This window comes from Vibrio aerogenes, assembly GCF_024346755.1.
Lineage (GTDB): Bacteria > Pseudomonadota > Gammaproteobacteria > Enterobacterales > Vibrionaceae > Vibrio > Vibrio aerogenes.
Map to the genome: position 1 here is coordinate 3,575,134 of NZ_AP024861.1, position 115,343 is coordinate 3,690,476.

At 44.5% G+C, this 115,343-nt stretch carries 102 protein-coding genes and 4 tRNA genes (2 of these 106 only partly in view); 39 read left to right on the forward strand and 67 right to left on the reverse strand.

What is annotated here, in order from left to right:
- The 5 genes from OCV29_RS15965 to OCV29_RS15985 all read left to right on the forward strand — a co-directional run.
- Positions 1-7: the 3' end of a hypothetical protein gene (locus tag OCV29_RS15965; RefSeq protein WP_073603680.1), read on the forward strand. It extends 350 nt beyond the left edge of the window; 7 of the gene's 357 nt are visible here — the last part of the coding sequence; the start codon falls outside the window, past its left edge; its stop codon occupies positions 5-7.
- A 182-nt stretch (positions 8-189) separates the two neighbouring features.
- Positions 190-1,605: an SLC13 family permease gene (locus OCV29_RS15970; protein ID WP_073603679.1), complete on the forward strand. Its 1,416-nt coding sequence runs from the start codon at positions 190-192 to the stop codon at positions 1,603-1,605.
- A gap of 101 nt (positions 1,606-1,706) precedes the next feature.
- Entirely contained in the window at positions 1,707-2,588 is an 882-nt protein-coding gene (locus OCV29_RS15975) for a DMT family transporter (RefSeq protein WP_073603678.1), read from the forward strand.
- A 160-nt stretch (positions 2,589-2,748) separates the two neighbouring features.
- Complete coding sequence (gene gpmM / locus OCV29_RS15980) at positions 2,749-4,278, forward strand: 2,3-bisphosphoglycerate-independent phosphoglycerate mutase (protein WP_073603677.1); 1,530 nt, start codon at positions 2,749-2,751, stop codon at positions 4,276-4,278.
- A gap of 137 nt (positions 4,279-4,415) precedes the next feature.
- A complete protein-coding gene (locus OCV29_RS15985; RefSeq protein ID WP_073603676.1) occupies positions 4,416-5,555 on the forward strand; it encodes a murein hydrolase activator EnvC family protein in 1,140 nt (379 codons plus the stop codon).
- A 29-nt stretch (positions 5,556-5,584) separates the two neighbouring features.
- Here OCV29_RS15985 and OCV29_RS15990 read toward each other — a convergent pair whose 3' ends face one another.
- The 4 genes from OCV29_RS15990 to nudC form a co-directional block, all read right to left on the reverse strand.
- Positions 5,585-6,553, reverse strand: a complete 969-nt coding sequence (locus OCV29_RS15990) for an acetyltransferase (protein WP_073603675.1) — start codon at positions 6,551-6,553, stop codon at positions 5,585-5,587.
- A 130-nt stretch (positions 6,554-6,683) separates the two neighbouring features.
- A complete protein-coding gene (locus tag OCV29_RS15995) occupies positions 6,684-7,319 on the reverse strand; it encodes a TetR/AcrR family transcriptional regulator (RefSeq protein WP_073603674.1) in 636 nt (211 codons plus the stop codon).
- A gap of 113 nt (positions 7,320-7,432) precedes the next feature.
- Positions 7,433-8,509, reverse strand: a complete 1,077-nt coding sequence (gene hemE / locus OCV29_RS16000; protein ID WP_370737189.1) for a uroporphyrinogen decarboxylase — start codon at positions 8,507-8,509, stop codon at positions 7,433-7,435.
- Between the two features lie 135 nt (positions 8,510-8,644).
- Positions 8,645-9,421 carry an NAD(+) diphosphatase gene (nudC, locus tag OCV29_RS16005; RefSeq protein WP_073603687.1) on the reverse strand — a complete coding sequence of 259 codons (777 nt, stop codon included), beginning with the start codon at positions 9,419-9,421 and terminating at the stop codon, positions 8,645-8,647.
- A gap of 172 nt (positions 9,422-9,593) precedes the next feature.
- Between nudC and OCV29_RS16010 the strand changes: the two genes are divergently transcribed.
- Positions 9,594-10,082: an Rsd/AlgQ family anti-sigma factor gene (locus tag OCV29_RS16010; RefSeq protein ID WP_073603672.1), complete on the forward strand. Its 489-nt coding sequence runs from the start codon at positions 9,594-9,596 to the stop codon at positions 10,080-10,082.
- Between the two features lie 75 nt (positions 10,083-10,157).
- Here OCV29_RS16010 and rpoC read toward each other — a convergent pair whose 3' ends face one another.
- The 13 genes from rpoC to OCV29_RS16075 all read right to left on the reverse strand — a co-directional run bounded on the left by rpoC (position 10,158) and on the right by OCV29_RS16075 (position 24,024).
- Positions 10,158-14,360: a DNA-directed RNA polymerase subunit beta' gene (gene rpoC, locus OCV29_RS16015; RefSeq protein ID WP_073603671.1), complete on the reverse strand. Its 4,203-nt coding sequence runs from the start codon at positions 14,358-14,360 to the stop codon at positions 10,158-10,160.
- A gap of 72 nt (positions 14,361-14,432) precedes the next feature.
- Positions 14,433-18,464, reverse strand: a complete 4,032-nt coding sequence (gene rpoB / locus OCV29_RS16020) for a DNA-directed RNA polymerase subunit beta (RefSeq protein WP_073603670.1) — start codon at positions 18,462-18,464, stop codon at positions 14,433-14,435.
- A 253-nt stretch (positions 18,465-18,717) separates the two neighbouring features.
- Positions 18,718-19,089: a 50S ribosomal protein L7/L12 gene (gene rplL / locus OCV29_RS16025; RefSeq protein WP_073603669.1), complete on the reverse strand. Its 372-nt coding sequence runs from the start codon at positions 19,087-19,089 to the stop codon at positions 18,718-18,720.
- Positions 19,090-19,146: 57 nt separating this feature from the next.
- The gene (gene rplJ, locus OCV29_RS16030; RefSeq protein ID WP_073603668.1) at positions 19,147-19,641 is read right to left on the reverse strand and encodes a 50S ribosomal protein L10; all 495 of its coding nucleotides are present in this window, start codon (positions 19,639-19,641) and stop codon (positions 19,147-19,149) included.
- Between the two features lie 275 nt (positions 19,642-19,916).
- Positions 19,917-20,621 carry a 50S ribosomal protein L1 gene (gene rplA, locus OCV29_RS16035; protein WP_073603667.1) on the reverse strand — a complete coding sequence of 235 codons (705 nt, stop codon included), beginning with the start codon at positions 20,619-20,621 and terminating at the stop codon, positions 19,917-19,919.
- A gap of 4 nt (positions 20,622-20,625) precedes the next feature.
- Complete coding sequence (rplK, locus tag OCV29_RS16040) at positions 20,626-21,054, reverse strand: 50S ribosomal protein L11 (protein ID WP_073603666.1); 429 nt, start codon at positions 21,052-21,054, stop codon at positions 20,626-20,628.
- A gap of 128 nt (positions 21,055-21,182) precedes the next feature.
- On the reverse strand, positions 21,183-21,731 hold the full coding sequence (nusG, locus tag OCV29_RS16045; protein ID WP_073603665.1) for a transcription termination/antitermination protein NusG: 549 nt from the start codon (positions 21,729-21,731) through the stop codon (positions 21,183-21,185).
- Positions 21,732-21,743: 12 nt separating this feature from the next.
- Complete coding sequence (secE, locus tag OCV29_RS16050; protein ID WP_073603664.1) at positions 21,744-22,127, reverse strand: preprotein translocase subunit SecE; 384 nt, start codon at positions 22,125-22,127, stop codon at positions 21,744-21,746.
- Between the two features lie 215 nt (positions 22,128-22,342).
- The gene (gene tuf, locus OCV29_RS16055) at positions 22,343-23,527 is read right to left on the reverse strand and encodes an elongation factor Tu (protein ID WP_073603663.1); all 1,185 of its coding nucleotides are present in this window, start codon (positions 23,525-23,527) and stop codon (positions 22,343-22,345) included.
- 99 nt (positions 23,528-23,626) lie between these two features.
- A tRNA-Thr gene (locus OCV29_RS16060) sits at positions 23,627-23,702 on the reverse strand.
- Positions 23,703-23,715: 13 nt separating this feature from the next.
- A tRNA-Gly gene (locus OCV29_RS16065) sits at positions 23,716-23,790 on the reverse strand.
- Positions 23,791-23,827: 37 nt separating this feature from the next.
- A tRNA-Tyr gene (locus OCV29_RS16070) sits at positions 23,828-23,912 on the reverse strand.
- Between the two features lie 36 nt (positions 23,913-23,948).
- Positions 23,949-24,024, reverse strand: a tRNA-Thr gene (locus tag OCV29_RS16075).
- A 206-nt stretch (positions 24,025-24,230) separates the two neighbouring features.
- Between OCV29_RS16075 and coaA the strand changes: the two genes are divergently transcribed.
- Positions 24,231-25,151 (forward strand): type I pantothenate kinase, encoded by a 921-nt coding sequence (gene coaA / locus OCV29_RS16080; protein ID WP_139281574.1) that lies wholly within the window; start codon positions 24,231-24,233, stop codon positions 25,149-25,151.
- Positions 25,152-25,193: 42 nt separating this feature from the next.
- Here coaA and birA read toward each other — a convergent pair whose 3' ends face one another.
- Complete coding sequence (gene birA, locus OCV29_RS16085) at positions 25,194-26,171, reverse strand: bifunctional biotin--[acetyl-CoA-carboxylase] ligase/biotin operon repressor BirA (RefSeq protein ID WP_073603661.1); 978 nt, start codon at positions 26,169-26,171, stop codon at positions 25,194-25,196.
- Positions 26,168-27,217, reverse strand: a complete 1,050-nt coding sequence (gene murB / locus OCV29_RS16090) for a UDP-N-acetylmuramate dehydrogenase (RefSeq protein ID WP_073603660.1) — start codon at positions 27,215-27,217, stop codon at positions 26,168-26,170. The genes birA and murB overlap by 4 nt, the downstream gene beginning before the upstream one ends.
- 58 nt (positions 27,218-27,275) lie before the next feature.
- Here murB and OCV29_RS16095 point away from each other — a divergent pair, with 58 nt between their 5' ends.
- Positions 27,276-27,716: a GNAT family N-acetyltransferase gene (locus OCV29_RS16095; protein ID WP_073603659.1), complete on the forward strand. Its 441-nt coding sequence runs from the start codon at positions 27,276-27,278 to the stop codon at positions 27,714-27,716.
- Positions 27,717-27,944: 228 nt separating this feature from the next.
- Positions 27,945-29,285, forward strand: coding sequence for a CDP-diacylglycerol--serine O-phosphatidyltransferase (gene pssA / locus OCV29_RS16100; protein ID WP_073603658.1), 1,341 nt, complete (start codon positions 27,945-27,947; stop codon positions 29,283-29,285).
- 64 nt (positions 29,286-29,349) lie between these two features.
- Here the strand turns inward: pssA and fre are convergent, their stop codons facing one another.
- From fre to trxA, 5 genes are all read right to left on the reverse strand, one after another.
- Positions 29,350-30,063, reverse strand: coding sequence for an NAD(P)H-flavin reductase (gene fre, locus OCV29_RS16105; RefSeq protein ID WP_073603657.1), 714 nt, complete (start codon positions 30,061-30,063; stop codon positions 29,350-29,352).
- A 100-nt stretch (positions 30,064-30,163) separates the two neighbouring features.
- Positions 30,164-31,630 carry a 4-hydroxy-3-polyprenylbenzoate decarboxylase gene (gene ubiD, locus OCV29_RS16110; protein ID WP_073603656.1) on the reverse strand — a complete coding sequence of 489 codons (1,467 nt, stop codon included), beginning with the start codon at positions 31,628-31,630 and terminating at the stop codon, positions 30,164-30,166.
- A gap of 143 nt (positions 31,631-31,773) precedes the next feature.
- A complete protein-coding gene (locus OCV29_RS16115) occupies positions 31,774-32,751 on the reverse strand; it encodes a hypothetical protein (RefSeq protein WP_084193308.1) in 978 nt (325 codons plus the stop codon).
- A gap of 127 nt (positions 32,752-32,878) precedes the next feature.
- Positions 32,879-34,138 (reverse strand): transcription termination factor Rho, encoded by a 1,260-nt coding sequence (gene rho / locus OCV29_RS16120; protein ID WP_073603654.1) that lies wholly within the window; start codon positions 34,136-34,138, stop codon positions 32,879-32,881.
- 205 nt (positions 34,139-34,343) lie between these two features.
- Complete coding sequence (trxA, locus tag OCV29_RS16125) at positions 34,344-34,670, reverse strand: thioredoxin TrxA (protein WP_073603653.1); 327 nt, start codon at positions 34,668-34,670, stop codon at positions 34,344-34,346.
- Positions 34,671-34,780: 110 nt separating this feature from the next.
- Between trxA and rhlB the strand changes: the two genes are divergently transcribed.
- A complete protein-coding gene (gene rhlB / locus OCV29_RS16130; protein ID WP_073603652.1) occupies positions 34,781-36,100 on the forward strand; it encodes an ATP-dependent RNA helicase RhlB in 1,320 nt (439 codons plus the stop codon).
- An 8-nt stretch (positions 36,101-36,108) separates the two neighbouring features.
- Positions 36,109-37,602, forward strand: coding sequence for a guanosine-5'-triphosphate,3'-diphosphate diphosphatase (gene gppA / locus OCV29_RS16135; protein ID WP_073603651.1), 1,494 nt, complete (start codon positions 36,109-36,111; stop codon positions 37,600-37,602).
- Positions 37,603-37,638: 36 nt separating this feature from the next.
- Here the strand turns inward: gppA and OCV29_RS16140 are convergent, their stop codons facing one another.
- The 3 genes from OCV29_RS16140 to OCV29_RS16150 all read right to left on the reverse strand — a co-directional run bounded on the left by OCV29_RS16140 (position 37,639) and on the right by OCV29_RS16150 (position 42,640).
- A complete protein-coding gene (locus OCV29_RS16140; protein ID WP_073603650.1) occupies positions 37,639-41,115 on the reverse strand; it encodes a hybrid sensor histidine kinase/response regulator in 3,477 nt (1,158 codons plus the stop codon).
- 149 nt (positions 41,116-41,264) lie between these two features.
- Complete coding sequence (locus OCV29_RS16145; protein WP_073603649.1) at positions 41,265-42,455, reverse strand: 3-phenylpropionate MFS transporter; 1,191 nt, start codon at positions 42,453-42,455, stop codon at positions 41,265-41,267.
- An 11-nt stretch (positions 42,456-42,466) separates the two neighbouring features.
- A complete protein-coding gene (locus tag OCV29_RS16150) occupies positions 42,467-42,640 on the reverse strand; it encodes a hypothetical protein (RefSeq protein ID WP_175561536.1) in 174 nt (57 codons plus the stop codon).
- A gap of 84 nt (positions 42,641-42,724) precedes the next feature.
- Here OCV29_RS16150 and OCV29_RS16155 point away from each other — a divergent pair, with 84 nt between their 5' ends.
- From OCV29_RS16155 to fis, 11 genes are all read left to right on the forward strand, one after another.
- Entirely contained in the window at positions 42,725-44,551 is a 1,827-nt protein-coding gene (locus tag OCV29_RS16155; RefSeq protein ID WP_073603648.1) for a DUF294 nucleotidyltransferase-like domain-containing protein, read from the forward strand.
- Positions 44,552-44,556: 5 nt separating this feature from the next.
- A complete protein-coding gene (locus OCV29_RS16160) occupies positions 44,557-45,225 on the forward strand; it encodes a 3'-5' exonuclease (RefSeq protein ID WP_073603647.1) in 669 nt (222 codons plus the stop codon).
- A gap of 173 nt (positions 45,226-45,398) precedes the next feature.
- A complete protein-coding gene (acs, locus tag OCV29_RS16165; protein WP_073603646.1) occupies positions 45,399-47,363 on the forward strand; it encodes an acetate--CoA ligase in 1,965 nt (654 codons plus the stop codon).
- 394 nt (positions 47,364-47,757) lie between these two features.
- Complete coding sequence (gene aroQ / locus OCV29_RS16170; protein WP_073603686.1) at positions 47,758-48,207, forward strand: type II 3-dehydroquinate dehydratase; 450 nt, start codon at positions 47,758-47,760, stop codon at positions 48,205-48,207.
- A 60-nt stretch (positions 48,208-48,267) separates the two neighbouring features.
- Positions 48,268-48,732: an acetyl-CoA carboxylase biotin carboxyl carrier protein gene (accB, locus tag OCV29_RS16175; protein WP_073603645.1), complete on the forward strand. Its 465-nt coding sequence runs from the start codon at positions 48,268-48,270 to the stop codon at positions 48,730-48,732.
- A 14-nt stretch (positions 48,733-48,746) separates the two neighbouring features.
- Positions 48,747-50,090, forward strand: a complete 1,344-nt coding sequence (gene accC / locus OCV29_RS16180; protein WP_073603644.1) for an acetyl-CoA carboxylase biotin carboxylase subunit — start codon at positions 48,747-48,749, stop codon at positions 50,088-50,090.
- 137 nt (positions 50,091-50,227) lie between these two features.
- The gene (locus OCV29_RS16185) at positions 50,228-50,509 is read left to right on the forward strand and encodes a YhdT family protein (protein WP_073603643.1); all 282 of its coding nucleotides are present in this window, start codon (positions 50,228-50,230) and stop codon (positions 50,507-50,509) included.
- Positions 50,502-51,962: a sodium/pantothenate symporter gene (gene panF, locus OCV29_RS16190; RefSeq protein WP_073603685.1), complete on the forward strand. Its 1,461-nt coding sequence runs from the start codon at positions 50,502-50,504 to the stop codon at positions 51,960-51,962. The genes OCV29_RS16185 and panF overlap by 8 nt, the downstream gene beginning before the upstream one ends.
- 264 nt (positions 51,963-52,226) lie before the next feature.
- Positions 52,227-53,111 carry a 50S ribosomal protein L11 methyltransferase gene (gene prmA / locus OCV29_RS16195; protein WP_073603642.1) on the forward strand — a complete coding sequence of 295 codons (885 nt, stop codon included), beginning with the start codon at positions 52,227-52,229 and terminating at the stop codon, positions 53,109-53,111.
- 145 nt (positions 53,112-53,256) lie between these two features.
- On the forward strand, positions 53,257-54,228 hold the full coding sequence (dusB, locus tag OCV29_RS16200; protein ID WP_073603641.1) for a tRNA dihydrouridine synthase DusB: 972 nt from the start codon (positions 53,257-53,259) through the stop codon (positions 54,226-54,228).
- 20 nt (positions 54,229-54,248) lie between these two features.
- Complete coding sequence (gene fis / locus OCV29_RS16205; RefSeq protein WP_073585509.1) at positions 54,249-54,545, forward strand: DNA-binding transcriptional regulator Fis; 297 nt, start codon at positions 54,249-54,251, stop codon at positions 54,543-54,545.
- An 810-nt stretch (positions 54,546-55,355) separates the two neighbouring features.
- Here the strand turns inward: fis and OCV29_RS16210 are convergent.
- From OCV29_RS16210 to OCV29_RS16240, 7 genes are all read right to left on the reverse strand, one after another.
- Complete coding sequence (locus OCV29_RS16210; protein WP_073603640.1) at positions 55,356-55,556, reverse strand: hypothetical protein; 201 nt, start codon at positions 55,554-55,556, stop codon at positions 55,356-55,358.
- Between the two features lie 374 nt (positions 55,557-55,930).
- Positions 55,931-57,331, reverse strand: a complete 1,401-nt coding sequence (locus OCV29_RS16215) for a P-loop ATPase, Sll1717 family (RefSeq protein ID WP_073603639.1) — start codon at positions 57,329-57,331, stop codon at positions 55,931-55,933.
- A complete protein-coding gene (locus tag OCV29_RS16220; RefSeq protein ID WP_073603638.1) occupies positions 57,318-57,845 on the reverse strand; it encodes a hypothetical protein in 528 nt (175 codons plus the stop codon). The genes OCV29_RS16215 and OCV29_RS16220 overlap by 14 nt, the downstream gene beginning before the upstream one ends.
- A 93-nt stretch (positions 57,846-57,938) precedes the next feature.
- A complete protein-coding gene (locus tag OCV29_RS16225; RefSeq protein ID WP_073603637.1) occupies positions 57,939-59,498 on the reverse strand; it encodes a replication endonuclease in 1,560 nt (519 codons plus the stop codon).
- Positions 59,495-59,761: a hypothetical protein gene (locus tag OCV29_RS16230; RefSeq protein ID WP_073603636.1), complete on the reverse strand. Its 267-nt coding sequence runs from the start codon at positions 59,759-59,761 to the stop codon at positions 59,495-59,497. Before OCV29_RS16230 ends, OCV29_RS16225 begins: the two co-directional genes overlap by 4 nt.
- Entirely contained in the window at positions 59,754-59,996 is a 243-nt protein-coding gene (locus OCV29_RS16235) for a helix-turn-helix transcriptional regulator (RefSeq protein ID WP_073603635.1), read from the reverse strand. The genes OCV29_RS16230 and OCV29_RS16235 overlap by 8 nt, the downstream gene beginning before the upstream one ends.
- Before the next feature lie 83 nt (positions 59,997-60,079).
- Positions 60,080-60,997: a hypothetical protein gene (locus tag OCV29_RS16240; protein WP_139281573.1), complete on the reverse strand. Its 918-nt coding sequence runs from the start codon at positions 60,995-60,997 to the stop codon at positions 60,080-60,082.
- Positions 60,998-61,485: 488 nt separating this feature from the next.
- Here OCV29_RS16240 and OCV29_RS16245 point away from each other — a divergent pair, with 488 nt between their 5' ends.
- Together OCV29_RS16245 and OCV29_RS16250 are read left to right on the forward strand one after the other, a co-directional pair.
- Entirely contained in the window at positions 61,486-62,292 is an 807-nt protein-coding gene (locus OCV29_RS16245) for a DUF4433 domain-containing protein (RefSeq protein WP_073603633.1), read from the forward strand.
- A 49-nt stretch (positions 62,293-62,341) separates the two neighbouring features.
- Positions 62,342-63,897, forward strand: a protein-coding gene (locus OCV29_RS16250; RefSeq protein ID WP_370737238.1) for an IS3 family transposase whose coding sequence is annotated in 2 segments (ribosomal slippage) — positions 62,342-62,795 and positions 62,795-63,897 — 1,557 coding nt in all. Because the reading frame shifts where the segments join, the coding sequence is not laid out codon by codon here.
- Between the two features lie 333 nt (positions 63,898-64,230).
- Here the strand turns inward: OCV29_RS16250 and OCV29_RS16255 are convergent.
- The 3 genes from OCV29_RS16255 to OCV29_RS16265 all read right to left on the reverse strand — a co-directional run bounded on the left by OCV29_RS16255 (position 64,231) and on the right by OCV29_RS16265 (position 67,228).
- Positions 64,231-65,463, reverse strand: a complete 1,233-nt coding sequence (locus tag OCV29_RS16255; RefSeq protein ID WP_073604272.1) for a tyrosine-type recombinase/integrase — start codon at positions 65,461-65,463, stop codon at positions 64,231-64,233.
- A gap of 325 nt (positions 65,464-65,788) precedes the next feature.
- Positions 65,789-66,274, reverse strand: a complete 486-nt coding sequence (locus OCV29_RS16260) for an NfeD family protein (RefSeq protein ID WP_073604187.1) — start codon at positions 66,272-66,274, stop codon at positions 65,789-65,791.
- A gap of 3 nt (positions 66,275-66,277) precedes the next feature.
- Positions 66,278-67,228 (reverse strand): SPFH domain-containing protein, encoded by a 951-nt coding sequence (locus OCV29_RS16265; RefSeq protein ID WP_073604188.1) that lies wholly within the window; start codon positions 67,226-67,228, stop codon positions 66,278-66,280.
- A 318-nt stretch (positions 67,229-67,546) separates the two neighbouring features.
- Between OCV29_RS16265 and OCV29_RS16270 the strand changes: the two genes are divergently transcribed.
- Together OCV29_RS16270 and OCV29_RS16275 are read left to right on the forward strand one after the other, a co-directional pair.
- Complete coding sequence (locus tag OCV29_RS16270; RefSeq protein ID WP_073604189.1) at positions 67,547-68,329, forward strand: glycosyltransferase family 32 protein; 783 nt, start codon at positions 67,547-67,549, stop codon at positions 68,327-68,329.
- Between the two features lie 54 nt (positions 68,330-68,383).
- Positions 68,384-69,259 carry a glycosyltransferase family 2 protein gene (locus OCV29_RS16275; RefSeq protein WP_073604190.1) on the forward strand — a complete coding sequence of 292 codons (876 nt, stop codon included), beginning with the start codon at positions 68,384-68,386 and terminating at the stop codon, positions 69,257-69,259.
- 49 nt (positions 69,260-69,308) lie between these two features.
- Here the strand turns inward: OCV29_RS16275 and OCV29_RS16280 are convergent, their stop codons facing one another.
- Together OCV29_RS16280 and OCV29_RS16285 are read right to left on the reverse strand one after the other, a co-directional pair.
- The gene (locus tag OCV29_RS16280; protein WP_084193347.1) at positions 69,309-70,214 is read right to left on the reverse strand and encodes a glycosyltransferase family 2 protein; all 906 of its coding nucleotides are present in this window, start codon (positions 70,212-70,214) and stop codon (positions 69,309-69,311) included.
- A 2-nt stretch (positions 70,215-70,216) separates the two neighbouring features.
- Complete coding sequence (locus OCV29_RS16285) at positions 70,217-70,945, reverse strand: glycosyltransferase family 25 protein (RefSeq protein ID WP_073604192.1); 729 nt, start codon at positions 70,943-70,945, stop codon at positions 70,217-70,219.
- Positions 70,946-71,435: 490 nt separating this feature from the next.
- Between OCV29_RS16285 and OCV29_RS16290 the strand changes: the two genes are divergently transcribed.
- On the forward strand, positions 71,436-71,639 hold the full coding sequence (locus OCV29_RS16290; RefSeq protein ID WP_139281601.1) for a hypothetical protein: 204 nt from the start codon (positions 71,436-71,438) through the stop codon (positions 71,637-71,639).
- A 92-nt stretch (positions 71,640-71,731) separates the two neighbouring features.
- Positions 71,732-72,145: a hypothetical protein gene (locus tag OCV29_RS16295; RefSeq protein WP_073604194.1), complete on the forward strand. Its 414-nt coding sequence runs from the start codon at positions 71,732-71,734 to the stop codon at positions 72,143-72,145.
- An 87-nt stretch (positions 72,146-72,232) separates the two neighbouring features.
- Here the strand turns inward: OCV29_RS16295 and OCV29_RS16300 are convergent, their stop codons facing one another.
- Together OCV29_RS16300 and OCV29_RS16305 are read right to left on the reverse strand one after the other, a co-directional pair.
- Positions 72,233-73,930: a methyl-accepting chemotaxis protein gene (locus tag OCV29_RS16300; RefSeq protein ID WP_073604195.1), complete on the reverse strand. Its 1,698-nt coding sequence runs from the start codon at positions 73,928-73,930 to the stop codon at positions 72,233-72,235.
- 221 nt (positions 73,931-74,151) lie between these two features.
- Positions 74,152-74,706 carry a TetR/AcrR family transcriptional regulator gene (locus tag OCV29_RS16305; protein WP_073604196.1) on the reverse strand — a complete coding sequence of 185 codons (555 nt, stop codon included), beginning with the start codon at positions 74,704-74,706 and terminating at the stop codon, positions 74,152-74,154.
- Between the two features lie 119 nt (positions 74,707-74,825).
- Between OCV29_RS16305 and OCV29_RS16310 the strand changes: the two genes are divergently transcribed.
- The 5 genes from OCV29_RS16310 (at position 74,826) to OCV29_RS16330 (ending at position 79,580) form a co-directional block, all read left to right on the forward strand.
- Positions 74,826-75,932, forward strand: a complete 1,107-nt coding sequence (locus OCV29_RS16310) for a hydroxymethylglutaryl-CoA synthase (protein WP_084193348.1) — start codon at positions 74,826-74,828, stop codon at positions 75,930-75,932.
- A 14-nt stretch (positions 75,933-75,946) separates the two neighbouring features.
- On the forward strand, positions 75,947-77,152 hold the full coding sequence (locus tag OCV29_RS16315) for a thiolase family protein (protein ID WP_073604198.1): 1,206 nt from the start codon (positions 75,947-75,949) through the stop codon (positions 77,150-77,152).
- A gap of 12 nt (positions 77,153-77,164) precedes the next feature.
- Positions 77,165-77,605, forward strand: coding sequence for a Zn-ribbon domain-containing OB-fold protein (locus OCV29_RS16320; RefSeq protein ID WP_073604199.1), 441 nt, complete (start codon positions 77,165-77,167; stop codon positions 77,603-77,605).
- A gap of 198 nt (positions 77,606-77,803) precedes the next feature.
- Positions 77,804-78,394, forward strand: a complete 591-nt coding sequence (locus OCV29_RS16325) for an acetate uptake transporter (RefSeq protein WP_073604200.1) — start codon at positions 77,804-77,806, stop codon at positions 78,392-78,394.
- Positions 78,395-78,605: 211 nt separating this feature from the next.
- A complete protein-coding gene (locus OCV29_RS16330; protein WP_084193349.1) occupies positions 78,606-79,580 on the forward strand; it encodes a family 43 glycosylhydrolase in 975 nt (324 codons plus the stop codon).
- Between the two features lie 60 nt (positions 79,581-79,640).
- On the opposite strand, the gene OCV29_RS16335 is transcribed toward OCV29_RS16330, so the two are convergent.
- Positions 79,641-80,123: a GNAT family N-acetyltransferase gene (locus tag OCV29_RS16335; RefSeq protein ID WP_073604202.1), complete on the reverse strand. Its 483-nt coding sequence runs from the start codon at positions 80,121-80,123 to the stop codon at positions 79,641-79,643.
- Between the two features lie 292 nt (positions 80,124-80,415).
- Between OCV29_RS16335 and OCV29_RS16340 the strand changes: the two genes are divergently transcribed.
- The 3 genes from OCV29_RS16340 to purD all read left to right on the forward strand — a co-directional run bounded on the left by OCV29_RS16340 (position 80,416) and on the right by purD (position 85,654).
- Complete coding sequence (locus OCV29_RS16340) at positions 80,416-82,470, forward strand: bifunctional metallophosphatase/5'-nucleotidase (RefSeq protein WP_073604204.1); 2,055 nt, start codon at positions 80,416-80,418, stop codon at positions 82,468-82,470.
- Between the two features lie 223 nt (positions 82,471-82,693).
- A complete protein-coding gene (purH, locus tag OCV29_RS16345; protein WP_073604205.1) occupies positions 82,694-84,286 on the forward strand; it encodes a bifunctional phosphoribosylaminoimidazolecarboxamide formyltransferase/IMP cyclohydrolase in 1,593 nt (530 codons plus the stop codon).
- Positions 84,287-84,358: 72 nt separating this feature from the next.
- Positions 84,359-85,654, forward strand: coding sequence for a phosphoribosylamine--glycine ligase (gene purD / locus OCV29_RS16350; RefSeq protein WP_073604206.1), 1,296 nt, complete (start codon positions 84,359-84,361; stop codon positions 85,652-85,654).
- A gap of 64 nt (positions 85,655-85,718) precedes the next feature.
- On the opposite strand, the gene OCV29_RS16355 is transcribed toward purD, so the two are convergent.
- The 3 genes from OCV29_RS16355 to OCV29_RS16365 all read right to left on the reverse strand — a co-directional run bounded on the left by OCV29_RS16355 (position 85,719) and on the right by OCV29_RS16365 (position 87,553).
- On the reverse strand, positions 85,719-86,417 hold the full coding sequence (locus tag OCV29_RS16355) for a DUF1481 domain-containing protein (protein ID WP_073604207.1): 699 nt from the start codon (positions 86,415-86,417) through the stop codon (positions 85,719-85,721).
- A 47-nt stretch (positions 86,418-86,464) separates the two neighbouring features.
- Complete coding sequence (hupA, locus tag OCV29_RS16360) at positions 86,465-86,737, reverse strand: nucleoid-associated protein HU-alpha (RefSeq protein WP_073604208.1); 273 nt, start codon at positions 86,735-86,737, stop codon at positions 86,465-86,467.
- A 231-nt stretch (positions 86,738-86,968) separates the two neighbouring features.
- Entirely contained in the window at positions 86,969-87,553 is a 585-nt protein-coding gene (locus OCV29_RS16365) for a uracil-DNA glycosylase family protein (protein ID WP_073604273.1), read from the reverse strand.
- Positions 87,554-87,628: 75 nt separating this feature from the next.
- Between OCV29_RS16365 and OCV29_RS16370 the strand changes: the two genes are divergently transcribed.
- The 3 genes from OCV29_RS16370 (at position 87,629) to OCV29_RS16380 (ending at position 90,328) form a co-directional block, all read left to right on the forward strand.
- Positions 87,629-88,222: a YjaG family protein gene (locus OCV29_RS16370; protein ID WP_073604274.1), complete on the forward strand. Its 594-nt coding sequence runs from the start codon at positions 87,629-87,631 to the stop codon at positions 88,220-88,222.
- A gap of 87 nt (positions 88,223-88,309) precedes the next feature.
- Positions 88,310-89,365, forward strand: a complete 1,056-nt coding sequence (gene wecA, locus OCV29_RS16375) for a UDP-N-acetylglucosamine--undecaprenyl-phosphate N-acetylglucosaminephosphotransferase (RefSeq protein ID WP_073604209.1) — start codon at positions 88,310-88,312, stop codon at positions 89,363-89,365.
- 87 nt (positions 89,366-89,452) lie between these two features.
- Positions 89,453-90,328: a glycosyltransferase family protein gene (locus OCV29_RS16380; RefSeq protein ID WP_175561549.1), complete on the forward strand. Its 876-nt coding sequence runs from the start codon at positions 89,453-89,455 to the stop codon at positions 90,326-90,328.
- A gap of 111 nt (positions 90,329-90,439) precedes the next feature.
- Here the strand turns inward: OCV29_RS16380 and OCV29_RS16385 are convergent, their stop codons facing one another.
- The 22 genes from OCV29_RS16385 to OCV29_RS16490 form a co-directional block, all read right to left on the reverse strand.
- A complete protein-coding gene (locus tag OCV29_RS16385) occupies positions 90,440-91,981 on the reverse strand; it encodes a hypothetical protein (RefSeq protein WP_073604211.1) in 1,542 nt (513 codons plus the stop codon).
- A gap of 231 nt (positions 91,982-92,212) precedes the next feature.
- Positions 92,213-95,332, reverse strand: coding sequence for a glycosyltransferase (locus tag OCV29_RS16390; protein WP_073604212.1), 3,120 nt, complete (start codon positions 95,330-95,332; stop codon positions 92,213-92,215).
- Positions 95,333-95,351: 19 nt separating this feature from the next.
- A complete protein-coding gene (locus OCV29_RS16395) occupies positions 95,352-96,104 on the reverse strand; it encodes a sulfotransferase family protein (RefSeq protein WP_073604213.1) in 753 nt (250 codons plus the stop codon).
- The gene (locus tag OCV29_RS16400; protein WP_084193350.1) at positions 96,091-97,404 is read right to left on the reverse strand and encodes an ABC transporter ATP-binding protein; all 1,314 of its coding nucleotides are present in this window, start codon (positions 97,402-97,404) and stop codon (positions 96,091-96,093) included. Before OCV29_RS16400 ends, OCV29_RS16395 begins: the two co-directional genes overlap by 14 nt.
- A 163-nt stretch (positions 97,405-97,567) precedes the next feature.
- Positions 97,568-99,733: a VapA family S-layer protein gene (locus OCV29_RS16405; protein ID WP_245796877.1), complete on the reverse strand. Its 2,166-nt coding sequence runs from the start codon at positions 99,731-99,733 to the stop codon at positions 97,568-97,570.
- Between the two features lie 154 nt (positions 99,734-99,887).
- On the reverse strand, positions 99,888-102,062 hold the full coding sequence (locus OCV29_RS16410; RefSeq protein ID WP_073604216.1) for a secretin N-terminal domain-containing protein: 2,175 nt from the start codon (positions 102,060-102,062) through the stop codon (positions 99,888-99,890).
- Entirely contained in the window at positions 102,059-102,553 is a 495-nt protein-coding gene (locus OCV29_RS16415) for a hypothetical protein (protein ID WP_139281602.1), read from the reverse strand. The genes OCV29_RS16410 and OCV29_RS16415 overlap by 4 nt, the downstream gene beginning before the upstream one ends.
- 2 nt (positions 102,554-102,555) lie before the next feature.
- Positions 102,556-103,197: a hypothetical protein gene (locus OCV29_RS16420; protein WP_073604218.1), complete on the reverse strand. Its 642-nt coding sequence runs from the start codon at positions 103,195-103,197 to the stop codon at positions 102,556-102,558.
- Positions 103,197-104,312, reverse strand: a complete 1,116-nt coding sequence (locus OCV29_RS16425) for a hypothetical protein (protein ID WP_073604219.1) — start codon at positions 104,310-104,312, stop codon at positions 103,197-103,199. The genes OCV29_RS16420 and OCV29_RS16425 overlap by 1 nt, the downstream gene beginning before the upstream one ends.
- A 33-nt stretch (positions 104,313-104,345) precedes the next feature.
- Positions 104,346-105,323 carry a type II secretion system protein GspK gene (locus tag OCV29_RS16430; protein WP_245796879.1) on the reverse strand — a complete coding sequence of 326 codons (978 nt, stop codon included), beginning with the start codon at positions 105,321-105,323 and terminating at the stop codon, positions 104,346-104,348.
- The gene (locus OCV29_RS16435; RefSeq protein ID WP_139281603.1) at positions 105,310-106,017 is read right to left on the reverse strand and encodes a PulJ/GspJ family protein; all 708 of its coding nucleotides are present in this window, start codon (positions 106,015-106,017) and stop codon (positions 105,310-105,312) included. Before OCV29_RS16435 ends, OCV29_RS16430 begins: the two co-directional genes overlap by 14 nt.
- Positions 106,010-106,423 carry a type II secretion system protein gene (locus OCV29_RS16440; protein ID WP_073604220.1) on the reverse strand — a complete coding sequence of 138 codons (414 nt, stop codon included), beginning with the start codon at positions 106,421-106,423 and terminating at the stop codon, positions 106,010-106,012. Before OCV29_RS16440 ends, OCV29_RS16435 begins: the two co-directional genes overlap by 8 nt.
- A complete protein-coding gene (locus tag OCV29_RS16445; protein ID WP_073604221.1) occupies positions 106,410-106,826 on the reverse strand; it encodes a type II secretion system protein in 417 nt (138 codons plus the stop codon). Before OCV29_RS16445 ends, OCV29_RS16440 begins: the two co-directional genes overlap by 14 nt.
- Positions 106,826-107,257 carry a type II secretion system major pseudopilin GspG gene (gene gspG, locus OCV29_RS16450; RefSeq protein ID WP_073604222.1) on the reverse strand — a complete coding sequence of 144 codons (432 nt, stop codon included), beginning with the start codon at positions 107,255-107,257 and terminating at the stop codon, positions 106,826-106,828. Before gspG ends, OCV29_RS16445 begins: the two co-directional genes overlap by 1 nt.
- 16 nt (positions 107,258-107,273) lie before the next feature.
- A complete protein-coding gene (locus OCV29_RS16455) occupies positions 107,274-108,455 on the reverse strand; it encodes a type II secretion system F family protein (protein WP_073604223.1) in 1,182 nt (393 codons plus the stop codon).
- A 2-nt stretch (positions 108,456-108,457) separates the two neighbouring features.
- The gene (locus OCV29_RS16460) at positions 108,458-110,122 is read right to left on the reverse strand and encodes a GspE/PulE family protein (protein ID WP_073604224.1); all 1,665 of its coding nucleotides are present in this window, start codon (positions 110,120-110,122) and stop codon (positions 108,458-108,460) included.
- A 30-nt stretch (positions 110,123-110,152) separates the two neighbouring features.
- Positions 110,153-110,938 (reverse strand): ABC transporter permease, encoded by a 786-nt coding sequence (locus OCV29_RS16465; RefSeq protein WP_073604225.1) that lies wholly within the window; start codon positions 110,936-110,938, stop codon positions 110,153-110,155.
- Between the two features lie 52 nt (positions 110,939-110,990).
- Positions 110,991-111,524: a dTDP-4-dehydrorhamnose 3,5-epimerase gene (gene rfbC / locus OCV29_RS16470; protein WP_073604278.1), complete on the reverse strand. Its 534-nt coding sequence runs from the start codon at positions 111,522-111,524 to the stop codon at positions 110,991-110,993.
- A gap of 1 nt (position 111,525) precedes the next feature.
- The gene (gene rfbA / locus OCV29_RS16475) at positions 111,526-112,404 is read right to left on the reverse strand and encodes a glucose-1-phosphate thymidylyltransferase RfbA (RefSeq protein ID WP_073604226.1); all 879 of its coding nucleotides are present in this window, start codon (positions 112,402-112,404) and stop codon (positions 111,526-111,528) included.
- Positions 112,401-113,333, reverse strand: coding sequence for a dTDP-4-dehydrorhamnose reductase (rfbD, locus tag OCV29_RS16480; protein ID WP_073604227.1), 933 nt, complete (start codon positions 113,331-113,333; stop codon positions 112,401-112,403). Before rfbD ends, rfbA begins: the two co-directional genes overlap by 4 nt.
- On the reverse strand, positions 113,334-114,416 hold the full coding sequence (gene rfbB, locus OCV29_RS16485) for a dTDP-glucose 4,6-dehydratase (RefSeq protein WP_073604228.1): 1,083 nt from the start codon (positions 114,414-114,416) through the stop codon (positions 113,334-113,336). It lies immediately after the preceding gene.
- Between the two features lie 114 nt (positions 114,417-114,530).
- On the reverse strand, positions 114,531-115,343 hold the 3' portion of the coding sequence (locus tag OCV29_RS16490) for a glycosyltransferase family 2 protein (RefSeq protein WP_084193352.1). The gene runs 156 nt beyond the window's last position; only the last 813 of its 969 coding nucleotides appear in the window; the start codon falls outside the window, past its right edge; the stop codon is at positions 114,531-114,533.

Consider the following 115,343-nt stretch of genomic DNA (forward strand, 5'->3'; position numbering starts at 1 on the left):
AAAGTAATTCATATTCAGGAGAAGGCAACTTTGCCTTCTCTTTTCATGCCGCGATCATGCGTATATTTGATCAGCACCAACAATCGGTTCTTTTTTTAGTATTCACCTCAAAAATATTAACCTTCTCCGGGATCAATCTGACTAAATTCATTATCTTCTTTTTAGTGAATAATGATTGCGAGATTTCCTATGCCAGCCATCAGCCTGAAACAATTCATTAAACTTATATTGTGCTTTCTGCCTCCACTGATTCTTTTATGGCTGCCGATGGATAGTATACCCATTCCCGAACTGACCCTGATTCAGCACAGACTTCTGGCTATTTTTCTGTTAGCGGCATTACTTTGGGTACTTGAGCCGGTCCCTGTTTTCGCCACATCAATTTTAATCATTACTCTGGAACTGATAATGATTTCAAATAAAGGCCTGCACTGGTTCAGACATCCACCAGAAGGACATGATTTTGGCACACTGATTTCGTATACGGATATTTTCAGTGCATTTTCATCACCAATCATTATTCTGTTTATGGGAGGATTCGCTCTGGCTATTGCCGCCTCCAAATATGAACTTGATAATAATCTCGCGCGGGTTTTACTCAGGCCTTTTGGCAAGCAACCCAAGTTCATTATGCTGGGACTGATGCTGATCACCGCCTGTTTCTCAATGTTCATGTCAAATACAGCAACAACAGTGATGATGCTTGCCTTGCTCGGCCCGATTGTTGCCTCATCACAAGCCGGCGACAAAGGTATCAAAGCACTTGTGCTTTGCATTCCTGTTGCTGCAAATACAGGAGGGATTGCAACGCCAATTGGGACTCCCCCAAATGCAATCGCACTTCAATATCTGACCGGAGAAAATTCCATCAGCTTTTTATCCTGGATGATGATGGGTCTCCCGTTTGTATTTATACAACTGACTCTCGCTTGGTTCCTGCTGCAAAAGCTTTTTCCTTCAGCACAAAAGCAACTGACTCTGAACCTCGAAGGCGAATTTGGTAAAACATGGCAAGCGATCACGGTTTATGTGACTTTTGCAGTCACCATACTGCTATGGATGACAACATCACTTCACGGAATGAACACCTATGTTGTTTCTATTATCCCTCTGGCTGTATTTACGTTGACCGGTATTATGGGAAAAAATGAGTTAAAGCAGATCAACTGGGATGTTCTCTGGCTGGTTGCCGGAGGAATTGCAATCGGGATTGGCCTCGAGAAAACCGGATTAGCACTGGCGATGGCAAACGCAATTGACTATCAGAGTTTATCGCCATTACTGGTCATTATTACGCTGTCTCTTGTATGCTGGATTATGGCTAATTTTATGTCCAATACAGCGACAGCAAACTTACTCATGCCAATCGCAGCAGCGATTGGGAGTTCCATGACCAGCCTTGCATCTATGGGAGGACTCCAGGGATTATTGATTGTTGTCGCCTTTTCCGCATCACTGGGTATGATTTTACCGGTGTCTACACCACCAAATTCCCTGGCCTACTCTACAGGACTGATTGAAAGTAAAGATATGGCTAAAACGGGTGTGATTATTGGGACAGCCGGGTTACTGATTGTTTATATTGCCGCAATGATTCTGACCTGAAAACAGTCGTGCATCTGTCAAAATAAACCTTTTGCATTCTCATCAACTTCAGGCATATTGGAGCCCTTTTCCAGCGCTTTGAACAATGAGGCAATGAACATATGGGGTATGAGTGGTTCGCACTGGCTGCGGCTTTTTTATGGGCGGTCTCCAGTTTACTGTCTGTGATTCCTGCAAGACACTTAGGATCCTTTTCCTATAGCCGATGGCGCATGGGATGTACATTCATCATGCTTTCATTCATGGCGCTCATCACCGGTGGCTGGGCTACTGTACAACTTCACGATCTTATGCCCATGGCATTATCCGGGCTCATCGGTATTTTTATTGGTGACACGGCGCTTTTCGCCTGCTTCAACCGCATGGGGCCGCGTCAGGCTGGGTTGCTATTTTCATGCCATGCAGTTTTTTCAGCCATTCTGGGCTTTTTCATTTTCGGCGAAACCATGACAATTCATGAGCTACTCGGTGCTCTGCTTGTTTTTTGTGGTGTCGTGATTGCAATTTTCTTCAGAAAATCCAATCCCAGAGAACTTGAAACAGTTCATGGAAATATCTGGGTGGGCATATTACTTGGATTACTCGCTGCGCTATGTCAGGCGCTGGGGGGAATTCTTGCAAAGCCCGTGATGCAATCCAGTACAGATCCTGTTGCGGCTTCAGCGATCAGAATGATTGCAGCTTTTGCCGCACACGGCATATTATGCCTGACCGGAACACACATTGCGAAATCTGTATTACCCATCACCTTCAGGATTTTTGGGATCACACTCCTCAATGCATTTTTGGCAATGGCTGTCGGAATGACTTTAATCATGTACGCATTACAGGACGGAAATGTCGGCATGGTCGCCCTGTTGTCTTCGACAACCCCGATTATGCTACTGCCGGCTTTGTGGTTATATACCAAACAAAGACCGAGCCGTTTTGCCTGGTTTGGTGCTATGATTGCTGTTATCGGTACGGCGATACTTGTGTACTGAATATAACAACATAATAAGCAATGGTGCAGATATCAATACGAAAATATTGATTGATTTGATAGGGATAATCATTGATCTTACCCCTCATCACATGTCATAAAGTGTAGTAAAATTACATTAATTTATTAAATTTAGTTTTAAATTTGACGAGGTCAACAGTATGTCAACGAAGAAGCCCATGGCTCTGGTCATTCTTGATGGTTGGGGTTACCGTGAAGATAATGATAACAATGCTGTCAATAATGCGAATACACCAGTCATTGACAGCCTCTTAAAAAACAACCCAAATACTCTGATTTCTGCTTCAGGAATGGATGTGGGCCTGCCTGATGGACAGATGGGTAACTCTGAAGTCGGCCATACCAACATTGGAGCGGGCCGGATCGTTTATCAGGATCTGACCCGCATTACCAAAGCAATTGCTGACGGTGAATTCCAACAAAACGAAGTGCTGACTGCGGCGATCGATAAAGCAGTCAAAGCAGGGAAAGCAGTTCACCTGATGGGGCTGATGTCACCTGGCGGCGTTCACTCTCACGAAGATCATATCTATGCTGCGGTAGAACTTGCAGCCGCGCGTGGCGCTGAAAAGATCTATCTTCACTGTTTCCTTGACGGACGTGACACACCACCACGCAGTGCAGAAAACTCTCTGAAAAAATTCGATGAATTATTTGCAAAACTGGGTAAAGGAAGAGTTGCTTCTCTTGTTGGTCGTTACTATGCCATGGATCGTGATAACAACTGGGACCGCGTAGTAAAAGCATATGATTTGCTGACACAGGCGAAAGGCGAATTCACTTCTGAGTCCGCAGTCGCCGGTCTTCAGGCAGCTTATAGCCGTGATGAAAATGATGAGTTTGTCAAACCAACAGTCATTCAGGCAAATGGTGAGGATTCAGCAGCCATTAATGATGGCGATGCCGTTCTGTTTATGAACTATCGTGCGGATCGTGCACGTCAGATCACCCGGACGTTTGTCACGGACTTTGCAGGATTTGAAAGAGCGAAGTTCCCCGAAACTGATTTTGTGATGCTGACTCAATACGCTGCTGATATCCCTCTTGCATGTGCTTATCCACCAGCATCGCTTGCAAACACTTATGGTGAATGGCTAGCCAAAGCGGGTAAATCTCAGCTTCGTATTTCTGAAACAGAAAAATATGCACACGTGACATTCTTCTTTAATGGCGGTGTGGAGGATGAGTTTGAAGGTGAAGAGCGTCAGCTTGTTGCATCCCCGAAGGTTGCCACTTATGATCTACAGCCTGAAATGAGCTCTGGTGAGCTGACCGATAAACTGGTCGCAGCCATCAAATCTGGTAAATATGATGCCATCATCTGTAACTATCCGAATGGCGATATGGTTGGTCATACTGGCGTTTATGATGCAGCAGTTAAGGCTTGTGAAGCCGTTGACCATTGTATCGGTCGTGTTGTCGAAGCCATTAAAGAGGTCGATGGTCAGCTACTGATTACAGCAGACCACGGCAATGCTGAAATGATGGTTGATCCTGCAACAGGCGGCACCCATACGGCACACACAAATCTGCCGGTTCCGCTCATTTACGTTGGAAGCAAAGATATTCAGCTGAAAGACGGTGGTAAATTATCCGACTTAGCACCTACCATGCTGGCGCTGACAGAGACTGAAATACCGGAAGAAATGTCAGGCAAACCATTATTCTGATTTTCATCCCGACTTGATCAGCCCCGTGGTAAACGGGGCTTTTTTTTAGAAATATGACAAAATTTTAAATTTCAATATCGTTGATTCTATAGCTTTCTGTATACTGTGATACATATTCTGAGAGATATATAAGAAAAATGAATCAGACCGTCATCGACCGAACATTTATCAACATACCCATACTATTTTCTCTTTTTTGCATCTTACTGATCGCATTTCCTTTGACCGTATTCTCAGCACCACAGCAAGAACTTCAGGGAGTAAAGACAGAGATCTCCCGGCAACGCACTTCACTGGACAAACAATCCAAACAATTAGACAAGCTGCAAAGTACTTTAAAGCAGCAGGAACTCAGTATCTCTTCTCTTGAAAAACAGATCGCTACAACCAAAACATTACTGAGTAAGTCAAACCAGAGTCTGGCAAAAACTGAACAAAAAATTCGTCTTATCGAACAAAAAAAACAGAAACAAGAGAACCAGCTCGGACAGCTGTTACATACCTATTACATGCTTCATAAAAAAAATTCCGCTGAGTATCTGTTCAAAGATGATCCGAATGATGATCGAATCAGGCAATATTATCAACATCTGGCAAAAGCCCGAATCGAAATCATTGAACAGCTGAATAAAACAACACAGCAACTCTACAATCATGAAAAACTCGGCCAGCAAGAACGGGATAAAATTAAGTCTTTGCTATCACAACAAACAGCCAGACATAAGAAACTACAAAATACTCAATCAAAACGACGGACAACATTAAAAAAAATCAAATCCAATATATCCAGCAACAAAAATTATCTGGCTGAACTGCAGCGAAATGAATCCAGACTTAAAGCAGAAATGGCTAAGGCAACCAAACGCAATATTGTACCAATGAAAGGATTAGCCAGCAGAAAAGGGAAACTGGCATGGCCGCTAAAAGGAAAACTGCTTCACAGATTCAGAACAAGGCAGACAGGTCAGGTACGCTGGAAAGGTATTGTCATTAGTGCTTCCTATGGTCAGTCAGTCAAAGCGGTCTATCCGGGGACAGTTGTCTTTTCAGATTACTTAAGAGGATATGGTCTGGTTGTGCTAATCGATCATGGAAAAGGGGATATGACCTTATATGGATTCAATCAGACTTTACTGAAAAAAGAAGGAGATCGTGTTTCAGCTGGCGAAAGAATTGCCCTTGCCGGCGATACAGGAGGACAACCAGTGCCCTCATTGTATTTTGAAATTCGCCGCAACAGTAAAGCAGAAAACCCATTAAGCTGGCTGGCAAAATAAAAACTCAGCTCTCATCTCAAATATCAAAATCAGACGGATTTTCCTGAGTAATAGGACTCAGTCCGGGCAATAAACCGCTCTAAAATGTGTTCCGGCAACGCGTTTACACCAGCGGCCGCTGCTCTGCCCCCACCCGTGGGAAAATCACTACAAATATCTCCGGCACCCTGTTTATTATTCAATGGTGCCCGCAATGATATCCGGAATGAAGTATCCTCATTTCGGGTCAAAATGATATGAGCCCGGTCAGGAAACTCATTCGCCAGATAATTACCGAAAACACCACTGATACGTCTGGAGAAAACTGCGTCGGGTAATTCAATAACACTTAAATACCGGCTGTTATATACAGGCATCAGTTCAGAGACAGCCTGAAAATCGCTCTGATAACCGGTCCTGAGCGAATAAAACGGAGAGGATAAGTCCGATATCACTTCAAATGGAGATTCATACTCCATCAATAGCTGATAGAGCTCAGCCGGATGGTAATGTAAATCATCAAGATGATGACCATAACCATTATAATTCAGTAGTATTCCTAACTCTTCCAGCTGTTTGGCTTCTTCTGACGAGTAACCAGCCAGAGAAGACAGTCGCTGAGCGACTGCGTTCAGGTTATCGCCAAAGGCTGCTGTAATTGCCCAGGAATGATATTGCCCCTGAAGATACCGATCAACAATCAATGCTGTACATATGTTGGCATCTAAGTCGATGTGCGCTTCGAGCTTATCTGAAACCGGAATATCACCACTCTTATGATGATCTGCATAAAAAATTTGCTTAGCCTGCGGCAAGAGACGGTGAAGTCCTTGCTGATTCTTTTCCATCGAAATATCCAGGACTGTCAGCGTATCACCATCGGAGACGTCAACAGTATCGAGTAACCGGATATCACGTTTAACGCCTGTCACCAGCACAGAATCTTGGGGGTGTGCCTTACGGAGCTGCAATAAAGACAAAATGCCATCAGCATCGCCATTAAATATATCGAAATGCATTCGCCTGAACTATCTCATGTTATAAAAGACTAAAGCTAGCAGTGATTAACTTTCACCAACAAGAATAAAAGGTTATATCTAATTCGCAGACCACGACATGAACTGCCAAATTGAATATATTCCATTCACATTATTGGTGCATTGCAATCACCCCTTCTTCCAATAAGGTGAGTTGTTCTAATCCCTGAGCTGTTGCTCTGGGTTTAACCATCGCAATCATTTGCAACATGCCCTGAAGAATAACCTCTTCAGTCACCTCAGTTTTTAATGACATCGCCGTTCTGTAATTGAGCCAGCTTGCAGTTACCATATGTAACGTCGTCACAAATGACTGCATGTCATCATCTGAAATCGTAATGAGTGACATTTCAGTGAAGACACAGATAATCTGCACAAGATTATGGCGCAGTTTATTCTGAACCAGAATATAGTCTTCATGTAACTGTTGATCTTTCTGTAAAATTTCCGGCAGATTGGCGTAAAAGAAACGATATTTCCACATCAGTGTGAAAATAGAATCGAGATAATGGCGCAACAAAGCAAGGCTTTCTTTATCCTTATTTGGGGGGGAGAACCTTTCAAGCAGTTCTGTCGCATAGAGTTTGAATATTTCTCTGACGATTTCCTGCTTATTCCGGAAATAATAATATAAGTTGCCAGGGCTAATCTGAATATGTGCAGCAATATGATTTGTTGTGATCGTTCGTTCACCCTGTTCATTAAAAAGTTCTAACGCTGCAGATATGATTTTTTCTCTTGTTTTCACGACTATAAATTTACAATATCAATAATAATTTAATTAAAAAATAAACAAGCCTGAATCAATATGTTTAGTTTATTTTTCAGGCACTGTTATGCTCTTACATCCCCATCCATAAACTAACGATGATAAGCCTGAGATAGTTCATGAACTGAATTGACAAATACTGCCGCATTCTCTGGTGCAACATCTAAGTGGATACCATGCCCCAGATTAAAAACATGCCCGGTCCCTTGCCCGTATTCAGCGAGAATATGGGATATTTCTTCTCTGATACGTTCGGGGGATGCGTAAAGAATCGATGGATCCATATTCCCCTGTAAAGACACTTTATCACCAATACGGGATCTGGCTTCCTTCATATTAACAGTCCAGTCCAGCCCCACAGCATCACATCCTGTTGCGGCAATTTTCTCAAGCCACATCCCACCATTCTTCGTGAATAATGTTACAGGGATACGATGTCCCTGATAATCCCGGATTAATCCATCAACTATTTTATGCATATATTGCAAAGAAAAGAGCTCGTAGTCACGTGGCGTTAAAACACCGCCCCATGTATCAAAGATCATCACCGACTGAGCACCTGCCTGAATTTGTGCATTCAGATAGTCAACAACGCTCCTGGCCAGCTTTTCAAGTAATGAATGTAGCATTGCGGGTTCTGCATACATCATTTTTTTTATTTTGGTAAAAGCCTTAGAACTTCCACCTTCGACCATATAAGTCGCTAGGGTCCAGGGACTACCAGAAAACCCAATCAGAGGAACAAGCCCATCCAAATCAACGCGGATTCTTCGGACCGCATCCATCACATATCTCAGTTCATGTTCAGGATCCAATGTCCCAATACGGTCAATATCAGCCTGATTTTTGATAGGGCGTTCAAACTTTGGCCCCTCTCCTGCTTCGAAGTAAAGCCCTAATCCCATCGCATCAGGAATGGTTAAAATATCCGAAAACAGAATTGCAGCATCAAGCGGGAAACGACGCAAAGGTTGTAAAGTAACTTCTGAAGCAAGATCAGGATTTTTGCACAGAGACATAAAATCTCCAGCCTGAGATCTGAGTTGCCGGTATTCAGGTAAATACCTGCCTGCCTGCCGCATCATCCATACCGGAGTTCGATCGACAGGCTGTTTCAGCAATGCCCGTATATAGCGATCATTCTTCAGTTCATTCATACTAATTCCCATTTTCAGACTGATTATTATCAATTAAGGATCTGTAGCTCTCTCGTATTGTCTGATAAGACCAATCTGTACTCAAAAGCTCAACAGATCCTGAGATTTTATCATGAATAACCAGCCAATAGCGGGATTTTCAGACAGTTATCTTTGCCTGATATCACTAATCGTTGCTTCAATCAAAGATCTTGCAATCGTCCCGGAGGGCGCAAGAAGCTCTGGGGTATTATCCGCTTCAAACCAGGCTGCATCACTTAATTCACTATAATCCGGTTTTATAGTTCCTGAATCATAGTCAGCCAGAAAAGCAACCATCATACTCGATGGAAATGCCCACGGCTGACTGCCAAAATAGCGAATATTCTTGACCCTTATTCCTGTTTCTTCATAGACCTCACGCTCTACACACTGCTCCAGTGTCTCCCCTGCTTCAACAAATCCGGCGATCACAGTATATAATCCATTTTGATGCCTTGGATGCTGTGCCAAAAGTATTTGGTTCTCTTTACGTACCGCAACAATGATGCAGGGAAAGATTCTGGGGTAATGAATCGTTTTACATTCCTGACATTGCATTGCATAGTCACGATGATGGAAGTAATTTCTTCCACCACATTGAGAACAAAAACGCTGTGTCCGGGTCATATGTCCATATTGAACCGCCTTGCTGGCCAGCAAAAACAACGATTCATCGAGATGTAGCAGATCCCGCAAAGATATCATCTCAAATGAAGAATCCAGTTCTTCTTCATTGAGCCAATAAACAGGGTGATTCTTATATTCACCAATCAAAATTGCTTCTTCTGCAGGCAGGCCAAATTGTTGTCCCGTTCCGAAAGGTAGTGTGTCTTCAACAGTCCAGAGTGAACTTCCTGAAACAACACACCAATAAGCGTTTCTTGTATCACTATTCTTTAACATGATCACTCCCATGTTATTGCAGTTATCTCATTTTACTGGCAATCTTGTTTCATACCAGAGTTATCATACATACCAGATCATAATCTCTTGTATAAATACTTGAATTGATGTTTACAAACATCATTGCCACAGAAAGATCTCCCTACGGGAACTCGATCATGAGGGCATCGCCATGTTAAACAAATTTAAAAGAACTCAGGAACAGTGGGGTGGCTCTAATGAAGTCATTGATCACTGGCTGGATACCCGACAATCCCTGTTAGTTAAATACTGCAGATTAGTCACGAAACAACCAAACTCAACCAGAAATACCATTTCTGAACTACCAACAATTCATGAGATTCATAGCTTCTGCAGAAGACTTGTCGATTACATCTCAACAGGTCACTTTAAAATTTACGATACAGTAAAAGCCAAGTGGGAATCGACAGGTTTTACTGCAACTGACGATATTAACCGAACTTACATAGCCATAGTAGAAACAACGGATCCACTTCTGAATTTTGCAGATAAATATCTGGATATGAAGGATGGGGATCAATTAGAAAACTTCGATCTGGAGTTATCTGAGTTAGGAGAAGTCCTTGAAGTCAGGTTTGAAGTTGAGGATCAACTTATTCAATTAATCGTAGACAGTTTATCGATTCCACCGGGCGCTTAAACTGACGTTAGGGAATTTTTGTTCAGACATAAAAAAGGCGCCTTACTGGCGCCTTTTACTTATCAGTTTCAAACGTTACTCATCCGATGAAAAACCAGCATTTAACAATGCAGCAAGGTTATCTGTTGCCTGCTCTGCTGATGGGCCTTCTTTCTGAGCTTCACGTTTCGCCTGACGCTCCTGATGATAGGCAAAGCCTGTACCAGCAGGAATCAAACGTCCAACAATCACGTTCTCTTTCAAGCCACGGAGATCATCACGTTTACCTGAAACAGCCGCTTCTGTCAGTACTCTGGTGGTTTCCTGGAAAGATGCCGCTGAAATAAACGACTCTGTTGCCAGAGAAGCTTTGGTAATACCAAGAAGTTCACGTTCAAAACGTGCAGGTTCTTTACCTTCGGCTTCAAGCTCACGGTTTGCAATCTTAACCTGAGCATACTCAACCTGCTCACCAGCAAGGAAGTCAGAATCACCGGCAAAGGTAATTGTACACTTACGCAACATCTGACGAACAATCGTTTCAATGTGCTTATCGTTAATTTTTACCCCTTGCAGGCGATAAACTTCCTGTACTTCGTTCGCAATGTACTGAGTCACAGCATGAATGCCACGCAAGCGCAGAATATCATGTGGTGATTCCGGACCGTCAGCAATGACATCGCCACGCTCCACTTTTTCACCTTCAAAGACGTTCAACTGGCGATGCTTAGGAATCATTTCTTCATAAGTATCCCCACCTTCACGGGTGATCACCAGACGACGTTTTCCTTTGGTTTCTTTACCAAATGACACCGTACCAGTGTACTCAGCAAGAATTGCAGGTTCTTTTGGTTTACGCGCTTCAAACAAGTCAGCAACACGGGGCAGACCACCGGTGATATCTCTGTTACCACCCGATTTCTGAGGAATACGGGCCAGCGTATCACCCACACCAACTTCAGCACCATCTTCAAGGTTAACAATCGCTTTACCCGGAAGGAAATATTGTGCTGGCATATCGGTGCCAGGAATCATGATATCATTACCACTGGCATCAACCAGCTTCACAGCAGGACGCATATCTTTACCAGCAGAAGGACGAGCAGCAGCTTCAGTTACTTCGCTTGAAGACAACCCAGTTAAGTCATCCATTTGACGAGAAACTGTCACACCGTCAATCATGTCAACAAACTGAACCCGACCAGCCACTTCGGTGATGATTGGCATGGTATGCGCTTCCCAGTTTGCAACGATTTCACCCGACTCGACAATATCGCCATCAGCTTTACTCAAAAGAGAACCATAAGGTAGTTTATGTTTCTCTTTAGTACGGCCCATTTCATCAATAATCGTCAGCTCAGTTGCACGGGAAGTGATCACAAGCTTGCCATCTTTGTTTTTAACAAATTTGGCATTATTCAGCTTCATTGAACCTTTATTTTTGGTCTGAATGCTGTTTTCTGCAGCCGCTGTCGATGCTGCACCACCGATGTGGAACGTACGCATGGTCAGCTGTGTTCCCGGTTCACCGATTGACTGAGCAGCAATAACACCTACAGACTCACCCTGATTCACCAGGTGGCCCCGGGCAAGATCACGACCGTAACACTGTGCACAACAACCGAAGTCAGAATCACAGGTTACAACAGACCGTACTTTCATCGTATCGACAGAGTTTTCATCGATAATCTGACACCACTTCTCATCGATCAGTGTATTCCGTGGGATCAGAACTTCTTCAGTTCCGGGCTTCAGAATATCTTCAGCCGCAACCCGACCCAGAGCCAGCTCGGTCAACGCAACTTTAACATCCCCACCTTCGATGTGAGGCATCATCTGAACACCTTCATGCGTGCCACAGTCATGTTCTGTAACAACCACATCCTGAGCGACATCAACCAAACGACGAGTCAGATAACCAGAGTTCGCGGTTTTCAATGCTGTATCAGCAAGACCTTTCCGCGCACCGTGCGTTGAAATAAAGTACTGAAGTACGTTCAGACCTTCTTTAAAGTTCGCTGTAATTGGTGTTTCAATGATTGAACCATCCGGACGAGCCATCAGACCACGCATACCCGCAAGCTGACGTATCTGAGCTGCAGAACCCCGTGCTCCGGAGTCAGCCATCATATAGATGCTGTTAAATGACTCTTGCTGTTCTTCATCACCTTCGCGGTTAATCACAGTTTCAGAAGACAGATTCGCCATCATCGCTTTCGCAACACGATCATTGGTCGATGCCCAGATATCGATCACTTTGTTATAGCGCTCTCCGGCAGTCACAAGACCCGACTGGAACTGTTCCTGAATTTCGCGTACTTCTTCTTCCGCTTCAGAAATTTCAGTGTATTTCGCTGGTGGTACAACCATATCGTCGATACCAACAGACACACCAGACAATGCCGCATAAGCAAAACCGGTGTACATGATTTGGTCAGCAAAAATAACTGTATCTTTCAGGCCCAGCTTACGGTAAGCCTCATTCAACAAGTTCGAAATCTGCTTCTTACCCAGCTTTTGGTTCACAATGCTGAACGGTAGTCCTTTCGGCACAATCTGCCACAACATGGCACGGCCAACAGTTGTATCAACCATTTTTGTTTCAGTGGTAAAATTACCATCTTCATCTTTAACGGTTTCAGTGATACGAACTTTTACCCGGGCATGCAACGCTGCAGATTTTGTCCGGTATGCTTTTTCAGCTTCAGCCGGACCAGAAAGGTACATGCCTTCGCCTTTTGCATTAATCATCTCTCGCGTCATGTAGTACAGACCTAAGACAACGTCCTGAGAAGGAACGATGATTGGGTCACCAGATGCAGGAGAAAGAATATTGTTCGTTGACATCATCAACGTCCGTGCTTCAAGCTGCGCTTCAAGCGTCAGCGGCACGTGAACAGCCATTTGGTCTCCATCGAAGTCCGCGTTATACGCCGCACACACCAATGGGTGAAGCTGAATCGCTTTACCTTCGATCAGAACAGGTTCAAACGCCTGGATACCTAAACGGTGAAGTGTTGGTGCACGGTTCAAAAGCACCGGATGCTCACGAATCACCTCATCTAAAATATCCCATACTACCGGTTCTTCTCGCTCAACCATCTTCTTCGCAGCTTTGATCGTTGTCGCCAGACCACGAGTCTCCAGCTTGCTGTAGATAAATGGTTTAAACAGTTCCAGTGCCATTTTTTTCGGCAACCCACACTGATGTAAGCGAAGGTATGGACCTACGGTAATGACAGAACGGCCAGAATAGTCAACACGCTTACCAAGAAGGTTTTGACGGAAACGACCCTGTTTACCCTTGATCATATCAGCAAGAGACTTCAGCGGACGTTTGTTCGAACCGGTAATCGCGCGACCACGACGACCATTATCTAACAGTGCATCAACAGATTCCTGAAGCATACGCTTTTCGTTTCTAACGATGATGTCCGGAGCAGCCAACTCTAACAAACGCTTCAAACGGTTGTTACGGTTAATCACCCGACGGTATAAATCGTTCAGATCAGACGTAGCAAAACGACCACCGTCCAGAGGAACAAGTGGGCGAAGATCTGGCGGTAACACTGGCAAGACAGTAAGAATCATCCATTCAGGATTATTTCCTGACGCAATAAACGCTTCAACTAATTTCAAACGTTTCGTAATTTTCTTACGCTTGGTTTCAGAATTAGTCGAACCTAATTCTTCACGCATTAATTCTGTTTCTGCATGCAAATCCATGGAAGCCAGCAAATCTTTAATCGCCTCTGCTCCCATTTTTGCAACAAACTCATCACCCCACTCTTCGAGGCGATCCAAATACTCTTCTTCAGTCAGCAGTTGACTTTTTTCCAGGTCCGTCATCCCAGGCTCAGTGACAACGTACATTTCGAAGTAAAGTACGCGCTCGATATCACGAAGCGGCATGTCCATTAACAAACCAATACGGGATGGCAGTGATTTCAGAAACCAGATATGTGCTACAGGAGAAGCCAGTTCGATGTGTCCCATTCTGTCACGACGAACTTTCGTCTGTGTCACTTCTACGCCACATTTTTCACAAATGACACCACGGTGTTTCAGACGCTTATACTTTCCGCAAAGACATTCATAGTCTTTCACCGGTCCAAAGATACGCGCACAAAACAAACCGTCCCGCTCTGGTTTGAACGTTCGGTAGTTAATAGTTTCAGGTTTTTTTACCTCACCATATGACCAAGAACGAATCATATCAGGTGAAGAAAGACCGATTTTGATTGCATCAAATTCTTCAGTCTTATGCTGTGCTTTCAGAAAGTTTAATAAGTCTTTCACAATCAGCTCCTGTAAGGAGTTAAAGGGAGCTTGTCACAGACAAGCACCCTTCTAACAGATAATCCAAATGGATTACTCTTCGTCTTCTAACTCGATGTTGATACCAAGTGAGCGAATCTCTTTTAACAATACGTTAAAGGATTCTGGCATGCCTGGTTCCATACTATGGTTTCCGTCAACGATGTTTTTGTACATCTTCGTCCGGCCATTGACATCATCTGATTTCACTGTCAGCATTTCCTGCAACGTATACGCTGCACCGTATGCTTCAAGTGCCCACACTTCCATCTCACCGAAGCGCTGACCACCAAACTGAGCTTTACCACCCAGTGGTTGCTGAGTAACCAGACTATAAGAACCAGTTGAACGCGCATGCATCTTGTCATCAACAAGGTGATTCAATTTCAGCATGTACATGTAACCGACAGTTACCGGACGTTCAAATGCATCCCCTGTGCGACCATCAAACAGCGTGAGCTGGCCTGACTCAGGTAGATCAGCAAGTTTTAGCAAACTCTTAATTTCTGGTTCTGTTGCACCATCAAAGACTGGCGTTGCAACAGGCAGCCCCTTGCGTAAATTACCAGCCAGAACACGAACATCCTCATCAGACAGAGAAGCAATATCAACTTTCTGACGAATATCGTTACCCAAGCTATAAACCTGCTGCAGAAAATCTCTGAGTTTCGCAATTTCCTGTTGCTCTCTGACCATGGCATTGATCTTATCACCAATACCTTTCGCAGCGGCACCAAGGTGGACTTCCAAAATCTGACCAATGTTCATCCGCGATGGTACACCCAGTGGGTTCAGGACGATATCAACAGGATTACCTTTTTCGTCGTAAGGCATATCTTCAACAGGGTTAATTTTCGAAATTACACCCTTGTTACCGTGACGACCAGCCATCTTATCACCAGGCTGAATGCGACGTTTTACGGCCAGATAAACTTTAACGATTTTCAAGACACCAGGCGCAAGATCATCACCCTGCGTTATCTTGCGACGCTTCATCTCGAATTTCTTATCGAAATCAGCTTTCAGCTCATCCCATTGCTCAGCAAGCTGCTCTAACTGAGACTGTTGCTCGCTGTCTTCGATTGTTTGCTCTAACCATTTCTTCCGGTCAATCGAGTCCAGTCTTGCTTCAGAGTACCCACTGGAAAGCAGAACTGCTCTCACACGAGCAAGTAAGCCACCTTCAAGAATCTGGAATTCTTCAGTCAGATCTTTCTTCGCTTCTTTCAGCTGCATCTGCTCGATTTCAAGCGCACGCTTATCTTTTTCAACACCATCGCGTGTAAAGACCTGAACATCGATAACCGTACCGGAAACAGAGTTCGGCACACGCAATGACGTGTCTTTCACATCGGATGCTTTTTCACCAAAAATAGCACGCAGCAGCTTTTCTTCTGGTGTCAGTTGTGTTTCACCTTTTGGCGTCACTTTGCCAACCAGAATATCGCCACCTTTGACTTCAGCACCGATATAAACGATACCTGATTCATCCAGCTTAGACAGCGCAGCCTCACCCACATTTGGAATATCAGCAGTAATCTCTTCAGCACCCAGTTTTGTATCACGGGCGACACAAGACAATTCCTGAATATGGATAGTGGTAAAACGGTCTTCCTGAACAACACGCTCAGAAACAAGGATTGAATCCTCAAAGTTATAACCATTCCAAGGCATAAATGCGATACGCATATTCTGCCCCAGAGCCAACTCACCTAAATCAGTTGACGGGCCATCAGCAAGTACATCACCGCGGGCAACTGGCTCTCCAGGCATCACACATGGACGCTGGTTAATACAAGTGTTCTGGTTCGAACGCGTGTACTTAGTCAGGTTATAGATATCGATACCTGCTTCACCAGGAACCAGTTCGTCATCATTCACCTTCACAACGATGCGCGATGCGTCAACGGACTGGATCATACCACCACGTTTTGCAACCGCAGTTACACCAGAGTCAACTGCAACATTACGCTCAATACCTGTACCAACGAGTGGTTTGTCTGCACGCAGTGTTGGAACGGCCTGACGTTGCATGTTCGCACCCATCAAGGCACGGTTTGCATCATCGTGTTCAAGGAATGGAATCAAAGACGCAGCAATCGATACCACCTGGTTGGTTGCAACGTCCATATAGCTGACATGTTCACGAGGATGAAGACCTGATTCACCTTTCTGACGGGCCGTGATCAACTCATCAGCAAAAGTACCTTCTTCACTTAATTTGGCATTCGCCTGTGCAATGATGAATTGTCCTTCTTCAATTGCGGAAAGGTAATCCACCTCATCAGTCACGACACCATCAACAACACGGCGATATGGCGTCTCAAGGAAACCATATTCGTTACAACGGGCAAACGCTGATAGTGAGTTGATCAAACCGATGTTTGGTCCTTCTGGCGTTTCAATTGGACACAGACGACCATAGTGAGTTACGTGGACGTCCCGTACCTCAAAACCTGCACGCTCACGCGTCAAACCACCCGGGCCTAATGCAGAAATACGACGCTTATGCGTTACTTCCGACAGCGGGTTGTTTTGATCCATAAACTGCGACAACTGAGAAGAACCAAAGAATTCTTTCACTGCTGCTGAAATTGGTTTGGCATTGATCAGGTCCTGAGGCATAACATTGTCAAGATCGCCCAGACTCAAACGCTCTTTTACTGCACGTTCAACACGGACTAAACCAACCCGGAACTGGTTCTCAGCCATTTCACCAACACTTCGGATACGTCGGTTGCCTAAGTGGTCGATATCATCAACTTCTCCAATCCCGTTACGGATTGAGATAAGTTTTTTCATGACTTCGATGATGTCGATTTCGTCTAAAGTTCCCTGCTCACCCGCATCATCACGGCCAATAGAACTATTGAACTTCATCCGGCCAACTGTAGACAAGTCATAACGTTCTTCAGAGAAGAATAAACTCTCAAACAACGCTTCAGCAGCTTCTTTTGTTGGTGGCTCACCAGGACGCATCATCCGGTAAATTTCAACCAAGGCAGAAATTCGGTCCGTTGTGCTGTCGATACGTAAGGTATCAGACATGAAAGAACCATGATCAAGTTCATTGGTATAAAGAACTTCTATTCTCTTATATCCGGCCTGTGATAGCTTCGCTAAAGTTTCCAGGCTGATTTCCTGGTTTGCCGCAGCAATAATCTCGCCAGTATCCTGATCGATATAATCATTGGAGGCAATCTTGCCAACAATGTATTCAACAGGTACTTCAATAAAAGCAACATTATCTTTTTCTAACTGACGGATATGACGTGCAGTGATGCGACGACCTTGCTCAACATATACATTGCCGTTCGCTTCGATATCAAAGCTTGCCGTTTCGCCACGCAGACGTTCAGGAATCAGCTCCATCATCAACGTTTGATCTTTGACTTCGAAAATAATTTTATCGAAGAAGAGATCAAGGATTTCTTCAGTCGTTTTACCTAGTGCACGAAGAATAATTGATGCAGGTAATTTGCGGCGGCGATCGATACGCACATACAGATTGTCCTTCGGATCAAACTCAAAATCGAGCCATGAACCACGGTAAGGAATCACACGTGCGTTATATAAAACTTTTCCTGATGAGTGAGTCTTTCCCTTATCGCTGTCGAAGAACACGCCGGGGCTTCGGTGCAGCTGGGATACGATAACCCTCTCGGTACCATTAATTACGAAGGTACCATTATCTGTCATGAGTGGAATTTCACCCATGTAGACTTCTTGTTCTTTAATATCTTTGACAGTACCCGCTGGCGCGTCTTTATCAAAAATAACCAGACGTAATTTCACACGTAGTGGTTTTGAATAAGTTACACCACGAATTTGACATTCTTTAACATCAAATACTGGCTCACCAAGACGGTAGCTAACGTATTGCAGCTCAGAATTGCCATTATAGCTCTGAATTGGAAAAACAGAACGGAAGGCAGCTTCCAGACCATATTGCCCTTCAGGATCCTGTTCGATGAATTTGTCGAACGAATCGAGCTGGATCGATAGCAGGTATGGAATGTCCAACACTTGTGGACGAGTACCAAAGTCCTTGCGGATGCGCTTTTTCTCGGTATAAGAGTAAACCATGGGGTTCCTCAGCTCGCTGATAAGTGACCCAAACTGCCCACCAATAAAACTATACTAAAAGTTTAAAGGATAAGGACAGTGACTAACTCGCTGTTTATTTGTAGTTACGTTTCATCACGTTGGATGAAACGACTTTGCATGGATATCGAACGCCTAAACAGCGGGAAAAACCGCCGATACCCTACAGCGCAAAAAGGCCGGTGGTCAATAAACCACCAGCCATTAGCCTTTCGGCTAAGCAACTAAGTATAAATTACTTAACTTCAACAGTTGCACCAGCTTCTTCAAGTTGAGCTTTCAACGCTTCAGCTTCATCTTTCTCAACACCTTCTTTCAGAGGTGATGGAGCACCGTCTACAAGCGCTTTAGCTTCTTTCAGGCCAAGACCAGTTGCGCCACGTACCGCTTTGATGGCAGCAACTTTGTTACCGCCTGCAGCAGTCAGGATGACGTCAAATTCAGTTTGCTCAGCAGCAGCATCGCCACCAGCAGCAGCACCGCCAGCAACAACAGCAGCTGCAGCAGATACACCGAATTTTTCTTCCATTGCTTCGATAAGTTCAACAACTTGCATTACAGACATTTCTGCAACTGCGTCTAGGATTTGCTCGTTAGTAATAGACATAACAATTCTCTTTTAAGTCAACAATAAGTTTATTTTGCAACCAGTAAAAAGCAAGGCTTACGCCGCAGCTTCTTGCTTTTGATCGCGAACAGCAGCGATAGTACGTACCAATTTTCCAGCAGAAGCTTCTTTCATGCACATCATCAAGCGTGCAATCGCTTCGTCGTATGTTGGTAGTGTTGCGAGTACTTCAACGTCAGCAACTGCGCCTTCGAATGCAGCAGCTTTGATCTCAAATTTGTCGTTCTCTTTCGCGAAATCTTTAAAAAGACGCGCGGCAGCACCTGGGTGCTCGTTAGAGAATGCGATCAGAGTAGGACCAACAAAAGTGTCATTCAGACACTCATAATCCGTACCCTGAACCGCACGACGTGCTAATGTATTACGAACAACTTTCATGTAAACACCCGCTTCACGCGCTTGTTTACGAAGAGTAGTCATCGCACTAACATCTACACCACGAGAGTCAGCTACAACTGCAGAAAGTGCACCACTGGCCGCTTCGTTGACTTCAGCAACAATTGCTTTTTTGTCTTGAAGATTTAAAGCCATTTTGGATTTACTCCTGGTTGTCGTTACACCACTCATTGCCATTTGAAATAACAATGAGAGCTATTGAGGTGCATTCCCAGAAGAAAGATAACTATATAATATAGAGCTTTCTGTCAGTTCGGGCACCATCTACGCAGGACAATTAAGTTTCCGGCTGGAAAACACCTGCGGTCTTGGACGGAGACTGTTTTTTGTTTAAATGAAACAAGAAGTTCAGCCCCAACCACAAATTCAGGCGCAAAATTATACATAATTTTCGCGCCTGATCAAATATTTTATGCTTGCTGTGTATTCAGAGTTGCCTGATCTACAGCGACGCCAGCACCCATTGTTGTAGAGATACTTACTTTTTTCAGGAAAGTACCTTTAGCATTGGATGGTTTCGCTTTTTTCAGAGCGATAATCAGCGCTTCAAGATTTTCTCTAATTTGGTCAGCATCAAAAGAAACTTTGCCGATAGTTGTATGAACGATACCATTCTTATCATTACGGTAACGAACCTGACCTGCTTTTGCATTCTTCACAGCTTCAGCAACGTTAGGTGTTACAGTACCAACTTTCGGGTTTGGCATCAGGCCACGAGGACCAAGAATTGTACCTAACTGACCAACAACACGCATTGCATCAGGAGAAGCAACAACAACGTCGAAGTTCATTTCGCCTTTCTTCACCTGCTCAGCCAGATCTTCCATACCAACCAGATCAGCACCAGCTTCTTTCGCAGCTTCAGCATTTGCGCCCTGAGTAAATACAGCTACGCGGATTTCGCGACCAGTGCCGTGAGGCAGTACAGTTGCGCCACGAACGTTTTGATCAGATTTACGAGCATCAATACCCAAGTTAACAGCTACATCTACAGATTCAACGAATTTAGCAGTTGCCAGTTCTTTCAGCAGTGCTACAGCTTCATTGATATCGTATTCTTTAGTGACGTCAACTTTCTCGCGAATAGTACGCATACGCTTTGTTAATTTTGCCATGATATTAACCCTCTACCACTAGGCCCATAGAACGGGCAGTACCAGCGATAGAACGTTTCATCGCTTCAATATCAGCACCAGTCATATCAGCAGCTTTAGTTTCTGCAATCTCCTGAAGCTGAGCATCAGTTACAGTCCCTACTTTTTCAGTATTTGGACGACCTGAACCAGATTTAATACCCGCAGCTTTTTTCAGAAGTACTGAAGCTGGTGGTGTTTTGGTAACAAACGTAAATGAACGGTCACTGTATACTGTGATAACAACAGGTGTAGGCAGACCTTTTTCAATTGATTCTGTTTTTGCATTAAATGCTTTACAGAATTCCATGATATTCACACCATGCTGACCCAGAGCTGGACCAACTGGTGGACTTGGGTTAGCCATACCCGCTGCAACCTGCAGCTTGATATAAGCTTCAACTTTCTTAGCCATGATATTTCCTATATTTGGGTTCTGACGCTAATCGTTTGATCAGCTCCCCGGTTAAAAATAAATACCCTATGTAAGGGGGGGCGAAATTATAGTCATAATTTGCGCAACAAACAACCCTGAAAAAGGTTCTAACTCAGTTTTTCTACCTGACCAAACTCAAGCTCAACCGGAGTCGCACGGCCAAAGATAGATACTGATACTTTCAGACGACTCTTTTCATAGTCAACTTCTTCCACAGTACCATTGAAGTCAGCAAATGGGCCATCATTTACACGAACAACTTCACCCGCTTCAAACATGGTTTTCGGACGTGGTGCTTCGCTCGCTTTTTCCAAACGATTTAAAATAGCATCTGCTTCTTTGTCTGTGATAGGAGCAGGACGATCTGATGTACCACCAATGAAGCCCATCACTCGGGGAACGCTACGCACAAGATGCCAGGATTCATCATTCATGATCATCTGCACAAGTACATATCCCGGAAAGAACTTTCTTTCACTCTTGCGTCGCTGGCCTGCTCGCATTTCAACAACTTCTTCAGTAGGAACCAAAACTTCTCCGAAGAAGTCTTCCATTCCATGCATTTTTATATGCTCACGTAATGACTGAGCAACACGTCCTTCAAACCCGGAAAAGGCTTGAACAACGTACCAGCGTTTTTTAGGAGCTTCACTCATGAATTAAACCCTCTATACTCCTGTTGCGAATGCAACAAGACGAACCATAATACCGTCAATACCCCACAGAGCTAATGCCATAACAACACATACAGCCAATACAATCAGCGTTGTCTGTATGGTCTCTTGACGAGTAGGCCATACCACTTTGCGCACTTCGATTTTCGCTTCGCGGGCAAACTTAATTGCAATCTGACCTTTAATTGTTGTCGCAGCAACACCCAGTGCAGCCGCGATCAAAACGATGACACCCGCAGCCCGGATTACAATGGAGACTGTCTCACCGTAAAATGAGTTACCTACTACTGCAGCAGCCAACAGAACAAGAGCAAGAAACCACTTAAACTTATCAACTGCATTGGAGCTCTCAGGAGTTTCAGCATGATTTGCTTTCATAAACCAACCTGTTACTAGTCTTAATATAGACGACAATAACCCCGCTAATGCAGGGCAATACGGTTGATATACAACCTAACTGCTATATATCGAACCAGATAAAAACTTTTTCTGTTCAACTTCTCAACGATTGACTAACAAGTAATCAATATATATCTTCAGTGCAGAAAAAGGGCATCAAATGATGCCCTTTTTACTAGTGTTAAGTCAAATCATTATGCGATGATTTTAGCAACAACACCGGCGCCTACTGTACGGCCACCTTCACGAATCGCAAAACGAAGACCTTCGTCCATCGCGATTGGCGCAATCAGCTCAACAATCATCTTGATGTTGTCGCCTGGCATCACCATTTCTACGCCTTCTGGTAACTCAATCGCACCTGTTACGTCCGTTGTACGGAAGTAGAACTGTGGACGGTAGCCTTTGAAGAATGGTGTATGACGACCACCTTCATCTTTTGACAACACGTAAACTTCTGATTCGAATTTTGTGTGCGGCGTGATTGAACCTGGCTTAGCAAGTACCTGACCACGCTCTACTTCATCACGCTTAGTACCACGCAGAAGCACGCCAACGTTCTCACCTGCACGACCTTCGTCAAGCAGCTTACGGAACATTTCTACACCAGTACAAGTCGTCTTAGTCGTCTCTTTGATACCGATGATTTCTACTTCGTCACCAACTGTGATGATGCCTTGCTCTACACGACCTGTTACTACTGTACCACGGCCCTGGATTGAGAATACATCTTCGATTGGCAGAATGAAATCCTGATCGATTGCACGCTCTGGCTCTGGGATGTAAGTATCCAAAGCTTCTGCAAGCTCAACAATCTTGTCTTCCCACTCTTTCTCACCGTTCAGTGCACCCAGTGCTGAACCCTGAATTACTGGCAAGTCATCTCCAGGGAATTCATATTCTGAAAGCAGTTCACGTACTTCCATTTCTACCAGCTCAAGCAGCTCTTCATCATCTACCATGTCACATTTGTTCATGAAGACGATGATGTAAGGAATACCTACCTGACGACCCAGCAGGATGTGCTCACGAGTCTGTGGCATTGGACCATCTGTCGCTGCAACAACCAGGATACCACCATCCATCTGTGCCGCACCTGTGATCATGTTTTTTACATAATCCGCGTGTCCAGGACAGTCTACGTGCGCGTAGTGGCGGCTTGGAGTGTCATACTCAACGTGTGAAGTCGCGATTGTGATACCACGCTCACGCTCTTCAGGCGCGTTATCGATTGATGCGAAATCTTTCGCTTCACCACCATACACTTTGGCAAGTGTTGTACAGATTGCTGCTGTTAGCGTTGTTTTACCGTGGTCAACGTGGCCGATAGTACCAACGTTTACGTGCGGTTTCGTACGTTCAAATTTTTCTTTAGACATAATAGTCCCTCTAGGTACGGATTTAAGGTGGCTTTATGACCACGCAACCAAAATTATTGGTAATAAAGTATATAACAAAAGGAAATGTTTGCTTAGAGCTGGTGCTGATAGGCAGACTCGAACTGCCGACCTCATCCTTACCAAGGATGCGCTCTACCACCTGAGCTATATCAGCACTCATAATTGAGTGGAGCGGGCAGCGGGAATCGAACCCGCATCATCAGCTTGGAAGGCTGAGGTAATAGCCATTATACGATGCCCGCACACGTAGTAACTCTGAGAGCTATTTCCTAAAGAATATGGTGGAGGGGGACGGATTCGAACCATCGAAGGCAGTGCCGGCAGATTTACAGTCTGCTCCCTTTGGCCACTCGGGAACCCCTCCAAATTTTAACTCACTCTATTTTAACAAAAAATAAAGTGGTGCCGACTGCCGGAATCGAACTGGCGACCTACTGATTACAAGTCAGTTGCTCTACCTACTGAGCTAAGTCGGCGTAAGTGGGGCGCATTCTATTGAATGATTTCATCCCTTGCAAGCCTTTCTGCGAAAAAAAATTCAAATTTCTTATGTTTTTGCTTATTCGCTGCTTTTTCAGACAATTTCCCCTGCTGTAACCTAATATATTGTCATTGTTTGTTGCTTTCTCTTTTTTTCTTAGGGTATGTTGCTGTACCTGCCGATTTCAGTCATGGGTATAATATGAATCCTTACTTATCATTTGATAGATATCAATGGTCGGAACTTCGCAATTCAGTTCCAATGACACTGTCAGAGAACGATCTTCTTGAATTGCAAGGCATTAATGAACAACTGACCATGAAGGAAGCAGTTGAAATTTATTTACCTTTGGCAAGACTACTGAATTTATATGTCGCTTCACGTCAAACAAGAAATACGATTCTAAACCAGTTTTTAGGACGAAAAAGAGTGCCTCCTTTTGTGATCGGTATTGCCGGGAGCGTTGCAGTCGGGAAAAGCACCACAGCACGTCTGCTGAAAGCACTTCTTTCCCGTTGGGAAAACCACCCTAAAGTTGAGCTGGTCACAACAGATGGGTTTCTTTATCCGAATGAAGTCCTCCTTGAGAAAGGCATTATGCAGAAAAAAGGGTTTCCGGAATCCTATGATATAAAGAGCCTTGTGCAATTTGTATCCGATGTAAAATCAGGAAAACCCAACGTTTCAGCGCCGGTATATTCTCATTTGACCTATGACATCACTGAAGAAAAAAAGATTGTCAATGATCCTGATATTCTGATTCTCGAAGGGCTCAATGTCTTACAAAGCGGGATGGATTATCCCCATGCACCACACCGGGTTTTTATTTCTGATTTTCTTGATTTTTCAATTTTTGTTGATGCTAACCCAGTGTTTATTGAAAACTGGTACGTCTCAAGGTTTATGAAATTCAGGCATGGAGCCTTCAAAACACCAGGCTCTTATTTTAGTCACTACACCCGTATTGCCGAAGATGAAGCCACCTCGATAGCAAAAAATATCTGGCATGCGATTAACGGAAAAAATCTACAGGAAAATATTTTACCAACACGGGAAAGAGCACAGCTTATTTTACGTAAAGGAAAAAATCATACGGTGGAACAAATTTTACTGCGTCAATAGATTGAATTGAGATGAATTGCCCCCCGTCCAGCGACAGGATGACTAATTGTCATCCTGTTTTTCATCACTTCTTAACGAAATCTCACCACCAACAAAACTGCGTATACCTTCCTCTGTCTCCAGTAAGACTGCACCATGTGTATCAATCCCTCTTTCAATACCACGAACCACCTGATCTCCCATCAGTAATTTCACCGGGCGGTTAATAAAATTATCCATGCTATTCCATGCGTCAATGAAACCTGCAATCCCTGTTTCTTCATAACCTCTCAATATATCCGTCCAGGAACGAATTAAAGCAACTGCCAGCTCATTACGATCAATCAAATGCTCCCCCATTACCTGAGAAAGGGTCGTCCATGGCTGGTCAATCGTAATATCCTCCTGCCGCATAAACAGATTCATGCCCATGCCTATAATTAAATGCGCTGCGTCACCCGCCTGGCCGGAAACTTCAACAAGAATACCTGCCAGCTTTTTATCCTGATAATAAAGATCATTCGGCCACTTAAGCTTTACATCATCAACACCAAGCGCTTTCAGGGCCTCAATCACGGCGATACCAACAACCAGACTCAGCCCCATTGCGGCAGCCATACCGGCTTCCAGCTTCCAGTACATTGAAAAATAGAGATTAGCTCCAAAAGGTGAGTTCCATTGTCTTCCTCTTCGCCCGCGCCCCTTTGACTGATATTCAGCAAGACAGACAGCACCAGATTCAAGGTCTCCGGCCCGTTCGACTAAATACTGATTTGTCGAGTCAATAATAGGATGAAGTGTGACAGGATTAGACACATGCTGTTGAATTAAATGTTCATCCAAAAGCTGCATTGGTTGGGCAAGCTGATAACCTTTTCCCTGAACACGAAAAACATCAACACCCCAGTCCTGTATGCCTTTGATGTGTTTGCTAACCGCGGCTCTTGAGACACCCAGCTGCTCTCCCAGATATTCGCCGGAATAAAATTGCCCATCAGATAATAGCGACAAAATTTTTAATTTGGCCTGATGTGTCTTCATCCGGAACATTCCTTTTTAATCAAATCACTTAAATAAACTTCTCCCGTCGCACCAATAAAACGCACTTCATGCTCAAGTGAAACACCATATGTTTCAAATACCCGGGAATAAACATGGGCAGCTAACCGGATAACATCTTCCGCAGTTGCATTATCATCATTCACCAAAACAAGCGCCTGATTTGGGTGTACCTGCGCTCCGCCAATCTTCATACCTTTCAGGCCACATTGTTCAATCAGCCAACCCGCCGCCAGCTTCACACCCTGTTCCTGAGGATAACTTACAATATCGGGAAAACGTTGTTTAATCAGTTCAAAATCCTCATGTGAAATCACCGGATTTTTGAAGAAACTCCCGGCATTACCGCTCACCTCCGGGTCCGGTAATTTTTCCTGACGAATATGACAAACATGTTCAAAAACCGCTTCAGCCCCGGCATCTTCAGGAAGCTGGCGCAAAGCACCATAATGCAGTGCAGGCGCTCTGTTTTTCACGACAACCAATCCGATAGCAACCACAACAGCCTTTTGATACAAATGATGTTTAAAAACTGAATCTCTGTAACCAAAACAGCATTCATTTTTACTGAGGCGGTGAACGGTCAGGCTTTCCAGACAGAGGTAATCAACATATTCACAGATATCTTTGAATTCAATGCCATAAGCACCAATATTTTGGATCGGTGCACTACCTGCGCAACCCGGAATCATGGCAAGGTTTTCAAGTCCGGCTATATTTTGTCTGACGGTATTTTCCACCAAATCAGGCCAGTCTTCTCCGGCGCTGACGTGTAAATGATAGGTCGCACTATTTTCAGAAATTGTAATTCCTTTCAGACAATTGATGATGACAACCCCATCAAAGAAAGTAGTAAACAGTACATTACTTCCCTGCCCCAGAACCATTTTAGGCAGATTTTTCCACTCAGGCCGGCGATAAACATCAACCAGCTCATCAACAGAACTCACCTCGACCAAAAACCGACAACATTGCGCAATACCAAAAGTATGGTAAGCACGCAGGCTGGCATTCGAATGTATTTGCATGTTTTTCTATCAATCCGGTAAACTAAAATCTATTTAAAATCTGCTCAAACCGATTCTCATGAATCAATTATTATTCGAACAACTTGATCCTATTAAGATACCACTCATTCAACGTTTTTATAAACAACACTATCCGTCCGGAAAAGCAAAAAAAGATGAGCAAGTGATTATAGCCAAAGATAATCAGCATCAAATTTGTGCAGCGGTACGATTCAGACACATATCGAACTACCAGTTATTAACCGGTATGACAGTGGCAACAGAAAAGAGGCAGCAAGGCATAGGTCATCAGTTACTGACTTTTTGTGAACAACGGATCCTCCATGAGCAAGTCTATTGCTTTGCATTGGCACATTTAAAAGATTTTTACACGACTCATCACTTCAGATATCAAGAACCAGATACTTTGCCTGAAGCTATTCGAACGCTCTATTTTCGGTATACCCGTCAGGGAAAAGTCCTTATCCCTATGAGATACATCACCCCGGGTCCCCGATAATTCGCCAGCGCTCCAGAGAAAGACAGCCGGAAAGAAAAAGTTTGATTCATTTCTGGCTTCAATAATCTTTTTCAGGGTAGAATTTCGCGTTTAGTCTGACAAAGCGAACCGAAAAGTTGATCTGATGTCATATGTTTACAACCCAAAACAAGTTATAGCTATGCGTTCAGAGAATTTGGTAGTATTAATGCTTTGCAATTTTGCGTCTATTGGGGTAACTCGCTAACGATGATCGCTCGTAGAAATTTATTCGAACAATTGCCAACAATTGCAATAGAACCAGAAGACTTCCAGGTTTTATTCTCTGCAGAGCAATTCAGGCAATATCTGGTTCAAGCGATTCGTCAGGCCACTCATCGCATCTACATTGTTGCGCTTTATCTTGAGGCTGACGAAGCTGGCAAAGAAATCCTGACCGAACTTTATGCAGCTAAACAACGAAATCCAGACCTTGATATCAATGTCTGTGTTGACTGGCACAGAGCACAAAGAGGACTCATTGGCGCCGAAAGCTCAGCTGGAAACGCAGCGATGTATGAGTCTTTCGCTTTGTCCAGTGAACACCAGATTCCCGTATATGGTATACCAGTGCGGGGAAAAGAAGTCCTTGGTGTACTTCACCTGAAAGGATTTATTATCGATGATGAAGTGATATACAGTGGTGCCAGCCTGAATAATGTATATCTTCAATATCAGAATCGTTACCGTTTTGACCGCTATCATGTCATTCAAAGTAAAGCATTGGCTGACTCCATGGCTGGTTTTATTCACTGTCAGATGCTTTCTCATCCTGCGGTCAATAATCTGGCAACACCTTCCCGCCCGGTCACCAAGGAACTCAAGCCCGTCATACGACAATTCAGAAACTGTTTATCTCAGGCTAAATATCCATTTCAGCATCAGGAAATATCGCCAGGCCATGTTGGTATTACGCCACTCGTGGGCGTTGGAAAGAAAAGTAATCATCTGAATTTGCATATCAATCACATGATCTCGCGGGCTCAAAAAGAGATTTTCATTTGCACGCCATATTTTAACTTTCCCAAACGAATCGAAGTTCAGGTAAAGCGTGCGCTGAAGCGTGGCGTCAAAGTCAACATCATTGTCGGCGACAAAACCGCAAATGATTTTTATATCCGGCCTGAAGATACATTTAAAACAATAGGTGGCTTACCCTATTTATATGAATTGAACCTTCGCCGTTTTGCTAAAGCTAATGAAGACAAAATAGCCAGTCGCCAGCTTTCAATTCATGTATGGAAGCATGACGACAATAGTTTTCATTTGAAAGGGATCTGGGTTGACCGACAGTACATGTTAATTACAGGTAATAACCTCAATCCCCGTGCATGGCGGCTTGATCTGGAAAATGGCCTCCTGATCCAGGACCAATACGGTCACCTGACCAGTAAATTTGAGCAGGAATTCGAAAATATTCTCCAACATACCCAGCTTATCTGTACCTATAAGCAAATTGATGCTCTCGATACGTACCCCCCCAAAGTTCAACGACTGATTAAACGTATTTTACGGGTAAAAGCAGACAGGATTTTAAAACATATTCTTTGATCAGTTCCAAATGACAGCGGGCCACTTCAATGTGGCCCGCTGTCATTTTTTCCTGATTTAGTGCTCAGATAAAGCTATAAGCATCACCATAAATATGATCGCTGCGGGCATGCTTATTCAAGGTAAACTGTTCCCGGGCAAAGCCTGCCATTTCAAACCTGCCAGCAATATAAATATCCACATCAGCAAGCGAATCAAAATCTTCTGCAACCGCCTGAATCACATTGCCGGTTTTACCCTGCCAGTTACTCTCAGCTGTTTCAATGACAGGGATAAACTGAACATTTGTGTTCTGCTCATCAATTTGATTGAGCTCATCAATCGCGTAGAGTTGATGACTATCCTTCGCTCCCCAGTAAAGATATATATTTCGGCTGACTGACTGGCTCAGACAATGGTCCAGAATCGAGCGTACATAGCTAAAGCCGGTTCCTCCGGCAATCAGTAAAAGGTCCCGTTCTGAAGTTTCCCGTAACCACGCATCACCATGAGGTACATCAATACTGATATCCTGATTGTCTTTCATTGCAGCTTTCATCATTTCAACGACTTCAAACGCATATGCATTATGCTCAGCAGCTCCGATATGCAATTCCAGCTCGCCTTCATGCCGGCAAGGACTGCTTGCAATAGAAAACGGACGTTTATCCTGCTCTCCCATGACAACCATTAAGTATTGTCCGGGTTTAAATGAAACAGGCTTCGACGGCTGTAATAATATTTTATAGGTATTGCTGGCTAAAGGCTGAATCGACTTAACTTTACTTTGAATTATCATAAACTTCCTCTGAATTACCCATACCGGATAACTATCAAACTGCAATGAATGCTCTGCTTTACCTCAATATTCATCACACAAACAAATAAAAAATAATTACTTACATAATTCCCAGCTCATCCCACATTTGATCGACTCTGGCAACAACATCGGCATCTTTCTGAATTTGTCTGCCCCATTCCCGCTCTGTTTCCCCAGGCCATTTATTCGTTGCATCCATTCCCATTTTAGAACCCAATCCAACTTTTGGAGAAGCAAAATCAAGTGAGTCGATCGGTGTATTCTCAATCAAAACCGTATCACGGGCCGGATCCATTCTTGTTGTAATCGCCCAGATGACATCCTTCCAGTCTCTCGCATTGACGTCCTCATCACAAACAACAACAAATTTGGTATACATAAATTGCCGTAAAAAAGACCAAACGCCCATCATGACCCGCTTGGCATGACCTGGATATTGTTTCTTCATCGTCACAATCGCCATTCGGTAGGAACATCCTTCCGGCGGTAAATAGAAGTCAGTAATCTCCGGAAACTGTTTTTGTAATATCGGAACAAAAACCTCATTCAACGCTTCGCCTAAAACGGCAGGTTCATCTGGTGGACGCCCGGTATAGGTACTGTGATAGAGAGGATCTCTGCGCATTGTCATATGAGTAACAGTAAAGACATGATGACGCTCAACCTCATTAAAATATCCGGTATGATCGCCATAAGGACCTTCATCCGCATATTCTTCCGGATCAATATATCCTTCGAGAACAATCTCGGCGCTTGCCGGTATTTCCAAATCGTTACTGACAGACTTGACCACTTCTGACTTGCTGCCCCGCAATAAGCCAGCAAAAGCATATTCTGACAACGTGTCCGGTACTGGCGTTACAGCACCTAAAAGCGTGGCAGGATCTGCGCCAAAAGCAACAGAGACAGGAAATGGTTCTCCCGGATGCGCTTCACGCCAGTCAAAAAAGTCTGTCGCGCCTCCCCGGTGAGAAAACCAACGCATAATGATTTTATTTTTAGCTATCTTTTGCTGTCGGTAAATACCCAGATTCTGACGTTTTTTTACCGGCCCCCGGGTCACAGTAAGTCCCCATGTCATTAGCGGTGCCACATCACCAGGCCAGCAGGTCATCACCGGAATCTTATCCAGATCCACCTCATCACCTTGCCAGATAATTTCCTGGCAGGGTGCCTTTTTCAACCGCTTCACCGGCATATTCAGGACTTGTTTAAAAACCGGAAGTTTATTTAAAGCATCTTTAAACCCCTTCGGCGGTTCAGGCTCTTTCAGATAAGCTAATAGTTGTCCGACTTCCCGAAGTTCCTGAACATTTTCACGCCCCATCCCCATCGCGACACGTTCAGGCGTACCAAATAAATTAGCCAGTACAGGCATGTCATAACCAATCGGGTTTTCAAATAAAAGCGCGGGACCAGCAGCGCGCAAAGTCCTGTCACATATTTCTGTCATCTCGAATTTGGGATCAACCGGGTGCTGAATACGCTTTAACTGATCAATACTTTCAAGATATATAATAAAATCGCGTAAATCCTTAAAAATCATAAGGCATCTAGATCTGGAAAATGTAGGGTGCAGTATAACAAAAAGAATACAACTCTGACTGATATTTCTAACATAGCAAATCACTGAAATATGCCCAAAGAAGTCTGACAAACAGCTCAGCGATATAGTGATTTATGGATCACTTACAAGTCAACAAACCTTTTGATGAGATGACGCTTGATCGTTTTATTGTCCTGAATTAACTGTTGTAGCCAGTACCCATATCCTTCTTTCACCAATGATCGTGCAGTCACCTCGGCAGTGTCGCTCCGGCTCATTTGCCGGATGAGGAAATGTTTTACATTGTCTGGCATCGGTTTTAACCGGGTCAGCTGTTTGATAGCCAACAATTTTAAACCGGGATTATTTGCAGCTTTGATAATCTGCCCAACAGCAAAAGCATCCTGCTGAACAGAAAGATAGTTTAACTCTGAAATAGTAAAACCATCCGGTTTCATTAGCCATAACAACTTGTATACACCCGCATTTTTACTTCTTCTGGCTAACGCTGACATCAGCCTTGTTGAAGGCAACCAACTGGTGACTGGCTCACTGACCAGGGGATGTGTTAAATAGAGAATTTCATCATCAGTCAAACGTTCCAGTTCCTGAATCAGTAACGATTCATGTAAACGGACTAAATCTTCATCACCAGACAGCCAGGAACGCAACTCAAAATTATGCTGTCGGATACGCTGAAGCATCGACACAGTATTTTGTTGATGCTTCCATGTCCGGAGTAACCTGCCGGAAACAGCAGGAAAGTCAAAAGCAGGTACCGTAAATGTGTATCCATCTTTTCTTTCAGATAGATACCAGGCAGGCTTAATGGATTGCTGAGCCCGCACAAATTGCTTTATTTTCAATGAAACAGAAAAATGTTCCTGCTCAAGACGTTTGAGCAGTAAATAACGGGCAGCTTCCTGTCCGGGAAGGGAGATTCGCTGTAAAGAAAAATTAAGTTCATCAATTTTCTCACTAAGCAGCAATTGATGAAGTTCATTCAGCTGGCTGAGAATTTGGGATGACTGCAACAACTGTTCTCTGGAAAGCTCATCCAGCTCTCCGGCACTAACATATTGGAGGTTTGTCCATAGCAGAACAAAAAGAAGTAATAACATCAACATTCCTTGTTGTATGTGAATTACCTTCAGTAAGATTCAGTAATAGTGGAGTCTGACTCATCAAAATGCAATAAAAAAACATCACCAAGTGGTGATGTTTTCAAATTCAGAACCGGATTCAGATTTATTGACGTCTCATAGCATCAAAAAACTCGTCATTGGTTTTTGTCATTGCAAGCTTATCAATGAGGAATTCCATCGCATCGATTTCTCCCATCGGGTGAACGATCTTGCGCAAAATCCACATTTTCTGCAGCTCGTCGGCTTTTGTCAGCAATTCTTCACGACGCGTACCGGAACGGTTAAAGTCAATTGCAGGGAAAACCCGTTTCTCAGCAATCTTACGATTCAGGTGTAACTCCATGTTACCAGTTCCTTTGAACTCTTCGTAAATGACTTCATCCATTTTAGAACCGGTATCAACCAACGCTGTGGCAATAATTGTCAGGCTTCCGCCTTCTTCAACATTCCGTGCAGCGCCGAAAAATCTTTTGGGCCGGTGTAATGCATTCGCGTCCACACCACCGGTTAATACTTTTCCGGATGAAGGGACGACCGTATTATATGCACGGGCTAAACGTGTAATTGAGTCAAGCAAGATAACAACATCTTTTTTATGCTCAACCAGACGTTTGGCCTTTTCAATCACCATTTCAGCAACCTGAACGTGGCGGGATGCAGGCTCATCGAAAGTCGAAGCAACCACTTCACCTTTGACCAAACGCTGCATTTCTGTGACTTCTTCCGGACGTTCATCAATCAAAAGTACCATCAGTTCACATTCAGGGTGATTGTACGCAATGCTTTGAGCAATATTTTGCAAAAGCATCGTCTTACCCGCTTTTGGCGGCGCAACAATCAACCCACGCTGGCCTTTACCAATCGGTGATGCCAGATCAAGAACACGCGCAGTGATGTCTTCTGTTGAGCCATTCCCCCGCTCCATAATCATACGCTCATTGGCATGTAACGGCGTCAGGTTTTCAAAGAGGATCTTATTGCGGGCATTGTCTGGCTTGTCGTCGTTAACAGTATTCACTTTCAGCAATGCAAAATAACGCTCACCTTCTTTTGGCGGGCGAATCTTACCGGAGATGGAATCCCCTGTACGCAGGTTAAAACGACGTATCTGACTGGGTGACACATAGATGTCATCCGGGCCTGCCAGATAGGAGCTGTCAGAGCTGCGCAAGAAGCCGAAACCATCCTGCAGAATTTCTAACACGCCATCACCAAAAATATCTTCTCCGCTCTTTGCATGCGCTTTCAGTATCGAGAAGATAATGTCTTGTTTTCTCAAACGTGCAAGGTTTTCCAGCCCGAGGCTTTCACCAAGTTTCACGAGATCAGACACAGGTCTGTTCTTTAGTTCTGTTAGGTTCATTGTGGTGGATTGTTGTTTAGTCAAAATTAGGATCTGTTTGCTAAGTTAAGGTTAAGATAGACTTTGGCCTCAGGATTGACCAAGAAGTGAACACATATTTAATTAACGTGCATTAAACTAGCACCATTTAATTATCGAGTCCAGATATTGTTGTAAGTTTATGTGCAAAACCGTACATATTTCTATATACGGTTTTTGCTCAAGATCACAAATGTGAATCTAAAAACTCAACCAACTGAGTTTTGGACAACGCACCAACTTTTGTTGCAGCAACCTGACCATTCTTAAACAACAATAAAGTCGGGATACCACGAATACCAAATTTCGCTGGCGTATCAGCATTTTGATCAATATTCAGTTTTCCGATAGTGAGTTTATCTCCGAACTCTTCTGCGATCTCATCGAGAATCGGAGCAATCATTTTACATGGACCACACCATTCCGCCCAAAAATCTACAAGAACAGGGCCTGCAGCTTTGATTACACTGTCCTCAAAACCTTCATCACTAAGCTGCAAAATCTTATCACTCATCTTCAACTCCAATGTTTTTCCTGAACTGATTGCATAATGATCAGCATTTAGATGTCCTATTGGAATGTATTTACTTCCGTATTGCAAGCTTAAGCTGATATTCTATAGTGATGAAAAAGACACATATCACAGAGCAAAAATTCGCCGATTTGGGATTACACCCCCAAATTAAAACAGGTTTGACAACAAAAGGGTTCGAATTTTGTACCCCGATTCAAGCCTTGGCGCTGCCGGTACTGCTCTCCGGCCAAGACATTGCAGGCCAGGCCCAAACAGGGACTGGTAAAACTTTAACGTTTCTTGCTGCGACATTTCATCATCTGCTGACCATTCCTGCTCATGAAGGCCGGAAGCCGGGTAATCCAAGAGCGATTATCATGGCACCAACCCGCGAACTGGCCATACAAATTTTTCATGATGCAGAGCCACTGACACAAAGCTCAGGACTGAAAGTGGCCCTTGCCTATGGTGGTGAAAGTTACGAGAAACAATTATCCCGGCTCAAAGATGGTGTCGATATTCTGATTGGAACCACAGGACGAATCATCGACTTTTATAAACAGCGGGTGTTCAACCTGAATAACATTCAGGTGGTAGTCCTTGATGAAGCAGACCGGATGTTTGACCTTGGTTTTATTAAAGATATCCGCTTTTTATTCCGCCGGATGCCTGAACCAAAAGAACGTTTGAACATGCTCTTTTCTGCCACCTTATCTTACCGGGTACAGGAACTGGCGTTTGAACACATGAACCAGCCTGAGCATATTGTTGTAGAACCAGAACAAAAAACCGGGCACCGGATCAAAGAAGAGCTCTTTTATCCATCCAATGAACATAAAATGTCTTTGCTTCAAACATTGATTGAAGAAGAATGGCCCGATCGGGCAATCATTTTTGCAAATACCAAACATAAATGTGAATCAGTCTGGGGGCACCTTGCAGCCGACGGACATCGTGCAGGCCTGTTAACCGGGGACGTCCCTCAGAAAAAACGGGAACGGATTTTAGAACAGTTTACACAAGGCCAGCTGGATATTCTGGTCGCAACTGATGTGGCTGCACGGGGATTACATATTCCGCAGGTCACCCATGTATTTAACTATGATTTACCTGATGACAGTGAAGATTATGTTCACCGGATAGGCCGTACAGGACGCGCAGGCGCAAGCGGTCACTCAATCAGCTTCGCCTGTGAAGAATACGCCATCAACCTGCCTGCCATCGAAAGCTATATTAATCACACGATTCCTGTATCTGATTATGATGCATCGGCTTTATTGACAGATTTGCCTGCGCCATTGAAAATGCATTCACCTCGTCCTGCCCGGAGAACCAATACCGGCGGTGCACGTTCAGGAAACAACAACGGGCAACCCAGAAAAAGACAGAAGCGTTCAGGGTCGCCTCAACACAAAAAAAAGGATAGCTGAGTCTTTTTATGAGCCAGGTCGTACCTTCACCACTATATGCAGCTATTGATTTAGGTTCCAATAGCTTCCACATGCTCATTGTCCGCCATGTCAATGGCAGTGTACAAACAATGGCAAAAATCAAGCGTAAAGTCAGACTTGCAGCTGGTTTGGATGAGCAAAATACGTTGAGTGAAGAAGCCATGCAACGCGGCTGGGATTGCCTGCGTCTTTTTGCTGAACGGCTTCAGGATATTCCAGGGGAGAATATCCGGATTGTTGGGACCGCAACATTAAGAACAGCAACTAATGCAGATGTATTCATCCGGAAAGCCAATCAAATCTTAGGTTATCCGCTTGAAGTCATTCCCGGCACCGATGAAGCCGCGACGATTTATAAAGGTGTTGCCCATACATCAGGTGGTTCAGGGCGCCGGCTGGTTGTCGATATTGGTGGCGCAAGCACCGAGTTAATCATCGGTGAAGGCTTCGAAGCAAATGCATTAACCAGCCTGAAAATGGGATGTGTCACCTGGCTTGAAAAACATTTCCGCAACAGGCAACTCACTGAGTCAAACTTTATTCAGGCGATAGAAGATGCCAAACAAGTTATCCGGCCGGTTTTACAGCAATATCAGAAATTAGGCTGGGATGTCTGTGTTGGCGCAAGTGGTACTGTACAGGCACTTCAGGAAATCATGCTCGCTCAGGGCATGGATGAAGTGATTACACTGGCAAAACTGAAACGTCTGCAAAATCAGGCGATGTTGGCAGATCATCTGGAAGAACTGGAAATTGAAGGCTTAACACTGGAAAGAGCGCTGGTTTTTCCAAGTGGCCTGTCGATTCTGATAGCGATCTTTGAATTGCTGAATATCAGCGCCATGACACTGGCTGGAGGCGCACTGCGGGAAGGACTGGTCTACGAAATGATCACCGAACTCCGGCAGGATAATATCCGTGAGCGTACAATCAAAAGTATGCAAAGCCGTTATCAGATCGACGACATCTATGCCGGGCAGGTGGCAAACCTTGCCAGCCAATTGTTTCAGCAGTGCGGCGGGTCAGCATGGATTCCTGAGCCACAGTCTGAAATGCTGCTCAGAACTGCGGCTCAATTACATGAAATCGGTCTGTCGATTGATTTCAAAACAGGTGGTCAGCATAACGCCTATCTCATTCAACATTCAGATCTGCCGGGATTTACCCGGGCCCAGCGTTATTTTCTGGGTGAGTTAACCCGGCGCTACCGGGATACGTTAACATCGTTACCGGAACAACATGCATTGTCCAGCACCAGTGGTAAAAGGCTGCTGAGGTTACTGAGACTGGCAGTATTGCTCAGTCACCGCCGGGATCAACAGCTGGTTCCGGAATTTGTCGTCACGGCAGACAAAGAAAAACTGACACTCAGTATTGATCTGCAATGGCTGGACAACAACCCACTCACCAAAGCTGAGCTGGAAACAGAGAGTAACCGGCAAACCGATATGGGGTGGCCACTGGTACTCACCGAAAAATAGCAGGAAAAAGTCCCGGTTTCAGCGCACTCTCCGGCCTCACGTCTGAGATAATCCTTCTTCCGGGCCTTTCTTCTCATTCTTTACCCGGTTCAACATGGCTCTTAGTTTAATTGGCTTGACCGGTTTCGGCATGAACCGGAATCCATGTGATTCAATCACATCCAGCATATCCTCTGTCCGGTCTGCACTGATGATAATCCCTTCAAACCGATCACCGAGCCGGAGCCGGCATTGCTGTAATACTTCAAGTCCTGTCCGACCATGATCCAGCCGGTAATCAGAGAGAATGACATCCGGATGCCAGCGCTCATCAATTTTTCTTAATCCGGAAACTAAATCTTTTGCCGTTCTGATATCGACACCCCAACGAGACAACAATGCGGTCATTCCTTCCAGAATATCCGATTCATTATCAATACAAAGCACTTTGATTCCAGCTAATCCGCCATCTGTGGATACCTTTTGCTCTGCGGGCTTCTTCTTCACATCCGATGCTTTGGCTCTGCGCAATTTCAGATAGAACACACTACCCTGCCCCGGCCATGAACGCATATCTATTCTGTGGCCAAGTACCTGAGCAATACCTCTGGAGATCGCCAGCCCCAGTCCAACGCCCTGATCAGACTGAACCCGGCCACCCCGGTTAAATTCTTCAAAAATATCCTGCTGTTTATCTTCCGGGATACCAATGCCGTTATCCCAGACTTCAATCCGGATTTGATTGCCGTCATGTCTGACGCCTAATATCACTTTCCCGTTGGTCGTATAGCGAAATGCATTGGTCAGAAAGTTCTGAATGACACGGCGTAAAAGTTTCGGATCTGACCGGACATATACCGAAGAAGGCACCATCGAAAAATCAATGCCCTGCTGACGGGCAAGTACATGAAACTCAGCATCCAGATGGCTCAGTACATCATGGACGGCAAAAGCATGGATATTGGTATCCAGCTTCCCTGACTCCAGCCGTGAAATATCCAGTAAATCACCAATCAACTCTTCAGCCGCACCAAGGGCACTTTCAATGTGCATTGACAAATGTTGCGTCTCTTCCTCTTGAGTCAGCTCTGACAGTGATGATGCAAACAGCCGGGCAGCATTCAGAGGCTGCATGAGATCATGACTGACTGCCGCCAGAAAACGGGACTTGGACTGTGATTCCCGTTCAGCGCGCTGCGTTTCCTGCACCAGCTGACGGTTAAGCTTTTCAAGCTCTCTGGTTCGCCTGTGAACCCGTTCTTCGAGAAACTCATTCGTTTGTTTGAGAGCATCCTCGGCATCGCGAAAAACTGTAATATCAGAAAAAAGCATCACAAAACCACCACCAGGCATCGCATTACCCTGTACTTCAATGACCCGGCCATCAGGCCGCATCCGGGAAGAGGTATGACTGGTTCCGGCTTCAAGGTGGCGTAATCTCTTTTGAACATGGGCTTCAATATCTCCCGGTCCACACAATCCCTGTTCTGCATTATGACGGATGACATCCGCAACAGGCCGTCCGACCTGAATCAGCCCCTGAGGAAAATCAAACAGTTCCAGATAGCGCTGATTCCAGGCGACCAGACGAAGCTGCTTATCAATGACGGAAAGCCCCTGCCCGATATGTTCGATTGCACCTTGCAGCAAGCCCCGGCTAAAATCATATAATTCAGAGGCTTCATCAACGATAGTTGCAACTTCTTCCAGCTGCATATTGCGGCCCTGCAACGCAGATGACAGCACAAGCCTGGCCGAAGAAGCCCCAAAAATCCCGGCTAATACTCTTTCTGCATGCCGGATTAAAGATGAAGGCGCCTGCTGCTGAGGTATTCTCAGTCCGGAATATCTTTCCCAGAACTGTGAAAAAGCCGTTTCCATCCGGCTCCGGCCAACAAAACGGGCGACCAGCATTTCCAGTTCAGTGACAGTCACCCGGCTGTGATAAAGCGTCATATTATCGCTTTCAGGAAAAGGGCTGCCCACGAAAGAAGCTGATTGTAAGCGCTCACCAATAGACAGACGTGTCATTTTTGACACACCCACATAGCAAAGTGCATTCACAATGACACTGAGAATCATCCCCCAGTCAGACAAGCTGATACCCAGATCAGAGATAAACCAAGGTGGAGAGATAAGCCAGAGTAATGGATTGGTTTGTTGATCTCCGGCTAACAGATTCGTCTGTGACATCAATGTCACACCCCATATGATAAACCCGGTTATCAACCCGGCATAAACGCCCTTCTTGTTCCCTTCCCGCCAGAAAAGACCACCAATTAAAGCCGGTGCAAACTGTGCAACAGCAGCAAAAGAGAGAAACCCAATCGCTGAGAGTGACGGCACAGCATCCAGTACATGATAAAAAAACCATGCTCCGGCCAGCAACAGACAAATGATTCCCCGGCGAACGATCAGCAGAATCCGGGAGAAATATTGTTGTCCCCGCTGCATAAATTTAAACCGTCGCAGCAACAGAGGCACAACCAAATCATTAGAAACCATGATGGTCAATGCAATCGTGGAGACAATCACCATGCCTGTCGCTGCCGAGGTGCCCCCCAAAAATGCAATCAGGGCAACAAAGTCTGCCCCAATCATCTTGGGCACATGAATCACGTAAGTATCGGCCAGACTGACATCCAGCATCGACTTTCCTACCCAGGAAACAGGCAGAACAAACAACCCCATTAACAGTAAATAAAGCGGGAAGACCCAGCGGGCGGTATGCAAATCTCCCGGGTGCTCATTTTCGACCACCATCGTGTGGAACAACCGGGGTAAACAGAGCACCGCCAACATGGTTAAAATCAAATGAATCAGCAATCCGGGCCAGTCAGGAGCAGTCATCGCTCCCCGGGCTTCTGCCATCAGGTCAACCGAATCCGAAGACCAACCGATGTAAAAGATAAAAAGACCGACAAACAAAAACGCAACCAGTTTGACGACAGATTCAAACGCAATAGCCATCATAATGCCACGATGATGTTCTGTGGTATCAATATGCCGGGTGCCAAATAACATGGTAAACACAGCCAGTACCAGCACAATAAACAGTGATACATCATTGCTGCCGGCACCGGTTTGCTCCACCGTCTCACCGGTCAGGATATAAAAACCCATAGTGACACCGCGCAATTGCAGTGCGATATAAGGCAGGATACCGGTGACAGCAATCACGGTGACAACCACAGCCAGCCCCTGAGACTTACCATAACGGGCCGCGATAAAATCCGCAATTGATGTGATATGTTCCCGTTTGGCGATGACCATTAACCGGGCCATAATCCGCCAGCCAAAAATAAATACCAGTGCCGGAGAAAGGTAGACAGGAAGAAATGACCAGGGCTGGAGAGTGGCCTGTCCAACCGTGCCATAAAAGGTCCAGGACGTACAATAAACCGCAATGGACAAGCTATAAATAAGTGGCCGGTAACCAGAAAGCCATTGCGGTCTTTTATCTCCTGACCAGGCAATAAAAAACAGCAGACCGAGGTAAACAAATAAAACCGGCGCTACAATCCATGATGGCATGCCTTGTCCTTTTGTCGAATGAAAGCCGGATACGCTTATACCGAGATCCCTGCCATCTGAAGATGCATCACTCAGATGGTTGGGGAACAAACACTTCAGATATAAAACTGAATGAATTCATTAAACTAAGGATTTTCAGAGAACACAATTCAGCCGGATGATTTTTGTGCCTCAGGTGTGATTTCTGTTGTGGTGCGCTCCGGATATTCGACCCGCACAAAGAGTGCAATCACCCCCATGACCGCCATACCAAGGAACACATAACTTCCCCAGCGTTCATAGCCCCAGCCGCTCATTGTGGTCATCACTGCAATCACTGCTCCCAGAGGAATCGCGTTATAAAGAGCCTGCAGTGCAATCATCCGGTCAGCACTACCTGATTGCTGGATGTAGCGGATAGCTGCCAGATGAGCAACCGCAAATGTCAGACTGTGGAATAGCTGAATCACCACCAACACAGCAATCTGATATGTCATGGCCATTAACCCCCAGCGGATTATCACAGCGACAGCAGAAAGTAAGAACATGGCATGAACAGACCAGGATTTGAAGAAGCGTTGACTGAATGCAAACACACAAATCTCAGCAATCACCCCGAGACTCCACAGGTAGCCAACGACACTTTCTGAATAACCCACCGATTTCCAGTAAACCGAACTAAAACTGTAATAAGCCGCGTGACTTCCCTGAATACAGGCGATCAGAAACAGGAACTTAATCACCGGCCACTCTTTGAGTATTCCGGCCAGCCGGACACGACTTCCCGGTTTGGGCTGATGCTGAGTCACCGGAGGCGGCCCGGGCAAACGCAGGCTCAGCAAAATCGTCACCAGCATGCCGATTAATGCACAGTAAAGGATCCAGTTTTCACCCCAATGTGTCACGACCCAACCCACAATCGATGAACCGACGATAAATGCCACCGATCCCCATAAGCGGGTTCTGCCGTAATCCAGCATGTTTAATGTGGTGTAATGATTTGCTAATGCGTCAGAGACAGGGATAATCGGCCCAAAAAACAGATTCAGGGCAACAGTTGCGACAGCAATCCAGACAAAATCACCCTCAGTCACCCCATGAAGCGCAATGAGCACCGCACATAACACACTGCACCAGCGCAAAACAGGAATATACTGTTCCACCCGCTGAATCCGCGGCGTTAAGACAAGATTAGAAACACAGCGGGTAGCAAAAGCCAATCCCAGAATGATACCACTGTCGGTCGAAGAAATGCCTTCACTCTGAAGCCAGACAGCCCAAAATGGCAGATAAGCGCCATAGACGAAGAAGAAACTGAAAAAGTACTGCGATATCCAGCCATACGGGGATGTTTTAATCATATGATTCCTGTTTATTCACTGAGCACCGGAAAACCACAGCTCCGGCGAATCAGGCCTATTATGCGGGCTGTCATCAGGAAGAAAAAGTGAACTTTATTCAACTCATCGTTTCCCTGTTTAAAGGTGTTTATTTTTTCATCAAAACTCACCTCATAAGCAAAGTTCACTAAAAATATTTGCCTCATGTTTTCCGGGTGTATTAGACCAAAGTCGTCTGGAGACCGCTCATATTTCGGCCACACTTAACAAAAACAAAACAAGAGGTGGTGATGTCAGATAAATTTAACCTTCGGTCTCCGCCTTTCAACCGGCTGACTTCAGCACAACAACAATCGTTACTGGCCGCCCTGGATATTGCGTACTACCGGGCCGGAGATGAGGTGTTACGCAGCCATCAGCCAGGTGAATTTCTCTTCATCCTCATGAAAGGCATGGTTGAAGAACGTTCTGCCGATGGGCAGGAAGTTTATGCACATTATACCCATGACGATATTTTTGATGTACGCGCCATCCTGAACGGCACAACCAAACATCACTATACAGCACTGGAGGACACACTCACCTATCTGCTGCCAAAATCCGTTTTTCTGACTTTGTATCAGCAAAACGGGACATTTGCGGCTTATTTTGATAACAATCTTGCCACCCGGCAATCCTTAATTGAAACGGCAAAAAAGCAGCAGAATCTGGCGGAATTTATTCTGACCCGTGTCGACAGCACAATCTATCAGCCCCCGGTGATCCTTGCTCCGGAACAGAGCATTCAGGATGCAACGTTCTGTTTGGAGCAACATCATTACGATGCAGCATTGGTCAGACTCACAGCCCATGATCCGCGCCTCAGTCAATCTCCGGATGCACCACCGTATGCCATCATCACCCGGACGAACCTGCTCCACGCACTGACAATCAACGGTTGTTCCCTCTCAACACCGGCTGCTGCGGTTGCGACATTTCCGGTCCATTCAATTCACGATGGCGATTTTCTGTTTAATGCCATGCTGCAAATGATTCGCCACAAAATCAAACGCATAGTGATCTGTCAGGGAGAAGAAGCTGTCGGTATTCTCGATATGATTCAGGTGATGAGTATTTTTTCGACGCATTCACATGTCCTGACCCTGAGTATTGATCGTGCCGACAGTATAGAGGAACTCAGAATTGCCTCACATCAGCAGCATAAGCTCATCAAAAACCTCGTTGCTCAGGGCATCCGGACACGCTTTATCATGGCACTGATCGCCACCGTCAATGAACAGATCATCGAGAAAGCTTTTCAGCTGGTTGTGCCACCTGCAATGCATCAGCACTGTTGTCTGCTGGTACTTGGCTCTGAGGGACGGAGCGAACAGATACTGAAGACCGATCAGGACAATGCACTGATTCTGGAAGATGACATTCAGTGGGATGAATGTGAGGCAGTGATGGAAACACTGAGCCGGACACTGGTTCACCTCGGTTATCCGCACTGCCCGGGAAAAGTGATGGTCAATAACAGCTTCTGGGTCCGTACACAAACCGGATGGCGGGATGCACTGACTCAGTGGGTGATGCAGGAAAAGCCTGAACAGATCATGCAGTTAGCAATTTTCTCTGACGCCCATGCGGTGGCTGGCAATAAAGCCTTACTGACACCGGTTCAGGATCATCTGACCCACCTGATGGAAAATCAGGAAGTGATTCTGGCAAGATTCACCCGTCCGGCACTCAACTTCTCATCACCGCTGACACTCTTTGGCAATGTAAAATCATCAAAATCCGGGCTGGATATCAAACAGGGCGGTATTTTTCCCATTGTGCACGGAATACGCGCACTGAGCCTGGAGCACGGCATTACCGAAAAAAACACCTTTGAGCGGATACAGAAGCTGGTCAGCCAACGGGTACTGGAGCAGCAAACGGCTGACAATCTGACGGAAGCCCTTAAATTATTCTTTAAGTTCCGCCTGCAACAGCAACTCGAATACGACCATACAGGCAATCTGCTTCATGTGGACGGGTTTGAACGAACGGAGCGGGATCTGCTGCGCCACAGCCTTCATATCGTCAAAAAATTCAAACAGTGGCTGGCTTATCATTATCAGATACGGGATTAACGCTGATGAACTGGCTGAGACGGATTTACTGGTACGGTAAACTCAAAGATTCGGACTACCGCCCGCTTTTCCGGACAACAAAACACCATGAATACGTTGCTCTCGATTGTGAAACAACCAGCCTGAACCCCAGACTGGCGCAGCTGGTCACGATTGCTGCGGTTAAGGTTGTACATAACCGGATCGTAACCAGCCAGTCTTTTGAAGTTCACTTAAAGGCACCGGGAACACTGGATGAACACTCAGTCAAAATTCACCAGATGCGCCATCAGGATCTCGCACACGGACTGGCAGAACAGGATGCACTTAAGCAGTTAATTCAGTTTATCGGCAACCGCCCTCTGATTGGCTATCATATCCGCTATGATAAAACGATTCTGGATTTGGCCTGCCGGAAACATTTGGGATTTCCTTTGCCAAATCAGATCATTGAAGTCAGCCAGATTTATCAGCAAAAGCTCGAGACTCAACTCCCGAATGCCTACTTCGATCTCAGTCTGGATGTCATATGCCACCAGCTGAATTTACCGTCACCTGAGCGGCATAACGCCCTGCAGGATGCCATTTCAGCCGCGCTGATTTATATCAGATTAACGTATGGAGACTTACCCGTACTCACATCACCATCTGTCACAAAACCACACATTTTTCACCCACCTTATCCTAAAGTCTAATTGTCGAATCACCGCCTATGAACAAAAGTTATTAAACACTCTGGTCCAATAGCAAATGATCATAAGTCATCGACACGATCACAAATAAAAAAACTGATCATAATGAACAGAACAGAACAGATCAGATCAGGAATCAATAAACGGACTGGCGGCTTTCAAAAGGAGAAGAAACCATGAGTGATGTTCATATTTACCCGGTAAAAAAACATATAAAAGAACACGCCCATGTCGATGAAGATACTTACGTGACGATGTATCAGCAATCAGTGAATGATCCGGAAACCTTCTGGAACGAACACGGTAAAATTGTCGACTGGATCAAGCCCTACACCAAGGTTAAAAACACGTCATTTGACACGGGACATGTCGGTATCCAGTGGTTTGAAGACGGCACGTTAAATGTGTCAGCAAACTGTCTTGATCGTCATCTGAAAGAACATGGCGATGAGATCGCATTAATCTGGGAAGGCGATGATCCACGTGATGACAAAAGCCTCACCTACACCCAGCTGTATATCGCCGTTTGTCGATTTTCCAATGCCTTAAAAGAACTTGGTGTCAGAAAAGGCGATGTCGTCTGCTTATACATGCCGATGGTGCCGGAAGCTGCCGTTGCCATGCTGGCCTGCACCCGTATTGGTGCGATTCATACCGTTGTCTTTGGCGGATTTTCCCCGGAAGCACTAGCAGGAAGAATCATTGATTCAAACGCCAGAATTGTCATTACCGCAGATGAAGGCGTCCGGGGCGGACGACCCGTTCCGCTGAAAAAGAATGTTGATGAAGCTCTCACCAATCCGGAAGTCAAAACCATAGAGAAAGTCATCGTTTATCAGCGCACGAATGGCCCCGTTGACTGGCATCCACATCGCGATGTCTGGTGGCATGAAGCCACCGCTATGGTGTCTGATCACTGCCCGCCGGAAGAGATGAATGCAGAAGACCCACTCTTTATTCTTTATACCTCCGGTTCCACCGGCAAACCAAAAGGCGTGCTGCATACCACCGGCGGATATCTGGTCTATGCGACCATGACCTTCAAATATATTTTCGACTATCACCCCGGTGAAGTCTTCTGGTGTACGGCAGATGTCGGATGGATTACCGGTCATACCTACCTGATTTACGGACCGCTTTCTAACCGGGCAAAAACGATTCTTTTTGAAGGCGTTCCTAACTATCCGTCAACCAGCCGGATGGCTGAAGTCATCGATAAACATCAGGTCAATATTCTTTATACTGCACCAACAGCTATCCGGGCACTGATGGCTAAAGGTGATGAAGCAGTAGCCGGTACAAGCCGAAGCAGCCTGAGAATCATGGGCTCCGTTGGTGAACCCATTAACCCTGAAGCATGGGAATGGTACTACCGGACTATCGGCAATGAACAAGCCCCCGTCGTTGATACCTGGTGGCAGACTGAAACCGGCGGTATTTTAATCACCCCTCTGCCGGGTGCGACCGGGCTGAAACCAGGCTCGGCGACCCGGCCTTTCTTTGGCGTGCAACCTGCACTGGTAGATAATACCGGCCAGATTCTGGAAGGTGCAACTGAAGGTAACCTTGTCATTCTGGATTCATGGCCAGGCCAGATGCGCACTGTCTACGGCGATCATGAACGATTCGAGCAAACCTATTTCTCCACCTTCAAAGGCATGTATTTCACCGGCGATGGCGCCCGGCGGGATGAAGACAATTATTACTGGATTACCGGAAGGGTTGATGATGTGCTGAATGTCTCCGGTCACCGGATGGGCACCGCAGAAATTGAATCGGCACTGGTTGCCTTCGATAAAATCGCTGAAGCTGCCGTGGTCGGTATCCCGCATGATATCAAGGGTCAGGCGATTTATGCCTATATCACACTCAACGATGGTATTTACCCTGACGCTGAATTACATAAAGCGGTTAAAGAGTGGGTCCGCAAGGAAATTGGCCCCATCGCTACACCGGATATCCTGCACTGGACGGATGCATTACCCAAAACCCGCTCCGGTAAAATCATGCGACGTATTCTGAGAAAAATTGCCACCGGCGACTTTAACAATCTGGGTGACACCTCGACGCTGGCTGATCCAAATGTTGTAGACAGACTCATTCAGGAAAATGCAACCACAGGCGCAGTCCACTCAGGTTAAATCAGTTTTCACAACATAAACCTCAGCTTTGCCACCCATCCGGGTGGCTTTTTTTATTGATTGTTGCTTGTCAGTTTCCGAAACCTTCTTCAGGTTTAGCGGTCCAAATCCGTTAATCACCGGCGAAATTGCAGATAAGAGCGACTTTCACCCCAAAGTTAAACCGATAAAAAGACAAATTGAACATCCCCGGTCACCGAAAGATGTGTGTTTCAGGTTGCCCGGACATTAAATAGAGTGATTAGACCAGTAATTTGCTGCCATTTGCTCTGAATTCACTATAATCACTACTGATTTATCATTTTGAAACATTTTCCTAAAAAATTTTGTGTAAAAAAATCAAAAATGTGGGATTATGTACAAAGTCACCAACATTGAGGATAATAACGGCACGATGTCAGCAAAATTTAAAATTCTTGTTCTGAATGGCCCGAATCTGAATCTGTTGGGCCAACGGGAGCCAGCACACTACGGTGCTCAAACACTGGCACAAATTGTTGAAACGCTTCACCGGCAGGCTGTCGACGCAGGTATCACGCTTGAACACCTGCAATCCAACCGGGAATACGAGCTGATTGACAAAATTCATCAGGCAATGGGCAACACTGATTTTATTATCATTAACCCGGCTGCTTTCACGCACACCAGCGTCGCCTTACGTGATGCCCTGCTTGGTGTTGATATCCCGTTTATTGAAGTTCACCTTTCCAATATTCACGCACGCGAACCATTCCGTCATCACTCCTACCTGTCTGATAAAGCACAGGGGGTGATTTGTGGTTTGGGTGCTCAGGGCTATGAATTTGCCCTTTCAGCAGCAGTAAAAAAGCTGCAATCGAACTAACACTCTGCAGTTTCTGATGTTCAGAAACTGTCTTATTCACAAGATAAAAGAGAAAAGACAATGGATATTCGTAAAATTAAAAAGCTTATCGAGTTAGTAGAAGAATCAGGTATCGCTGAGCTGGAGATTTCTGAAGGTGAAGAATCCGTGCGCATCAGCCGCAATTCTGCACCCGCACAACCTATCCCTGTTCAATATGCAGCAGCACCAGCGCCAATGGCTGCACCTGCCGCCGTTGCAGCTGCACCGGTTCAGGATGCACCAGCAGCTGACGCAAAACCCGTTGTCAGCGGCCATCAGGTGCTTTCTCCAATGGTTGGTACATTCTACCGTTCACCAAGCCCGGATGCTTCACCATTCATCGAAGTCGGACAGAGCGTTTCTGTCGGCGATACATTATGTATCGTTGAAGCAATGAAAATGATGAACCAAATCGAAGCAGACAAATCCGGTACGGTGAAAGCGATTCTCCTTGAAGATGGTCAGCCAGTCGAATTTGATCAACCTCTCGTCATCATCGAATAAACCGGGGACGAATTATGCTAGATAAAATCGTCATTGCGAACCGGGGAGAAATCGCGCTGCGGATTCTTCGTGCCTGTAAAGAACTGGGCATCAAAACTGTCGCAGTACACTCAACAGCCGACCGGGATTTAAAGCATGTACTGCTTGCTGATGAATCGATTTGTATCGGTCCACCACGCAGTATTGACAGCTACCTGAATATTCCCCGGATTATTTCTGCCGCTGAAGTGACCGGCGCAATTGCCATTCACCCTGGTTATGGCTTCTTATCAGAGAATGCTGATTTTGCCGAACAGGTTGAACAATCCGGATTTATTTTTGTCGGCCCGAGAGCCGAGACCATCCGGATGATGGGTGACAAAGTCTCAGCGATTAACGCCATGAAGAAAGCCGGTGTTCCCTGTGTCCCAGGCTCAGATGGCCCGCTGGACAACGACAGTGACAAAAATAAAGCGCACGCAAAACGGATTGGCTACCCTGTCATCATCAAAGCTTCCGGCGGCGGCGGCGGTCGGGGGATGCGGGTTGTCCGTAATGAAGGGGAACTGGTTGATTCAATTGCGATGACCCGTGCAGAAGCAAAAGCTGCTTTCAATAACGATATGGTTTACATGGAAAAATTCCTTGAAAATCCGCGTCACGTTGAAGTTCAGGTCATTGCTGACGGACAAGGCGGTGCAATCCATCTTGGTGAACGGGACTGCTCGATGCAACGTCGTCACCAGAAAGTCGTGGAAGAAGCTCCCGCACCGGGCATTACCGAAGAGATGCGTAAATATATCGGTGAACGCTGTACCCGTGCCTGTGTTGAAATTGGTTACCGCGGTGCCGGTACCTTTGAATTCCTTTATGAAAATGGTGAGTTCTATTTCATTGAAATGAACACCCGGATTCAGGTAGAGCACCCGGTCACAGAAATGGTCACCGGCGTTGATCTGATCAAAGAACAGTTGCGCATTGCTGCCGGTCAGCCACTTTCATTTACTCAGGATGATATTAAGCTTCGCGGCCATGCAATCGAATGCCGGATCAATGCTGAAGACCCAGAGCGTTTTCTGCCTTCACCAGGAACCATCGATCTGTTCCATAGCCCCGGAGGTATGGGCGTACGCTGGGAATCTCATATTTATTCCGGCTACACAGTACCACCACATTATGATTCCATGGTCGGCAAACTGATTACTTACGGTGAAAACCGCGATGTCGCAATTGCCCGGATGAAAAATGCCCTGAATGAAATGATTGTTGAAGGGATTAAAACCAATATCCCGCTCCAGCAGGAAATCATGAATGATGAAAACTTCCAGCACGGTGGTGCCAACATCCACTATCTGGAGAAAAAGCTGGGACTACAATAGGCCGGACATTAAAACTAACTTGATAAGGCCACCATCCGGTGGCCTTTTTTTGGTTATACAAAGAATCATACTCATTCATCTCTGAATCAGTGAGGGTTGAATCAGTATGCTTCCGAAAGCAGGAAAGGAAGTCAGTTATGCAAAAAAGGACCGAGATCTATCACCAGTCACAGAAAGAAGCTTGCTGGGCGCTGGTACTCTCTATCCTCTACTTTATCTGGTGGTATGTCAGTGCTTATGGTTTTGCCCCCGCTCCCGGCGATCAACAACTGCCCCAATTGATTTTGGGTCTTCCCGTCTGGTTTTTGCTCTCATGTATCATCGGACCGGCACTGTTTACATTGCTCTGTTTTCTGATGGTGAAATTTTTCTATCGCGATGTCCCGCTCGATATTCAGGATGGTGATGACCATGAATAGCCAACTCATTATCCCGTTAGTCATTTATTTAATGGCGATGTTTGTCATGGCGGCCCTGACCCGTCGTCACCGTCAGTCCGGTGCATTCTTAAACGAATACTTTGTGGGCGGACGCAGCATGGGCGGTTTCGTCCTCGCGATGACCTTAGCTGCTACTTATGCCAGCGCCAGTAGTTTTATCGGCGGACCGGGTGCAGCATATAAAATGGGATTAGGCTGGGTTTTACTGGCCATGATCCAACTCCCGGTGGCGTGGTTAACGTTAGGGATTCTCGGCAAGAAATTCGCAATTGAAGCCCGGCGAAATAATGCCGTGACACTCAATGATATGCTTTACGCCCGCTTTCAGAGCAGAACGGTTGTCATTCTTGCCTCAGTCGCCCTGTTACTGGCATTTTTCGGCACCATGGTTGTCCAGTTTGTCGGCGGAGCGCGTCTGTTACAGACAGTCACCGGACTACCCTACCAGCACGGCCTGTTTTTATTCGCTTTTACGGTCGGAATCTATACCACAATTGGCGGGTTCAGGGCCGTGGTTCTGACTGATACGGTACAAGGAATTATGATGCTGATTGGTACGGTCGCTCTGCTGGCTGGCGTCATTCACGCGGGCGGCAGCCTGGGCGAACTGATCACCAAACTGCATGAGATCGACCCGGCGCTCATAACGCCATACGGGCCGAATCATTTTCTCAGTCAGCCGTTTATGCTGAGCTTTTGGATCCTGGTCTGCTTTGGCATGATCGGGCTGCCTCATACCGCCATTCGTTGTATGGCATACAAAGACAGCCGCTCACTCCATCAGGGCATCGTTATCAGTACCGCGATGGTTGCGCTGCTGATGCTCGGCACACATTTGGCCGGAGCTCTGGGCCGGGCGATCGTACCGGATCTTTCCAGCCCGGATCAAATCATGCCGACCCTGATGATGACAGTGCTGCCACCTTTTTTTGCCGGTATTTTTCTGGCCGGCCCGATGGCAGCAATTATGTCGACCATCGACTCCCAGTTAATTCAGTCTTCTGCGACACTCCTGAAGGATTTATATATCAACTATATCAACCCACAGCTCATGACGCAGAAAGAGTCGGAAACAGAAAGTAAGCTCAACCGGCTATCGTTGTGGATCACCGCTATTTTCAGCTTACTGGTCTTTATCGCAGCCACAAATCCGCCGGATATGATCATCTGGCTGAATTTGCTGGCATTAGGCGGGTTACAAGCTGTTTTTCTCTGGCCGCTGGTTTTAGGCTTATACTGGAAAAAGGCCTCTGCATCCGGTGCACTGGCTTCAATGTTCTGCGGTTTGAGTACCTATATCGCGCTCACCATCCTGAAGCCCGATCTGCACGGCATACATGCGATCGTCCCTACATTAGCCATTGGGCTGATCGCATTTATTTCCGGTAGCCTGTTGCTTCCGTCAGCCAGAACCGTGCATGCCAGTTCGTAACTATGTCGTTAGTTCGAAACTATGTCGTCAGTTCGAAACGATGCCAGTTCATCACTATGCCCGTTTGTAACCAGACCGTTTTTTTACCATGCTGTAATCCGTCATCAAACCAATGGCTGATTACAGTTCACTCCGGGATCTGTTAGACTTCGTCGCAATGAGAGCGATTCATCTCAACACCCGTTTTTTATTTCAATCCACCCGTTTTTATTTCAGCCACGGTGTGAATTTCACCGTGATTGATTTCAACAAGAGTAATGTGTCATGCCATGGATTCAAATCAAACTCAATGCCACCAACCAAAATGCAGAGCAAATCGGCGACATGCTGATGGAAGAAACCGGCGCTTTGTCAGTCACGTTTCTGGATGCACAGGATACACCGGTATTTGAACCGCTTCCCGGAGAAACCCGCCTTTGGGGAGATACAGATATTCTTGCACTGTATGATGCTGAAGCTGATACGGCTCAGGTTCTGGCACAAATTAAAGCCAGCGGTATGCTGGATGAATCATTTGCATACAAAATTGAGCAGCTGGAAGATAAAGACTGGGAAAGAGAATGGATGGATAATTTCCACCCGATGCAGTTTGGCCAGCGTTTATGGATTTGCCCAAGCTGGCGTGAAATCCCGGATCCGGACGCGGTGAACGTGATGCTTGATCCCGGGCTGGCTTTTGGCACCGGGACTCACCCAACAACAGCACTGTGCCTTCAATGGCTTGAAGCGCTTGATTTAACCGGTAAAACAGTCGTTGATTTCGGGTGTGGGTCCGGCATTCTGGCCATTGCTGCAATTAAGCTGGGTGCGAGCAAAGTGATCGGGATTGATATCGACCCACAAGCCCTTCTCGCATCACAGGAAAATGCCAAACGTAATGGTGTAGAAGACCTGCTGGAAGTCTTTTTGCCACAAAACCAACCAGAAAATCTGCAGGCTGATGTTGTCGTCGCAAACATACTCGCCGGCCCGCTGCGTGAGCTGTCACCTGTTATTCAAAGTCTGGTGAAACCACAAGGACTATTAGCGATGTCCGGGGTGCTGGATACACAGGCTGAAGATGTTTCTGGTTATTATTGCAACACTTTTGACTTGGATCCTATCGCTGAACAGAGTGAATGGTGCAGAATATCTGGCCGGAAAAAATAATATCTCACGCAGTAAATCGCTTAATTGGCTGAAAAAACAAACACTTTTACAAAACAATTGAGAAATGCTCAAATATTAGTCTTTTCACGCCGCGAAAAAATGCGTAAAATGCGCGCCCTTACTGCAAGATAACTGTAACGACGTTTTGAAGATTGGAAATTATCAACTAAAAAACAATCTGATTGTTGCGCCGATGGCTGGTGTCACCGACAGACCTTTCAGAGAGTTATGTCTTCGTTATGGCGCAGGGATGGCCATCAGTGAAATGATGTCATCAAACCCTGCTCTGTGGAAAACGCCGAAGTCAAAACAGCGTATGGTTCATGAAGGAGAATCCGGGCTCCGCTCAGTACAGATCGCTGGTTCTGACCCGCAGTTAATGGCAGAAGCTGCACAATTCAGTGTTGAAAACGGTGCGCAAATTATCGATATCAACATGGGTTGTCCGGCGAAGAAAGTAAACAAAAAGTTAGCGGGCTCGGCATTACTGCGCTACCCGGAACTGATCGAAAAAATATTAACTTCGGTCGTTCAGGCAGTCCAGGTGCCCGTCACTTTGAAAACCCGAACGGGTTGGGATACAAACAACAGAAATTGTGTCCGGATAGCAAAATTAGCCGAAGACTGCGGCATACAGGCATTGGCACTGCATGGCAGAACCAAAGCCTGCATGTACAAAGGTGAGGCCGAATACGACAGCATTAAAGCGGTAAAATCTGCCATCTCGATTCCTGTCATTGCTAACGGTGATATCGATACTCCGGAGAAGGCAAAACATGTACTGGATTACACCGGTGCAGACGCGTTAATGATTGGCCGCCCCGCTCAGGGTCGTCCGTGGATTTTTCAGGAAATTCAGCATTTTTTGGAAACCGGAGCTGTAATGCCGCCACTTCCTCAACAGGAAGTTAAAAGCATTTTACTTGGTCACGTGAAGTCTCTTCATCAGTTTTACGGAGAGTACCTGGGGCCCCGCATCGCACGTAAACACGTCGGGTGGTACCTGAAAACACACGAGGCCAGCGGTTTTCGTCGGACCTTCAATGCCATAGAAGCAGCACCGCTGCAACTTGAAGCGCTTGAAGGCTATTTTGATAACGTTGCATCATCAAATTAATGAGAAGAGCTAGACCGAATATGTTCGAACAAAATCTAACTTCAGAAGCTTTAACTGTAACCACTGTAACTTCACAAGACCAAATCACGCAAAAGCCTTTACGTGACTCCGTTAAAGCATCACTTAAGAACTATCTTGCCCAGTTAAACGGACAGGAAGTAACAGAACTATACGAATTAGTTCTTGCTGAAGTAGAGCAGCCTTTACTGGACACTATCATGCAATATACCCGTGGTAATCAAACGCGTGCTGCAAACATGATGGGCATCAACCGCGGTACTCTGCGCAAAAAACTGAAAAAATACGGCATGAACTAAACCGTTTTTCATAACTATATGATTTTAAAGCACTAATAGAGAAATTTATTAGTGCTTTTTTCGTTGTGATACACACCGTGATACACACGGGCAAATCCGTAAACACACGATATAACCTATTGAGATAGCAAGACTTAATTGTTCTATTCTTGAAGTCATCTCAAAATACCGCTTTATGGTCAGTTCAGTGCAACTTCCGCCTTTTCAGCTTTCTGCTGTACATACTTAAAAATGGATTGGCAGCACTCTTTTGTTGCATGTCTGAATGAGATGTATGAAGGATTGAGACAGAGAAGCGGAATCACCTACATGGGCGCTAAAAATGACTTGCTCAGGCTTCCGGATATAGTTTGATTAAGAATCCGGATACCGAATCTAAATCGCTTGGATTGTGAATGATGAGCAATCAGGGATTATCTGAATGGCATTTGATGTGGCTTGATTTAGGGGTCTGATACGGTTTGGTTGAATATCCGGATTGCATATCTGAACGACTTAGATTGTTAATAATCAGGATTCGGGATTATCTGGATGGCATATGATGCGGTTAAGTTTGAGGATTCGGATATGGTTTGATTGTATATCCGGATTCCATATCTGAATGGTTTGGATTGTGAATGATATGGTATCGCGATTGCACTTGGTATGGGTTGGTTTTGGGGTTCCGATACCATTTAATTGTATACCTGATTTCACATTTGAGCCGCTTGGATGGTCAATCATGGGTGTTCGGATTCATAAAATGGTGGGTCTGCAAAAAGAGCCACAAAACTAAGTGGCTCTGGATTAACTTAGTTTTGAACAAGGAACTTATTGCTTTATTCTGCCCTTCTCAGAAGTGACTACCTTACCGATTGAGTCCTGAATCGTGATTAACTTATTCATGTAAAGCAGCACCTCATGAAAATCATGATCTGAAGGATTCATCTTGCGCAGATAATCTTCAATCTGAATAAGATATTCACGGGCTTTCTGTGAAAGGTGTGGGTCGTAAGCGATTGTTGCAGGCATAAGTGCCTCCGTACGATGATTTAAAGAAAAAATCACCACCGCAATGGTTCCAAACAGAGAGGTGGTGGACTGATCGAGGTTGGAACAACCGCACGTACGGACACGGCCTGGCCGAAGTCAGCCTCTCTCAGCCCACCATAATTCTAAACGATTTCGCTCAATAAATAGTCAAAATCGCAAAAAAACAGGTGTGAAAAGATCATATACCGACATGATGTCGATATATCGTACGTTTTATTTGCGAGGTTCCAAACTCGTCACCGGATTTTGCCAGTGAGCGGGTAGGATAATCTTGGTGGGGGTGAGGTGTCAATTGTTGAAGAACTCGATAACTTCTACATTATAGGTTCCAGTCTGAATATTTGAACGAGATATCAATTAATTGGTAGTAAATTTCTTGCTACCTGTAAAATATTTTTTCTGATACGAATATCCCTATTTTCTGCTATGGCTACAAAACCCGCAGCTTTGAATTCATTGGCTAATTGAGAAACATGAGGTGCAATCCAGTTTATAGAGTTACGGGTTCTTCTTGCTAAATTATCTCTGATATCATTGAAGTTTGTTTCGCTAATACAATCCTCTGCCTGATTGCTCAATTCTATAATTAGACTACTAATACCATTAAACTTGCTATTGAGGTGATATATACCGTTTGTAGCTGCATACTCCATATGCATTGTCCACGCATTTTGAATATCGTAATTTTCTTTTTGTAATTCTAGTAACAAGTAACGCCATAAATTAACTGTATAGCGAGGTCTATTCAATAATCCAACCAACGAAAAAGAATCATTGGATTCATACTCCCAACAAGGCTTGGCATAGCAAGAATCATCGAGAGAGAAATAAGTCAAAAACGATTCAAAACTGATATCTGAACCACATTCTTGAATCGCATAATTAAATCGTTCTTTAACAAGTTGCATTAACTTTTCTGTATCCCAGCAATTTATTGCCACTAATTTTCCCATATACTTAGCGCCTAATCCTTGTACGATTGAAAATGCTGAAGAATTAATAGCTATTGCATACGGAGCAATTATACCTGAGTCAGTCAAATCATAAAGTGTTTGAAAATAGCATTGAATATTATGACGAACATTATCGCTTAATAAATTATCTCTTGAATCATCTATTTCATCGATTTGAAAATAAAGACCAGAAAATATTTTAGATGCTTTCATTTTATCTGTAATTTGATTAATTCTGGTTACAGGATTTGCATTTTCATTATTTAATATAGATAGAGTTATATTACTCATGGATAATATAGCAGGATCAGCTTCAAATATCTTATTAAAAAAAGAAAACATTTGTTCAACATTTTCTAGGGCAAATGTTGCAATTTGTTCTATGGTATCTCTTCGATCTAAACCTAATTCAGTTGCAATCTTCCGTATGCCAGCATCACCACCACTAGTGAGCTTATTATATGAGCGCTTCGCTATTTCAGTAAGTATCCAAAAGTCAATTGCATATTGAACAGCTCTGCAACGATCATTCATCCCCCAATTCTGTATTGTATCCACGAGCCTATTAAGTTGTTGATATTCAACTTTACATGTTGAGTCTACTTTTTTAGTATTTGATAACAGTTTTAATAATGAGGACTTGCCAATTCCTGCTGGCCCATGAATCACAATGATATTCTCTTTATTAATATCTTTAATTTGTTTTAGATCAATTAGGTAATGCTCTAAATTTGCATCTTTACTTGCGTCCTCAGCTTCAAATACAGAGGATAGGGCTTTGAACTCATCATGCGTTATCATGGTGAACCTCATAAAAAAGAAAGTGTTGCCGCTTAACTATTCGGTTCATACCAATCAATAGTTGAACAAGTTGTTTAAAACGAGTTTTAGGATAATCTGTACCCCATTTGCGGTACCAGTTATCAAGGGTTGGAAGATTGTTTTCATTTGAGTGGCCAGTATGAATTGATTGCAATAAGCCATCCAAATCATAACCTTGTGATTCTATTTCTTTTCTTAAATGAATTTCAAGAGAACGGTCAAAGTCGTTGTTATATATATCTTTGCCTTTTTCAGTAAGCTTCCCTTCGATCCTATCCACTATATTCCAGTATCTAATGTGATTAAACCAAGCCCTAATAGCCTTATCACTAATAAAAATATCTTTGTCTGTATTCCGATCTTTAATCATAAATGCTTTAGCAAGTTCTTTGTCTAGCTTTAATGAACCTATAACATTGTCATATTGCTCACTTGGGTATTTACCAAATGCAATTATTGATGCTTTAAAACGGTTGTAAGTAATTGGTACCATAAGTAATGCCTTGATAGCTTTTCTTTTTGTACAAAACCAGTAATAAATATTTATCCGAAGTTGTTATCACATTCGTTACTATCCCAAATACACTTATTCACAGAACTCCAAGTGAAAAGATGTCGCCTGCTGTAACTCAATCCGCCACTCAAAAATCCGGGTAATCAATTCACGCCCGACAGTGACTACACCTTTTAATGCTCTTATGAGCTCACTTTCACAGTATAGACTGCTTTTTATTTCGCCAGTGGTCTGATCAACAGAATATTCATAGTAAGGCTTAAAAACCTGTGCCTTGCGCTCACAGAACACCCCGCCCATCTGCACGGTAAAGGTTTTCCAGTCGCCTTTGTCGGCAGCTTCAATAATCGCTTTGGGCTTGTCAGACAACCCGGTAATGTCTTTTAAGCGTCGCAGTTCGCGCCAGACGGTAACGGAACAACCACCCAGTTGCTGAAACTGACGAATACCCCAACAGGCCGCCCATGCGTCCACTCTGGCGGCGGCTTCCTGCGGGTCTTCGCCATAAAGGCCAGTGTCTAAATCACTGCCATCAATGTTCTTGGAGATGTATTTCGCAATGTAGCCAGTCGATGAGCCTTTGGCCGGGTCGATTTTAACTTCCGTAAAACGGTGTTTATCTGCGCCGGATTCGTCGCTGTCTTCACGCATGGCGTAATCCCGCATCACTTCAATCATGGGCTGATAGAGGTGCTTTTCAGCAAACAGCAATAAATGCCAGTGCGGTGTACCATCATGTTGTGGCTCTGCCACCCGGAAGCCGTAAAAGCGGATATTCAGGCGGCTGAGTTTCGCCCGGATTAACTGCCATAAGTTATTGAGATAAGCTTGCCCATCCAGCGGGGTGAATCCCTGCCATTTGGGATTGATATCGCCGGATTTGGAATAACTGCGGTGATACTTTGACGGACAGGTGATCGTCAGAAAGGCGGCTTCATGGCCGGAATCCTGCGCCAGCTCTTCAAACCCTCTTGCCCGAAGCATCAATTCACCTTTTCTGATTTTCGGGTCAGCAACACCTTTTTGTGACAGTTCCAGTAATGAAAAGCGCTGTCCCAGATTGTTCACGGCAAAAGTGTTAGACAGATATTCATGCTGATAAGCTTTCTGCCGGATTCTGGCCTGTAAGGTGAGCTTTGAACAATACAGACTGGTGCGTTTGTTGACCTGATTCAGGTGATGCAACACAGTTTCAATGTTGCGTCGCTGGGATTTTCTCAGCTTACGCAACCACCATTTATGATCACAGTACCGTCCCATTTCCCCGGCCAGGGAATAACCTTCTGTCGGAATGATCCCTTGTTGCCGGATAAAGCAGCGCACAGGCTCAAGGGAGAATTCATCATCCAGATACTGACGACGCAGAGCAAACACCGACTTTGCCAAATGTTTAGCTTTGGCGCGTAAATCATCTTCACTGAGGTTCAGCTCAAGCTGCTGAAAGGGAACGGAAAGCTTGTCCGCTAACTGCTCTGTGGTGAGGCGTAAAAAGGTATTGCGTTCAAATTTGGTTGGCCGGGCGAAATACTCACGCAGCAATAAGCGTTGTATTTCCGGCGGAAAGCAACAAAGCCTTTGCTGAACAAAGGCTTTATCATCCCAATCGACCTGTGAAAAACTGATTGGCTTCATATTGCATCCCTCCCTCGTGATGTGAGGGAAAACTCATCCCAGCGAAGGCCGAAGAAGTTCACCGGGGTGAAGGTAACCAACCCGGCCTGATAAAGTTTATCGACCGTGCCGGAAAATACCCGGACAGGCAACCGGGATTTTGGTTGAACCTCGCCTTTCATTGGACTGTAATCAGAGCAAACGCGAAACGTTCGCCCGGTTTGCATCCATTGCAGTAATGCTTTTTGTTCTTTGGTGAGAGAAGGAGTAGAAAACTCAGGCATAGTAAGCCACCTCCTGAGACAGGTGATCCAGCTTGGTGTGATTGTTTAACCACTGATCTAAGTCTTCTTTGAGGTAACGGACAGCACGCCCGATTTTGATAAAGGGTGGTGCAACCGTGCGGTTTCCCCGGTGCCCCTCCATTCTGGCCTGACGTAAAAAAGAACGGCTCATGCCGATATAAGCGGCGGTTTCCTGCTCTGTGTATGCACGTTTTTCGATGGTGGTTTGTGTCATGTTTGTATCTCCGTTTGTTCATTGAGAGATATAAAAACATGCGTAATCTGCACGTGCAGATGACCGTGCAGCTAACCGTGAAGTTAATTTTTCAGTTCGTTTCTGACTTCACTCAGCAGGTTCTGAAAACGGCGGTAAGACATGGTTAATACCACATCACCCCGGCCAAAATAAGTAATGTCATCATTGGTGATGTCATCAATCACTGCATCGGTATCAAATTCACGCCCGGTTTCAAGATGGATATCTTTACGCAGTAACACCAGTACCTTATCTGAACGGGATTTCGGATGTTTCAATAGCACCCGGTGCAAAATCTGTTTGATGGGATTGGTAAACACAACCTCACCGGAGGCTTCCGGCTGCTTTTGTATTGTCGGAGCGGGTACCGTATCTTTTATCACTTCAAGACCAAACCGTTCAGCGATCTGATTTAAGTCAATCCGTAGGGAGTGCGGTTCAATGGTCAGTTTTCGGTTTTGCAGGTAACGGGTATTCAGCCTGTTAAGCTCATCACCCATTTTTTCTTTCATTTCAGCCGTAAACATTTCAGTGATCATTTGGCCGACACTTTGAAAACCAGTGACATCATAAATCACTTCAGGGTAAGCCCAGAAAGGCTTTTCCCGCCGTGCTGGTAACTTATTCATGTATGGGATGATATATTTTTCTATGGCTCCGAAAGCCTCTGTCACCGATTGCCAGCCTGAGACTTTTTCCGGCTCAAGGATCTGAAACATCTCTACCATTTTCTCTTTGTTGTAAGCCGCAAAATGCTTTGAATCTTCCCAGCCTAACCGGACAAATCCCCGGTAATCAAACACCGCACCAACCACAGGCTTATCTTTCACAGCAAACAACGCCCCGGCGTGCTTCACCTCAACCTTTGCACACAGATGAAGCTCACCATCATCAATTGAATCAAGCACTTCTTCTTTGGTCAGAGATGTTCTTTTTTCTATTTCTTCTAACCGGATAAACCGGCGTTTTCTTTGCGCCATGTATAAACCTGTCTGGAGTATTTGTGTGGAATTATTCTGAATCATTGGGAATCTAAGCCGTTTGAGATTGTGAATAGATTTCCTGTTGAAAGTAGCATTTTAACCCGTTTATACATAAAACACATTGCGATACGTTGATTCCGCATGGAAAAGTGTATCGGTTGACAATTGGACACAGATGGGAGATGGAAGAACATATACAATTTATACAGTGATGGTGGAAAGGCATTATTGAAAATCGTTTTTGCCCCGAAGCTTCCTAGCCCCGCCAAACTGGCTCCCCATGAATTCTCTAGAGTGGACAAAATTAATCTAATCTATGAGCGGTGTTTTTCCGTAATTATCTCCTGAAATCGTCTCTGATTCACACAAGAGGCTGATATTGATTTAGTTTAATAACAATTGGTAGCATTATAGGTAGAATGTAGGTATGGAGAAATTCCACCTATAAAGTTTTAGAACTCTTTATATTTCACATGAGGAACAAAATGTCTACTTTAGACCAATACAAAGATAAGTATTTTTTCCATTTCACTCACTTAGCTAATCTTAATGATATATTGGTTAATGGCTTGTTAAGTACAAACGAAAAAAAAGAAAGAAAAATTAAGCATTTAGATGTGGCCTCATCTGATATACAGTGCACTAGACATGAAATGGTAGTGCCATGTGGACCAAAGGGAAAGATTCACGATTATGTCCCATTTTATTTTTGTCCAAGAACTCCAATGTTTCTTAGCATTATTAAGTCAAGAAATTATGACCAGCCGTTTTTTATTACCTTTGCTGTCTCATTCGAGAAACTTAAAAGTAAAAAATTTGTTTTTACAAATAAAGCTGCAAATAGAAGGTTTGAACCACCTGAGTTCTATGATTGTCCAACACAACTTGATAAATTAAGTTGGGATATTATTGAAAGTAGGTCATGGGGGTGTACTGATGACTCTATTAAACATAAAAAAATGGCAGAAGCACTTCATTATAAAAAGTTTAACCTTTCCGATGTAGATTATATTGTTGTTTGGAAGGAACAAATTAAAGATTTTGTAAAAAAAGCATTTAATAAAAATGGAATTAATTGCCCTCCGATCTACCTTGATGGGAAAAACAAATATTATCACTACTATTATGATCTAAACTGCAATGAAAAAAATTGTTCTTTGGTTCATGGTCCGATAATTACGAGAGCAACATTTATAAATATTGTAGAGAAAGTAAACGAGAATAGGAGAACTGTTAATGATCACTATAAGTTTGATGATATTGAAGATGCTTTACCCCCTCTGTCAGAATAGTTGCCACTGTTAAAAATTAACCAGTCATAGGGGAGGTTAAAGAGGAATGATGACCCGCTATTCACCAGAAAGAAAAGAAGCGATCCTGAAAAAAATGTTACCCCCACATTCACTTTCTGTCGCTCAACTGGCAAAAGAAGAAGGGATTTGTGAAGCAACCCTGTACAATTGGCGAAAAGCATTCAGAGAATCAGGAGTCGTTTTGCCAGACAGTCATACTTCATCTTCACAATGGTCCGCACAAACCAAACTGGCCGTTGTTGCCGACACCCTTTCTATGACTGAAGCAGAGCTCAGTCAGTACTGCCGTGAAAAAGGCCTGTACCCTGAGCAGGTTCATCAGTGGCGCAGTGAATGTATGCAGGGCTTTATGTCGGCTAAAGAAAGGGAAGCGGAAGCGAAAAAACAGGCAAAGGCCGATAAACAGGAAATCAAAGCCCTGAAAAAAGAGCTGCGACATAAAGAAAAAGCACTCGCTGAAACTGCAGCTTTACTGGTGCTGAGAAAAAAGCTCAGAGCCTTTTACGGGGAAGATCCCGGGGACGACTGACCTCAACCGAAGACAGGAAAAGTCTCATAGCACTGATCCATGAAGCCTGCCAGAGTGGTTGCCGGTTAATCAGAGCCTGTGATGAAGCGCAGATTGATTTACGGACTTACCGCCGCTGGTATCAGGGTGGAAAGGTTCAGGCCGATCAAAGACCACAGGCATTGAGACCGGCGCCGGTCAACAAGCTTTCAGAGCAGGAACGAAGGGCGATTATCGACATCTGTAATACTGCAGAATATGCCAGTCTGCCGCCCGCGCAGATTGTTCCGGCCTTGTTGGATAAAGGAGAATATATTGCCAGTGAATCGAGTTTTTACCGGGTCTTAAAAGCAGCAGGACAGCTGACCGGGAGAGGTCGCCAGAAGAGCCGACAAAAAGTTGTAAAACCAACGAGTTATACTGCGACACAGCCAAATCAGGTCCACACCTGGGATATCACCTATCTGCCTTCAACGGTACGTGGTCAGTTTTACTACCTGTATCTGATTGAAGATATTTACAGCCGGAAAATCGTGGGTTATGAGGTGCATGAAACCGAATGTGGTGAGTTGGCGTCAGAATTATTGCAACGGACAGTGTTCCGGGAAAAATGTTTTCAACAGGCGTTGGTCCTGCACTCAGATAACGGCAGCCCGATGAAGTCCCTGACACTGAAAGCAAAAATGGAAGAGCTTGGCGTGCTCTCTTCTTACAGCCGTCCGCGGGTGAGTAATGATAACCCTTATGTGGAATCGCTGTTCCGGACGTTGAAATATATCCCGCAATGGCCATCAAATGGATTTAGAAGTCTGAACGATGCCAGAGAATGGGTAGAGCGATTCGTTCAGTGGTATAACACGGAGCACAAACACAGTGCGCTCAATTACGTGACGCCAGATGAGCGTCATCATGGAAAAGACAAACAGATTTTAGAAAACCGCAAACAGGTCTTGATGTTACACCGAGAGGCGAATCCAGCGCGCTGGTCAGGAAATATCAGGAACTGTGAGCCAGTTGGTAAGGTTGAATTAAACCCGGACAAAACACCAGAAATTGACGAAGAAAAAGCAGCTTAAATATTAAGCAGATGATGACAACTATCTTGAAAAACACCGTATTTCAGCAACAAAGATTGAATTTGAAAATGGAAACATTATACTTGGCTAATTAAATAGCCCTAACAGGTATTTAAGGTTTCAAGATACTTTGTCTTATCTGATACTAGCATATTAGAGCATTTGTACTAACATGCTTTTGTCCGTGCGACCTGAAGTCGTATGAAGCGTTGTTCATCGCTTTATGAGTGAACCATCTGTTTATTCAGAAGCCAAATGCGCATAACTCAGACCAGAATCCTTGACATAACATTCACAAATAAAGAACACTGAACCGTACTTATCCCCAAATACTCAAACCAACCCCTCATATCTTCCCAAAGAAACATCCTCCCCAAACCCAAGATAATCAACCCAAATCCTCAACGCCTCTGATTTCTCACTCAAATACTGGCTGCGGTTATATATCCCGGATACTCCAGCAACCGTATGCCCTAGCAGGTGATCAACTACATGCGGTGCAACGCCTAAATCATTTAGCTTGGTGGCAATCGTCCGGCGTAAGTCGTGAATTGACCATGATTCCTGATGGTCTAGTTTCTTCCATAAAATCCGGCAATACTGGCTGACTGATTCCGGTGATTTTTCACCGCCAAGCACAAAGCCTGTTTTCTGAGTTTCAAACTTCAGTTCCAGTAACCAAGGAATGATTGCATCCGGAATGGGGCGAATAATCATTTCAGAGTTTTTACTATTCGCTTTTGGCACCGTCCAAAGTTGCTGATGAAAATCCCATTCATCCCATGTTGATAAGCGCACTTCCTGTGTCCGGGCACCAAAAATGACCAGTAACAGAATCAGCCGCTGATAGTATGGGAGTACTTTGTCACCCTGAATCAGTTCAAGTAATTGTGTGAGTTCTTCATCACTCAACACGCGATCCCGTTTCGCCTGCTTCTTACCTACATCACTGATTATCAGGTCATCTAAGGCATGGCTGAGGGCAAAGCCCCGCTTACGGCAGAAAATCAGCGCCTGTTTACAATTCTGGAAAATATACCCGGCTGCAACAGGTGCCGCTTTTCGTTTTCCCGAACCCCGGCGGACTTTATCGAAACAGGAACACCATAATGAAGTGGAAACATCAGCAAGCGGATACCTCCCAAGCGTAGGATAAATATGTCGTTCAAACTGTGCCTGATGCCGCTTGTAATTTTTCCGGTTTTCTTTCGCATAGTGCTTCAGCCAGTAGTCCAGTGCTTCTTTAACCGTCACCGGGTATTGGCGACTTGCTCTTAACAAGTTCATTTCAACACCTGGATCTTTACCGTTATCCAACCACTCCCGGCAGCGATCGCGCTTTTCTCTTGCCTGCTTCAGTGAAGTTTCCGGATACGAACCCAAACCTAATAATTTTGGATTGGTCTCCCGTCCGCCTAACCGATAACGATAAATCCAGCCTATTGCACCGTTTTTAGAAATCCGGGCTGATAACCCGGAACCATCAGAAATGACGCTTTGACCCTCGTAAGGTTTCCCATAAATTGCTTTTAAGAATCTATCATTGATTTTATTTGTTGTTGCCATACAAGCACCTGGCCGGATAAAACAGCCTTCTGTGATACACACCATGATACACACATTTATTTGCGTAACGATGATACACGATGAACGAGAAAGAACAAATATAACAATAAACTCTATATTTTCAATGCCTTAAAATGACAACCATAAATTTCAGGAAACAACAATGAACCATATACTTATAATACGGCGTGAACTAAGCCATATTCAGCAAGATATCGATCGAAGCACTAACAAAAATTTGTTGGTGCTTTTTTTATTTCAGTCATGAGGAATCAAACAGCCTTCTGTCAGGCAGCCTTTACGGTGTTGTAGCTTACTTCGGGTCTTATCCTTCACTCTGCCCGGCGTCATCCGCTTCAACCGCTTCAACCCAGAAGATACTCACTTCAGTTTTCACCACCCGCACGATCTGACCTTGTTTCAATGGCTTCTCACTTCTGACTTTCCAGTTGATGCCTGAATAAGGATAAACGACATCATCAGAGGCCATATCCACATCACCAGAAAGACGAAAAGTGAGCTGAGCGAAGTCGGACTGAGACGATTGGGAGGAAGCGCGATTCTGGAGCAGGTGCAGTGGTTTCCAGAGAATCAACGCTAAACCTAATGAAAGGAGCGCACTCGACCAGAGGGCTGCATTCATCGTTACATCCAGCCACCCAAACTGCATCATCAGGCCAGTCAGGAAAACCGCCAGCCCAATGAAGAACAGAATAAACGTCGCAAAACCAAACACCGCGACTTCAATGACCAATAACAGAACCCCAAGTGTCATCAGCACTTCAGGAAAATGTGCAATCACCCAAACCATGACTTAACTGCCCGCTTTTGAATTCAGTGTATTAATAATCGACATCCCCTGTGCGACCAGTGCTGTGGCATCGGTTGCATTATCAGGTAACAGCACCACCGAGGACTCTTTTGCAATCGCCTGCTTCGCTTCAATCGCTTTGGTAGCCAGATCGAGCTGAATCGCTTTCTGTCCCCGTTCAGTATTGGCGGCTTCCCCAACGACTTCCAGAGCTTTTGCCCGTGCATCTGCAACCGCAATAATCGCTTTCGCTTCCCCTTCAGCCCGGAGAATCTGTTCCGCTTTATCAGCTTCAGCCGCCAGTACCTGCGCCTGTTTTTTCCCTTCGGCGACGTTGATCGCGGCCTGACGATCCCCTTCGGATTCCAGAATTTGCGCCCGTTTCACCCGTTCTGCTTTCATCTGAGCTTCCATCGATTCCATAATCGAACTTGGCGGCACAATATCTTTCACTTCATAACGCAGTACCTGAATGCCCCACGGTTCAGCAGCCAGATTGATCGCACTGACAATATTTGTATTGAGCATATCCCGCTCTTCAAAGGTCCGATCCAATTCCATTTTACCCAACTCAGAACGCATGGTTGTTTGCGCCAATTGCGTGACAGCAAACACATAATCATCCACACCATAAGTTGCTTTGTATGGATCCAGCACCCGGAAATACAACACACCATCCACCACCAGCGAAATGTTGTCTTTGGTAATCGCAGACTGGGAAGGCACATCCTGCGCCTGCTCTTTCAGGCTTCTCTGAGCCGACACCTTGTCAATAAAAGGAATAATGACATTCATTCCCGCAAGCTTCGTCGACTGGTATTTCCCGAAACGTTCCACCAGATACGCCTGATTCTGGGGCACAAACTTAATTGCAGAACGCAATAAAATAATGATGAGCAGCAAAATCCCTACAGGCAGGATATTGTCCTGAATGATATAAATAAAAAATTCCATCAGATGTTCCTGTTATGTCCGATTAAAGAATGATGACACGATTCCGGTTATCTTCGTTTGCCGTGTGGCAAATAGAGTATATCAAACATATGAAATATTATTATTATAGCTGTTGATAAACCGGGGCAAACTGAGGATACAAATTTCAGCAAAATCTCACAGAACAACGTTCAATCACTTTGCGTTCAATATTTTCATTGAAATATTAAAAATATCAATTGAACTTTGTTCACAAAAAAGGCAGTCTCTTGCACAGATAAAGATAAACCTGTGTCTGAAAAAACACCCCGTCAGCTCACGTTAATGAAATAGTATTCCATGACAATTCCTAAAAAAATTCACTACTGCTGGTTCGGTGGGAACGAACTACCTGAACTCACCATTCAATGTATCGAGAGTTGGAAAAAATTCTGCCCTGATTATGAAATTATCCGCTGGGATGAAAGCAATGTTGACCTGAATTCATGTCAGTTTGTGAAAGAAGCTTATGCGGCAAAGCAATGGGCATTCGTTTCCGATTACATCAGGCTGAAAGTCGTGGAAGCCTGTGGGGGAATCTACCTCGACACAGATGTTGAGCTGCTTACCAGTCTGGAGCCTTTTTTAAACTTGCAGGCATTTATGGGATTCCAGTTTGATGACCGGCATCTCGTGGCTTCCGGACTGGGCTTTGGCGCGATAGCTCATCATCCGGCTTTAAAAGCGTTAATGTCGACCTATGAACACATTCCTTTTATTCAGGCTAACGGAAGTTATGATACGACGCCATGTCCGGACCGGGATACCCGTGTTCTGGAACAATTTGGTCTGAAACGGAATAATACAACGCAGAGACTGGAAGTTGAGCAGTACGCGATCACGATCTATTCATCAGACTATTTTTGCCCCAAATCTTATGAGGGTGATGAACATTTCACGGATAATACGGTTTCGGTTCATCATTACGATGCTTCCTGGCTACCAGAACAAGAGAGAGAAAAGCTGCGCCTGAAAGTACATTACAAACAAAAATTTGGCCCAAAACTGGGTAAATTTATGTTTAAGAAGCACAAGCAATTATTAAAAATAAAGCGGTTACTGTCGGGAAATCAGCGTAAATAACAGCCTCTTATCTGCTAATGAATTCCTGACTATTATTTGAAAGGGCGTAACATCGTGAATCACTCATCAGAAAACAATCATCTCATCAGTGTGATTATTCCTGTTTATCATGTGGAAGATTATCTTGCTGAATGCTTACTGTCAGTCATTACCCAATCTTTTAAGCATATTGAAATCATTTGTATTATCGATGGCTCAAAAGATAACAGTTTTAATATTGCCAGATATTATCAGATGTGTGATGACAGAATAAAAATTATCTGGCAGGAAAATCAGGGGTTATCCGGTGCGAGAAATACCGGACTGGAAGTCGCTCAGGGAGATTTTATTTTCTTTCTGGACTCAGATGACTTCCTTAAACAGGATGCTTTAGCATCTTTATATCAGTATATTGAACAATATGATGTCGTCAGTGGTGCAGTCCTGAATTATGTACAGGATACAGGGGTTACCCGGCCTTTTTGCCAGCACAGGCAAACCGGTGAAATTGACATTCAGGACAATTTTTATTCACTGGAAACTGTTGTATGGAATAAGTTATATCGCTCAGAAGTGGTTAAAAATCTCAGGTTTATCCCCAGACTGGTTCATGAAGATGAAGATTTTTACTGGAAAGTATTTTCACAACCTTTAAAAATTTATGCCGCTGAATGCCATATTATCTATTACAGGATAAGAAGTGACTCGATTATGTCCAGTTTAAATCCAGATCCAGACTATCAATATAACTATATTCAAATCATTGACTCTGCATATAGCCAGCTACAAGAAGCACCATCGTTAAAATATACGTTTTACAAAGCTGCATTACGGTTTTTGAAAATACTTATTTCCAGTGGTGCACCCTATCATGCATATGAAAACCACATTAAAATGAAGTATAAAATAAAAGACTCCCGGTTATGCAAATTTCGTTTTAAATATTTATAAGCCAAAGATATTACATACAAGCCCGGCTAATCAGAATCCGGGCGACTAATTATTGACGCAGTAAATGATAAAGCTTATAAATTTTCATTCTCAGCAGACAACTTAAATTTCTGCTGATTTTGTAATGCTTATAAATAAATTGTTCATACTTTTCTTTGGGAGAATTTTTTTCGTCCAGATCATTTAAAAATTTTATGCATAGCTTATAGAACAAATATCTTTTACGACGGTCTTTTTCGGCAGCAGAATAAGCAACTCTGGTGATATGAATATGATGTTCCTGGTGGGTTTCATCACCGCTGTAGCTCTTAGTCATAATCGAGTTTTCACGGATCCGATAATGATAGATATCTTCCGGAATGCAATAAACCCGGACAGGATGAGAATATAAACGCCAGTATAGCTCAAGATCTTCATATATCAGGCCACGGGTAAACCGTATCTCTGTGAAAACTTCTTTTCTGTACAACTTATTCCATACAACTGTTTCAAGAGCATAGAATTTGCGGTTGAAGTCAACCTCACCGATCGTTCTGTTTTTCTTGTAGGGATACCGTGCACCAGTCTCCTCTTCCACACAAGTAATACCACCACAAACAATATCATAATGATCAATGTGTTGATGAAGCAATGTGATAGCGTCTGGTTCAATTGAATCATCCGAATCAAGAAAGAAAATAAAATCTCCCTGAGCGACTTTCAGTCCGGTATTTCTCGCACCGGATAACCCCTGATTTTCCTGCCAGATAATTTTTATTCTGTCATCACACATCTGATAATATCTGGCAATATTAAAGCTGTTATCTTTTGAGCCATCAATGACACAGATAATCTCGATATAAGGATAACTTTGAACAATCACTGATTGCAAACACTCAGCAAGATATTTCTCAACATTATAAACAGGAATAATCACACTAATGAGATCGCTTCTCTCACCATTCAACCTCATCATGTTCACCTGTATATCATTTTTTTTCTGAGATTGAATATCTTTCTCCGACACTGCTTCATCAGCCGGATGATCTCGATATTCACTTTACTAAACAAACTCATTTTATCCTTTATTTTTCTCTGACCAATGGTCGATTTGACGTCACTGCGACGAAGCAATGGTGGTGAATAACTATAGATGATCTGACCGGTTCGCCATTCATTATCCATAAAGTCATCAACCGGCTCATAGAAGCCCTGTGCCTTTTTCAAATACAGAGACGCAACTTCCGGAGTAATTGCATAAGCAGATGTTCCACATGCGCCTTTCAGGTTGGAAATAAGATGATACTCGTCGTCAATCTTACAGATTTTAATATGCTTACGTTCGAAAATATTACCCAATTTTACAACACCATACCGGGAAACGAGAACCTCAATATTTTTCAGTTGGGCAGACAAATCACCTGACAGCTCAATATTATCCTCAAGTATCAGATAAGACTCATTATCTTCAACACATTTTTTCCACAGCGAAAGGTGACTCGCAAAACATCCAAGCTCAGACAAGGTAAGCTCATATCCTTTATTCTTTTTTACCTTTTTTTTACTATATAACGAATAAATAAAGTGATCAGGACTGTGCCTGATATTCTCAGCATCAAAAAATTTAAATTTGATACCTTTGAGTGCAGAAGACATGTAGGCCCTGCGTTCATGAGACTCTTTCAAACTGATTGCAATTATTTTCATAAAAACACGATTAAATGATTATTACCAATTAAAATACAAATGACACACAAAAAGAACATTGTTCGATATTTTTTAGTACATATACATTTAATTAATATTACTGTCAATTAAATTGTGTTTTTAACACAAATAAATATACGCTTATCCATTCATAAACATTAATTTAAAATATTGTTTTATTTTAAGTTACGTTTAATTAATATATACTCAGGAAACATCAAGATTCATCTCCGAAAGTCGAGACGCATTGACTCCTGCCTTGTGTTACTGATTTTCAGCGTAAAATGACTCTGTTTTTATATCAGTGCCTGAGCGATACAGAATCCGATTCAATCAAGCAAAAAATGTGGATAACAGACTCAATCTGTGACATACCAATCAACAAATTGATCCAATTATTTTCATGAATGTATCTTTGGTTTATAAATCAAGACACATATAGGAGTGATGTATCGGCTGTATTCCATCGTTATCCTTCAGGGGAGAAATCATGAGCATACATGGATATCAGCATTCTCAACCACTCGTGCTGCAATCACAGCTTTTGAACCGGCTGGTTTCTTTTTTCGGGCAAAATCCATTGTGTTTAAAACAAAAACGCTCAGTCATGTGCAGCAGCAACCAACAAAAGACAACTGAATGCAGCCTGCTCAGGGCACTCAGCAGCCCTTCAATTTCCGGTCAGCAGACATGACGACAAACATCCGGCTGCATCAGACAAAATTTTAAAATCGATCCAATACGTATCAAAAACTTAAAAATATAATTTCCAAGAGGAATATCAGCATGGAAAACATGATTTATAATCTGTCCCTGTATGGTGCGAACGAAAAAAAAGTGATGGGTGCACTCTGCTTTGATATTGCAGCAAAAGATGCGATTCCGGATGTCAGTAATCTTGCGGATATCTGGGCCCGCTCATCCGGCAATGATGAGATATCATTCGATGTTGTTCCCATAGAAGCCAGCTTTGTCTGTACCAATATTCTTGGCAACATCAAATGCCTGCTGAACGGCTGTATGTTTACTTCAGACGCCGGACCAACCCTGACAACAACGCTTGATGGGGGACAAGGGCAGCATGATATCACTATCCAGTTTAACTTTATGGACTCTCCTGCGGATAATATCGGCGGCATACTACGGGTCGATGACCATCAATCCTGGTGCTTTCTCGGCAGCCGGGAAAGGGAGTCCTGAACAGAAAATGACGTGGGCCAAAAGGCTCACGTCACTCTTGTTTGACCACTAAACCCTGTCGTGATTTATCTCAAGATGCACTTTGAGTTATATCCTGAATTTGCCCAGGTCTGCATTTAATGCCACCACATGAACGGAAATTTCATCATTTGCTTCTTCAACATCAGTTGCATCCTGACTGGTATGAATCGCAATATCACTGATATTCTGAATGGCTTCCTGAATCATTCCTGAGGTGGTATTTTGCTCTTCTGTTGCTGCGGCAATCTGTGTGTTGTAATCAAAAATCTTATTCACTGCCTCCACAGCTTCGTGAAAAATCCGGGTTGTTTCTTCACCAAGAGATAACGCTTCCTGCGTCACAGTTAAACCCTTATTCATTTTATCTGTCGCCTGTTCCGACCCGGCCTGTAAAGATTCAACCAGCTTTTGAATATCTCCTGTTGAACTTTGTGTTCTCTGCGCCAGGGAGCGGACTTCATCGGCAACGACCGCAAACCCGCGTCCATTCTCTCCGGCTCTGGCAGCTTCAATCGCCGCATTCAAAGCCAGCAGATTAGTCTGTTCTGCAATTTGCTGAATGGTATCGACGACCACAGTAATATTGTCGGTTTGCTGAGTCAGTGCATGAATGCTTTCTGAAGTCGCAGCGACATCTTCAGCAAGCTGGCGAACAATCTCCTGTGTTCTGTCCGCGGATTGCTGCCCCTGTGTCACTTTATCCTTCACAATACCTGCGACTTCAGAAGCTTCACTGGTATATTGCACAACTTCAGCTGTTGCGTGAGACATTTCAAGAATGGCAGAGGCGACCTGTTCTGTTTCTTCCCGCTGTTTTTCAATATTAACCAGCGTGTTTTTCACCACCTTTGATGCTGATTCAGAGCACTGATTTAAACTCGAAGATGAATGCGTCACATTTCCCAGAACTGACTGTAGCTTTTCCAGAAACAGATCCAGCTTGCCAGATAAGGCCCCCAGCTCATCTTTCCGGTTGACCTGCATTCTGATTGTCAGGTCTCCGTCGCCATTCACCAAATCCTTCAGCCGGGTGGATACAACCTTCAACGGCCGGATAATCGACACACCAATCAGGATTAAAATCACGACACTGATGATCAGCGATATCGCAAAAATCGTTATGACACCACTCAAGGCAAACTCTTCATCCTGTTTTGCCTGCTGCACAGAGCGAATCGTCAGATCCTGCAGACCATCAAGTATATTGATCAGATGGTGATCAAGTGCTTCGTTGAGTTTTTCGAGATGAATGATTTGTTTCTTTGACGCCTGAATACCATTTTGCTGCACTTTATCTAAAAAACGTTTTGTCTCTGTTTCAAGGGTGATAAATTCCTTTTCAACCTTGGCAAACTCAACCAGCAGATGCTGGTAGGCGGCTTTCGCTTCCGGCAGGTGAACATCCTTCTCGAGTTTGATCAGTCTCTCTCTGGCCTGAGAAATCTCAGTGTGTAATGCAACTATCTTTTTATCAACGCTTTGTAACAGCTGCTGGCTGTCACGGGAGAGACCATTTTTCTCCTGAATCACATCCAGTAAAGCATGCGAGATAAATTTCTCAAACGTCAGTGCCTGTTGTAACTGATGCTCGGTAATCAGAGTCAGGGTTTTAGTTAATGGCATATGATCATCGGCGATCTCTTTGAGTTCTTCTCCGACTTTGGTCATTTGCAGCGTCGAGAAAAGACCAAGAACAGCCAGAGCCATGATCTGAACGAAACCAATTAAAATAAGCTTGTGGGAAATTTTCAGTGATGACAGCATGTCAGTGTGTGCTCCTTTGAGATAATCACTCAGGAAAAATACAGAGTGATTAACAAAATACGGTCGTTGATTATCGAGCCACACTGATACGTAAGATTGAAACCATTGTGATTATTATTCTTATTTAATGGCAATTAACATATAGATAAGTTTATGCAATAAAGCAAAGTATTAATCGGGTCAGATATCAACTGATGTGAACCGGAGCGAAATGAGCCAGCTTACAGACGAAAAAGCGCTTCAACAAATGCATCTATCTGAGTTTTCTCATCCAGCTGATTTGTCAGTAAATTAAACCAGCAAAAACCAAATGACATCTTCAGCAAGAGTTCAATATCCGTATTTTCAGGTAATTCTCCCTGCTCTGTGGCTTTCATTAATAACTGACGCGGTCCTTCAAACCGGCGAGCCATAAAATCACTTTCCATATACTTCATATTTTGTTTATTGAGCTGAGATTCAGCAATAAAGCACCGTAATGCTTCGCCACAAACTGTCGTTTCCCACAACGTCCATAAATCATGCAGCAACTGCCGGTATTGTTCGCAGACCGGCGCAGGCGATGAGGATTGAAACGTGATCTTATTTTCCAGTTCGTAAAGTTCTGCGACCAGCCGGGCCTTATCCGGCCACCAGCGATAAATGGTTGGTTTACTCGCCCGGGCACGGCCTGCAACTTCTTCAATCGTAAACCCTTTGTATCCCTTTTCTGCCAATACACTTTTAGTGGCCGCCATAATCGCCTCGTATGAGGCCTGGCTTCTTGTTCTGGCCATGACTTACCCTTTTCAACTGGTTGAATATGCAATAGAATAACTTAATTTATGATTTTATCACGGCTATTTTTATTTAAAAACAAAACGATACGTTTCGTTTTATATTTAAAGGAGTGCAAATGAAGCCAATGAGCGGTATTACAGGTTACGGATACAGCTTACCTTTCTTAAGGCTGAGCGTTGAACAAACAACAGAGGTATGGAAAAACACCCCGCTTGCTTTATTAAAAAACGGATTAAAGGTTTCATCGCGGACGGTGTTACAACCGGACGAAGATACCATCACTCTGGCTGCCGATGCTGCCAGACAAGCCCTGAAGCAACACCTGAAACAGCAGGCCCGGTTTCCGGATATCAGTCCGGAAGCGATCTATCTGGGCACCTGCACCAACCCTTATCAATCGCGCAGCTCGGCCGCAATTGTCGCTGAAATGCTCGGCCTCTCCCGCCAGCTGTTCTGTGCGGATATTCAGTTTGCCGGTAAATCAGGTACTTCAGCCCTGCAGATTTGTCATGCCCTGATCAATTCAGGCATGTGTCACCAGGCACTGGCAATCGGTAGTGATACGATGAACCGCCACACAGCGCCCGGAGATCTGACGGAATCCTATGCCGGTGCTGGCGCTGTTGCGATGCTGCTGGGCACAGAACGGGTAATTGCCCGCATCGATAATACCGGTTCAGGCTGTGAAGATCTGGCAGATAATATTCGTCCGGAAGGTGAACGTTACATCCGCTCCGGTATGAGCCTTGGATCGGATAAAAATAACCTCGGAATATACCGCCACATGCAATTGTCGGGAGAGCAACTGTTACATGACATGGATTGCACCTGGGCAGATTTTGACTTTGTGGTCGTTCAGCAGCCCACAGAATCAGCCGTCGACACCATGACTGAAAAGCTGCAACTGGAATACGCACAAACCGTTCACAGCCGTTATGCAGCAACGACCGGTGATATCGGTTCAGCCAGTCCGCTGATGGGATTAGCCGCCACACTGGATCATGCACAACCCGGACAAAAAATTCTGATGCTGTCCTATGGTTTCGGTGCAGGGAGCGATGCCATCGCATTGACCGTCACTGATGAAATTTTGCCCTACCGTGAACAGGCTCCCACCGTGGCCGCATTATTGGCCCGGACCAAAGAAGTCTCCTATGCCGAAGCTGCGAAATATGAATTTAAATTTTCACGTCCGGATTATGCGCTTGCACCCTATTTATAGAAAGGAATTCACTCATGGCCAATGCACCACGCAGAGTCGCAATTGTTGCGGCGGAACATACAACCAATCCTGGCATCTATCATCCTGAAATCACATTTAAGGAGATGATTGCTGAGTCCGCTTACCGGGCAATCAAACGGATCGATCTGGATCCGAAAATGATTCAGGGCCTGAGTTACGGTTATCACGGTGAAGGTGTCTCAGAATATGGCGGCCTTGGCCCGACTATTTCTGATGCGCTGGGTCTGAGCCCTGCGCCCTGCTTTATCACAGCCTCTAACTGCACCAGCGGCTCTGTTTCTTTCCAGATGGGCGTCCAGATGATCGAATCCGGGCGCTATGACATTGTCCTGTGCGGCGGGTTTGAAAAGCCCAGTGATCATCTGAATTATACAGACTATATTAATGCCAGCACTGAAACTGAATATGATTACCTGATGGGAATTTCCCATGTCGATGCCTTTCATCTCGCCAATGAAGCCTATTTTCACTATTACGGCTATTCCGCTGATGATACAGCAGAAGTTCTGGCCCGGTTTGGCTTACAAATGCGCCGTTATGGTCAGCAGTGCCCGGATTCATTCTATTATCAAAAATCACTGCCTTCTGTTGAGCATCTGAAATCATTACCGGAACACGGTGCAATGCTTGCCCCCGGTGAAGCCAGTGGCAGTGTGATTCTGGTGGCGGAAGAGCTTGCTCACCGATACACCGATAAGCCTGTGTTCGTCAAAGGCATGGCTTATACCAATACTTCCCACTATTTTGGCAGCCGCTATAACCGGACGGCGGTCCGAGGCATCGATCATGCTTCTGCTTCCGGTATGGTGTCTCCGGCCAATGCGATTGCGTGTACAACAGCGGCTTATCAGGATGCCGGTATTACCGCAGAAGATGTGGATGTTATTCAGGTTTATGATGAACAGGCTGCCGGACTGATTCAGATGGAAACCCTCGGCATCTGCCCCGCAGGAGAAGCCGGCAGATGGGTGCTCGATGATCAAATCGGGCCGGATGGACGATGTCCGGTCAATACAGATGGCGGAAATATCGGGCGGGGCCACGCTTCCGGGTGTGACGGCATCATGCACATCGCCGAATTATTCCGGCAACTCAGGGGAGAGTCGGCCAATCAGGTCTCTCATGCCCGGATTGCTGTCAGCAGTAATATCGGAGGATATATGGCCCATAACTCTGTCATTGTACTTTGTAACGAATAAGGAGCGCTGTTTATGTCTCAATACCCTGAACAAATTCACCGTTTAAACACGGCATCGATGCTGAGAGAATGGCGTGAACATGGTGGAAAATATCGTCTGGAAGGCACCCGGTGCCAACATTGCGGCGCAACCTTTTTCCCGCGGCGGGCGGTTTGCTCTCATTGTCATGAGTCCGGTCTTGAAGTCTGCCGTTTCCCGCATGAAGGCACAATCGAAGTCATGCAGGATGCAGATATTCCGGTTCTGGCACTGATGGGATATGGTGAAATGATGCCCCGCCATATTGCAATGATCCGGCTGACCGACGATATCGTGATCGCAGGAGAAATTGTTGATGTTGCCTCTGAGGATGAACTGGAGCCCGGAGCCAGAGTTGAAATGGTGGTTCGCAAACAGGTCAGAGAGAGTAATCTGGCCTGGCAGTATGCATACAAATTCCGGCCACTGCGATAAAGAATCTGGCTGGCATGTCGTCAGCCTTTTCACTTCACTGACTCTCAGGCAAAACTCATTTGCGTCCGCACCAAGGCTTATCCTGAATCAGGTTATCTACATTAACCTCATTTAATTTGTTGTATTTTTCATCGCTAACCATGTAGAATCCGCGCCGTTTTCACTTTTTCTGACATGACAACTGGAAGGTAACAATTTATGTCAACAAAATTAGCCAACCCGGCTCCGCTTGGTTTAATGGGATTCGGGATGACGACGGTTTTACTCAACATTCATAACGCCGGATTTTTCCCGCTGGATTCAATGATTCTGGCTATGGGTATTTTTTATGGCGGTCTGAGTCAGGTGATTGTTGGGATCATGTGCTTCAAACGCGGCGATACGTTTGGCACAACCGCATTTACATCTTATGGATTATTCTGGCTCACGCTGGTCGGACTGATCGCGATGCCAAAAATGGGCTTTCCTGCCAGCCCGGCGAAATTCATGGCATGCTATCTGGCACTGTGGGGAATTTTCACCGGCTTTATGTTTATTGGCTCGCTGCGTTATCCGGTTGCCAAGCAGGTTGTATTCGGTTCTCTGACAATTTTGTTCGCCCTGCTGGCTATCAAAGACTTTACAGGTAATGAAGAACTGGGCGTGATCGCCGGCTTCGAAGGTATTTTCTGTGGTGCAAGCGCTATCTACTTTGCAATGGCGCAGGTTCTGAACAATGAATACGGCCGTGTCATTCTGCCTGTAGGTGAAAAGCGTCCGTCCGCTGTTGAGAAACCATTAGCGGCTTAATCGCCTTTAACAGCATGAGATATTGAATTTGACAGAGCCGCAAGCAACTTGTGGCTCTTTTTTTTGTTAACGTCTCTCCATCCTGCTATTTTCCCGTTTTGTGACCTGTACATTTCAAGTTTTGTGACCTGTAAATCGCAAAAATATGTTCAAGACCCTGAGTCCAATGATAAATTAAATCAATTGCATATAAACACATACAGGTTAACCGATGAAAACAACGATATTCAGTTTATTGGCTACATTCACTATCGCAGGTTGTGGCATGTATATTTCTGCCGCCAGTGCGCACAACCCGCTGGATTTTGGCAGCGATATCCTTACTGCCGATCCATCCGGACATGTCTGGAACGACGGGAAAATGTACCTCTACACATCACATGATGAGTCTTGCCAGCAAGACTTCTGGATGAAAGACTGGCACGCCTTTTCCTCTGACGATTTAGTGCACTGGACTGATCATGGCGCAATTCTCTCTGTCAACGATCTGAGCTGGGCGGACAATTATGCCTGGGCACCCGATGCGGCTTATAAAAACGGTAAATACTATTTTGTATTCCCGGCCGGGACCGGATACAAAGACAGGGAGAATCCGCAAAACAGCACCAAATGGATGGGCATCGGTATTGCCGAAAGCGACTCACCAACCGGCCCGTTTAAAGATATGATTGGTGCACCGTTATGGACTTCGCCTTATGCCAATGATCCGGCTTTATTCATTGACGATGATGACAGAGCTTATCTGTATTTTCATGGCAGTGGTATGGACTATCATGTGGTCGAAATGGCAGATGATATGCGCGGTATTAAGGGGAACTTTATCAAAATGGACATGGGTGGTTATGAGCCCAAAATGGAAGGTCCGTGGGTCTTCAGGCGCAGGGGAATTTACTACTTCACGATGCCGGAGAATAACCGAAAGCTGACTTACTATACCTCAACCTCTCCAACCGGCCCATGGACCTATCGCGGTCTGATCATGGATGAAGAACTCAGTTCAAACAACCATCACTCAATTGTCCGGTATAAAGGGCAATGGATTCTGTTTTATCACGTCTGGCGTAAAACGCCGGGATCAGACTGTGATAAACGCCAGCGTCATGTTGCTGCCGAATATCTGCACTTCAACCCTGACGGCACCATCCAGGAAGTCAAAAGAAGCCAAAAAGGTGTTTATTTGCCATAAATACATTCTGAAAGGCCTCTGAGTACAGAGGCCTTTCAGATCATGATGACTGACTCTGTCTTAATTTGACTCCGCAAACTGTAAAAGCGCTTCACCAGACAACCTGCAAATGGTCAAATCATCTTGAGGTAAAGCGCCAATACGACGATAAAAATCCTTTGCTTTCTGATTCCAGTCCAGCACGACCCACTCAAACCGGCCACATTGCTGACTGACTGCAATCTGTGCCAGATAGCGGATAATCGCTTTGCCCGCACCTGTCCCACGGTATTCCGGCGACACATACAAGTCTTCAAGATATAGCCCATACCTGCCAACCCATGTCGAATAATTGAAAAAGTAAACAGCAAAGCCAATTGCCTCACCCTCTTTTTCACAGATCAATGCGTAAGCATGGACATTATCTCCAAATAAATGCGTTTCAATGGCTTCAACTGTATTTAAAACCACATCCGGCTCTCTGACATAAGTTGCCAGCTCGTTGATAAAGTGCAAAATCGTCGCTGCATCTTCTTTTTGAGCTGGCCTGATCTCAACGGACATACACCAATCCCCTTTTTCTTCAGAACTCCGTACAACCTGAAGGCACATGCTGCCCGGACATATCAGACCTGATGATATACAAATCAGTGGCTCTGTCACCATGATTTACTCAATACCTGTGATTTCCGGATGTACATTTCCCACTTCACACACTGTTAATCTTATCGTCACCAAAAATTCATTCTATAGTCACCGGGCGCTGTCAGCCTTTATGCCGAACATCCTGTAATTTCAAGATCTTACTAACAAAAACAGATAGTCAACAGATTTCAATCGCAAAAGGAGAAACAGAATGCAACCGACAGTCGTATTCAGGAGAGACAGGTTAAAAAAATTCGTTGCCGCAGCACTGATGACAACCGTCATCGCCGGATGTGCTTTTGATGACGATGATGATAATAAAACAACACAGTCTGGTAATGAGGTTGCTTTCACGCTTCAGTTACTGCATGTCGCTGATATGGATGGCTCCAATGCAGTGGCACTGGCCAACGCAGGCAACTTTGCCAGTAACGTTGCAGCACTGCGTAACCAGTACCCGAATAACACTCTTTTTCTCAGCTCTGGCGACAACTATATTCCGGGCTCGCGCTATAAGGCCGCAGCTGATGATTCCATGACCAATGTCGCAGGTATTGGCACGCCGGGCGTCGGCAGGGCCGATATAGCGATGCTCAATGCAATGGGTGTGGAAGCCTCTGCCGTCGGTAACCATGATCTGGATGGCGGTACTGAAGAATTTGCCTCTATTGTGGCTGCGGATAATGCCTATCCGGGAACACAATTCCCGTACCTGAGTTCAAATATGATTTTCGCTGATGATGCGAATACAGCACCGCTTGTTACCGCTGATGGTCAAATGGCCAGCTCAGTACCGAACAGCCTGACTTCCTCAGTTGTGATTGAAGTCAATGGTGAAAAAATAGGTATTGTCGGAGCCACCACACCGACCAATGAAGTGATTACCAGCACCGGCGATATCACCGTCTTACCGGCTGATGACAGCACAACAGAACTGGCAGCACTCATTCAGGAGAAAGTCGATGCCCTCACAGCGACCGGCATCAATAAGGTGATCCTGCTGGCTCACATGCAGCGAATCGATATTGAGGAAGAACTGGCAACACTGCTCAGGGATGTTGATATCATTGTAGCCGGTGGTTCCAATACCCGCTTATCCGACAGCACCGATCGTCTGTGGGCCGGTGATACTTCTGCCGGAGACTATCCGCTGCTGTATAAATCAGCCAGCGGTGAAAATGTTGCGGTCGTGAATGTAGACGGCGATTACAAATATCTGGGTCGTCTGGTTGCTGGTTTTGATAAAGACGGGGAACTGCTGACCAATACCATCGATAAAAATGTCAGCGGTGTCTTCATCAGTGACAGCCAAATGGTCACAGAACTCGGCGGGACGCCAAATACAGCTGTCGATAACATTGTCTCAGCGATCAACGATGTTATTGTCGCCGCAGAGAAAAACATTGTGGGTCATACCGATGTCTATCTGAACGGTATTAAATCAGAAGTTCGCTCTGAAGAAACGAATCTGGGTGATCTGACAGCGGATGCGAACCTTTGGTATGCGAAACTGGCCGATGCTTCGGTTGAAATCTCGATCAAAAACGGGGGTGGTATCCGCGCTTCGATCGGTTATGCGACTTATCCACCGGGTTCAACAGATATCGCAGATCTTCAGTATTTACCGCCGGCAGCTTACCCGGCAGCCGGTAAAGCAGAAGGTGATATTTCTCAGTATGACCTGCAATCAACGCTGGCCTTTAATAATTCACTTTCCACGCTGGATGTTACGGCAGCAGAGTTGAAAGATATCCTTGAACACACCGTTGCTGACATCGATCCAACGGATGCCTCCGGGTACGCCGGTGGCCGTTTCCCACAGATTTCAGGGATGCGATTCACCTTCGATCCAACCCGTACAGCCCGCACTTCAGCAGGTAATGACGGGCAACGAATCACCGAACTGGCTGTCGATACCAATGGAGACGGCACTTACGATGACACGGTTGTCTCCGGCGGCACCATACAGGACGATGCAACCCGGACCTTTAAAGTTGTAACTCTGGGATATCTGGGCACCGGCGGTGACGGTTACCCATTCCCTTGTACCTCATCCGGTGATAGCTGTACGAACCAAACTGCCTTATCTGACTCTATGGGCAGCAACGATCCGGGCCTGGCAACCTTTGCTGAGACGGGTTCTGAGCAGGACGCACTGGCTGAATATCTGCTTGCGACATATCCGGATCAAAGCAAGCCATTCAACACTGCGGATAATATTGCAGATTCAAGTGTCACAGATACCCGGATTATTCGTCAGAACTAATCAGGCAGAGCGAACCACTCAAGATATCATCGCGTACAGACGCCCGGTAAAACGGGCGTCTTTTTCTTAAGATGAACCCTTCATAAAATCACCATTTCCTGATTTTTTTCTCAATGCCAAACGATTGCGCGAGCTTTTTTACATTTAATTCGTTAGAATGTGCGCCACAAAATTCTGACATCAATGTCATTCAATTAACTCCGTGATTTGAGGAAAAGGAAGCATGAATAACGCTCGTCCGATTCGCCGTGCGCTGATTAGCGTTTCAGATAAAACAGGTATTGTCGGGTTTGCCAAAGCTTTGGCTGACCGTGGGGTCGATATTCTTTCTACCGGTGGCACAGCCCGCCTTCTGGCTGAAGAGGGCATTTCAGTCACTGAAGTCTCTGATTATACCGGGTTTCCGGAAATGATGGATGGCCGTGTGAAAACACTGCACCCGAAAGTTCATGGCGGAATTTTAGGCCGCAGGGAACAGGACGATGCGGTGATGGCTCAACATGACATACAACCGATTGATATGGTTGTCGTCAACCTTTATCCGTTTGCTGCAACCGTTTCAAACCCGGACTGCACCTTAGAAGATGCGGTTGAAAACATTGATATTGGCGGGCCAACAATGGTCCGTTCTGCTGCGAAAAACCATAAAGATGTGACAATTGTGGTCAAAGCGAACGACTACGATCGCGTGATTGCTGAAATGGATAGCAATCAGAACTCCCTGACATACAACACCCGTTTCGATCTGGCGATTGCAGCCTTCGAACATACCGCGGCTTACGACGGTATGATTGCCAACTATTTCGGCACGATGGTGCCATCTTACGGTGAAAACAAAGAAGGCGATGAAGCCTCTCAGTTCCCGCGTACATTCAACATGCAGTTCGGGAAAAAGCAAGACATGCGTTATGGCGAAAACAGCCATCAATCTGCTGCATTTTATGTTGAAAGTAACCCGGAAGAAGCCTCCGTTTCCACCGCCCGCCAGATTCAGGGTAAAGCGCTTTCTTACAACAACATCGCGGATACAGATGCAGCACTGGAGTGCGTGAAAGAATTTGATGAGCCAGCCTGTGTAATTGTCAAGCATGCGAATCCATGTGGTGTTGCACTCGGCGGCGATATTCTGAGCGCTTATAACCGCGCTTATCAAACCGATCCGACATCAGCATTTGGGGGCATCATTGCCTTCAACCGTGAACTTGATGCGGCCACAGCGAAAGCCATTGTTGATCGCCAGTTCGTTGAAGTGATTATCGCGCCTGAAATTACACCAGAAGCTGTTGAAGTGGTCTCAGCCAAGAAAAATGTCCGTCTTCTGGAATGTGGCTACTGGAACAGCAAAACATCAGGTTACGATGTGAAACGCGTGAACGGCGGGTTACTGGTTCAGGAGCGCGATCAGGGCATGGTGGGTCTTGAAGATCTGAAAATCGTTTCAAAACGTCACCCATCAGCCGAAGAAATCAAAGACGCGCTGTTCTGCTGGAAAGTTGCGAAGTATGTAAAATCGAATGCGATTGTTTACGCCAAAGGCGATATGACGATTGGTGTGGGTGCCGGTCAGATGAGCCGCGTTTACTCAGCAAAAATTGCTGGTATTAAAGCCGCAGACGAAGGACTGAAGGTCGAAGGTTCTGTGATGGCGTCAGATGCATTCTTCCCGTTCCGTGACGGGATTGATGCAGCTGCCGAAGCAGGTATTACCTGTGTCATTCAGCCGGGGGGGTCAATGCGTGATGATGAAGTCATTGCAGCAGCTGATGAACATGGCATGTCGATGATCTTTACCGGTATGCGTCACTTCAGACACTAAGCATTATTCTCTTCCAACTTTATGGCTTACGCTTTTAGCGTAAGCCAATTGAATATTAAGGAATGTATTTTCATGAATGTACTGATTATCGGTTCTGGCGGACGCGAACACGCACTGGGATGGAAAGTCGCACAGAATGCTCAGGTTAATACGGTATTCGTTGCACCGGGCAATGCAGGTACAGCTTCAGAGCCTAAACTGGAGAATGTCAACATTGACGTGGAAGACATTCAGTCACTGGTTGCATTTGCCAAAGAAAAATCGATCGAACTGACCATTGTCGGACCGGAAGCCCCCTTAGTGATTGGTGTAGTCGATGCTTTTCAGGAAGCCGGGCTGCCGATTTTTGGCCCGACAAAAGGCGCAGCGCAACTGGAAGGTTCAAAAGCCTTCACCAAAGATTTTCTGGCCCGCCATCATATTCCAACAGCAGCCTATGCGAACTTTACTGAAATTGAACCAGCGCTGAGCTATGTTCGCCAGCAAGGTGCGCCAATTGTCATCAAAGCAGATGGTCTGGCCGCTGGTAAAGGGGTCATCGTTGCAATGACACTCGAAGAAGCAGAAGCCGCGATCAAAGATATGCTGGCCGGCAATGCATTTGGCGATGCAGGCAGCCGGGTTGTGATTGAAGAATTTCTGGAAGGTGAAGAAGCCAGTTTTATTGTCATGGTGGATGGGAAAAATATTCTGCCAATGGCAACCAGTCAGGACCATAAACGGGTTGGCGATAAAGATACCGGACCGAATACCGGCGGAATGGGTGCTTATTCACCCGCTCCGGTTGTCACTGCAGATATTCACCAACGTATTATGGAACAAGTGATTCAACCGACCGTTGAAGGTATGGCTCAGGAAGGTCACCCTTACACTGGCTTTCTTTATGCTGGGTTAATGATTGATGCAGAAGGAAATCCGAAAGTCATCGAATACAACTGCCGGTTCGGTGATCCGGAAACACAGCCGATTATGATGCGGATGCAGTCTGATTTGGTTGAGCTTTGCTTAGCTGCATTGGACAAGAAACTGGATCAAACAGAATCAAAATGGGACAGCAAAGCTGCTGTTGGTATTGTTCTGGCAGCAGGCGGCTACCCTGGCAGTTATACAAAAGGTGATGTGATCACCGGACTGCCTGAAAATGCTTCTGGTGAACAAAAAGTTTTCCATGCCGGTACAACACTAAAAGATGGCCAGATTGTCACTAATGGCGGCCGTGTGCTTTGCGCCACGGCTCTGGGTGATTCTGTATCAGAAGCTCAGAAACAAGCTTATACGCTGGCAAAACAAATTCGCTGGGATGGTGTTTTCTGTCGCAGCGATATCGGCTATCGTGCGATTGACCGTGAACAAAACATTCAGAAGTAAGCGCCAGTCAATCAAAACAAGCAAATTCAAGCCGGGAAAGATGATTATCCCGGCTTTTTCACATTTATGATTCAGGGATTAAATTCGGGCGGGCGATACACTCATGCTCTTCATCGGCCAACACAAGCAGCTCATCCACATAGACCCGTTTATTTTTTACTTTACCCAGAAAAGCCATATAATTGTCCAAATCGGATAAACGATTAATCACAAAACCCGGTAAAGTCTGATTAAATTCAACCCGTTCATATTCGTAGCCGGAACATGTTTCAAAATGATCGCCATGCCATACACCCTGAATCAGTTCTAATCCCTGCTTGTCTTGTTTTTTCACCGCAGCAACGATCGCATTCGCCTGATTTTTATATTGGTTCAGCGATTCAGCCGACAACGGCAAAACTTTGCCATTTAACCGATACTGCTGGTAAACCGCATCACCATTTTTATCAAACCGGATATGTACTTTAAAAGGGACTAATACATTCTCTGAAGCAGTCTGTGTTCCTTCACGAACTAATTCTTTTAATACAGAACCCTGCCAACGGTAGCTGGTTTGATATCCACCATCAAAATCAGACTGAATATAATCAGATGCCGAATAAGGAGAACCCGCATGATCGCTGTACCAGAAGAGACTGACCGCATCGCCAACCCGTTCACCACCGGATAATTGTTCAAGCTTTTTTAAAGACGGAGAATGCTGGGAAGAAGAACATCCAAAGAGAAGAATTGATAAACAAGTAAGAAAAGTAGATCGTTTCATAAAAATACGCCAAGAAATCAAAGGGTGATGCCTTGGCGTATTATAAATTAATTCACTGATTCTTTCAGTGCTTTCCCTGCAACAAATGCAGGAACATTTGCGGCAGCAATTTGGATCTCTTCTCCAGTTTTAGGATTACGACCAGTGCGCGCTGCACGATGATTAACTTTGAATGTACCAAAACCAATTAGCTGAACCTGGTCACCATCTTTCAGTGCTTCTTCAACTGCACCTAAAGTTGCTTCCAGAGCGGCTTTTGCCTGCACCTTAGATAGATCTGCTTTTTCTGCAATGAAGTCTATTAATTGGGTCTTGTTCATTAGGTTTCCCTTCTACATGTTATCGAACCAGAGCCACTCTAAAGCAAAAAGGCCCTGTCTGGCAAAGGTTTGTCGACGTTCTTTTGTTAATTTAAGGAAATTTTAACGATAAACTGAGTAACAACTCACAATTTTTCTCACCGGTAATGCATAGCAGCTCATACTATCTTGAAGTATCATATCAGTTTTTACACATTTTTTACTTTCTGGTATCAGGGCGAGACTCAGCGTTCAAACAGAATCGTCAGACAGTATTTGATGGATTCGTAAACGGATTTCCGGAAGCACTTCAGATTCAAACCATGCATTTTTTCGCAGCCAAAGCGTATTGCGGGGAGACGGATGCGGTAAAGGTAAATAATCCGGAGACCATCGGTGCCATTCCCGCACCGTTTCAGTCAAAGTCTTTGGCTTATCTTTCAGATAATATTCCTGTGCATACTGGCCGATGAGCAGGGTCAGCTGTATATTGTGTAACGCATTACGTACCCGGCCGTGCCATTGAGGCGCACATTCTTTTCTTGGCGGCAAATCCCCTGAATGTCCTTTTCCCGGATAACACAGCCCCATTGGCATAATTCCAATCCTTTCCGGTGTGTAAAATGTTTCCCGATCCAACTGCAGCCACTGCCTCAACCGTTCACCACTGGGATCATTCCACGGCACAGAAGTCTGGTGAACCCGTGTTCCGGGTGCCTGACCGACAATCAGTATCCGGGCATCCGGATGTGCCTGAATCACCGGGTTCGCACCCAATGGTAATTCCGGCTCACACAAACGGCACTGACGTATTTCTTTCAATAGCTTCACGAACATCTGTTCCATTGGCTTTTTTCTCCGGACATAATCAAGTACACTGCACAGTGTTTTTGTCTCATGCGTGAAACCAATATGCTTAAGAACCCGCTTCAACTTCGTCTTGAAAAACTAGCCTCCTGGCAGCAAGTAACATTTATGGCTTGTCTTTGTGAGCGCATGTATCCCAATTATGCTATGTTTTGTGATCATACACAGTATGCTGAGCCAAACATCTACCGACAGGTTCTCGATACTATCTGGGAATATCTGACCGTAAAAAACGCTAAAATCAATTTTGAGCGGCAGCTGGAAAAACTGGAAGAAATCATACCAGCGACCGAGGCATTCGATACTTATGCAGTATACCCTGCCATCGATGCCTGTGAAGCTTTATCATCAATACTGCACTGCCTGCTTGATAAAGAAATCATGCTTGATACGACATTGCAGATTAGTTCCATATCTGTCGGAACCGTCGCACAGCTGGAAGAAGTTCAAAGCGAACAGCAAATTACCAATGAGAACCAAAAAGAGAACCCGGCCATAAATGTGGAATGGGACGTTCAGTGGGCGATATTCCGTCCTCTGAAAGAAGCCAAAGAGCATGATGTAGCGCTTATCAGAGATCTGAGAGATGAGCTCAGAGAAGAGGGAATTTCAAATATTGGCGTACAGTTATCAAAGTGAGCCCTTTACCCAGTCAGGATGTAAAGCATAAATGGTGTAACTTCAGTTAATTTATTTTTTGTAGCATGAGCGGGCACGGTTAAATTTGTGATTAACGGTATTGAACTTTTATCTCTTTTCTTTATTTCTGTCATCGTACTTTTTATTTCAAGAAAAGTCGCGAAGGCTGTTAACCTTGTCGATCTACCGAATGCCCGAAAACAACATCAGGGGCCTGTTCCCATCGTCGGCGGTATCGCCATTACTATTTGCTATCTTTTCTTTCTGTCTCGTCATACATCATTAATGCCGGCAACATCTGTCCATATATTGGGAGTGACAACGCTGGCAGTGATTGGTGCACTGGATGATAAAAAAGGACTTGGTATTAAACTGCGTCTGGCCGTGCAAACACTTATTGCATTACTGATGATCCTTGGTGCCAATATAAAACTTGAGTATTTTGGATTTCTGGTTGGGGATATATCGATAAACTTTCCTTCCTGGTCATATCCCGTGACCATTTTAGCAGTCATTACCGCTATTAATGCATTTAATATGATTGACGGACTGGATGGTTTATTGGGTTCTCTGTCAATTATTATCTTTTCAAGCCTGGCTGTTCTTCTTCTTTATCACGGTCAGACAAATCTGGCTTATGTATGCCTTTCACTCATTACGATTATCAGTGCTTACCTGCTACTGAACATGGGATTATTGGGAAAAAGATTCCGGATTTTCATGGGAGATGCCGGAAGTATGGTGATTGGCTGGACAGTTCTCTGGTTTCTACTACAATCAACTCAGCAACCATTGCAAGTCATTAAGCCCGTTACCGCGCTCTGGATTATTGCGCTACCGTTAATGGATATGGTTGCAACCATAGTCAGACGAATCAGAAAAAAACAGTCACCTTTTCAGGCAGACAGAACACATATTCACCATATTTTGTTGAAACTGGGACTGTCAAAAACATCAACATTACTGGTACTGGCCGGAATATCTGCATTGTTTAGTAGTATTGGTATCATTTGCGATATCAAGAATATTCCGGATTCAACCATGTTTTATACTTTTTTAACACTTTTCGGACTTTACAATGTTAGCGTCAATACCTTAATCAGCCGTATTAACAAGAAAGCAGTATTGCTGTCAAATGTATAGAAGGTTGATAAAATCGCGCAGTCCAAGTAGAATCCCGCTTTGGGCGTAACAAAACAAATTATTTAGTCAAACAAATAGCTAAAAATCATGCGAATCATTGTATCCACAATTTCTCATCACCATACTGAAATGATCATTCATCTGGCATCGTTGAAAAAACTTGCCAAAGCGGATGATATTGTCGTTCTGTGCCGGGATAATGCCAAAAGCAGAGAATTGAGAGAATATTGTCTGGAAAATAACATTATTTATTTGGCCAATCATCAGCCTCAGGGATTTGCACGAAATAATAATTTAAATTTCCGGTATTATCTGCAGAATTTAGCACCACAAAAAGATGACTTTTTTCTGTTGCTCAATCCGGATATCGAAATTACGCCAAACACCATTCCGGAACTGAGAATGTCCTTAATGACATCAGAGAAAGAACTCATTGTAGGCAATTTATTCTTAGAGCGTTCATGGATGGTTCCTGATGATAATATCCGCCTGTACCCGAGATTCCGGCAGTTTGTCCGTACCTATTTATTTGGCGATCGTTCAACAATGATCGATCGGAGAAACCAGACTTTACCAAAGCCAGGAACTTATTGGGCCAGTGGCGCTTTTTTAGCACTTCGGGCTGGATTGTATCAAGATCTCGGTGGGCTTGATGAACGCTTCTATATGTACTGTGAAGATATTGATTTCAGTCGCCGTGCTTTGTCTATGGGACTTACCATAAAGTTAGCTGAAAATGTTAAAGCATTACACTGGCGCCAACGTGCCAGTAAAAAATTACTGAGTAAGTTCTTTTTCTGGCATGTAATGAGCGTGATGAAATATTGCTGCCTGCCAAGAAAAGGCAAATGCACCGCAGCAAAATCTGCCTTATATGAAGTGCAGCCAACAACCCCAATTTCTGTCCCCTCTTATCCTGAAAGTGCAGTGTCCTCCGCGATGACACAAGACCAGCTCACTTAAAGGATTATCGGGTATGTCGTATATAATTCGCCCAAGTTAGAGAACGAACCGATGACATAAAAAAGGAGACATAAAATGTCTCCTTTTTTGTTGTACTGATTTTATGACAAACTATTTAGTTTCATGATACTGAAGCTGGAGATAATTGGTGCGCTTCAGGAAATTTTGATTGTCTTTTTGGTCACCTAACGGTGTGGCGACAGAAAGACTGTCCGTAAATTTATTGCCATTATCAAATGTGTTCTCAGCAACGGCAAAACTATCAAAAAACTGCCGGGTAAATATATCTTTCACTTCACTGCTTGATGTGCCCATCAGTAAAGAGACCTCACTGACAGACAAACTGTTACTCCAGAGATTATCCAGATCAGAATCATCGAAGGAAAACATCGGTAACAGCGCCTGAGGTGAGCTATAAATCACCTGTTTGATTTCTAAACCGGAGCCATTACTCACAGACACATAAGTTCTTTGTGCGGTCAGCGATGCACCTAAGTCGGAATAGGTTTGCAGACAAATCCCCACTTCAGAAGTTGAACAACTCACCAGCTCACTGGTTGCCACAGCTGGCAGCGTTTTAGCGGATAATGCAGTTGATAAATCCAGTCCGTTAGCCGGAGAGGATATCGCTTGTGTCTCGTTGACCGTCCACTGGTTGTAGGTTCCCTCTGTGGAAACATAGTAATTTCCGCCACCAACAGCACTCGCATAACCGTATGTACCGGTTCCGGTCTGAGGAAGATACTGCCAGTGAAGTGCGCCGGTTCCACTCTTATATACATTTATTTCAGCTTTTGCTGATAAAGACAAATCTTGTGGTGCAATCCATGAGATATCACCAATCATATCGTCACTATCGGCATTTTTCAGTTCAATCGCTGAATCTTCGCTGACCTGTCCCAATGTGATAAAACGATACCCTTTAATCTCTCCTGCAGAATCATCAGACTCACGAACATGGCGTGTCGCAAGGAACGTTGAGCTTGGTGATTTCATATCAATGCTTTGGCCGGAGAATCCCTGATAAATGCCTTCTAATGTGCTGAAACCAAAAATACCAAAACCATCACCATCCTGATCAATCGAGCCAGTACGCTCATAAACCGTTGACTCGGATGATCCGGTTACACAAGTCTGAGCGGTCACCTCAGAAAGTACCGTATTGATCGTCATGTTGGTTTGCAGAAATGATTTTTGCAAAGTCAGGGCATAGGTTGTCGTACTGCCGGGAAGTTTCCGGGTGACTGTGACATATCCATTTGTCGGCACATCGGAAGCAACCAGCGTCAACTCACCATCAGATGACCAGTTTGAAGAGCTTGCTGACGTATAGGTTTCTGTTACTTTCCCGGTACTGTCCTGAATAAACGCTGTCAGCAATGCTCCTGTGGATTTCTGTGCAACAACCACATTCACAGAATCAGGTTCATCAGAAGATGAATCGTCTGATGAGGAATCATCTGAAGTATCGTAGATTTCTTCACGACCATAAATTTCACAATTACTGTTCACTTCATCTTCATCAAGTACTCTGAGTGAAACAAACTGAAGATTATATTTACTGACAGGCGCAGAACCAGAACTTTCACTACCACAACCATTGAGCAAAATAAGTGGCGTCGTGGCCAGAAAAAGTGCCTTTAGATTATTCATAACATTCCTCGTTATATTCTGTAACCGAATGTTCAGTCAGCCTTTCAACATTGGTTATACAAGATGGGATCTAACTTACCGCATATAGCATCGATGCAAGATTTCTAGCAAATAACGTGCCGTAGCAGGTAATACCTCCGCCGTAGCACTGATACAGTATTCCTTCCATTCATCCGAGTCAATAAATTGACCCGGATTGCAAGAAATCAAAGATAAGGTGACAGTTTAGCATTACACCCGGGGAACTTCGGCCAGAGAAAAGTCCTCTCTGGCCAGCGTTAAGTTCGGGTTATAGCAAGGATCCTGAAGCAACAGCGTTCCCCAGCGATTTTGCATATATTCCACTTCTTTTTGAAAACGGGCAATTTTCTCTGGTGTATCTTCGAAGCCACGGGTTTTTGACTCGTAGTGATATAATTCCGCATAAGGTGTCCAGACATTGAAATAACCCGCTTCCTGAACTCTCAGACAAAAATCAATATCATTAAATGCAACACTCAGATTTTCAGCATTGAGCCCGCCAAGTTCATCAAAGATTTCTTTCCGAATCACCAAACATGCCGCAGTCACCGCTGAAAAATTCTGTGGCACAATCGCCCGGCATGAATAGCCCGGCATACCCTTGGGCAAATGTTTATGGGCATGTCCTGCAACACCACCCACCAGAATCACACCGCCATGTTGCAAGGTATCATCCGGATACCACAATCTTGCGCCAACCGCCCCGTTTTCCGGTTGAATCGCATAACCAACCATTTCCGTCAACCAGTCAGGTGTAATCACTTCAATATCATTGTTTAAAAGCGTAATGATGTCACCACTGGCAGCTGCAGCCGCCTTATTATTCAGTGCAGAATAATTGAAAGGACTGTCATCACGAATCACGCTCACCCGTTCATCTTTTTCAGATAAATTTCGTAAATAATCGAGCGTATCTTTACAATCAGAACCATTATCGACAATGATAATCTCATAATTTGGATAGGTTGTTTTTTCCAGGACTGATTCAAGACAAACCGATAAAACATCCAACCCGTTTCGGGTCGGAATAATAATACTGACTTTTGGCGCATCAGCCGGAATCTGATATTGCACCCGCGCGTAATGACGTTCAGGATGCCGGGAGACAACCGCAATTTTTTGCTGGCGCTGTAAATGCTCTTCTACCGCTTTTAGCCCGGCTTCTAACGCGTAAGGTTTTTCTTCTTCATCGACCGCAGTACTCCCTTCGATTGCCCGCCAGTGATATAAAATTCGCGGAATATGAGCAATCTGATGTTGACGAATATTTTCAACAAACCGGAGCGTAAAGTCCCAATCCTGAGCCCCTTCAAAGCCCGTCCTGAACCCACCAATTTCTCTGGCCAGTTCGGTGCGGTAAACCCCCAGATGAGAAACATAGTTCTGGCTGAGTAACAACGCTGGATTCCAGCCCGATTTGAAGTTTGGATCATAGCGGGTCACACCATCGGCCGTAATTTTATCTTCATCGGAATAAATCATGGCCACATCTTTCTGTTCGAAAATCTTTTCAGAAACCCAAAATAACGCATCCGGTGCTAATTTGTCATCGTGATCCATCAGCGCAATAAACTCACCTTCAGCGATTTCCAGTGCGCTGTTAGTCGTTCTGGAAATATGACCATTATCTTCACGCTTTATCACTTGAATTCTGGCGTCTTTCTCAGCGTATTCGGATAAGACTTGCCACACTTTCGGATCGGTTGATGCGTCATCGGCAATACATAACTGCCAGTTCGGATAAATTTGAGCCCGAACAGACTCAATCGCCTCTGTAAGATAAGCGACTGGCGGATTATAGACGGGCATTAATATAGAAATCAGTGGTAAGTTATTCAGGCTTTCAACCCGCTTTTTCATCTCTGATCTTTGCAAATCAGAAACTGTGCCATAACGCTCCAGCCATTGACCATAATCAATCAATGCTTCTTGTTGTGCTTTATAACGTAACCCACTCAAACCTTGTTGCCGAAGTACACGAATCACTTTCTTTGTCAGGCTGACAATGCCACCGTGCTTTTGCACCAAGGCTGGTATGCCCGATGCCCTTTCCAGCAATACTTTCGCCTGACGAACAGGCTTGGTGATTCTCCATGAGGTCGAATGATAAACCGCATTTAAGGCATGACGGTGCTGTTCAATTTCATCATGCAGACGTAATCGCTCTTTCTGTGTTTCTTCAATATATTCAGCTTTCGCTGCTTTCTCATCATGAAGTGCCTTTTGATATTCAGCCAACTCTTGCAATGAATCACTTAAACGGCCATGCGTGTCCCTTATCTCGGTACGTAACTTCTCGATTGAAATATTTAATTCCGCCTGACGATTCCGGGAATCGATCTGCAACTGTTCACATCTGAGCCCGGAGTGCTTTAGCTGATCTTTGATCTCAGTATTCAAAACACGAGATTCAAAAAGTGCCATCACTGTGTCACGAACCATCAACCAATGTTCTTTCTGCACTTCAAGGGAAGACTTTAAACTTTCCTGAAGTTCTGCACTGTATTCTGTTTCAAACCATTGCTCCAGTGAAAATGCCTCATGAGCTAATCGTTCCAGCAACAGGTGATATTCCGGCACCGGCTGAAATGCGTCAGAATCCCCCTGCAGATCTGTCGCAGACGTCATGCTATGGTTTAATGAACGATCAATAAATTGCTTACAATAGTCATTTAACACTGTCTGGGACACATCGGAAATATCCAGAAATGACTTCAAATCATCCAGCACCAGAGAAGGAGACGTGATGAGTTGCTCGAATGTCATCCAATGTATGGATTCTCCCTTTAAGCGAGGCAACTGAACCGCAGTATGCATTAACCACAGAAGATAAGAATGACGATGTGAAAAGCAATTTCGCTGATGTAACGAACGACTGATATCAAGAGGATTTCGGTGAATAAAAATATAGTCAGCGTGAATATTTCCTGTACGGAAAACTTCTTGCCAGAAAGATAGCAGAAAAGGCGTTCTCGGATCTTTAAATCCCCATAAAGGATACATCTGAACTCTTTGAGTCACCAAAGTCACAGCATCGTCAAGTAATGAAGCGATCATTGGATCATTAAAGTTAATTTCAGGCTGTTGTGGTGTAAACCACATCAACCCCAAATGCCCGAGTAATTTTTCATTGATGGCAACAATATCCAGGTCTTCCCAGTGTCCTTTGGGATTGAACTCTCCTTCAGGCATCAGGTTTTCACTTAAAGAAACACCCAATACATTTAACGCTTTAGTCAGCGCACTGGTACCACTTCGGTGCATGCCCAGCACAACAACAACACGTCTGGATTTTTCTGAATCGCGGGTCGCAGACAAATTTTCATTCATAGGTGATTTCATGGCTCACTTATTTAATATCAGATTGGCGAAACTGACGAACAAACTGTATTTCATCTTTTAATTTCCAGCGGGCATAAGCCCTTGCCAGACAATCCGTCAGATTCTTTTTCCGGTAACTCCCGGAAAATACAGCTTCAGGTTCGGTTTCATAATATGGAATGTTCAGGAATGCACAAATGCTGCGCATGGTATCATGATGGGAATAACGCAAGTCATCATTATGCAGAATCAGTACATTTTCTCTGGAAAATGCAGCGTATATCGCTTCAACTTGTTGCTGAAAACGGCCACGTTCCAGATAAGATGCCCAACGGGCAGGGGAAGTCCATTCCCTTCGGGAATCATATGCCATACTCAAACGGTCAGACTCTTTCAGAAAAGCCCGAAGCATAGGCAAAGATTCATCTCCTCGATTCGTTTCCATCATATATTGAGAAACCGCTCTTTCTACCGGATCACGAACCATAAATATCACTTTGGTATCAGGGCTATAGTTAGCAATCAGGGTGAGTAATTCACTCCAGTAACCATAGATAGGTGTTGCATCACAAGCATAGGTTTCTGACCGTGAATCGGCGAAAAAATCCTGATAAGCAAGATCAAGTTGGCCAAAGTCAGTCGGTTCAATATCAGGATGATCAAAAATATGGGCTTCTTTGCGTTTTGGCAAATAAATATCAGGATGCTGTGCAAGGAAATGAGCCAAAGCACTTGTACCACACTTTTGCCCGCCCAGAATATATAAATTAGGACGTTTCATGAATTATTTCACTGGAAATCGTTTGAATCATATCAACAGCACCGGTCATATGAGTGCTTTGTTCAACAACAGTAAACATGGCTGCATCAACACCACGATGAAGAAATTGTCTTTCTCCTTCAACTAAGGCTGAACAACCACAGTTCAGAAAATAGCTGCCGTTTGGAAGCTGACAGGTAAATTTAAACCGCATTTCAACTTCCTGCCCTGCTGCGACATAAGGGATACGTAACTGATGATCCCGAATCGATGTCCCACCTGCCAGTTCAAATCCTGAGACTGTTTTAATCATCATGCCGGCCCCCACTTCAAACGCTTCTCTGTGAAAAGAAATCCGGTATACATATTCATAAACATCACCAGCCGTCAGTAAATTGACCCGCTCCTGGCACAAATTCTCGATATGAGGATCGGATATTTCAGCCCCTTGATTTTGATACCAGACACTGGATGCTGGCTGTAACGATGGGTCATATGTACCAGAGGGGAGTTGAGTTTCGTCTTCTTGCTTTGTTTTTGTTACTTCGCTTTTTGCCTGACCAGATTGAATCAAGCTTCGATATTCATCACGTTCAGAGCCATGCAAATGCAGTAACTTATGGTATTGCTGCACCACATCTTTAGGCGTTCCTTCCATCAACAATTCACCATGATCAAGCAGGATTGCCCGGTCACACAACTCGATTACCTGTCCCGCTGAATGAGAGACAAACAACAATGTTACGCCACGCGCCTGCAGCTGTTTCAGCTTCGCATGACATTTACGCTGAAAAGCGTCATCTCCAACAGCCAGCGCTTCATCGACGATCAAAATGTCTGGATCAATATGCATCACCACTGAAAAGGCCAACCGCAACATCATCCCACTTGAATAAGACTTGACCGGCTGATCAATAAAATCACCAATATCAGCAAATGCCAGTATTGCATCAAACTGAGCTTCAACCTGCTGATGAGTCAGCCCCAACAACTGTGCATTAAAATAGACATTTTGCCTGCCGGTAAATTCAGGATTAAACCCCGACCCCAATTCCAGCAATGCGGCAATTCGCCCCTGAACCTGAACCTGTCCGGAATCGGGTGTCAATACACCGCTGATAATTTGCAGCAGTGTTGATTTACCACTGCCGTTGTGACCAACAATACCCAGTGTTTCACCAGGCCGAGCAGAAAAGTTGATGTTTTGTAATGCATGAAAACGCGGCCCGGATTTGTGTGGCCAAATAGCATCTCTTAATCGTTGCCAGGGAGATGCAGCTAAAGAAAAACTTTTATTGATTTGTTCAACAATAATCACAATGATCAGAACATTACACAGAGATGAAAAGGAGAGATATTATGAGGAAAAAAAGAGAAAGATGCAAAACCGGACAGAAGAAAACCAGTTTTTTAACAGATAAATAAAATAAAGGAGCCATATGGCTCCTTTAATATAGAAGAATTCAATCTTGTAATCAAATTGATTATAGAGTGAAATCAACAACGTTTGTGTGAACGCCTTTAGTACCGTTTTGAATGTCGATACCACTGCTATCTTTCTTCTTAACAGCCACTTCACCTTGGTTTGTTTCAACTTCAAACACCATACGAGCCTGGCGAGAAGGAGTTACAGTGATACCCAATTGGTCAGCAATAGTTGCTGGGTTCAGAGTCACAGCACCTTTTGAAGGAAGCGTTACAGAAAGAACCTGACGGTCAGCCAGTACAGTGCTCTCTGCATTTTCACCTGCAGCGTGTGCATCGTATTCCCAAACTGTAACGTAAATTTTACCACCATCTTCAGGAAGAACACCAGAGATATCACGGATGTGAATTGTGTTCGCAGAAGTTGTACCAGTCAGGATAGTATCGAACTTCATACCATCACGGGTAAAGATAAACAGATTATTGATTGTATCTGAGAAATCTTCAAATGTAGCTTGATCATCACCATCAATAGCTGCAGTTACACTGATTGATTGTGCTGGAATTGGTGTTTCATTATCAGCTTCAACATAAATCTTACCCAGATTAGTCCAAGCAGTATTCTGAGCTGTACTTAACGAACGAGCCGAAGCATCCAAAGTTTTTACACCTTCAAGAACATCGCTTGCCAGAGTTGTTGTAGCAGATGTTTTAGCTGCGTTTACAGTCCAGCCAGATTCTGTACCGTCTTTCAGGAGCAAGTCACCATCAGTATCAACACGGAATGGTGACAAGTCACCAGTCAGAGTCAGATTAACTTTGTTCAACTGAATGTTCTGGTTAGATGTTTTGTTAATCAGGTCTAAACCTGTTGCTTCAACATCTTCATCATCAGCAGCAGCGTCACTATCTATATCATAAGAGTTAAAGCCAGTAGAAACCAGCGCAGTTGCTTCACCAGAATCTGTCAGAGTCAAGTCAAACAATTCACCCAACTTGAACAATGCTGCAGTAGATTCAGGGTCAGCCGAGTAAGAAGCATTTTTCAATGCACCAATTTGTAGGAATACATTTCCAGAAGTAGCAGACAAATCAAAGATCTGGTTTGCTTCTGTAAGCTGGAAGTTTACAACAGTATTTGCACCAACTAAAGCTTCAAGCGCATCACCAACAGCAACTGTTGTACCAGCAACTGAAGTAGCACTTGCTTCAAGGTAAGCTTGCGTAGCCGCAGTGTTAGCACCTGTGCCTGTTACTTCTGTTGCAAGGTAGTCTGCACGAGCAGAATCAGAAGTCAATGCGTCATAACTAGCTTGATTGATGACTGTTGGAGCAGTACCAGAAGTACCGTTAATATCATCTGGCAATGTAGCCCAAGTATCAGGGAAATCAAAACTTCTTGCTACCACAGTAACTTCAGTAATAGTCGCATTACCAGGAGAAGCAAGCTGAATCATTTCATTGGTTGAACCAGCAGTTTGCTTCAGAGCTAAACGCAAACGTGTACCATCTTCATCGATATCATGAACAATAGTTTCTGTATTTGTGTTTTCAGTGTACTTGAAAATTTTAGTTAAATCAGTCTCACTTACAGCAGTTGTGCCAGTGGTAAGAATAACACCACCCAGAGCTGTGGTAGTTGCCAAATACAACTCAATCTCAACATTACCAGTAGTCAAGTTAGAGCTCAGGTTACCACTAGCATCAGTAGTCAGCCACTGGTTTACCTCTGCTTCATTAAACTTAGCACCACCAGTTAATTGCAATGTGATGAAACCATTTTGTTTCAGGTCACCATCAACACCAAACTCAGCAGCCACTTCTTCTTCGGCAGTTGAGTAAGAAAGAACAGCATCTTTAGTTACAGTGGCCAGTGTAGTTGTTGTCATCTCGTTTGATGAACTGATAGGAAGACCGCCGTAATACAGATCGATGTCAGCAAATGCTGGTGCAGCTGTAACAGTTGCCACTGCAGCGGCGATAAGAGTTTTCTTTAACATGTTATTTATATCCTTGTTTTGGATCCACATTGTTTTTTTAACCAATATAAACATATCTATATTGGCTAATTTGATCAACTTCGGTGCACTATTCTTAGCACCATGCCAACTTTTTATCACTTCGGCCGCTAAACCAAAAAATAAAAAGAAAACCCAGGCATTGATTAATGATCGCGCTCCGAAGTGCGCAAATGTTATTTTCGAGACAAAATAAGCACTTGTCAATGGACAAATTCGACTAAATTATGAAAACAACACTTTAAAATAATGACATTGATCACACAAAATAATAGTTTCACGCAATTGGTTACTTGTTGGTCAATGCCTGTAATTAGACACATGATCTAACAGTCTAGTCTAAAAAAAATGCTTTGTCCGACTATTTATTATCCAGCATATCAGATGATAATGTCCACCCGGTCATCTGACTGAAATCCTTGGTATATAATAAAGCTTCTTCCTGACTTTTAATCACATATGGCGTGATTAAAAGAAGTAACTCAGTTGAACTCTGCGCCTGACTCTTATATTTAAACAAATTTCCCAATAGGGGAATGTCACCTAAAACAGGTACTTTTTGTTCTGTATCTTCATTACGTGTCTTAATTAATCCACCAATGTATACCGTTTCCCCGGTATCAGCCAGAAAGCTGGTTTGAAGAGAACGGGTGTTAATGGGTGGACTCCCGGAAGAAGATTCCCCCGCAGTGCTGACTTCCTGACTAATATCCAACTGTACTAATCCACTTTCATTAATCGATGGAGTAATATCCAGCTGGACCCCCGTACTGACATAACTGTAAGTATTTGTAACTGTAGAGTCACTATCTGTCCCGGTAACAGAACCAGTAATCACCTGAATCTGCTGACCAATATTGATAGAAGCGGATTCTCCATCTAAAGCCAGTATTTTAGGGCTGGAAAGTACCTGAACTTTACCATTAGATAACAATGCATTAAATTTGGCTGTAAAGTCACCAAAAAGACCGGTAAGGCTCAGATAGCTGGAAGCATCACTTGGTGTCACGCTGGAACTACCAGTGACATCAGAGCTATTCCCGTTATCCGTCCAGTCAAGACCTAAGTTATACGCATCAGTTAAGCTAATTTCAGCAATCGTCGCTTTTAATAAGACTTGTCTCGGACGCTTATCGACATAAGATAATAGATCAACCAGCTGCTGATAATCTTGATAAGTACCCTGAAATATCAGTGCATTGCGATCATCATCGACAACTACTTTATAATCCTTGCTGACGACACTCATTGTTTCAGTCGCAGCGCGTTGTCGCTGCTTCATTCCAGTATTTCCGGGTGTAATACCCTGAACAGAAGAAGTGATTGATCGTTGATTCTGTTGCTGGGAAGATGCCAGAATATTCTGGGAAACAACTTCCGGTGTTTTGGTACTGCTTTTCCCATCACCAAAAATAGTTTTCACAACCCCCCAACTATCTTTCGCTTTGGTATTTTTCATGTAGTAAACATAAACACCTTTATGCTCAGCTTCAGTTTTTGGCGGAATGTCCAAACGTTTGACCCAATTCTCGGCATAGTCCAGCCAATTCTTTGAGTTAGATGTCATAATAAGCTGCTCGGTATTCAGTACCTTAAGGATAACACCATTTGTGCCCCCACTGGTAGAAGCAGGAATAGATGCCGCAGCCAAAGCAACCTTTAATTGCGTTGCCAAATTAATCGCTGTTAAGAAACGTGGCGAAGCCAAGGACATATATTCAGATACACTATTTGGTACATCCAATTGAGCCAACAGCTCCCTTAACTTATCAATGTCATCCGGTGCAGCAACCACCATTAAAGAGTTCAGATGAGGTTGTATCAGTACAGAACCGCCTCGACCTTCTCTGAATAACTTTGTGGCCAGTGTTGATGCCTGATTTACCCCTATATAATACACAGGAATAATTTCCGTCACTTTCCCATAACGAAGCAGAGGCTTCACAGATTCCTGCATCATCACCGGCGCAGCACTACTTGCTTTTGATGATGGAATAACCTTAATTAAATCGCCATCCTGGGCCAGAGCGACGCCATTGACCTGAAGCGCTTCTTCCACCAGCCCTAACAGCCTTTTTGAAGTGACTGGTTCATTGACCCTCAATGTGATCTTGTTTTTTTTCTTTTCAAGATCAGAATCAATCAGATAATTCAGCTTTAAAATATCGCCCAAAGCTAAATTAATAAAATGCTGTAGAGGTAAGCCATCTGCATTTAAACTGACCTGTTCCTCTGGCAGTTTTAATCCGGTAATCTGTTCCTGCTGTGTTCCAATCTGTAAGATGGGTGCTTTCTTTATTTCTCTAATCTTGAACTTTGCATAATCACCATTCTTAAGAGGCGCTTTATCTGATGTTGAGGGATCATCAACCTGAAGATCACCTGGTGTACTTTCACTGGATAACTTCACTGCTGTCGGAGTTACATTTTCAGGAAGCGGCTGAAAGTTAGCGCACCCAAACATAACACTTGCTCCGATGATAACTACGGCTGCACGTAAGCAGTGGTGCTGATGTTTCATAATAACTCTGCTCATTTGTTTTTTGATTCCTGATTGTCTGATTTTGACTCAAAAGTGGGAAAAAGTTGCCAGAGACGAATATCTCCATCACGATTCTTTGTTGTCACCGTATTACCGGAGATCTGAGTGACCATTCCCAGATTGGAAAGATTCTCACCAACCCCGATAATCATTTTTTTATCCTGACTGATAAACACTGCTTTCAGTTGCTTCCCTTCACGAACAATACTTCCTAACTGATAATCATCTGCTGGTTCCGGCTTCTTCGCTTCCGTTCCGTTATTGCCAGATGAAACTGTCAAAGTCCGATCCAATGAAAAAATATTTCCCGAGGGAATCTGAACCACGGATTGATTATCAGAAATTTTTACAGGAGCGGGATGAATAACTTTATCACCACCATCGACATGCGACAGTGACCAATAAGTAAATAGCAGATGTAACAACAACACACCGGCTAAGGCCGAAATTAGCTTTGGATGAGGAATAAAAAAGCTCTTACTCATAATCATTTACGTATTTTCATATCTTTCATCGGGATCAGACGATAACTGTTCAGTGTCATTGACAACTCATAATCAGGCGTTGCTTCATTGTTTTTGCTTTTACGCCCCCGGTTTCGTTCCGTTGCTTTTTTTATCTGAACAGAGATCGGCACCATAATTGTTTTTGAATGGGACATATCGTAAAGCATGGCCAGTATGTCATCCGTTTTTCCCAGTAGGCGCCATCGTGATTCAACTTTTTCACCAAGGAACGGAACCACATCAGGCTCTCCAAACAGCCGGCCTTTCAGCCTTAAATCATGGGGCTTATAGACATCCTCGAACCGGGAAACCTGAACAGAAATAGCCCGGCTTTGTGTACGTTCCTGAATCAGCTCCGCTTTAGCAGCCGATACCTGCTGATTTAAAGTATTGGTTGCATCACGAATCTGTTTTCGGCTATTTTCAAGGACTTGTAAACGGGACAAGAGGACATGCTGTTGATCAATCTGGGAACGAATACCAGCTCTCCATTCATAATAAGGCCCGAAACCAATCCACCACAAAAAAATCAGCGCACAAACCAGACTCCCCCATTGAACCAGCGGACTGGAAAGCTCATCTTTCCATTGGCCTTCTCTCAGTGACTGAAGAAAATCATCCATTACTTCAACTCCTTGAGTTCAACTTCTGCTCTGAATTTTTGCCTGCCATCACCTGTTGGCACTACTTCACCTAACAAGCGGGCTTGTTTAATAAATGTAATATTTGACAAGGATTCTAATACACCGGTTGAATTAAGCACAGTGCCTTCCAGTAACACTGTTTTCTGATCGTAGGTAAATTTAGTGATCATGACATCTTTGGCCAGCTTAGTTGTCAATTCTTCTAATAATTCAGCGATAAACCTCTGCTTGTTTTTTGCCCGCATCGTTTGCTCGACAAACCGCTTATTATCCTCATAGCGGGAACGCTGATTTTGTATGCTTAATGTTGACTGCTGCTGCTGCGAGACCAGCTGATTCAGCTGAGACTGTTCATAATTCAGTAAAGTCGCATCGGCTACTAGATACAAAGCAAAAAGGCACAATATCCATACCATCGTCCTCCAGTAAATCCAAGGATTATCAAACTCTAACTGCGAAGAGCATTTAGCCTTTGTCATCAACTTTGATTTGACCTGACGATGGAATGGTTTGACTTCATAACCATCTAAGAGCGACGTATGATCAGTATTTGCGTATAAAACCAGTTTATTTTGCTCTTCATCCAACAGTTGTTTAATCACCCGGGCATGAATTGGAGAATTCATTGGATATAAGTGTTCAACAACCGAAGCTTTTTTCCAGGTAATGGCCCATGATTGTTCCATCGTTTCAGAGACCGGTTCTGAATAAAATAAAACGCCCTGAGGTGCTCTCGTTTTCCCCAGGTAAAACGCTAAAGCAGGTATTTTATGAGTCACTGGCAGTTCAAACTGAACAACATCATCATTCCAGACCCACGCAATAACCTGCCAGTTTTCATCAACCTTGTTGACCAGAAAAAAAGAACGGGGATTATTCCAGCTAATAAGCTGGGCAACTTCATTCTCAACACATTGTTCAAGATCCTTTTGCGGGATCAGCTCAACATTGTAATAAAATATTTTGAACAAGCATTGGGACTGAGGAACCAGTCCGACGACTTTATCCCAGCGGGAAATTCTCCCTGTGGGTTTATCAGCCAGTACATGTCCCTGCGGCCATATACACCACTGCCGCTGGATTTTATCAATCACTATGACACCTGTTTTCCATGTTGATTGTGAAAGTTATTTCGGTTGTGAAAAATACCTGAAATTGTCGGGAAAATACCATATTAACCTTGGTGTTGGAAGCATACGTGGTAACACCCGGTAAATTCCGCGGGCCTGTATCCCGTGGTATTGAAAGCGTATCGTGTAAAAACTACTGGGAACACTATCAGCTGCACCGGTTGAAATATTATTACTTGCCAGAAAACGGCGGATGCCAGCCCAGTTACCCCGTTGTTTCATTCTTCTCAAAACATCCAGATTATAAGGGGTTACATGAAATGCTCTCGACAAGATCGCATCCGGAACAGCCGCGAAGTTGATACCATCGGATTCCGCTCCCCTGACACTCAATAAATCCCGTAATCCAAATTTTGGCAACTCAGGTAAACTGCCTGCTTCGTTTTGAGGGTTCTCTTCAGCTTCAGCAAGATTGCGCCTGCCGTTATAGATCTGACTGGTAATTCCGGGAATCAACATCAGTTCATCCAAACTCCTGAAAGGCGAATTTCGGGGTAACACCTGATCATCATAAGAAGGTAACTGAGAACCATTTTCCGGGCGTCGCTGCCAATCAATTATCGCCTGTGTCACTCTTACCGCATCTGGCCCTGGTATATAACTGCGAACCAGTTCAGTTAAAATACTTTTATCAATAAAACTTAAACTGACCAGTCCGGCGTGATCCTGAAGGGACACCCAGACGCCATTGGATAATTTGGTATTACTGGAATCAGTGAGCAAAACAGTATCACCCAACTGATAGCCTCCGGGAAGCTGATCCCCCACCATCATGGCAAAAAGAACCCGCTGCTCAGCATTGTTAATGGCTAAACGGGCCTGCCACTGCTGATTCAGCCTGAATGCTTTATCGGATTGATCCTGGCCTTTTGATAACAAAGAGCTTGCCATCAGCGTCAACACAGCCAAAATAATGAGCGTTAAAGGCAGAACAATACCTGATTGCCTGTGCTTTCTGGATTTAATGGACAACAACCTGAGATTCCTGAATTAAAGCCAAAGGTTTCACCGGTAGTTCAAAATACCAGTCATATTGTTGCTGATGCATTTTAAAACTCAGCGCGACATACTGTGGTAGTTCCTGCTCAAAATTCGCATCAAACTCACTGTCCCAGTATCCTTCCATGCGAGGTTTGAAGCGGTTATATTTGATTTCCAGTGGCGTCGCTTCCATCCGTGGCGCCAGAAAATATCGCCAGGATAAATGCTGAATATCGTGAAACAACACAAGGGATTTCCCGTCATCGGGATTCGCTTGTGGATCTAAATAAGGGTCACTATATGGCTTTTGTGTCAAGACCATCTCATACAGATCATCATCTTGCTGACGAAGCTTCAACCTGACTGTTGCATAAGTGCCAGGGCCGGATATGATTGGCGCATCAGAAATGAAAGTCAAAGACTGCTCATTACCAAGGAAATAAGGTGCTTCAGCACCATATTCAATCCGGAATGTTGCGGTATTGGCTTGTGCAAACATCTGTCGTAACCAGTTCTGTCGTTTAATCAGATAATCAGCCTGATCCAGTTGTTTTGAACCTCTTTCCCACTGCATTTGCCCCTGATGCAAACCGGTCATCACGATCGATAATACAGCTGAAAATACAGCCAGAGAAACCAGCATTTCAACCAGCGTAAAACCTGACTGATTTTGTCGGCGACTACCCACGGATAGTCTCCTGAACACCCATTTTCTCAAATTCAAAGGAAAAATCTTTGCCACGCAGACGATACGACACACTAATCCGGTACATTTGCGCGTACTCTTCGATCAATTCGTTAGCCGTCTTCATTTGAAGCAAGGGACTGATTGGGCGGGCCTGCCATTTAAAATAAACATCTCCCAGATTCCCCTGACCGCCCTGCTTTATCGCCGGATTGATCTGACTTAATTTCACAAATAACGACTGTTCAGTCATAATTTTCAATTGGCGCTGATTAATCTTTTCACCAACGACAGTGCTCTGCTGAAAACTTTGGAAAATCACAGTAAAACCTGCGGATAAAATCGCCAAAGCAATCAATACTTCAATCAGCGTAAAACCTCTCTGCAATTCAAACTTAATAGCGGGCAAAGTTGACGCTCCCGTCAGGCATGGATAAGGTAACTTTCCACCTGATTTTTTCAGGCAGGACAAGTAAATGAACCTCACCTTGTTGGGTAAAACCATCAGGCCGGATAACAAATTGATCATCCGGATGATTTGGCAGGATTTCCAGCTGACTTTTCTGTGCCAGAATTTGCCATTGCTCATTGTCACTGTCAAAAATAAAACTCTCACCGGCTTGATTATACTTATAGGCTTCACGGCGGACTTCAGACCAGAATGTCTCAAGTTTTTTCTTTTGTTTCAGCTGTGAATAGCTTCCCCATAACCTGGGAACAACCACAGTGCTCATCAGCGCAATCAAAGCAATCACGATAATGAGCTCAATTAAAGTGAAGCCCGAATGATTTCTCAGCCGGTGATTCATCATTATTTCACACCAACATCCTGATCTTCGCCACTTCCGCCTTCTTTATCATCCCGGCCAAGAGAATACAAAGAAAACTCATAATCAGGGTTCAGTTTATAGTGGTAAGCGTTATTCCATGGATCCAGCGGAATGTCTTTTGCCAGGTATGGGCCATTCCACATCGATTGATTACCATCATCCGGCGCTTCCATCAGTGCTTTCAAGCCTTGTTCAGTCGATGGGTAATTGCCCATATCCAGACGATAGGTTTTCAATGCTGATGTCAACAGCTCAATTTGCGCATTAGCAATTTTTGTTTTTGATGAACCCACCTGCTTAAACAGCTTCGGTCCAACCAACCCCGCAAGCAAAGAGATCAGTACAAGAACAACAAGCAGTTCGATTAAGGTAAAACCATTCTGTTTGGTTTGGGTTGTTGGTGCTGTTTTCATGACTATCCTCAAACACTTAAAAATTAATATCGTTCACCGAGATGATACCGGAAATCAGGATAATCATGATACTGCCCACGATACCCCCCATCACCACAATCACCAACGGTTCTAAAATGGATAAAAAACGTTTCAAACCTTTGGATAAACGCCTTTCATATAAGTTATTGATTTCCCGGAAACAAGGAACCAAAGATGCGCCTGCTTCCCCGGTTTTAATCAACCGCCGGACCATCGCCGGGAATAAATCAAATTCTCCCAGAGAATCAGCCAGCCCTTTACCTTCCCGCACACCCGTCACAACATAGCCTAAACGCTTTCTCAGCGTTTCATCTGAGATACCGTTACGGGTAATTTCCACCGATTCGACCAGTTCAACACCAGACTCAAGCAGACGTTGCATGCTGCCGGAAAACTGGACAATATTCCAGGCATCCACCAGTTCTCTGAACATCGGAATCGCAGACAGCCCCTGAATCAGTGACTGAAGCAAAGAACCATAACGAAATCCGTAATACAGGCCGCCGGCCAACGCCACCAGCCCCGCAGAAATAATCGTGATATTGTCATTTAAAAACCGGGAAACAGACAACAACTTGCCCAGCATACCCGCATCTTTGGCATCCTGTACCATGGTTTCAAAATTAGGAATCACATACATAAACATGAAGAACAGAACCACAACACACACAATTAAAAGAAATGCCGGGTAAGTCAGTGCTGACTTCACTTCTGTGATTAATTGTTCTTCACGCTCAATCCGTTCAGAAATGTTAAATAATGCTTCTCCCAGTTTACCGCTGGCTTCACCCAGTTTGAGCATTGATGCAGCATAAAAAGGGAAAACTTCAGGCTGCGCAGCAATCGCATCGGACAAGCTGGACCCACTCTCAACATCATAGTGCAAACGCTTCAGGGCAACTTTTAAGACATCATCTTCCGTATTTTCATACAAAGAAGCCATGCACAAATCGAGCGCCATGCCACTTTCCCGCAGTGTGGCCAGTTCCCGCAGTGTGGTAATCAATGCTTCCCGGCTGACCTTCTTATTACTTTTCGCCTTATACGGCGAGAGCATCACCACCTGTCGCTGCTGATCAGCCAACATGCGGCGGGCTTGCTGCTCGCTGTCAGCACTGATCCAGCCATCGGTTAGTGAGCCGTCTTTACGCCTTGCAACAAATTTAAATTGCTTCATGACTAGCCTACCACTCTCAGCACTTCATCCAGTGTGGTTTCACCCAGAGCGGCTCTTAATAAAGCATCTTGCTTCAACGTCCGCATTTTCTGCTTTTCGACGACCTGATGCAGATCTTCCATCTCCAGTTCAGCCGTTTCTTCAGCCGACCAGCCTAGCAGCTCAAAAATCGCCAGACGACCATGATAGCCGGTGTCATTGCAATGTTCGCAACCATGCGCCTGATACCAGACAGGTGCAGAAGGCAGCAGTTCACCCCATTTCTGATCCACTTCGGCAAACCCAAGTTGCTGCGCTTTCACCTCACCACTCATATCTGGTGTCCGGCAATGCGGGCAGAGCCGTCTGACCAGACGCTGTGCCATAATACCGACCACCGTTGATTTAATCAGGTAGTCAGGAATACCAATATCTTTCAGACGAATAAAGCTGCTTGGTGCATCATTGGTATGTAAGGTGGACAAAACAAAGTGACCGGTCAGTGAAGACTGAATCGCAATTTGCGCGGTTTCTTTATCCCGCATCTCACCAATCAGCATAATATCCGGGTCCTGACGCAGCGCAGAACGGAGAACACTGGCGAAAGTCAGCCCGATTTCACTGTTGACCTGAATCTGAGTCAGACCTTTCATCTGATACTCAACCGGATCTTCAACGGTGATGATTTTCGTTTGCTCGTCATTTAATTGTCCAAGCAAAGTATACAGAGACGTTGTTTTACCACTCCCCGTGGGGCCTGTGATCAAAAAGATGCCTGTTTTCTTCAGTAGAATATCCTGAATAATTGCTTTTTGATCGGGCAGCATATCCAGTTCTTTCGCCTGCTGGGAGGTATGATGCTGTTCATTGGCGAGCAGACGCAATACGGCGTTTTCACCATAAACAGTAGGTGTGGTCGCCACCCGTATATCCACCTGCAACCCGGATAACCGGACCCGAATCCGGCCATCTTGTGGTAAACGTTTCTCTGAAATATCCAGCCCGGCCATGAGCTTGATTCTTGACAGAATCGCGGCATGCTGTGCGATTCCCGGCTGATCGACCGTCCGAAGGACACCATCAACCCGATAGCGAACCAGAAACTGCTGTTTATTCACCTCAAAGTGAATATCCGAAGCATTCTCTTTAATTGCGCGCTGAATACACTCGTTCACAAACTTCACTACAGGTGCAGAACTACTTTCCTGGCTGTTCAGCGTCGAGCTCTGAGATTGTTGCTCGTCAACATTACTCAGTAATTGACGAAGTTCATAATTCGAGCAAAGCACCGGGACCGTCTTCAGATGGTGTTCCCGCAGGATGGTTTCAAAAATAAAATCATCCCAGATATCAGCCTGAGCAACGAATACTTCCTGTTGGTTATTTTGATACAGTGGATAAGCTTGTTGCCGCTGCCACCACTCAGAAGGAAATAGCTTGAGTGCCAGCTCATTAGAGGGTAAGTCCCCATCACAATGTTCTTCAATCACATCGGACAATAATGGTAAATCCAGCTGTTCACTCAAAGCCATTAAGACATCTTGTTCTGAACATAAACCATTCGAAATGCACAATTCACCGAATCTGGCCCGCTCACCAATACTGGCATTTTCCTGCAACTGTAGTATTTGCTCGATATCTTCATCGGTGATCAGAAGTTTTTGTTTAAGAAGCTCACCTAATCGCATATAACCCCGCCAGCTGTTTCGCTCAGCTTACTATAAGACATCTGCAAAGCCAGGTCTTAGCCGACAAAACAATTTGTAACTAAAAATGCATCCCAGAACACTTGCCAGTAATAACCAAAGCATGTGTTTAAAATCAGGCGCATAGCCATACAAAATATCCCGAACCGAATCTGCTACCGGGCTGATTGGGTTCAGATAAATAATTTTCACCAACATATCTGGTGCAGAATGAACCGAGAAGAATACTGTACTGGTAAATAATAATACAGTAATTAATACCGGCATCATCTGAGAAATATCACGGAGAAAGACTCCCAAAGCGGCAACCAGATAAGCAATGGCAGTCAAAGTCACGACATAAATCGCAATAATAAATGGCAGATAAATCAGGCCCTGAAATTGATGGATATACCCCTGAACCAGCCCATAAACAAAGGCCATTGCCAGTCCCAGCAAATAGTTGACACCAGAACTGGCGATCGTGACTAATGGTAACATTTTAACCGGAAAACGAACCTTTTTGATCAGATTGGTATTATTACGAATCACATTGCTCGATGAAGTCAGCACCTCGGCCATGTAGCCATGTGTCAAAATACCAATAAATAACATTAAACCATAATCGGCCTGAGCCTGATCAGCCATATGCCATTTCGCTTTAAATACAGCCAGAAATACCGTTGCGTAAATGGCCAGCATCAATAAAGGTGTGACCAGATTCCACAGGAAACCCAGCAAAGTACCCTGATACTTTGCCTGAATCTCTCTGCGAACCATCGACTTAAATAAAGAAACATACTGAGCGGAGATCAACATATCTATTCCTGCATCCTGCCACACAGAACGTATGACAGATGCCTAAATGAAATTAAATCGACGAAAAGGAGCAACCTTGCTTATCTTTTTCAGAGAGTTGTGCATCGCCCTGAATTTGCCAGTCAATCTTTAAGTCCGGATCATTCCACAAAATACAGCGCTCAGATTCCGGGTGGTAATAATCCGTGGTTTTATACAAAAACTCGGCGGCATCAGACAGAACACTAAACCCATGCGCAAGGCCCGCCGGAATCCACAGCTGCCGTTTATTTTCAGCACTCAGGTTAACGGTGACAACTTTACCAAACGTTGGGGAATCCTTTCTGATATCAACCGCCACATCGACGACTTCTCCGGACACACAACGAACTAATTTACCCTGTGCATGTTCAGCCTGATAATGAAGTCCTCTGACGACATTCTTAACAGAGCGGGAATGATTATCCTGAACAAATTCAACTTGCTGACCGACAGCCTGCTCGAATTTCTGATGATTGAAGCTCTCAAAGAAAAACCCCCGGTCATCTCCGAATACGCGGGGTTCGATGATAAATACACCTTCAATTTCAGTTGGGATTGCTTTCATTTTAATCATCTCTCTCAACAAGTTTCAGTAAATACTGACCATACGCATTTTTTGCCAGTGCCTGGGCACATTCAAGAACTTTCTCTTTATTAATAAAGCCTTTTCTGTAGGCAATTTCTTCAGGGCAGGCGACTTTCAGTCCCTGACGCTGTTCAATCGTCTGAATGAAATTACTTGCACCAATTAAGCTTTCATGGGTTCCGGTATCAAACCACGCAAAACCTCTGCCCATTTTGGCGACAGACAACGTATTTTGTTCAAGATAAATCCGGTTCAGGTCCGTAATCTCATACTCACCTCTTGCGGAAGGCTTTAAGCTCTTGGCTATTTCCACAGCCTGAGCATCGTAGAAATATAATCCGGTAACCGCAAAATTACTCTTTGGCTGTGCTGGCTTTTCTTCCAGTGAAATGGCCTGATCAGCCGAATCAAATTCCACCACACCATAGCGTTCCGGATCGGTCACATGATACGCAAATACAGTTGCACCGTTTTCCTGAGCAGCAGCAGTTTCAAGCTGCTTCTGCAAATCATGCCCATAGAAGATGTTATCACCAAGAATCAGTGCACTCGGCGCCCCATTCAAAAATTCTTCCGCAATCATGAACGCCTGGGCTAAGCCTTCAGGTTTCTCCTGAACCGCATATTGCAGTGAGATTCCCCACTGGCTGCCATCACCCAAGAGCTGCTCAAAGCGCGGCGTATCCTGAGGGGTACTGATAATTAATATTTCACGGATATCGGCCAACATTAATGTTGTCAGCGGATAATAAATCATTGGCTTGTCGTAGATCGGCAGTAGCTGTTTACTGACTGCCATTGTTACAGGATAGAGCCGGGTCCCTGAACCACCAGCTAAAATAATCCCCTTTCTGTTCATGATGTTGATCCTAATGTTTCTGCAAGCATCCGACTCACACCTAACTGCCAGTCAGGTAAGGTCAGATGAAATGTTTTTTCGAAATGACTGGTATTCAGCCGGGAGTTTCCGGGACGAGGGGCAGGCACAGGAAACTCTGAGGTTGCAACAGGCGTTACATCCTTCACCGCCAGTTCAATACCGGATGCACGGGCGACGTCAAATACATATTTTGCATAGTCAAACCAGGTCGTTTCACCCTTAGCGACTAAATGATAGAGCCCGTAACAATCCGGGTTGTCAGAACCGTGTTGGCTGTCAGAACCATATTTGTTGTAAAAACAGTGCCGGACAGCCAGCGCTGTACAGTCTGCCAACAATTCTGCACTGGTCGGCGCACCATGTTGATCAGCAACAATCGATAGTGTTTCTCTTTCTTTTGCTAATTTCAGCATGGTTCCGGCAAAATTTTTGCCTCTGGAAGCAAACACCCAACTTGTTCTGAAAATCAGATGTTTCGGACAATACTGCCGGATGAGTTCCTCACCCTGTAGCTTCGTCTGCCCATAGACATTAAGAGGTGCGACGGCATCCGTTTCCTGCCATGGCGTTTGCCCTGAACCATCAAATACATAATCGGTAGAATAGTGGACAAGTAAAGCACTCACTTCATGGGCAGCTTTTGCAATCACACCAACCGTATCCGCATTCACTGTCATTGCGGTTTGTTGATCAGTTTCTGCCTGATCGACTGCAGTATAAGCAGCTGCATTGACAATCACGTCCGGCTTCAGGTCCAGAATCGTTTGATGAATCCCTTCCGGGTTGAGAAAGTCACCACAGTAATTCTGACTGTCAGAATCCAGCGCAATCACCTCGCCAAAATAACTCAGGGCACGTTGAAGTTCCCAACCCACCTGACCATTTTTTCCGAATAGCAGAACTCTCATCTACTCATCTCCGTATTGCTGGTGAATCCAGTCCTGATAGTCACCACTTTGAATATGCTCAACCCAGTCCATATTGTCCAGATACCATTGAACAGTTTTCATGATACCTGATTCAAAAGACTCGACCGGTTTCCAGCCCAGCTCTCTGGCAATTTTACCCGAATCGATCGCATAGCGGCGGTCATGTCCAGGCCGATCATCAACGAAGCGTATTTGTTCACGATAAGCTGTATCCTTTGGCACCAACTGGTCCAGAATGTCACAAATGGTATGCACAACTTCAATATTCTGCTTCTCATTATGACCACCGATGTTATACGTCTCATCCACTTCCCCCTGAGTCGCAACCAGCACTAACGCTCTGGCATGGTCTTCAACATAAAGCCAGTCGCGTATTTGATCACCGCTGCCATAAACAGGCAAAGGCTTACCGGCAAGCGCATTCAGAATCACCAGCGGAATCAGTTTTTCAGGGAAATGATAAGGCCCATAATTATTGGAACAATTGGTCACAATCGTTGGCAAACCATAAGTCCGGTGCCATGCTCTGACCAGATGATCACTGGATGCTTTTGACGCAGAGTAAGGACTACTTGGTTTATAAGCGGTTGTTTCTTCAAAAAGTGGTAAAGACGCACCGGGCTCCACATCACCAGGATGAGGTAAGTCACCATAAACTTCATCAGTTGAAATATGATGAAAGCGAAAAGCAGCCTGCGCTTCAGAAGAAAGAGTCGACCAGTAACCCCGGACGGCTTCCAATAACGTGTAAGTACCGACGATATTGGTCTGAATAAATGCTGCCGGCCCGTCGATCGAGCGATCCACATGGCTTTCAGCCGCCAGATGCATCACGATTTGAGGTTGAAAGGCTTCCAACGTCTGCTTCATGGAAGCCGCATCACAAATATCGGCCTTCACAAAACGATATCGTTCTGAATCCTGAATTTCTTTTAAAGACTCCAGATTACCGGCATAAGTCAGTTTATCCAGATTTAACACGTCATGATCTGTATCTTTAATCAGATGCCGAATAACTGCAGAACCAATGAAGCCTGCACCACCAGTGACTAAAATTCGCACAATACACCTTTCATTTTTTCAGACTAAACACGCCCGCCATTACAGGACTGGCCTTTAAGGCCGTACATCTTAACGATTTATCCACGCAAAAGAAAGCGGTGTTCAAAACGACATTTATCCTGACTTGTTGATCTTTAAATCGGACAAATGTTCATAAACAGCACAATAAATAAGCGCCAGATTCCTGACCATTCCCTGCAAATAGATGCCTGAACAGAAACACCTGAAAACTCCGCTTAGTCCTTTTTTCTCCCGGAGGTGACTTACGACCTTCAAATCAGCCTGAAATTCAGAATTTAAGTAGTCCCGATATGTTTTCAGAAATGACTCTGCCTGCGTTGCGGCTAAATTTCTGAATTGAAGAAAACGCTGAATACCCTGTCCGGAGAACAACGCCCTGATATAGATGGCCAGCGTTCTTTTCTGCGCACCCAATACATTATTGTCATGCTGCCTGTAAAACAGAGCCGGTCTCGGATCAAAGTGTATGTGTCCCTGTGTTCTGGCAATCAGCGCCATCCACCAATCATGCATCGCAATGCCTTCGGGAACACCCTGAATGAAGAGACGTTCCAGCAAGCTTTTGTTGACAGCCATCGAGCAACCAACAACAAAATTCTGCAGAAAGAGCGTTTTCCTCTGCATTGAGTCCAAGGCATCCAATCCCTGATATTGCATAAATGAATCGTGCAGTTTCTGCATATGGCAATCGACCACGCATAAATCAGAATGGTACAACTGAGGAACAGAGGTGTCTGCCTGCCGGAAGTAGGCTACTGCCCGCTCAATTTTCTCTTCCATCCAGATATCATCCTGATCACTAAACAGATAAATATCCGCGTCAACCTCTTGTGCAGCCAGCAAAAAAGAATGAATACAACCGACATTATCACCGTAGCTCACTTTCACTCTGGAATCTTTTTCTGC

Coding starts and splice junctions, on each gene's coding strand:
- OCV29_RS16235 (WP_073603635.1), bottom strand. CDS start 59,996: ATGACACAAACCACCATCGAAAAACGTGCATACACAGAGCAGGAAACC.
- OCV29_RS16245 (WP_073603633.1), top strand. CDS start 61,486: ATGTCTACTTTAGACCAATACAAAGATAAGTATTTTTTCCATTTCACT.
- gspG (WP_073604222.1), bottom strand. CDS start 107,257: ATGAAAACAGCACCAACAACCCAAACCAAACAGAATGGTTTTACCTTA.
- OCV29_RS16305 (WP_073604196.1), bottom strand. CDS start 74,706: ATGGCCAGAACAAGAAGCCAGGCCTCATACGAGGCGATTATGGCGGCC.
- OCV29_RS16340 (WP_073604204.1), top strand. CDS start 80,416: ATGCAACCGACAGTCGTATTCAGGAGAGACAGGTTAAAAAAATTCGTT.
- OCV29_RS16380 (WP_175561549.1), top strand. CDS start 89,453: ATGCGAATCATTGTATCCACAATTTCTCATCACCATACTGAAATGATC.
- rplL (WP_073603669.1), bottom strand. CDS start 19,089: ATGTCTATTACTAACGAGCAAATCCTAGACGCAGTTGCAGAAATGTCT.
- OCV29_RS16385 (WP_073604211.1), bottom strand. CDS start 91,981: ATGAATAATCTAAAGGCACTTTTTCTGGCCACGACGCCACTTATTTTG.
- OCV29_RS16335 (WP_073604202.1), bottom strand. CDS start 80,123: ATGTCCGTTGAGATCAGGCCAGCTCAAAAAGAAGATGCAGCGACGATT.
- fre (WP_073603657.1), bottom strand. CDS start 30,063: ATGATAATTCAAAGTAAAGTTAAGTCGATTCAGCCTTTAGCCAGCAAT.
- accC (WP_073603644.1), top strand. CDS start 48,747: ATGCTAGATAAAATCGTCATTGCGAACCGGGGAGAAATCGCGCTGCGG.
- OCV29_RS16330 (WP_084193349.1), top strand. CDS start 78,606: ATGAAAACAACGATATTCAGTTTATTGGCTACATTCACTATCGCAGGT.
- rfbC (WP_073604278.1), bottom strand. CDS start 111,524: ATGAAAGCAATCCCAACTGAAATTGAAGGTGTATTTATCATCGAACCC.
- OCV29_RS16370 (WP_073604274.1), top strand. CDS start 87,629: ATGCTTAAGAACCCGCTTCAACTTCGTCTTGAAAAACTAGCCTCCTGG.
- OCV29_RS16460 (WP_073604224.1), bottom strand. CDS start 110,122: ATGCGATTAGGTGAGCTTCTTAAACAAAAACTTCTGATCACCGATGAA.
- purD (WP_073604206.1), top strand. CDS start 84,359: ATGAATGTACTGATTATCGGTTCTGGCGGACGCGAACACGCACTGGGA.
- OCV29_RS16415 (WP_139281602.1), bottom strand. CDS start 102,553: ATGAGTAAGAGCTTTTTTATTCCTCATCCAAAGCTAATTTCGGCCTTA.
- OCV29_RS16145 (WP_073603649.1), bottom strand. CDS start 42,455: ATGATTAAAACATCCCCGTATGGCTGGATATCGCAGTACTTTTTCAGT.
- OCV29_RS16315 (WP_073604198.1), top strand. CDS start 75,947: ATGGCCAATGCACCACGCAGAGTCGCAATTGTTGCGGCGGAACATACA.
- OCV29_RS16160 (WP_073603647.1), top strand. CDS start 44,557: ATGAACTGGCTGAGACGGATTTACTGGTACGGTAAACTCAAAGATTCG.
- secE (WP_073603664.1), bottom strand. CDS start 22,127: ATGAAAGCAAATCATGCTGAAACTCCTGAGAGCTCCAATGCAGTTGAT.
- OCV29_RS16260 (WP_073604187.1), bottom strand. CDS start 66,274: ATGGTTTGGGTGATTGCACATTTTCCTGAAGTGCTGATGACACTTGGG.
- OCV29_RS16455 (WP_073604223.1), bottom strand. CDS start 108,455: ATGAAGCAATTTAAATTTGTTGCAAGGCGTAAAGACGGCTCACTAACC.
- OCV29_RS16445 (WP_073604221.1), bottom strand. CDS start 106,826: ATGATGAATCACCGGCTGAGAAATCATTCGGGCTTCACTTTAATTGAG.
- tuf (WP_073603663.1), bottom strand. CDS start 23,527: ATGTCTAAAGAAAAATTTGAACGTACGAAACCGCACGTAAACGTTGGT.
- prmA (WP_073603642.1), top strand. CDS start 52,227: ATGCCATGGATTCAAATCAAACTCAATGCCACCAACCAAAATGCAGAG.
- rhlB (WP_073603652.1), top strand. CDS start 34,781: ATGAAAAAGACACATATCACAGAGCAAAAATTCGCCGATTTGGGATTA.
- pssA (WP_073603658.1), top strand. CDS start 27,945: ATGATCGCTCGTAGAAATTTATTCGAACAATTGCCAACAATTGCAATA.
- OCV29_RS16465 (WP_073604225.1), bottom strand. CDS start 110,938: ATGTTGATCTCCGCTCAGTATGTTTCTTTATTTAAGTCGATGGTTCGC.
- OCV29_RS16095 (WP_073603659.1), top strand. CDS start 27,276: ATGAATCAATTATTATTCGAACAACTTGATCCTATTAAGATACCACTC.
- purH (WP_073604205.1), top strand. CDS start 82,694: ATGAATAACGCTCGTCCGATTCGCCGTGCGCTGATTAGCGTTTCAGAT.
- rpoB (WP_073603670.1), bottom strand. CDS start 18,464: ATGGTTTACTCTTATACCGAGAAAAAGCGCATCCGCAAGGACTTTGGT.
- birA (WP_073603661.1), bottom strand. CDS start 26,171: ATGAAGACACATCAGGCCAAATTAAAAATTTTGTCGCTATTATCTGAT.
- aroQ (WP_073603686.1), top strand. CDS start 47,758: ATGTCAGCAAAATTTAAAATTCTTGTTCTGAATGGCCCGAATCTGAAT.
- panF (WP_073603685.1), top strand. CDS start 50,502: ATGAATAGCCAACTCATTATCCCGTTAGTCATTTATTTAATGGCGATG.
- OCV29_RS16255 (WP_073604272.1), bottom strand. CDS start 65,463: ATGGCAACAACAAATAAAATCAATGATAGATTCTTAAAAGCAATTTAT.
- murB (WP_073603660.1), bottom strand. CDS start 27,217: ATGCAAATACATTCGAATGCCAGCCTGCGTGCTTACCATACTTTTGGT.
- accB (WP_073603645.1), top strand. CDS start 48,268: ATGGATATTCGTAAAATTAAAAAGCTTATCGAGTTAGTAGAAGAATCA.
- rfbA (WP_073604226.1), bottom strand. CDS start 112,404: ATGAACAGAAAGGGGATTATTTTAGCTGGTGGTTCAGGGACCCGGCTC.
- nusG (WP_073603665.1), bottom strand. CDS start 21,731: ATGAGTGAAGCTCCTAAAAAACGCTGGTACGTTGTTCAAGCCTTTTCC.
- OCV29_RS16280 (WP_084193347.1), bottom strand. CDS start 70,214: ATGATGAGGTTGAATGGTGAGAGAAGCGATCTCATTAGTGTGATTATT.
- OCV29_RS15970 (WP_073603679.1), top strand. CDS start 190: ATGCCAGCCATCAGCCTGAAACAATTCATTAAACTTATATTGTGCTTT.
- trxA (WP_073603653.1), bottom strand. CDS start 34,670: ATGAGTGATAAGATTTTGCAGCTTAGTGATGAAGGTTTTGAGGACAGT.
- OCV29_RS15975 (WP_073603678.1), top strand. CDS start 1,707: ATGGGGTATGAGTGGTTCGCACTGGCTGCGGCTTTTTTATGGGCGGTC.
- rplA (WP_073603667.1), bottom strand. CDS start 20,621: ATGGCAAAATTAACAAAGCGTATGCGTACTATTCGCGAGAAAGTTGAC.
- OCV29_RS16290 (WP_139281601.1), top strand. CDS start 71,436: ATGAGCATACATGGATATCAGCATTCTCAACCACTCGTGCTGCAATCA.
- OCV29_RS16300 (WP_073604195.1), bottom strand. CDS start 73,930: ATGCTGTCATCACTGAAAATTTCCCACAAGCTTATTTTAATTGGTTTC.
- OCV29_RS16270 (WP_073604189.1), top strand. CDS start 67,547: ATGACAATTCCTAAAAAAATTCACTACTGCTGGTTCGGTGGGAACGAA.
- rho (WP_073603654.1), bottom strand. CDS start 34,138: ATGAACCTAACAGAACTAAAGAACAGACCTGTGTCTGATCTCGTGAAA.
- rplK (WP_073603666.1), bottom strand. CDS start 21,054: ATGGCTAAGAAAGTTGAAGCTTATATCAAGCTGCAGGTTGCAGCGGGT.
- rfbD (WP_073604227.1), bottom strand. CDS start 113,333: ATGAGAGTTCTGCTATTCGGAAAAAATGGTCAGGTGGGTTGGGAACTT.
- OCV29_RS16185 (WP_073603643.1), top strand. CDS start 50,228: ATGCAAAAAAGGACCGAGATCTATCACCAGTCACAGAAAGAAGCTTGC.
- OCV29_RS16285 (WP_073604192.1), bottom strand. CDS start 70,945: ATGAAAATAATTGCAATCAGTTTGAAAGAGTCTCATGAACGCAGGGCC.
- OCV29_RS16240 (WP_139281573.1), bottom strand. CDS start 60,997: ATGGCGCAAAGAAAACGCCGGTTTATCCGGTTAGAAGAAATAGAAAAA.
- OCV29_RS16155 (WP_073603648.1), top strand. CDS start 42,725: ATGTCAGATAAATTTAACCTTCGGTCTCCGCCTTTCAACCGGCTGACT.
- OCV29_RS16295 (WP_073604194.1), top strand. CDS start 71,732: ATGGAAAACATGATTTATAATCTGTCCCTGTATGGTGCGAACGAAAAA.
- OCV29_RS15985 (WP_073603676.1), top strand. CDS start 4,416: ATGAATCAGACCGTCATCGACCGAACATTTATCAACATACCCATACTA.
- OCV29_RS16115 (WP_084193308.1), bottom strand. CDS start 32,751: ATGTTATTACTTCTTTTTGTTCTGCTATGGACAAACCTCCAATATGTT.
- ubiD (WP_073603656.1), bottom strand. CDS start 31,630: ATGATTTTTAAGGATTTACGCGATTTTATTATATATCTTGAAAGTATT.
- OCV29_RS16355 (WP_073604207.1), bottom strand. CDS start 86,417: ATGAAACGATCTACTTTTCTTACTTGTTTATCAATTCTTCTCTTTGGA.
- OCV29_RS16395 (WP_073604213.1), bottom strand. CDS start 96,104: ATGAAACGTCCTAATTTATATATTCTGGGCGGGCAAAAGTGTGGTACA.
- OCV29_RS16210 (WP_073603640.1), bottom strand. CDS start 55,556: ATGCCTGCAACAATCGCTTACGACCCACACCTTTCACAGAAAGCCCGT.
- hemE (WP_370737189.1), bottom strand. CDS start 8,509: ATGGGAATTAGTATGAATGAACTGAAGAATGATCGCTATATACGGGCA.
- OCV29_RS16320 (WP_073604199.1), top strand. CDS start 77,165: ATGTCTCAATACCCTGAACAAATTCACCGTTTAAACACGGCATCGATG.
- fis (WP_073585509.1), top strand. CDS start 54,249: ATGTTCGAACAAAATCTAACTTCAGAAGCTTTAACTGTAACCACTGTA.
- OCV29_RS16420 (WP_073604218.1), bottom strand. CDS start 103,197: ATGGATGATTTTCTTCAGTCACTGAGAGAAGGCCAATGGAAAGATGAG.
- OCV29_RS16220 (WP_073603638.1), bottom strand. CDS start 57,845: ATGGTACCAATTACTTACAACCGTTTTAAAGCATCAATAATTGCATTT.
- OCV29_RS16390 (WP_073604212.1), bottom strand. CDS start 95,332: ATGAATGAAAATTTGTCTGCGACCCGCGATTCAGAAAAATCCAGACGT.
- acs (WP_073603646.1), top strand. CDS start 45,399: ATGAGTGATGTTCATATTTACCCGGTAAAAAAACATATAAAAGAACAC.
- OCV29_RS16225 (WP_073603637.1), bottom strand. CDS start 59,498: ATGAAGCCAATCAGTTTTTCACAGGTCGATTGGGATGATAAAGCCTTT.
- rplJ (WP_073603668.1), bottom strand. CDS start 19,641: ATGGCTTTAAATCTTCAAGACAAAAAAGCAATTGTTGCTGAAGTCAAC.
- OCV29_RS15990 (WP_073603675.1), bottom strand. CDS start 6,553: ATGCATTTCGATATATTTAATGGCGATGCTGATGGCATTTTGTCTTTA.
- OCV29_RS16140 (WP_073603650.1), bottom strand. CDS start 41,115: ATGCCATCATGGATTGTAGCGCCGGTTTTATTTGTTTACCTCGGTCTG.
- coaA (WP_139281574.1), top strand. CDS start 24,231: ATGAATCCTTACTTATCATTTGATAGATATCAATGGTCGGAACTTCGC.
- OCV29_RS16230 (WP_073603636.1), bottom strand. CDS start 59,761: ATGCCTGAGTTTTCTACTCCTTCTCTCACCAAAGAACAAAAAGCATTA.
- OCV29_RS16365 (WP_073604273.1), bottom strand. CDS start 87,553: ATGTTCGTGAAGCTATTGAAAGAAATACGTCAGTGCCGTTTGTGTGAG.
- hupA (WP_073604208.1), bottom strand. CDS start 86,737: ATGAACAAGACCCAATTAATAGACTTCATTGCAGAAAAAGCAGATCTA.
- OCV29_RS16325 (WP_073604200.1), top strand. CDS start 77,804: ATGTCAACAAAATTAGCCAACCCGGCTCCGCTTGGTTTAATGGGATTC.
- OCV29_RS16310 (WP_084193348.1), top strand. CDS start 74,826: ATGAAGCCAATGAGCGGTATTACAGGTTACGGATACAGCTTACCTTTC.
- gpmM (WP_073603677.1), top strand. CDS start 2,749: ATGTCAACGAAGAAGCCCATGGCTCTGGTCATTCTTGATGGTTGGGGT.
- nudC (WP_073603687.1), bottom strand. CDS start 9,421: ATGTTAAAGAATAGTGATACAAGAAACGCTTATTGGTGTGTTGTTTCA.
- OCV29_RS16265 (WP_073604188.1), bottom strand. CDS start 67,228: ATGGAATTTTTTATTTATATCATTCAGGACAATATCCTGCCTGTAGGG.
- OCV29_RS16215 (WP_073603639.1), bottom strand. CDS start 57,331: ATGATAACGCATGATGAGTTCAAAGCCCTATCCTCTGTATTTGAAGCT.
- OCV29_RS16410 (WP_073604216.1), bottom strand. CDS start 102,062: ATGAGCAGAGTTATTATGAAACATCAGCACCACTGCTTACGTGCAGCC.
- OCV29_RS16150 (WP_175561536.1), bottom strand. CDS start 42,640: ATGAGGCAAATATTTTTAGTGAACTTTGCTTATGAGGTGAGTTTTGAT.
- gppA (WP_073603651.1), top strand. CDS start 36,109: ATGAGCCAGGTCGTACCTTCACCACTATATGCAGCTATTGATTTAGGT.
- OCV29_RS16010 (WP_073603672.1), top strand. CDS start 9,594: ATGTTAAACAAATTTAAAAGAACTCAGGAACAGTGGGGTGGCTCTAAT.